Genomic DNA, 112,014 nt, shown 5'->3' with positions numbered 1-112,014 from the left:
GGGAAGCGGGCGGCACCCTCGTCGACACCGCCGATGTGTACGGCGACGGGGAGGCCGAGTACCTCATCGGACGCCTGATCGAGCAGCTCGTGCCCCGCCGCGACCTGGTCATCGCGACGAAGGCGGGCAGCGTGCCGGACCCGGAGCGCCGCTTCGACGGCTCACGGGGCCACCTCCTCGCCGCGCTCGACGCCTCCCTCACCCGCCTCGGCACCGACTATGTCGACCTGTGGCAGGTCCACGCCTTCGATCCGGGGACGCCCCTGGAAGAGACCCTGCAGGCCCTCGACATAGCGGTGAGCAGTGGGCGGGCCCGCTATGCGGGGGTCGCCGACTTCTGCGGCTGGCAGCTCGCGAAGGCCGCGACGTGGCAGCTCGCCGCGCCGGGCACCCGCACCCGCCTGGCCAGTACGCAGATGGAGTACTCCTTGCTGCAGCGCGGCGTCGAGCGCGAGGTGCTGCCCGCCGCCCTCGACCTGGGAGTCGGGCTCCTGCCGTCCTCGCCGCTCGGCAGGGGCGTGCTCACCGGGAAGTACCGGCACGCCACGCCCGCCGACTCGCGCGGCGGCTCCGACCAGATGGCGCCCTTCGTCGCGCCGTACCTCGACGAGACGGCGGGCCACATCGTCGACGCGGTCGCGACGGCCGCCGACGGGCTCGCGGCGACCCCGCTCCAGGTCGCCCTCGCCTGGGTGCGGGACCGCCCAGGAGTGACGGCCCCGATCATCGGCGCGCGCAACGCGCAGCAGCTCACGGCCGCATTGTCAGTGGAGACCCTTAGTCTTCCTGACGAGATCTGCCGGGCGCTCGACGATGTGTCGGCGCCGGTGCACCGCTATCCCGATCACGACTGGAGCACGCTGTGAGTACGGAACCCGCTGCCGCGGAGGACCCCGGGGCCGCTGCCGCGGAGCAGGCGGAGTCGTCCGGCCCGGCGGAAGCCGCGCCGGACGCCGAGGCCGCACCGGACACCGAGCCCGCATCGGACACGAGCGAGAGCGCCGACGACGGCGACGGCGGCGAGAGCGAGGCCGAAGGCAAGAGCGCCGACGGCGAGGGCAAGGCCGAAGGCGACAGCGCCGAGCTGTCCGAGACCGAGGCCGAGATCGCCGCGCAGCGTGAGCTGCGGGAGCGGATCGAGCAGCGCAAGGCGTCGAAGCAGGGGCCGATCGACGCCGGGACGAAGCTGAGCGGCACCGCCGCCGATCTGCTGGCCGCCGTGCGCGCCGTGGAGAGCGGCGACAAGCCCGTCGCCAGCGCGTTCCAGGAGCCGGAGCCCGCGCGCAGGCCCGCGCCGTCCCGTGCGCCCGAGCCCGTGCGCCCGCAGCGGCCCGCGGCCGCCCAGGCACCCGCGGAGGAGGCCGTCGAGGCCGTCCGTGCCGTGCTCGCCGAGGGAGGCGCCCCGCCCGCGCTCGCCGGACAGACGGCGGCCGTGCTCGGCGACGACGCCGACGGACAACTGCGCGCGGACCCGTGGCAGTTGCTGCGGGTCACCGGTGTGCGGCCCGAGCAGGCCGACGGATTCGCCAGGGCGCTGCTCGGCGCGGAGTGCGGACCCGACAACGAGCGCAGGGGCCGCGCGATCACCGTATGGCTCCTGGAGCAGGCCGCCGTCGCGGGGCACACGGCGCTCGACGCCGCGACGCTCGACGCCGCGCTCGGGCAGCGCGCGGTGCCGGATCCCGACGCGGCGGTGCAGAGCGCGCTCGCCGAGGGCGACGCGCTGGTCTTCCAGGACGCGCTCGAAGGGACCGAGGTGCCGGTCCAGCGCACGAACGAAGAGAGCGGTGCGGGCGGCGAAGACCGTGAGAACGGCGAGCCGGAGCGCCCCGTCCGCGTCCTGATCGGCCTGGAGCGGTACGCACTCGCGGAGGAGAGCCTCGCCGACGGCCTCGCCAGGGTGATCAACTCACTGCCCAAGGAAGACGGTTCCGGCCCCGGGGCCGCCGAGTGGGAGGCCGCGGCGGCGCAGGCGTCCGGGTCCGCCGCCGAGCTGATCCGCGCCGTCGCCGGGCACGGACTGGTGCTGCACTCCGGTGGCGAGGAGGCGCGTGCCGAGCCCGCGGCGCTGGTGGCCGCGGCGGCGGCGCTCGGCCTTCGGGTGTGCGCCGCCGCCCACAGCGCCGACGGACGCCGCCGTCTCGCGCGGGCGACGGGCGCGGACGGGGCCGCGGTGACCGTGGCCGGGCTGCTCTCGGGTGAGCAGGGCCCCGGGCGCGACGCGGAGGGCGCGCTCGCGCTCGACCTCCTGGTCGTCCTGGACGCGCCGCAGCTGGACGTGGAGACCGCGGCGATGCTCGTCGAGTCCCTGCCGGACGGCGCCCGCCTGGTCCTCGGCGGCGACCCGGGCGTGCTGTGGTCGGCGGGCCCCGGGCGGGTCTTCGCCGACCTCCTCTCCGCGCGCTGCTGCCCGCAGGTCGTCTCGCGCACCCCGGACCCGGGCCCCATCGGGGAGCTGACGTCCGGCATCGGCATCGGCGAGCTGAACCAGGTCGAGGCGCCCGGCAAGGAGGTCGTCCTCGTTCCGGTGCGCGACCCCGCCGAGGCGATCCACCGCACCGTCCAGCTCGTCGCGGACTCGGTGCCGCGGGCGATCGGGGTGCCCGCCGAGCAGACGCAGGTCATCACGCCGGGACACGGTGGCGCCGTGGGCACCCGCGCGCTCAACGCCGCCCTCAAGGAACGGCTGAATCCGGGTCCCGGCCGGTTCGGCGGCTTCGACCCCGACGACCGGATCGCGTACGTCCCCGCGGCGGGCCGCACGACGCTCGGCCGTGTGGTGCGGGCCGACGCGGAGGGACTGCACCTGGAGTGCGACGGCGCCCCCGTCGTCGTACCCCAGGAGCGGGTGGAGCGGGAGGTGCGGCACGCCTGGGCACTCACCGCGCACCAGGCGACGGGTCAGCGCTGGCCCGCGGCCGTCGTGGTGCTGCCGGGCGACGCGGCGGAGGCGCTGTCCCGGCCGTGGGTGTACACCGCGTTCAGCCGCGCGGAGCGGCATCTGTCGGTCGTGCAGGGCGTGGAGCAGGCGCTGCCGCGCGCGGTGGCGGAGCGCCTCTGGAAGGACCGTACGACGCGTCTGCAGACGCTGCTGCGCCCGCAGGTGCCCGCAGCGGCGGTCTGACCCGCCGCTCCTGCGACGCAATGCGCTCGCCGCCCCCGGGAGGGCGGCGAGCGCAGGAGCGATTCGCCAGGTCCGCGGCGCCGGAAGCAGCCGTCAGAGGCCGGTCCTGCGGGCGCCGGGGCCGTCCCTGTCCGCCTCACCTACGCCGTCCCCGGCAGCGCCGGGCTCTTCGATGTCGGGGTCGGGCTCGTCGATGTCGTCGAGGGGCACCGCCACGTCCGGATCGATGTCGACGTCAGTGTCCAGGCCGTCTAGGCCGTCGAGCCCATCGAGCCCGCCGTCGTCCAGTTCGTCGTCGAAGACCACACTGACGTCGAACCGGCACAGCACCCGGTGCGGGTCGGCCTGGTCGAAGGGGGCGTCGAGCCACTCCCCCGGCTCCGCGGGGGTGTCCACCGCGGTGACCCAGAGCGTGGAGTCGCCCTCCTCCAGGCCGAACTCCTTGTGCCGGGAGGAGATTTCGTCCGGTTCGAACTCCCCGAAGAGGACGCCGAGGGCGCTGTGCACGGTGTCCGCCGACCCGGCGCCCCCCGCGCCGCCCGCTTCGAGGTCGGCGACGCGCTGGGCTTGGGCCAGCAGCCGCTGCGGCTCCACCACGGTGTAGTCGCGGCGGAGCAGCACGCTCAGCGCGTTCGCTTCGTCCGGGCCCTGGTACGGCGGGAGGGCGTCGTCCGTGCCGGGGATCTCGAAGGGGGTGACCTCGTCGTAGCGGTCGTAGAGGAGCTCGTCGTACTCCTCGGCCGCCGCGGCGAGTTCGTTGAACGCTTCGTAGACGGCCGGATCGTCCTCGCCCGACCTGCGTTCGACCGCGGCCAGGTGGCGGTCGAGCGCGGTCTTGACCGCCTCGGCGGCGGCACGTACCTCGGCAGCGGTGGGCTGCGCAGCATCAGACATAGTGCAGACGCTATCCGTACCGGGCCCATGCCCGCACAATAGATGCGATGCCGGAATACGAATTTGTCGACGTGTATGTACCGCGCGGGGTCACCCGCAAGGAAGCCACCCGCCTGCTGACGGACCACGCGGAGTACGGGCACTGGGAGTTGGACCGACTGAGTCTGCGCTCCGACGGAAGTCGCAGAGTGCGCCTCAAACGGCGAATCATTCGCCAGCTGAGAGCGACCTGGTGAAACGGAGCGGGCCCCGCTGTCGCGGGGCCCGCTCCGTACGGCGTACACAAAAGCAGAGTGGCTCAGGCAGTCGCCCGGGCCCTGCGGTAGAGCACCGTGCCCGCGAGCAGCGCGCCCGCGCCGACCGGCAGCGCGAGACCGAGCGGCAGCTCACTGCCGGTCGACGCGAGCTGTGCGGTCCCCTCGGGCGGCGCGAGGATCTGCGCCTGCGGGCTGTTCGGGATGGCACGGTCGTCGATCGGGTTGACCGGCGCGTGCGGGGAGTGGGAGTTCCCGGGCCCTCCGGGGCCACCAGGCTTGCCCGGCTTGCCGGGTTCCTCCGGGTTTCCGGGGTGCTCCGGGTTGCCCGGGTGCTCCGGGTTTCCGGGATGCTCCGGATTGCCGGGGTGCTCCGGGTTGCCCGGGTGCTCGGGCCCGGTCGGGGGCTTCTCGCCGCCCGGCGGGGTCACCGCGGCACCGGAGTCGTTGGCGCATTCGTTGCCCATGGCCGCGTTGCCGAGGCCGCCGATGGTGACGCTGTTGCCGCAGACGTTCACCGGGGCATTGACCGGCAACTGCACGTTGTTGCCGGAGCCGACGCCGGGTGAGTCGCTCGCGTGCCCGTGGGCCTTGGCGCCGCCGCCGGACGGCTTGTGCGAACCGCCGCCCTTGTGTCCCGTGTTGGCGCAGCTGTTGCCCGCCGCCGGATTGAGGACACCGATCACGTTCACGGTGTTGCCGCACACATTGACCGGTACATCGACGGGAAGCTGGACGTTGTTCCCCGACAGCACGCCGGGTGAATTCGAACTGCTTCCGCCGGCACTTGAGTCCGCGTGTGCGTAACCGCCGGTCGCGGCGAGTACGCCGGTCGCGGCCGCCACGGTGATCAGGCCCTTGCGCGTGACCTGTCGCATAGCTGTTCCCTGCCTTTTACCTGCCGTAGTACGTACGGGCCCACTGCCCGGACGTGGAATGCCCGTCGGCCCCGGAGCGCATGGCACGCACTCCGGGGCCGACGGACTCAGACCCTCAAGGGGTGAGGCACAACAACGTCACTTGTTGATGCAGGTGTTGCCGAAGGCGGGGTTCAGCAGCCCGATCACGGAGACCGTGTTGCCGCAGGCGTTCACCGGCACGTGGACGGGCACCTGGATGACATTGCCCGAAACGACACCGGGAGAGCCCACGGCGGCACCCTGGGCACCGGCGTCAGCGGTGGCGATGCCCGCACCGGCGAGCACGAGACCACCAGTGGCGGCCACAGCGGCGACGACCTTCTTGATCATTATTCCTCCTTGTTGGCAATGCAGTCCCAGCCGCGGACTGCATCACCTGTAACGAGGAGGAACTGGTGGGGCTACGAGGGCCGGTAGCCTTTCACTCTTTTCAGTCAAGTACGCACGCGCTGACGATTGTTGGAGAGTCGTTTCAGCACGTAATGCGGCCGGTTTTCACCCGAATTCCGGCCGCATTCCGTCAGGACTCCTCGATGAACCGGTCGAGCACTCGAACCCCGAACTTCAGGCCGTCCACCGGCACTCGCTCGTCCACACCGTGGAACATGCCCGCGAAGTCCAGCTCCGGCGGCAGCTTCAGCGGCGCGAAGCCGAAGCCGCGGATGCCGAGGTCGTCGAAGGACTTGGCGTCCGTACCGGCCGAGAGCATGTACGGCACGGCGCGGGCGATCGGGTCCTCGGCGCGCAGGGCGGTCTGCATGGCGTCGACGAGCGCACCGTCGAAGGTGGTCTCCAGAGCCTTGTCGGCATGTACGTCCTCGCGCTTGACCCGCGGACCGAGAATCCGGTCGAGGTCGGCGAGGAACTCCTCCTCGTACCCCGGCAGATAGCGGCCGTCGACGTGCGCGGTGGCCTGCCCCGGGATCACGTTCACCTTGTACCCGGCGCCGAGCTGCGTGGGGTTGGCGGTGTTCTGCAGGGAGGCGCCGATGAGCTTGGCGATGCCGCCGAGCTTGGCGAGCGTCTCGTCCATGTTCTCCGGGTCGAGCTCGGTGCCGAGGGCGTCACCGAGTTCGTCGAGGAAGTGCCGCAGCGTCTTGGTGACGCGCACCGGGAACTTGTGCCGCCCGAGGCGGCCGACGGCCTCGGAGAGCTCGGTGATCGCGTTGTCCTTGTGGATCATCGAACCGTGGCCCGCCGTGCCGTCCACGGTGAGCTTCATCCAGTGCATGCCCTTCTGGGCCGTCTCGATGAGATAGAGCCGCAGGTTCTCGTTGACGGTGAAGGAGAAGCCGCCGACCTCGCTGATCGCCTCCGTACACCCCTCGAAGAGACCGGGGTGGTTGTCGACCAGGTGCCGCGCGCCATACGTGCCGCCCGCCTCCTCGTCCGCGAGGAAGGCCAGGACGATGTCGCGCGGGGGCTTGCGGCCGGTGCGCATGCGCTCGCGGACGACCGCGAGGGTCATCGCGTCCATGTCCTTCATGTCGACCGCACCCCGGCCCCACACGCACCCGTCCGCGATCTCCCCGGAGAAGGGGTGGTGCGTCCAGTCCGCGGCGTTGGCCGGTACGACGTCCGTGTGGCCGTGGATGAGGAGCGCGGGCCGCGACGGGTCCTCGCCCTCGATCCTGGCGACCGTGGAGGCCCGGCCCGGATGGGATTCGAAGATCTTCGGTTCGAGGCCCACCTCGGCGAGCTTCTCCGCGACGTACTCGGCGGCCTTGCGCTCCCCAGGGCCCGAGTGGTCGCCGTAGTTGCTCGTATCGATCTGGATCAGTTCGCGACAGAGGTCGACGACCTCGTCCTCACCGGTGACGGCCTTGCCCGTGCTGGACCCGCTCACGCTGGCTCCTCCCGCATTCGCTGCTGGTGGTCCCCCTCATCCTCTCTCTCCGGAGCTCCGCGCCCAAGGGCGGGCGGGTGTCGTCATCAGCAGTTCACGAGGGGTGGCGGGGGTGATCGGGGACCCCCGAGAGCCTGGTAATGTTCTCTCTGTCGCCGCGGGAAACGCCCCGCGAAGACAGACACCTTGTCCGGGTGGCGGAATGGCAGACGCGCTAGCTTGAGGTGCTAGTGCCCTTTATCGGGCGTGGGGGTTCAAGTCCCCCCTCGGACACCAGCAGGGCCCCAGTCGAGAGACTGGGGCCCTTTGCGTTGCGTACGACGATGGGCCGGTGGCCGGTCATGACGGTCCCGCGGCGTCCCGCCAGTACGCGTGGTTGCGCCGGGCGGCGCGGGTGTCGCCGTGCCGCTCGCCCAGCGAGGAGCCGTAATTGTCGGCGAGCTCGGCGAAGGCCGCCGCGGCGCGCTGGGGGTGGCCGCTCATCCCCAGCCAGTGGGCGTGCTGCCACCGGCAGCTGAGCGCGCGCACGTCCCCGGGGCCCAGGGCTCCCGAGGCGTCCACCGCCAGCTCGGCGAAGAGGTCGGCCGCGGCCTCGGCGTCGCCGCCGATCCCGGCCCACCGGGCGTGCTCGTGGCGCGCCTGGAGGGTGTCCGGGTGGAGCGGGCCCCGGTCGACTGCCAGCTCCCCGGCGAGCAGGGCGTACCGCGCGGCCGCGGCGGCCGCGCGCCCGCTCTCCCCCTCGGCGTGCGCGAGGGCCTGGTGCGCCAGGAGGGTGAACTCGTGGTGGGCGCCGAGCACCCGGCCGCACTCCTGCGCGAGCACGTTCAGGGCTTCCAGCGCTCCCGCCACGTCACCCGATTCCCCCAACTCGACGGCGCTGCCCAGACGTTCGGGCACGTCCTCGGCGGTCAGCCTGCGGAACGCGGCGTTCGCGGCCAGGGCCAGCTGGTCGCTCGTCCCCGTGCCGCACCGCTGGGGCCTCGGCTCGCCCTTGGCGGCCAGGATCCTGGCCGTGTGGCGGTAGGCCGCGCCCAGCGTGAGCAGTTCGGGCTCCGCGGCGGAACCGTCGCGCAGGAACTTGATCAGCTCTCCCGTGAACAGCGTGTGCCGGTCGCCCAGCGGCGCGCGGGCCGGGGTGTTCGCGGGGGCGGAGGCAAGGACGAAGGTGCCTGCGATCTCCAGCTGGCCGAAGTAGAGCGACGCGGTGTCGCCCATGGCCTCGATGGCCCGCCCCGAGAAGCAGCAGTCGAGGAGCAGGACGCGGTTCCTGGCCGGTGCGGACGCCATGGTCTGGCGGATCAGGTCGAACCGCAGGCTCGACCAGCCGAGCAGTTGGGTGTCGCTCCCGGTGAGCAGGAGGTGGAGCAGGCCGTGTTCGTCCAGCGCGCCGTGGCCCGCGAAGTAGACGAGGAACATGTCGTCCACGCCGCTCGCCGCGCGGCTCAGCGCCGCCCCCACCTTCTGGGGCTCCTGCACGTCGCGGAGCAGGGTGCACCGCTCCTTGGGGAGTGCGATGTTGTGGGGGCTGGTGAGCAGGGTGCTCAGATCGTCGAGGTTGTTCCGCACCGCGGGGAGCGGGGGCAGTTCGACGTCGTCGTAGCTGCTGCAGCCGATGAGCACCGCATGCGAATTCGAGCCGCTGGCCAACCGCACTTCGTCCCCCTCTTACCGCACGTGCCGCTGCCCAAATGATAGCGAGGCAACTCATTTGAGGGGCGGCGCTCTTACCGCTGTCCGAGGTTTCGGGCATGCTGACGAATCCGAAGTCGGCTGCGACTGGTGGGGGTTGCCATGGGGCGCTCGGGCGTGCGGGACAACGCGGACGGGTCGGACGGGTCGGACGACGAGTTAGACGGCGAGGGCGGTGCGCACCGGGCTTCCGCCGTCTGTACGGCGTTCCAGAACCTGGTGGCCGACGCCGCCCTCGCGGTGGAACCCAATGAGTTCGCCTCCGCCGTCCGGCTGCTCGACTCGGTCAGGACGAGCGGCAACTGTCTCTACGCGATCGGCAACGGCGGCAGCGCGGCCACGGCAGGCCACTTGGCGTGCGACCTCGCCATGACCTCGGGCCCGCAGGCCGCCGGACTGCGGACGAACGCGCTCACCGGCAACACCCCGCTGCTCACCGCCCTGGCCAACGACATCGGCTACGACCGCGTCTTCTCCGAGCAGTTGGCCCGCCTGCTCACGCCGGGCGACGTCGTGGTGGCCATCAGCGTCAGCGGCAACTCCCCGAACATCCTTGAGGGCCTCAAGACGGCGCGGGCACGCGACGTGCGCACGGTCGGGCTGCTCGGCGGCTCGGGTGGCAGCGCCGCCGCGCTGGTCGACGTGCCGCTGCTGGTCGACAGCGAGGTGTACGGCGTGGTGGAGACGGTCCACCTGGGCCTCGTGCACTCCCTGGCCCTCGCCCTTGGCACCGGAAGGGGCCACTCCAGGGACATCCTGGCCGCCTCGCTCGACGGAACGAAGGGCTGACGGTGACCCGGCGACCTGCGCGGGCGGCGCGTACGGCCGATGTGGTCCTGGTCTCCGACCGGGGCCCCGTGACGTTCCGGTCCGCCCCGTCCGGCCTCGCCCCGGAACGCCGGGCGGGCAGTGTGACGGCGCTGCTCGACCGGTCCGCGCGCGCGATGGACGAGGACGTCTGCTGGCTGGCCCCTTCGGCGAGCGACGAGGACCGCAGGGCGATGCGGGACGGCAGGTTCGCCGGTCTTGGGCTCGGTTACGGATTCAGTCCCGTGCCCTGCCGGGCGGCGGACTACCGGCGGTACTACGAGGACGCGGGCGTGCGGGGCCTCTGGTACGCGCTGCACGACCTCTGGACGGACCTGCCGCGCGGCCTCGACGGCACCGGCCCCGGGCCGCTCGGCGACGGCGCCGCGCTGCGCGCGTACCAGCAGGTGAACCGTGCCGTGGCCGCGGCGGCCGCGGCTCGCTGCGATCCCCGTACCGTCGTCTGTTTCCAGGACTACCAGTTCGCCACGGCGCCCGGGTTCCTGCGCTCCCTGCTGCCCGCGCAGACCATCGGCTTCTTCCTGCACGCCGCGTTCGCGGCCCCGTCGGCGCTGGCGGCGCTGCCGGGCGCGGCCCGGGGGCTGCTCCTGCGCGGGATGCTCGCGGCGGACGTGCTCGGCTTCCAGTGCGAGCGGTGGGCGGACTCCTTCCTGCGCTTCGCCCGGGAGGCCGGGCACGAGGTCGACGCGGTGGACGGAGCCGTCCGCCACGCGGGTGGCCGGACGCTGGTCCGCCGCTATCCGGCGCCGCCCGACCAGGAGTACCTGTCCGGCGTGTTCGGCACGCTTGAGGCGGACCGGTGGGCCGACGTCTTCCGGGGGATGCGGGAAGGGGCGCTCCTGCTGGTGCGCGTCGACCGGCTCGATCCGGCGAAGAACGTCCTGCGGGGCTTCGAGGCCTTCGCGCTGCTCCTCGCCGAGCGCCCGGAGCTGCGGCACCGCGTCAGGTTCGTGTGCTGTCTGACTCCGTCCCGGCCCACGGTTCCCGAGTACGCCTGGTACGCGGCCCGCGTGCGGGAGGCCGTCGCGGGCATCCAGCGGGACTTCCCCGGAGTGCTGACCGTCCACTGGGACGAGGACCGGGTGCGTGCCATGGCCGCGCTGCGGGAGTACGACGTCCTGCTGGTCAACTCGGTGCACGACGGGATGAACCTGGTGGCCCAGGAAGGGGTGCTTGCGAACCGGCGGGACGGGGCGGTCGTCCTGTCGGCCCGGACCGGGAGCGCCGAGCGGCTCGGTGCGGGGGCGGTCGTGATCGAGGATCCGCGCGATCTCCGTGAGACCGTGTCGGCGCTCGCGCAGGCGCTCGCCATGCCGCGCGGCGAGCGTGCCGCGCGGGCCCTTCGCATGCGGGCGCCGCTGCTGGCTTCCTCGCCGGAGAGCTGGCTGCGGGCCCAGCTCACCGATCTCGCCGAGGTCCGGGACGACCGGCACAAGGCCCTGGGAGCCTAGGGCTCCAGCGCGGTGCGGTCGGCCAGCTCGTGCAGGGCTTCCTTGACCGCGTCCATGCGGGCGTCACCGAGCCGTTCGAGGTCCTTGAGGGCGAGGGTGTAGTAGACCGCGGCCTCCTTCAGGCGGCCCATGGCGGCCAGCGTCGCGCCCAGGTTCACCGCGGTCGCCGCGGCGCCCGGTTCGTCCCCGAAGGAGCGCCTGATCTGCAGCGCCTCGTCGAAGGTCGCCACGGCCTCGTCGTCGCGCCCGGCCGTGCGGTAGGCCTCGCCGAGGTGGTTGAGCGAGGTGCCCTGGCCGAACAGGTCCTTGATCTCGCGCTGGATGCCGAGGGCGCGGAGCCAGCAGCTGATCGCCTCGTCGATCCGGCCGAGGTCGCGGTGGGCGGTGCCGAGGCTGTTGAGGTCGATGCCCTCGTTCCAGCGGTCCCGGATCTCCCGGTGGATGGCCAGGGCCTCGTTCGAGCAGCGGATCGAGTCCTCGATGCGGTTCATCCGCCGCAGGGCGCCCGCCAGGTTGTTGAGCGAGGTCCCTTCGCCATACTTGTCCCCGATCCTGCGGCGGATGGCCAGGGCCTGTTCCCAGACCTCGACGGCCTTCTCGAACTCCCTCGTGCCGCGGTAGGCGTTGCCGAGGCTGTTGAGCGTCCAGGCCTCGCCCTTGAGGCAGCCGGAGCGGCGCGCGCCGCGCAGCCCCAGTTCATGGGTGACGATCCAGTCGCTCAGGAGCTTGCGCACGTTGAAGAAGCTCCACAGGACCACGGGCAGCTGCCAGGCGATCGCGTCCTGCTCGTACTGCACGGCCTGCCGCACGAGGGCTATGAGATGGGTCCGTTCGGTGTCGCACCACGTCAGCGCCTCGGCTCCGTCGGCGAACCGGAGCGGTTCGCACCGCTCGGGCAGCGCGTCGAGGTCGATCCTGCGGCGGTGCGGCATCAGCTGCCGGTTCGCCTCGTCGGCCGTGTGCAGGTACCAGAGCAGGCAGCGCCTGACGGACTCCGTGCGGGACTCCTCGGACTCCTCCTCGTACGCCCGCTCGGCGGCGTAGTCATGGATGAGGTCGTGGAAGCGGAACCGGTCGGGCGCCACCTGTTCGAGCAGGTGGCAGTCGATCAGGCCCCGCAGATACACGTTGGTGCGCGCCCTGGAGTCGCCGGTCGCCGCGGCGGCGGCCAGCAGGCTGAACTCGCCCGTGGGATGCAGGCCCAGGATCCGGAAGCAGCGTGCGCTGCCGGTGCCGAGCGCGCGGTACGACCAGGAGAAGGCGACCCGCACCTCGCGCTGTTCGGCGCCGGTGTCCTCGGTGTCCGCGGCGAAGGTGTCGAGCCGGTGGCGCTCGTCGCCGAGGCCCTCCAGGAGGTCGGCGATGGGCCATTGCGGATACGCCGCGACCCGCTCGCCCACGATGCTGAGGGCCAGCGGCAGATGGCCGCAGCCGGCCGCGAGTTCCTCGACGGCGCCGCGCTCGTGCAGCACCCGGTCGCCGCCGACGATCCCGGTCAGCAGCTCGACGGACTCCCGCTCGCTCAGTGTGTCGAGGCGGATGCTGCGCGCGCCGTAGTTCCCGACCAGCCCCTGGAGACGGTTCCTGCTGGTCACGATCACCACGCAGGTGGCGCTGCCCGGCAGCAGGGGGAACACCTGCGCCGTATTGCGGGCGTTGTCCAGGAGGAGGAGCATCTTGCGCTCGTGCAGCAGGGTGCGGAACATCGCCGCGCGCGGTTCGAGTTCCTGCGGCACCTTGGGCGAGGCCACGTCCAGCGCGTGCAGGAAGTCGGCGAGGACTTCGGCGGGTTCGAGGGGGATGCCCGGTCCGTAGCCCCGGAGGTTGACGTAGAGCTGTCCGTCCGGGAAGGCGTCGCGCGAGCGGTGCGCCCAGTGCACCATCAGCGCCGTCTTGCCCACGCCGGGGGCCCCGCCGACGGAGGAGATCACGGCGGTGTCGGGGCCCGCCTTCTGGGGCTCGGCCAACAGCAGGTCCAGCTCGGCCAGCTCGCTCCCGCGTCCGACGAACCCCGGGCGGTCGAGCGGCAGCTGATGGGGCACCGGGAGGGGCGGCCGGTCGGCGGGACCCGCTTCGGCGGGCTGGAACCGCAGCAGGCGCTCGATCAGTCTGCGGCCGAACTCCGGATCGTCGGTGACGGCCCGCGACAGCTCGTCGAGCGAACCGACCGTGGGACCGCGACGCCCGTCGGTCCCCGGCGCGTCCCGGCCGGGCCGTCTGTCCGTCCGTTGGCCGACCAGCCTGCGCAGCCCCTCCCAGCTGGTCTGCGATCCGGTCGCGGGCGCGTCGCGCGAAGGCGCCCCCGCGGCCGTTCCATGGATTTCCCCTGCTGACACGGATCCACCCCCGTGGGTCAAGCCAAGTGGGGCGAATTATACGGCTTGCGAAAGGTTGCGAGAGGTGTCCGGGACGGGTGGCTTGGGTATTCTCGCGGGCGTCGGGTTCTCCCTGAGGAGGGTGCGTGACGACCGCATCGTCAGATGCCTTGGTTCTCTTCGGCGCGACCGGAGATCTGGCGCGACGAAAACTGTGGCCCGCCCTCTATCGCCTGTCGCTGTCGGAGCAGTGCGCGCCTTTGGTCGTCGCCGTCGGACTGCCCGGCCTCGGCCGGGAGGGCTTCGAGAAGTTCGTGGCCTCGGCCGTCCATGACATGTGCGGCCCTTCGGACGGCACGACGGTGCACCGGCTGCTGGCCAGGACGTGTTACATCGAGGGGGACACGGAGCAGCACGGCACGATGGCGGACGTGGCCCTCGCGGTGCGCGCCGCGGAGCGTCCCGTGTACTTCCTCGGCATCCCGCCCCCGCAGGCCACCGGCACGATCGCGACGATGGGCGCCGTGCGCCTCCCGCCGGGTTCCGTGCTCGTGGAGAAGCCCTTCGGCAACGATCTCGATTCGGCCCGTACGCTCAACGAATCACTCCTCAAAGTCTTTTCCGCCGACTCCGTGCTGAGAATGGATCACTACCTCGGCAAGGAAGCGGTCGAGAATCTCCTGGCTTTCCGTTTCTGCAATCCCTTCCTTGAATCCGCGTGGGACAGGAACAGCATTTCCAGGGTGCAGATCACGCATTGCGAGATCAGGGGTGTGGACAACCGGGGATCCCTGTACGAAGAGATCGGCGCGGTCCGTGACGTCGTCCAGAGCCATCTGCTGCAGCTCGTCGGGATAGTGGCGATGGAGCGCCCCGCGGACGGCACCGCAGAGGCCTTCCGCGAGCGGATCGCGCAGGCCCTCGCCCGGGTGCGGCCGGTGGATCCGGGGCAGCTCGTGCGCGGGCAGTACGCGGGCTACCGGGCGGAGGCGGGGGTGGCCCACGACTCGACGGTGGAGACGTTCGCCGCGCTGCGCCTGGACATCGATGCCGAGCGCTGGCGCGGTGTGCCGTTCCTGCTGCGCTCCGGCAAGGGGCTGGCCGCGACGGCGATCGAGGTGGTGGTGGACTTCGCGCCCGCCGAGCACCGCCTCTGGTTCACCCGCGAGGACCCGGGTCCTGGACGTCTGCGCTTCCGGCTGGGCAGTCACGGCGGCGCCGTGCTGACCGTCAACGCCCGCAGACCCGGGGCGGATCCCGGCCCGATGCCGGTCGATCTGGAATTCGATCTGCAGGCGGCCGGGTCCTCGTGGGAGGCGTACACGCACCTGCTCGCGGACGCGATCCAGGGCAGGACGGGGCGGTTCGTGTCGATGCGCACGGTCGAGGAGTCATGGCGCATCGTGGCTCCCGCGCTGGACGTGCGGGAGGCGCCGCTGGGGTATCCGCGGGGTTCGTGGGGGCCGGAGAAGTCGGCCGGGCTGCCGGGGGCGGGGGGTTGGTGCGCTCCGCTCTAAGCGACGGTCCGCTCCGGGCAGCTGTCCGCTCTAGGCGACTGACCGGCCCGCCAAGCGGTAGGCGCCCCGCACTCCCACCAGCGGGTCGAGGGCGAGCCGGACCGGGATCTCCGCCAGCAGGTCGTGGTGGCAGGCGCCGGGGCTGACGAAGCGGTCCAGGAAGTCCGTCTCGCCGCACAGGAACTCCGCGACCCCCGGCGCCTGCAGCACCCCGCTCGTCAGGGTGACGACGCCGCCCGCGGGCAGGCACACCAGGGCCACGCCGCGCAGGTACTGCCCGAAGAGGGCTGCGAACAGCCGGACGACCTCGCGGGCGCGGGGGTCGCCCGCCAGCGCTGCCGCGGTGATCAACGGCGCGACGGCCGAGCCGGTCCTGCGGGCCTCGGTCACCCGGTCGTGCAGTTCGGGGGCAGGCGGCGCGGCGTGGCACACGTAGTCGTACATCCGGTCGAAGCCGCGGAGCCCGCCGATGGACTCCTCGACGGTGATGACCCCTTCGATCCCGCCGGCCTCTCCGCTCCCGGCCCTGAGGAAGGCGAGGTACCCCGCCTCGAACGCGTCCACCGGCTGCCAGGCGACGTGCCCCGACTCGGACGTGCGCACCACCCCGTGCCCGTCAAGCAGCGCGCTGCCGACACCGCTGCCCACGGAGACCGCGAGGAGGTCGCCCGCGTGGGCGTCAGGGGCGTGCGGGGTGAGCGGGCGCACCTCGTCCGGTCCGAGGTCCGCCATGCCGTGCGCGGTGGCGGTCATGTCGTTGACGACGCTCAGCCGGATGCCGTGCTCGGCCGCGAAGGCGGCGCTCCGGAACAGCGGCCAGTGCGGAAGGTTCGTCATCTGTACGTCGCCGTGGGCGGGGACGCGCCCGGCGACCGCGAGGACCACGGTCTCGGGGCGCAGGCCCGCCTCGTCCAGGCAGGCGGTCAGCAGCTCACCCAGCGACGGGTAGTCGGCGGTCCGCACCTTCAGCTCGGCGTACTCCGGCTCTCCTGCCCGGCCGCCGCGCAGCCGGGAATTGGTACCACCCACATCGAACGCGGCCACCGCTGTACGCACTGCCTCACCACTTCGCTTCGGGTCGGTCCAATTCTCCCCCGTACGGACCGAGTTGTCGTGGGGCACAGTATGACGAGACGTCCGTGCGGACGCGGGAACGGATGCGGTGATGTCGATACAGATCAAGGTCAGTGGTCCGGCGGGCTCCGACACCGCGTTGGTGCGGGACCTGCACTCCTGGCTGCAGCGGGAGGACGACCTGCGGGGCCGGGTCCGGCTGCGCGCCGAGGCCCCGGAGCCGGGGCAGATGGGGGCCGTGCCGGAGCTGCTCCTCACCGCGGTCAGCAGCGGCACGGTCGCCGCGCTGGTCGCGTCCGCGCAGCTCTGGATCAAGCAGCGCCGCGCGAACCTCTCCATCGTCGTCCGGCACCCCGACGGCAAGGAGGTGGAGATCGACGCGGAGCAGATCTCGGGGGCCGAAGAATTCATCCGAACGGTACTGCGGGACTCCGGCCCGACCCCCTGACGCCCGCCCCGTGGGGCGTCAGCTCTCTGTCAGCTCTCTCAGAGCTCTGTCAGCTCTCGAAGCGGTAGCCCATCCCCGGCTCCGTGATGAGGTGCCGCGGGCGGGACGGGTCCGTCTCCAGTTTGCGTCGGAGCTGGGCCATGTAGACCCGGAGGTAGTTGGTCTTGGTGCCGTGGGACGGGCCCCATACGTCAAGCAGCAGTTGCCGCTGGGGAATGAGGCGTCCCGGGTGGCGGATGAGGATTTCCAGGAGCTGCCACTCCGTGGGGGTCAGGCGGATGTCGCGGCCGTCCCGGGTGACCTTCTTGGCGACCAGATCGACGGTGAAGCCGTCGGCGGTGACCACGGCGGTCTCCTGGGCGACCGCGACCGCGAAGGGTTCGGTGCGGCGGACGGCGGCGCGCAGCCGGGCGAGGAGTTCGTTCATGCCGAACGGCTTGGTGATGTAGTCGTCGGCGCCCGCGTCGAGCGCCACGACCTTCTCCTCGGAGGCGCGCCGGGCGGTGAGGACCAGGACGGGCGCGCGCGTCCGGCCCCGGAGGCGCTTGAGCACCTCGATGCCGTCCATGTCGGGCAGGCCCAGGTCGAGGATGACGACGTCCGGCTGCCGGGCCTCCGTCAGACGCAGCGCGGTGCTTCCGTCGGGGGCCGCGTCCACCCCGTACTTGCGCGCTCTGAGGTTGATCACGAGAGCCCGTACGAGCTGCACGTCGTCCTCCACCACCAGCACCCGGGTCATCGGTGTGCCGCCTTCTTCCTTGTGGATGCGGGCCCGTCAGCCCTTGCCGGTCAGTTCCTTGAGCGCGATGTTGAGCTGGAGGACGTTGACGCGCGGCTCGCCGATGAAGCCGAGGGTGCGTCCGTCGGTGTGGTCGTCGACCAGGTCCTGGACCCGTTTCACGGCCAGGTGGTTCTCGGCGGCCACGCGGCGGACCTGGAGGTCGGCGTAGTCCGGGGAGATGTGCGGGTCGAGGCCGGAGCCGGAGGAGGTGACCGCGTCGGCGGGCACGTCGGCGGGCCGGATCCGGTGACCGGCGGTCGAGTTGTCCTTGATGACGGCCGCCTTGGCGTCCTTCACCTGCTTGATCAGGTCCTTGTTGGCGCCGGAGAGGTTGGTGGCGCCGGACAGCAGCAGCTTGTACTGCGTGTTGACGCTGTTCTCGCCGAGGCCGTTGGAGGGGCGGGGCTGGAACCACTTGAGGTCAGGATCCGCCGTCTCCTGGCCCTTCTTCAGCGGCAGGTCGTAGCGCTGGCCGATGAGTTCGGAGCCGACGGTCCTGCCGTCCGCCGTGACCTCGGAGCCGTTGGCCTTGCCGGGCAGGAGGGCCTGGGCGACGCCGGTCACCGCGAGCGGGTAGAGGACGCCGCAGATCACGGTGAGGACGATCAGGGCGCGCAGCCCCGCGCCGAGCAACCGGGCGGTGTTTCCTACGGAGTTGTTCATCGTGGATCAGCCGATTCCGGGGATGAGGGAGATGAGTACGTCGATGACCTTGATGCCGATGAACGGGGCGACGAGTCCGCCCAGGCCGTAGATGCCGAGGTTGCGCCGCAGCATCTTGTCGGCGCTCATCGGCCGGTAGCGCACGCCCTTGAGGGCGAGCGGCACGAGCGCGACGATGATCAGCGCGTTGAAGATGACCGCGGAGAGGATCGCGGACTCCGGCGACGACAGGTTCATGATGTTGAGCTTGTCGAGGCTCGGGTAGGCCACCGCGAACATGGCGGGGATGATCGCGAAGTACTTCGCGACGTCGTTGGCGATCGAGAAGGTCGTCAACGCACCCCGGGTGATGAGGAGTTGCTTGCCGATCTCGACGATCTCGATGAGCTTGGTCGGGTTGGAGTCCAGGTCCACCATGTTCCCGGCCTCCTTGGCGGCCGAGGTGCCGGTGTTCATGGCGACGCCGACGTCGGCCTGGGCGAGCGCGGGGGCGTCGTTGGTGCCGTCGCCCGTCATCGCGACCAGCTTGCCGCCCGCCTGTTCGCGCTTGATCAGCGCCATCTTGTCCTCGGGCGTGGCCTCGGCGAGGAAGTCGTCCACGCCCGCCTCGTCCGCGATGGCCTTGGCGGTCAGCGGGTTGTCGCCCGTGATCATGACGGTCTTGATGCCCATGCGGCGCAGTTCGTCGAACCGCTCGCGCATGCCTTCCTTGACGACGTCCTTGAGGTGGATCACCCCGAGGACGCGCGCGCCGTCAGCGTCTTCCAGAGCCACCAGGAGCGGCGTGCCACCAGCCTGGGAAATCCGGTCGTTGAGTTCCTGGGCATCCTCGGCGACCTCGCCACCACGTTCCTTGACCCAGGCGATGACCGAACCGGTCGCGCCCTTGCGGACCTTGCGTCCGTCGGCGTCCACGCCGGACATACGGGTCTGCGCGGTGAAGGGCACCCAGTCGGCGCCCGTCAGTTCGCCCTGGTGGCGCTCGCGCAGGCCGTACTTCTCCTTGGCGAGTACGACGATGGAGCGGCCCTCCGGCGTCTCGTCGGCCAGCGAGGAGAGCTGGGCGGCGTCCGCGAGGGCGGCCTCGGTGGTGCCGCGGACCGGCACGAACTCGGCGGCCTGGCGGTTGCCGAGGGTGATGGTGCCGGTCTTGTCCAGGAGCAGCGTCGACACGTCGCCCGCGGCCTCGACGGCTCGTCCGGACATGGCGAGGACGTTGCGCTGGACCAGGCGGTCCATGCCCGCGATGCCGATCGCGGAGAGCAGCGCGCCGATGGTCGTCGGGATCAGGCAGACGAGCAGCGCCGTCAGGACGATCATCGAGGTCTGGTCGTCGGCCCCCGCGTAGATCGCGAAGGGCTTCAGGGTGACGACGGCGAGCAGGAAGACGATGGTGAGGGACGCCAGGAGGATGTTCAGGGCGATCTCGTTGGGCGTCTTCTGGCGGGCGGCACCCTCGACCAGGTTGATCATGCGGTCGATGAACGTCTCGCCCGGCTTCGTCGTGATCTTGATGACGATGCGGTCGGACAGGACCTTCGTACCGCCCGTGACGGCACAGCGGTCGCCGCCGGACTCCCGGATGACGGGGGCCGACTCGCCGGTGATCGCGGACTCGTCGACGGAGGCCACGCCCTCGACGACGTCACCGTCGCCGGGGATGATGTCGCCCGCCTCGCAGACGACCAGGTCGCCGATGCGCAGGTCGGTCCCGGCCACGGACTCCTCGGTGGCGCCGGACAGCCGGCGGGCGACCGTGTCGGTCTTGGCCTTGCGCAGGGTGTCGGCCTGCGCCTTGCCGCGGCCCTCGGCGACGGCCTCCGCGAGGTTGGCGAAGACCGTGGTCAGCCAGAGCCAGGCGGTGATCGCCCAGCCGAACCAGTCCCCCGGGTCCTTGACGGCGAGCACGGTGGTGACCACCGAGCCGACCAGGACGACGAACATGACCGGCGACTTGACCATCACGCGCGGGTTGAGTTTGCGGAAGGCGTCCGGCAGTGACTTCAGGAGCTGGGCCGGGTCGAAGAGGCCCGCGCCGACCTTGCCCGCGTCGGAGGAGTGGTGGCCGGTGGGGACGGACTGGTGCGGGGCGCGGTCCGCGGTGGCGAGCGACCCCTCGTTCCGGTCGTCCGTCTGGTGGTTCTCGGTGTGTGTGCTCATGACGCCAGCCCCTCGGCAAGCGGTCCCAGCGCGAGCGCGGGGAAATAGGTCAGACCGGTGATGATCATGATCGTGCCGACCAGCAATCCGGTGAAGAGCGGCTTTTCGGTACGCAGGGTGCCCGCGGTCGCCGGGACCGGCTGCTGCTCGGCCAGCGACCCCGCGAGCGCGAGGACGAAGACCATCGGCAGGAAGCGGCCGAGCAGCATCGCGAGACCGATCGTGCTGTTGAACCACTGCGTGTCGGCGCTCAGGCCCGCGAAGGCCGAGCCGTTGTTGTTGGCGCCCGAGGTATAGGCGTAGAGGACCTCGGAGAAGCCGTGCGCGCCGGGGTTCGCCATGGAGTTGCCCGGGGTGGGCAGGGCCATCGCGACGGCCGTGAAGCCGAGGACGAGCGCCGGAGTGACGAGGATGTAGCAGGCGGCCAGCTTGATCTGGCGGGTGCCGATCTTCTTGCCGAGGTACTCCGGGGTGCGGCCGACCATCAGACCGGCGATGAACACGGCGATGATCGCCATGATGAGCATGCCGTAGAGGCCCGAGCCGGTGCCGCCGGGCGCGATCTCGCCGAGCTGCATGCCCAGCATCTGGATGCCGCCGCCGAAGCCGGTGTAGGACGAGTGGAAGGAGTTCACCGCGCCGGTGGAGGTGAGCGTGGTGGCCACGGAGAAGATCGACGATCCGGCGATCCCGAACCGGGTCTCCTTGCCCTCCATCGCCCCGCCCGCCAGGTCGAGGGCCGGGGCGCCGTGGTGGAACTCGGTCCACATCATCAGCGCGGTGAAGCCGAGCCAGATCGTCGCCATCGTGGCGAGGATCGCGTAGCCCTGCCTGACCGAGCCGACCATCCTGCCGAAGGTCCGCGTCAGCGCGAACGGGATGAGCAGGATCAGGAAGACTTCGAAGAGGTTCGAGAACCCGTTGGGGTTCTCGAAGGGGTGCGCGGAGTTGGCGTTGAAGTAGCCGCCGCCGTTCGTGCCCAGCTCCTTGATGACCTCCTGCGAGGCCACGGCTCCGCCGTTCCACTGCTGCTTGCCGCCCATGAACTGGCCGACCTCGTGGATGCCGGAGAAGTTCTGGAGGGCGCCGCAGGCGACCAGGACGAGCGCGCCGATCACGGAGATCGGGATCAGGATGCGGACGGTGCCGCGGACCAGGTCGGCCCAGAAGTTGCCGAGCTCACCGGTGCGGGAGCGGGCGAAGCCGCGGACCAGGGCCACCGCGACGGCGATGCCCACGGCCGCCGAGACGAAGTTCTGCACGGCGAGGCCGCCGGTCTGCACGACGTGGCCCATGGCCTGTTCGCCGGAGTACGACTGCCAGTTGGTGTTCGCCACGAACGACGCCGCGGTGTTGAACGCCTGGTCCGGGTCGATGGACTTGAAGCCCAGCGAGCCGGGCAGCGAGCCCTGGAGCCGCTGCAGCAGGTAGAGGAAGAGGACGCCAGCGGCGGAGAAGGCGAGGACGCCGCGCAGGTAGGCGGGCCAGCGCATCTCCGTGTCGGGGTCGGCGCCGATGGCCTTGTAGATCCACTTCTCGGCACGGAGGTGCTTCTTCGAGCCGTAGACGCGGGCCATGTAGTCGCCGAGCGGACGGTATGCGAGTGCGAGTGCAGCCACCAGGGCGAGCAGCTGGAGCACACCGGCAAGGACGGGGCTCATATCCGTACTCAGAACCTCTCCGGGAAGACGAGGGCGAGGACGAGATAGCCCAGGAGTGCGACGGCCACGACGAGGCCGACGATGTTCTCGGCGGTCACAGCTTGGTCACCCCCTTGGCGACGAGGGCCACCAGCGCGAAAACCGCGATCGTGGTGACGACGAAGGCCACGTCGGCCATCGTGAGCTCCTGTAGGAAGTGGACGGTGCAGTACTTGCTCGGACGATTAGAGGTAACCGCCGTTTTCGCCGTCCGCGACCTTCGTTGACACCCTCCATACGGCACTTTCAGCCGTCTTGACGGCTCTCATACGGAGGGTGCCGAGCCGGGCTCGTCAGGGCCCCCTGCCGCTACTCCCGCAGCTCGGCCAGGCGCGCCAGGGCGTCCCGTGCGGACTCCCGCTCCGCGTCGGTGAGCCGGACGCCCGCGGCGCGGGCCAGGAGCCGCTCCGCCAGGCCGTCGTCGCCGAGGCGGCGGGCGATGTCGCCGCGCAGGACCAGGAGGCGCAGCTCCTGGTCGGGGGCGGGGCGCTCGTCGGTCAGGCCGAGGGCCCGGTCGATGATCTTCGCGGCGCCCGGCAGGTCCTCCTTGGAGTCGGCGAACAGGTCGGCCATGTGCAGGGCACGCGCGAAGGTCCCCTTGGGGACCGGGCGCAGCGACTGGTCCTCGCTGATCTGCTGTCCGACGCGGATGCTGTTGCCGCCGGGGTCGGTCATCAGGAACTGCCGCATGCCGTACGACATGTCCTTGAGCGGCCCTATGCGGGGCAGGCCGCGGGTGGGGATCCTGCCGTACGCCGCCTTGAGTCCGGCGCGGAAGGCGGCGTGCAGCGTTTCTACGTCGTCCGTGACGACGTAGCACCCGGAGTAGGACTCCTTGGGGTCGTACTCCTTCATTCCGAAGAACTGCAGCTCGATGCGGCCGCGTTCGACGACGGCGTACGGATACGGACTCTTCTGGAAGAACGTCGTCTCGAAGCCGAGGGCGGTGTAGAAGTCGACCACCGGCTGGACGGTGCGGCACGGGAGGAGCGGAATCATCTTTTCGGGCATGCACCCCAGTCTAGTCAAATTTGAATAGGCGCCAGTCTCCCTCCGGGAGCGGGTTCCGGCCGTGCTGACAGCGGCTGGCCGGATCCCGGCTGCCGCCGCGGCCCGGACCCCGTGAAGACTGGCCTCCCCCACGCGCCGGGCGCCGTCGCCCACCGCGCGCCGTCGCCACCGAGCAGAGGCGGACCGCCATGCCGACCGGAGCGCAGATCCTGATCAAGGGCCTCGTGGACGGAGGCGTCCGCGCATGCTTCGCCAACCCCGGCACCTCCGAGATGCACTTCGTGGCCGCCCTGGACGAGACGCCCGAACTGCGGCCCGTGCTCTGCCTCTTCGAAGGCGTGGCCACCGGCGCCGCCGACGGGTACGGACGCATGACGGGCCGCCCCGCGTGCACGCTCCTGCACCTCGGCCCCGGCCTCGCGGGCGGCCTGCCCAACCTGCACAACGCGCGACGGGCCGCGACCCCCGTCGTCAACGTCGTCGGCGACCACTCCCTGCACCACAAGCGGCTCGACGCGCCCCTGGAGTCCGACATCGGGGCGCTCGCCCGCACCGTGTCGGCCTGGACGCGGCGTACGTACTACGCGACCGAGCTCGCCGGTGACGTGGCCGCCGCCGTCACCGCGGCGACCGGGCCGCCCGGCGCCGTCGCGACGCTGGTCGTGCCCGCCGACGTGTCGTGGTCGCAGGCGGGCGATCCGCCGCCCGCCGCACCTCCCGCCCCGGCGCGGCACGGCCTGGTCTCCGTGGACGCCGTGACGGGCGCGGCCGGGGCGCTGCGGTCCGGCGAGGGCGCCGCACTGCTGGTCGGCGGGGAGGCCGCGCGCGGTGCCGGTCTAGAGGCCGCGGGGCGGATCGCCGCGGCCACCGGCGCGAAGCTGCTGTGCGAGACCTTTCCGGCCCGCATGGAGCGGGGCGCGGGCCGCCCCGCCGTCGAGCGGCTCGCCTATCTGGCGTCGGGCGCGCTGCGGCAGCTGGAGGGCGTGCGGCACCTGGTGCTCGCCGGGGCCGCGTCGCCGGTCACCTTCTTCGCGTATCCGGGGCAGGGCGGCGCGCTGGTGCCGCAGGGGTGCGCGGTGCACACGCTCGCGGCGGGCTCGGAGGACGTGACGGCGGCGCTGGAAGGGCTGGCCGAGGTGGTCGGACCCGCCGCCAACCGGACAAGGGAGGAGGCGGTCCGGCCCGCGCTGCCCAGCGGTGAGCTGACCGCCGAGTCGGCGGCCACGGTGGTCGGGGCGCTGCTGCCGGAGGGTGCCGTCGTCGTCGACGAGGCCAACACCTCGGGGCTGTGGCTGCCGGGCGCGACCGCGGGGGCGCCGCCGCACGACTGGCTGACGCTGACCGGCGGCGCGATGGGGCAGGGGCTGCCGCTCGCAGTGGGGGCGGGGGTGGCCTGTCCTGACCGGCCGGTGCTCGCCCTGGTCGGGGACGGGGCCTCGATGTACACGCTGCAGGCGCTGTGGACGCAGGCGCGGGAGGGGCTCGACGTCACAACGGTGGTCTTCGCCAACCGGTCGTACGCGATCCTCAATCTGGAGCTGGGAGCGGTCGGGGCGGGCGCGGGCGGGGCCCGGGCCCGTCGGCTCCTCGACCTCTCAGGACCGTCCCTCGACTTCGTCGCGCTGGCGCACGGGATGGGGGTGCCCGCGGAACGGGCCGCCACGGCCGAGGAGTTCGCGGCGCTCCTGAAGCGCGGGCTCGCGGAACCGGGCCCCTTCCTGATCGACTGTGTGGTTCCGCCGCTGGCGTGACCGTCAGGTGTCCCACACCTCCTCGTGGCGGCGGTGCGCGTCCGTCAGCCCGTCGTTGAAGAACTTGTCGTAGTAGCCGGTCTCCACGTGGTGGACCTGGAGCCAGACGCCGGGGACGTGGATCGCGTCCGTGTGGGCGGGGAAGCGGCGGTGCGTCCGCAGGATGTACGTGCAGATGTCCCGCGCGCAGGCGACCACCTTGTCCTCGTACTCGCTCGCCTCGGCCAGGTACTGCTGCCCGTACCCCTCCTTGTAGATGCGGGCGAAGACGTCCTTGTCGCCGTACGTGCCGCCAGGGCCGAACTTCGCGCGGATCACCGCGTCGACCGCCGCCGCCATCGTGCGGTGCGCCGGTGGGCACGCCGCCTCGATGAGGGGCTCCCCCTCGGGTGACGTCAGGCCGACGGGGTGGGAGCGCAGGTTCGCGTACTTGGGCAGCGGGACGTGCCAGCGCCACACGTCGGGCAGGCGCCAGCGCGGGGTGACGAAGGTGAAGCCGAGCATCCGGCCGTAGGTGCGGGAGAACTTCGGGTCGCCCAGGGCTATCTGGGGGTTGACGGAGGCGTGGATCCACGCGCCGAGGCCCATCGCATCGGCGGTCAGCATCAGGTTCTGCAGAAGCAGGTCCGCCTCGATCTGGGTGCGCAGCGGGCCGAGCGCGCCGAGCGGCAGCTTCAGATCGCCGTTGAGGAAGCCGTTGCGCACCCACTTCTTCACCCCCGCCGGGCGGTAGAAGTTGCGGTCGTCGACCAGGGTCGGGCGGACGTCGTCCGGCTGGGTGAGCAGGTACATCAGGGCGTTGATGTACTGGTGGGAGAGGTCGACGACCGGGAACAGGACGGTCGTTCCCGGCAGGTTGGACAGGAAGCGGTTGGAGTCCAGGTAGGCCGGGAAGTCGCGCATGCCCTCGGCGACGTCCAGGCGGTGGTCGAGGACGCGGACCTTCGCCTGACGCGCCCGCGCCACCAGGCTGGTCGCGTCGAGGGGCGTGGAGGGCGCCGGGGGCAGTCTGCGCAGGAAGTACGTGCCCGAGTCGTTGATCAGGAAGAAGTGCGTGCCCTGCGCGTTGTCGGGGCTGCCCGCGGTGCGGCCCGCCATGGTCATGTTGGGCTTGGCCATGATGGGTTTGCCGTCGCGCGGATCGTCGAAGGGGCGGTCCGGCATGGTGAGGCCGGTGCAGCCGGTGAGCGCGATCAGCACCGCCTCCTCCAGCTCGGACAGGGGCTTCGGCCCGTGCGGCGACCGGTAGCTCATCGAGCCCGCGGGGACGGCGGCGCCGCGGCTCACCCGGTGGGTGCGGCGCCGCCAGACCGTCTCCAGGAGGGGCCTGGCGAACAGGTCCCCGAGGCCCGGATGACCGGGCCCGCGCTCGCCCCGCGGGCCGGGTGCGTGCTCGCCCGGCCCGCCGGAACCGCCCTCAGCCCCCGGCACGTCCGCCCTCGTCCCCGCCGCCCGTCTGCTGCACCTGCCGCCACGGCGCGAACGCGCTGGCCCCGCGCGGCAGCATGCCCGCGAGCTCCGGGCAGTGCCGCAGCAGCACGGAGTTCATGCCGCCCTTCTGGACCCAGTCGATGCCGAGCGGGGTGTAGATCTCGGGGCGGAAGTCGACGGTCAGGAAGCGGTCGCTCTGCAGCCGCCGGGTGGCCATCAGGATGAAGATGCGGAAGGCCGTGTCGCTGAAGCCGAAGCCGTGCGGCGGGTTCTCCGCGAACAGGCCGACCACCGTGTCGATCTCGTCGACCGAGCGGTAGACGTCCTTGAGGCGGGCGACGGTCTCGGGGTCCTGCGACAGGTCCTCGAAACGCCGGATGCGCTGCTTGTGCAGGCCCTCGCGGAAGTCGTTGTAGCGGGGCACGCCGCGCCTGCGGGTGCGGACGAGGTCGACCACGGACAGGTCGATGATCTCGCCCTCGCGCTCGAACTGCTGCAGCGCGCGCGGGAAGTTGTGCAGGGTGATCGCGCCCGGGTGGGCGATGCCGAAGGAGTACAGCGTGTCGGCGAGGCCCGTCTTGCGGATGGCCGCCTCGGCGGCGCCGCCCTGGATGTCGCGGAAGCCGAGGGTCTCAAGACGCTGCCCGAAGTGGTGCTCGCGCATCTCGTAGTCGTCGGGGATCAGCGGATGCATGCGGTAGACGGTGACGAAGTCTTCCGTCAGGGAGTACGGCGCTCCGTGGTGGTCCGGCAGCGTCGCGGGGATGCCCTTCAGCGAGTGGGACTCGAACAGCCACAGGCCGAGTTTGTTGAGCCAACTGCTCGGCGGGCCCTCCCAGTTGGTGTGCAGGCCGATGTCGATGGCCTCGGTGGCGAGGATCGCCGGGGTCCACTCCACCGTGTGGATCTTGGCGATGAGTGCGGAGACGACGAGGCGCGCCGTGTGGTAGATGCTCTCCTCGCTCATCGACGGGTACGCGTGGCGCAGCGCGCCGCAGACCGCGTTGTGCTCGCGGGCGAAGAGGGTGTGCATGGCGCTGAGGCCCATCCACCAGCTCTCGGCGAAGCCGGTCAGCGGTATGCCGTTCTGGCCGAGGGGCAGATGGCCCTCCTCCAGGCGCAGTTCGGCGCGCCCGTCGGCCTCGCGCAGGAACCGGGCGGTGTGTTCGTTCTCGCCGTACACCTCGGACCCGTCCCACCAGTGCGACGCGGTGTTGGCGAAGAGGATGGGCGGCTGGTCGCCGGGCAGTTCGACGCCTTCGTTGTCGGCGAAGCGCATCACGCGCTCGGCGGGTCCGCCGGGGGTGTTGAACCAGGTGGCGCCGGGCGGCAGCGGCACCTCGACGGACTTCCCGCCGGGCTTGTGGCGCCGGTGGTTGACCCAGTCGTGGACCTGGAACTGGATCCAGGCCGCGGCGAGGACGTTGAGCGAGGTCGCGGGCAGGAAGGTGTCGCGGTGCAGGAGGGTGCGGCTGACGGCGACCGGGTTCGGGACGTCGAAGAGGTCGGGCCGGTAGACCGGCTTGAGGTTGCGTCCGAAGGCGGCGCCCACGGCCCCCATGGCGGGCTTGGACAGGTCGTTGTACGTCCCGTCGTAGGACCGTGCGGTGCGCAGTTGTTCGTCGGCCGGGGCGGGCACGGGCCCGGTCCTCGGCGGCGCCTCCGGCACGTCGGTGTCGATGAGGTTGAGGCGGCGCAGCGTCTTGCGCAGGAAGACGAGGTTGAGCAGGCCTATCTCCACCGGCAGCTTGTGCCAGGGCACATAGCGGTTCAGCAGCCGGAAGGCGGCGCCGACGGGTGCCCCGAGCACCCTGTTGCGCAGCGGCTCTTCGGTGACGAAGCGCAGGCCGCCCCGGTGTGCGGCGCTCGCTTCGTACGCGGCCTTGCGGGCGCGGTTGAGGTTGCCCAGCGGGCGGAACTCGTCCGTGGTGAACCACGGGTTGAAGCCGAGCACTTCGACGCGTCCGCCGGCGGCGCGCGCCTCCGCCGTGTCGAGGTCCTGGCGCGGCACGGTGAGGGTGGCCACGGGCACGGCGGGGGCGACGGACTCCAGCCACTCCACGGAGCCGTCCTCGACGGGGGTGCGCCGCTCGTCGACGTACCGCTGCAGGCACAGGTCGAAGGCGACGTCCTGGCGGGCGAGCCGGGTCTCCAGCTCGCGGCGCAGGTACTGCGGGTCGCGGCGCTCGGGGTCGGACCCGGCGGCGCCGCCTCCGCCGGACGGGCGCAGCAGGTAGCGGACCGGTCCCGCCTCGCCCCACAGGATGGCGCTGCGGCTCCAGTACGTCTCTCCGGCGAGGCTGTTCACGGTGTGCCGGGCGGCGGCCTGGACGTTGCGGCGCATCCGGGTGGCGGTGGCCATGCCGACGGCGAGCGGCAGCTTCACGAAGAGCCCGACGGCCTTCTCCAGCGTGGTCGTGGCGCCCGCCATGGCCTTGGCGAACGCGACGAACTCGCGGGCGTCACGGGCGTGCGAGACCGGGTGGTTGGTGGCGAGCAGGTCGTGGCTCTCCTCGGCGGACACGGTCACGCGCACGGCGGCGCCGCGCAGGTCGGGCGCGCCGTCGGCCTGCCGGATGCCGCCGGCGTTGGAGAGCCGCACGGCCGCCCGGTATTCGGCGCCGGGCTGTGCGAAGCCGCTGCGGAGTGTGTCGGGCAGGTCGTCGTGGAAGCGCAGGCGGGCGTTCTCCACGCCGAGGGCGGCCTTGGCGTGCAGGGCACGCTCGGGGGCGGCCGCGCGGGCCGCGGTCCGGTTCTTCTCCTGGACCTTCATCAGTTCCTTGGCCAGGCGCTCGAAGAGGCGTCGCTCCGCTTCCGGGCTGCCGCCCATGTAGCGCTCGTAACTCTGCTGGTGCTGTCCGGTGTCGGCCATCGGGCGCCTCTTCCTTCGCACGGCTGGGTTGCGCGGGTCTGCGTACGGACAGGGGGCAGGCAGACGCTACTGGCGGCGCCGGTCGGCCGCAGCGACGGTTCCCGCCTATGTGCGCGGCCGCCCCGATGCCTCGAACGGGCGGTCGGGCCAGGGCGTTTAGGCCCGTCGAAGCGCTGTCGACGGGTGCGCCGTGCCGTGCCGTGCGGCCGGTTCGCACCCCGTGTGAATCCCCGCTCCCCACCAGCCCCACGTGCGGGGCGCGCGCGGTGGCCGGGTCCCGTCGGGTGTCCGCCGCGCGGGGGCCTGCGAGTTGACGGTGCGCCGGGCCGGTGGTGTGCTCGCAAGTCCGGTGCGGCCACCGCCCGTCGTGGGCGCAGCCACCGTGCCGCCCGTCGTGGGGAGGGGACGCCATGCGGGACGACTTCGCCAGGGGCCCGAGCTTCGCCGGGCTGCGCCCGTTCAAGGAGCCCACCGAGGGCGGGCCGGGACGGCCCGGGTTCCCCGTCCACGAGCACCTGGTGGACCTGCTGGCCGCGGGGAAGGGTCCGCCGGAGACCGAGGGCCCCGTCCCGCACACCATGGCGACGTGCGCGGCGTACGCGTACGCCGGGTTCGAGCAGACCGGCGATCCGGGGACCGTCGCGATGATCATGTCCAGGCTCGGTCTGGAGGAGAACCGCTGCCGGGTCTTCGAGCAGCGCGTCGATGCCATGTACATCGCCTCGGCCGCCTATCTGATCCAGGACAAGGACCGCCGCGTGGTGATCCTCTGCTACCGCGGCACCCAGCCCGAGGACATCATCAGCATCCTCACCGACGCCGACGTGCGCCCCGAGACGCTCTCCGTGGACCTTGCGGGCACGCGCCACCAGGTCCACGCGGGCTTCTACCGCAACATGCGCGCCACCCGGCACCTCATCATGCAGGCCTTGGAGCGCGCGGCGCGCGGCGAGTCGGTCGATCCCACGGAGAAGGGCGTGCGCGGCGACGGCATGGAGGCGCTGTACATCACCGGGCACAGCCTGGGCGGGGCGATGGCCGCGCTGATGGCCGTGGTCCTGGCCCACGAGCCGCGCTACCGGGCCGTGGCGGAGCGGCTGCGGGCCGTCTACACCTTCGGCCAGCCGCTGCTCGGCGGCCCCGAGTTCGCCGAGGCCTGCGCGCGGGCGACCGACGAGCGGGGCGAGCACGTGCTGCGTGACCGGCTGCTGCGCTACATCTTCGACCGTGACGTGGTGCCCGCGCTGCCGCCCAGGCCCGTGGGGCCCTACGCCCCCTTCGGCCGCGAGTTCCACTACCGCAGGCCGCGCGGGGTGGCGGAGGGGGCGCTGACCTTCGCGGCGGAGACGGCGATCGACGCGGTGTCGCTGCCGGGCGATCTGCTCCGCGGGCAGTTGCGCCGCAACGCGGGACGCAGGGCGCAGGCGGCGGGCCGCTCGCTGGCCGAGCTCGCGCGGGGGCCGCGGGAGGGCGGCTGGGCCGAGGTGCACGATCCCGGCCTGCACTATCCGCAGATGGACAGCCTCGCGGGGCTCGCGGTGGTGGCGCCGCTCGCGTTCTTCGCGGCGCGGCTCGCGCTGACGCGGACGATCCCGTTCACGTACTCCTTCGAGGACCACGGCCCGGGGCACTACGTGAACGCGCTGGCTCCGCCCGGGGTCCTGAGCGAGTTCGGGGACGTGCGGTGAGGGGACGTGCGGTGAGAGGGCGTGCGGTGAGGGTGCGGCCTACTCGATGAAGGTGCCGTCGACGTACACCCACGCCCCGTCGACGCGCTCGAAGCGGCTCTTCTCGTGGAGGGCGTCGGGGCGGCCGCCGTCGGTGTACCGCGCCCGGAACGTCACGGTGCCGGTGGTGTGGAACGCGGAGCCCTCGGTGGTGTCGCTGATCTCCAGGCCCACCCAGCGCAGGGCCGGGTCGAACTCCACGCGGGGCGGCCGGGTCCCGGGGTGCCAGGTGCGCAGCAGGTAGCCCTCGTCCCGTACGGCGAAGGCGCAGTAGCGGGAGCGCATCAGCTCCTCGGGGGTGCTCGCGGCGGCCTCGCCCCGGTGCAGCCTTCCGCAGCACTTCTCGTACGGCAGGGGATGCCCGCAGGGGCAGTGCGTGGCAGCGGCGGGGCGTGGGGCGCGTCGGGACATGGCGACCATTGTCGCCGACCGCGCGCCACCGGTCGTGCGGCGGGCCCCGCCGTCAGGGGGCGAGGATGTCCAGCTCCTCCAGGGCGCCCAGGGCGATCTCCCGGGTCAGGGCCTCCGCGCGGACCGCGTCGCCCTCCCTGACCGCCTCCGCGACCTTGACGTGCAGGGTGACGGCGGGCGGGTCGGGGTCCTCGAACATGACCTGGTGTGCGGTACGTCCCGTCAGGACCTCGGCGACGACATCGCCGAGCCGGGCGAACATCTCGTTGCCGGAGGCGTTGAGGATGACCCGGTGGAAGGCGACGTCGTGCCTGAGGTAGCCCTCCAGCTGGTGTCCGCGGGAGTGGGCGACCATGCCGAGCGCGCACTCGGTGAGCTCGGCGCACTGGGCCGCCGTGGCGTACCGGGCGGCGAGTCCGGCGGCGACCGGCTCGACGGCGGACCGCAGGACGGTCAGGGAGCGCAGTTGCCGCGGCCGGTCGGCACCGGCCAGCCGCCACCGGATGACCTGCGGGTCGTAGACGTTCCACTCCTCGGTGGGCAGCACGGTGACGCCCACGCGGCGGCGGGACGCGACCAGGTGCATGGACTCCAGGACCCGGACGGCCTCCCGCATCACGGAGCGCGACACCTCCAGGCGCTGGGCCAGCTCGTCCGTGCGCAACACGCTGCCCGGCGGATACTCGCCCGCGGTGATGGCGGGCCCGAGGCTTTCCAGTACGCGGGAGTGCAGCCCTCGGGCCTGTGCGGTCATGACGGAAGCCTACGAGGAGTGACACGGGAACAATAAGTCAGACTTTTATGTCACAGACTCTTGAATTCGTCAGACCTAATGGGTTTCAGTGACGTGAACAACCGACCGATGTCGATGAAGACAGCGAGGCAGGACGCGATGCAGGAACGGCGCACCCCCCACGTCGTCGTGGTCATGGGCGTGGCAGGGACCGGCAAGACCACGATCGGGCCCCTGCTCGCGGACCGGCTCGGCGTTCCGTACGCCGAGGGCGACGACTTCCACCCGCCGGAGAACATCCAGAAGATGTCGTCCGGCACGCCGCTCACCGATGACGACCGGTGGCCCTGGCTCGACGCCATCGGGTCCTGGGCGCACGGGCGGGCCGGGCTCGGCGGGGTGGTCAGCAGCTCCGCGCTGAAGCGCAGCTATCGCGACCGGCTGCGTGCGGCCGCGCCCGGCGTCGTCTTCGTCCACCTCACCGGTGACCGGGCTCTCATCGAGGACCGGATGTCGCACCGACAGGGTCACTTCATGCCGACGGCGCTGCTCGACTCCCAGTTCGCCACGTTGCAGCCTCTCGGGGCGGACGAGGCGGGCGTCGACGTCGATGTGACCGGCACGCCGGAGGAGATTTCCGACCGAGCCGTCGAGGCGCTCGGTCTCCTCGGCTGAGCGCTCCCGTCGGGAGTTCTCGACCTGCGGACCGCTTGTGGCCGGTCGCGCCCACGCGGCGGAGCCGCACATGTCACAGCCCCGCGCCCCTGACGGGGCGCCCCCGTACCCACGTACAAGGAAGCCACCGTGACCCATCTCAGCGTCGAGATGCTGGCAGCGGACCCCGTCGAGCCGATCACCTCGGCGGGCCATGCCCAGCTGGGGATCGCAGTCCTCGCGGGCATCGCTGTCATCGTCCTGCTCATCACCAAGTTCAAGCTGCACGCCTTCCTCGCGCTGACCATCGGGTCGCTGGCGCTCGGCGCCTTCGCGGGCGCCCCTCTCGACAAGGCCATCGCCAGCTTCACCACGGGGCTCGGCTCGACGGTCGCGGGCGTCGGCGTGCTCATCGCGCTCGGCGCGATCCTCGGCAAGCTGCTCGCGGACTCCGGGGGCGCCGACCAGATCGTCGACACGATCCTCGCCAGGGCGGGCGGGCGCGCGATGCCGTGGGCGATGGTCCTCATCGCCTCCGTCATCGGCCTGCCGCTCTTCTTCGAGGTCGGCATCGTGCTGCTGATCCCGGTCGTCCTGATGGTCGCCAAGCGCGGCAACTACTCGCTGATGCGAATCGGCATCCCGGCGCTCGCCGGTCTCTCCGTGATGCACGGGCTCATCCCGCCGCACCCCGGGCCGCTCGTCGCGATCGACGCGGTCGATGCCAACCTCGGCGTGACGCTCGCGCTCGGCGTCCTGGTCGCCGTCCCGACGGTGATCATCGCGGGGCCGCTGTTCTCGAAGGTCGCGGCGCGCTGGGTGGACGTCCCCGCCCCCGAGAAGATGATCCCTCAGCGTCCCTCCGAGGACCTGGACAAGCGCCCCGGCTTCGGCGCGACGGTGGCCACCGTGCTGCTGCCCGTCGTCCTGATGCTGGCCAAGGCGCTGGTGGACATCGTGGTCGACGACCCCGAGGCCACCGTGCAGCGGGTCTTCGACGTCATCGGGTCGCCGCTGATCGCCCTGCTCGCCGCGGTGATCGTCGGCATGTTCACGCTGGGCCGCGCGGCCGGGTTCACCAAGGACCGTCTTTCGACGACCGTCGAGAAGTCGCTCGCCCCGATCGCGGGCGTGCTGATGATCGTGGGCGCGGGCGGCGGCTTCAAGCAGACGCTCATCGACGTCGGCGTGGGCCAGATGATTCTGGACTTCTCCAAGGACTGGTCGATCCCGGCGCTGCTCCTGGCCTGGCTGATCGCGGTGGCGATCCGGCTCGCGACGGGCTCCGCGACGGTCGCGACGATCTCGGCAGCGGGCCTGGTGGCGCCACTCGCCGCCGACATGTCGACCTCGCACACGGCCCTGCTCGTCCTCGCCATCGGCGCGGGCTCGCTGTTCTTCTCGCATGTCAACGACGCGGGATTCTGGCTGGTCAAGGAGTACTTCGGCCTGGACGTCGGTCAGACGATCAAGACGTGGTCCGTCATGGAGACGATCATCTCCGTGGTGGCGGGAGGCCTGGTGCTCGTGCTGTCGCTGATCATCTAGCTGCCCGGTACGGGAAAAAGCCTTACGGCCGCGCTGCGGAATGCAGCGCGGCCGTAAGGCTTTGAGCGGTCCTGGAGTGGATCGAGCCCGTCCGGCGTTTGAGGACGAACTCGGCGCAGCCGGTGACCGACCGGGCCCCGTGCCCCGTTACGCCTCAGGCGACGAAGACGCCTTCTCCAGCTGGAACGCCTCGTTGCCGAGCCCGATCCTGGCGTGGGCCGCCGGGTTCTTGGCCCGCAGGATCGCTCCGTAGGCCACGCCGATCACGGCCGCCAGGAAGATGATCCCGGGCAGCGCCCAGCTCAGGGTCGAGCCGGGGCCCGCGCCCACCAGGACGTCGAAGTCCTTGACGGTGTAACCGGCGATGACCAGCAGGCCGACCGCGGCGAGGGCGGAGGCCGCGATGCGCCAGGCCTGGGCGCGGGCGGCGCCCCTGCGGGCGAAGAAGACGATGACGGCGACGGACGCGGTGGCCATCAGCAGGATCACGCCGAGCGCGCCGATGTTGCCGCCCCAGGTGAACAGGTGCAGGACGGGCGCGGTCGGGTCGCCCGCCTTGCCGTCGTCGGCGACGGCGAAGCCGATGACGACCACCACGGAGACGACGGTCTGGAGCAGCGAGCCGGTGCCGGGGGCGCCCGTCGAGGTGTTGGTCCGGCCGAACGCGGCGGGCAGCAGCCCCTCGCGGCCCATCGCGAACGCGTACCGCGCGACGACGTTGTGGAAGCTGAGGATCGCCGCGAACATGCCGGTCACGAAGAGCACGTGGAGCACGTCGGTGAAGGTGGCGCCGAGCCGTGACTCGGTGAGGCCGAAGAGCAGCCCCGCGCTCTGTTCCTGCGCCGCGGGGACGATGCCGGACGGGCCCGCGGCGACCGAGAGCGCCCAGGAGCTGAACGCGAAGAAGACGGCGACGAAGCCCACCGCGAAGAACATCACGCGGGCGACGACGACCTGCGGGCGGCTGGTCTCCTCCGCGTACACGGGCGCCTGCTCGAAGCCGGTGAAGGCCGCGATGCAGAAGCAGAGCGAGGTGGCCACGCCCGCGCCGGTGAGCGTGTCCGGGTTGAACGCGTGCAGCGAAAGGCCTTCCTTGGCCGGGTCGACGACGGCCGCGATGTCGAAGATGACGACGAGCGCGACCTCGATGAGCAGCAGCACGCCGAGCACCCGCGCGTTGAGGTCGATCTTCATCCAGGCGAGGACCGCGACGACGGCGACGGCGACCAGCGCCGGGACCCACCAGGCGACCTCGACGTCGAAGTACGTCTGGAGGAGCCCGGACACCTCGAAGCCGAGCAGTCCGTACAGGCCCGCCTGCAGGGCGCTGTAGGCGACGAGCGCGACCAGTGCGGCGCCCGCGCCCGCGGTGCCGCCGAGGCCGCGGGATATGTACGCGTAGAAGGCGCCCGCGTTGTGCACGTGCCGGCTCATCTCGGCGTATCCGAGGCTGAAGAGCGCGAGGACGACGCCGAGGATGAGGAAGAGGAGCGGCTGTCCGACGATGCCCATCACGCCGTACGTGGTGGGCATGACGCCTGCGACGACCATCAGGGGTCCGGTCGCGGCGAGCACGGAGAGCAGCAGGCCCGCCGTGCCGAGGCGGCCCGCGCGGAGCGCCTGCTCCTGTCCCTTGTACGTGCTGATCCCGCTGCCACCCGTTGGGTCGCTGGGGGATCTGGTTCCGCTCGGGCTCGAACTTCCCGTCGCCATGGCGCGGTCGTCCTTTCAGGGGTTACTGATTCGGGGACGTGTTTTCAGAAGGGCGTCTTCAGGGCGGGCGTGCTTCAGGCCGAGCCGAACGCGGCGGCCCGCGCGGCGGTGAACGCCCCGTACGGATCACGGTCCGGGTAGGACCAGGGGGCCGGGGTCGCGTGCCGTCCGATGCGGTGGAAGAGCGCGGCGGCTTCGGCCGCCCTGCCCTCGCAGGACTTCGCGTGGGCAAGGAAGTTGAGGTCGACGTGGCAGCGGGGGTGGCCGGGGTCGTCGGGCGTCTCCCACTCCAGCCACCAGTCGAAGGCGACCTTCATGACGCCGCGGGCCCGCCGCCCGACCCAGTGACCGGACGCCGCCGGGTCGGCGGGCTCCAGGCCCGCGGCGGCGAGGACGCGGTAGCGCTCGGCGTGCGCGACGACGGGCAGGACCGCGAGCGGCGAGTCGGCGGGGGCCTGTTCGGCGGCCCAGGACGCGAAGTCGTACACCTCGTGCATCGGGTCCTGGCCCGCGCCGGGGCGCCGCTCGGCGAGCCGGGCCACCATCAGGTGGTGGGCGTGGTGGTGCTCGGGGTGGCGGTGCCGGATCTCGTCGAAGAGGCGTACGACGTCCTCCTCGTGGCCCAGTGAGCGTTCGAGGATGAGCAGCGCGAGCCAGGGCGTGGGGTCGGCGGGCAGCCGGGCCGCGGCCTCACGGCACCGCTCGCGCACCCGGTCCGAACGCTCCTTGCCGCGCAGCGCCTTGTGCACGGCGGCGAAGGCGAGCAGCACCTCGGCGTCGTGGCTCTCGGGCTCCGCGAGCCGCCAGTCGCGCGCCCAGGCGGTGGTGGTGGGTTCCTGTCCGAGGACGTCGAGTCGGTGTCCCCTGCGGTCCCAGTCGTCGCCGGTGGCGGCGAGGAGCGCGCGGACCTCGGTCCAGCGGCCCTGCGCCAATGCCGTGCGGGCGGCGACGAGTTCGGCGTCGTCGAGTGCGGCGTCGAAGGCGTGCCCCGCGGCTTTTTTGCGGGAACGACCCAGTGGGGGCGGGGGTGGTGGCACCGCGGGACGTCCTCCCGGCGCGGCTTGCGAGCGGATGATCACGCACAGCAAAGCGGTAGGTACCGCTCCACGTCAAGGCCCGGCGGTCCCACGCTCTTCACCAACTCATTTCAAAATCCTCAGACTTCGCCTGCCACCTGGGCGAACTCACTTACCTCACTTCGTTGAAGAGCCACTCGAATTTCACTGGACCTCCCCTCGCGTTCCGCTCAATTCACCGCCCGGGCGGCGGCGCGGCCCGCCGTGCGCCCCGAGAAGAGACAGCCGCCGAGGAACGTTCCTTCGAGCGAGCGGTAGCCGTGCACTCCCCCGCCGCCGAATCCGGCGGCCTCCCCGGCCGCGTACACACCCGGCAGCGGTCGGCCGCCGTCGGTGAGGACGCGCGAGGAGAGGTCGGTCTCCAGGCCGCCGAGGGTCTTGCGGGTGAGGATGTTCAGGCGGACGGCGACGAGCGGGCCCGCCTTCGGGTCCAGGATGCGGTGCGGGGCGGCGGCCCGGATGAGCCGGTCGCCGAGGAACTTGCGGGCGCCGCGGACGGCCATCACCTGGAGGTCCTTGGTGAAGGGGTTGGCGATCTCGCGGTCGCGCGCGGCGATGGTGCGGCGCAGGGTGTCCTCGTCGATGAGGGGCTTCTGGGTGAGCGCGTTCATGCCGCGGACGAGGGCGCCCAGGTCCTTCTCCACCACGAAGTCGACGCCGTGGTCCATGAACGCCTTGACGGGGCCCGGCACTTCGGCGCGGGCCCGGTCGATGACGCCGCGCACGGACTTGCCGGTCAGGTCGGGGTTCTGCTCGGACCCGCTGAGGGTGAACTCCTTGCCGATGATGCGCTGGTTGAGCACGAACCACGTGTAGTCGTGCCCGGTCTTCATGATGTGTTCGAGGGTGCCGAGCGTGTCGAAGCCGGGGAAGAGCGGCACGGGCAGCCGGTCGCCCCGCGCGTCGAGCCACAGGGAGGAGGGGCCCGGCAGGATGCGGATGCCGTGCCGGTCCCAGATGGGGTTCCAGTTCTGGATGCCCTCGGTGTAGTGCCACATACGGTCGCGGTTGATGAGGTGCGCCCCCGCGTCCTCGGCGATGCCGAGCATCTTCCCGTCCACGTGGGCGGGGACTCCAGAGATCATCTTCTGCGGTGGGGTGCCGAGCCGCTCGGGCCAGTTGGCGCGTACGAGGTCGTGGTTGCCGCCGATGCCGCCGGAGGTGACGATCACCGCCTGGGCCCGGAACTCGAAGTCGCCGGTCACCACGCGGCTGCTGGCCTCGCCCCGCTCGACGCCCGACGGTTCGAGGATCTCACCGGTGACCGTGTCGACGCTGCCCGCACTGCGCGAGAGCCCCGTGACGCGGTGCCGGAACTTCAGCTGGACCAGGCCCCGCGCGGCTCCGGCCCGCACTCGCCGCACGAACGGTTCGAGCAGCCCGGGGCCCGTGCCCCAGGTGATGTGGAAGCGCGGCACCGAGTTCCCGTGCCCCTGCGCGTCGTACCCGCCGCGCTCGGCCCAGCCCACGACGGGGAAGAACCTGACGCCCTGCCCGTGCAGCCAGGACCGCTTCTCCCCGGCCGCGAAGTCGACGTACGCCTCGGCCCACTTCCGCGGCCAGTGGTCCTCCGGACGGTCGAACGCCGCCGTGCCCATCCAGTCCTGGAGGGCGAGCGCGTGGGAGTCCTTGATCCGCAACCGGCGCTGCTCGGGCGAGTCCACGAAGAACAGGCCGCCGAAGGACCAGTGCGCCTGGCCGCCGATCGCATGCTCGGGCTCCTGGTCGACAAGGATGACCCGGCGCCCCGCGTCGACGAGTTCCGCGGTCGCCGCGAGTCCGGCGAGCCCTGCCCCGATCACGATCACATCTGCGTCGTACGCCATTGAGGTCGTCCTCCTCGACAAGGTCCCGCAACGTTACTGGTGGGTCATCTCGCGCTCAGGTCAGATCCTGGATAGCGGAGTGACGGACGTCAACCGACAGAGGGGGAGAGTTCGTCAAGCTCCGGTGCCCGACGCGGGCGGGCGGCCGCTATCGTCGGCCAGACCCCGTACTCCGCTTCGTCTGTCTGGTGCGTGACGTGTCGGTCCTGGTTCTCGTCCTCGCGGTCGGCGCCGCCTGCTGCCTCGGCTTCGGCTTCGTCCTCCAGCAGAACGCGGCCCGGCACGCCCCGCTGAGCGACTTCCTCTCGCCGCGCCTGCTGCTCGACCTGGTGCGGGTGCCCCGCTGGCTGGCCGGGATCGGCCTGATGGCGTGCGGCATGGCCCTCGGCGCGATCGCCCTCGGACAGGGCGAGGTGTCCCTCGTCGAGCCGCTCCTCGCCACGAACCTGCTCTTCGCCCTGGGCCTCTCCCGCCACCAGACGAAGCAGCCGCTGGGCCGCCAGGGGTGGGCGGGGCTCGCGCTGCTCGCGGGCGGCGTCACCGCGTTCATCGTGGCCGGTGAGCCCCGGGGCGGCGAGGCCGTGACCGATCCGGTGCGGCACTGGCTGATCATCGGCGTGATGGTCGGCGGGGCGCTGCTCATGACGGCGTACGCGAAGAGGTCCCGCCTCTACGCCGGGCCCGTGCTGCTCGCGGTGGCGGCCGGGCTGCTGTACGGCGTGCAGGACGCGTTGACGCGGGTGAGCGGGCAGCGGCTCGCCGCGGGCGGGTTCGAGGCGCTGCTCACCGGGTGGCAGCCGTACGGGGTGCTCGTGCTCGGCGTGGCGGGGCTCGTCCTCGTGCAGAGCGCCTTCGAGACGGCGCCGCTGCGGATGTCGCTGCCCGCGCTCACGGCCGCGCAGCCGCTGGCCGGGATCGCCTGCGGGGTCGGCTTCCTCGGCGACCGGCTGCGCGCCGACGCGGGGGCGCTGGCCTGGGAGGCGGCGGGCCTCGCGGCGATCGTGGCGGGGGTGGTGCTGCTCGGGCTGCATCCCGCCATGCCTGGTGCGGGGCGCGGGCCTGGGCGGGTTCCTGCGCTGAAGGCCGACGTCGACGTGAGCTGAGGCCGGTCACCGGCTTCGCCGAGTCCGTCCTCAAACGCCGGACGGGCCGAGACCCGCCGGACAGGCTGGGACTGCTTCCCGCTCGCGTTTTAATAATGGGCAGCATTACAGTGAAGTCATGGCCAGAACCTCAGGTCCCGAGACCCGGGAGAAGCTCATCCGTGCCGGGGAGGAGGTCTTCGCCGCTCAGGGCGTCGACGGTGCCCAGCTGCGGGACATCGTCCGCATCGCGGGGCAGAGCAATCCCTCGGCCGTGCAGTACCACTTCGGCTCCCGCGGCGGTCTCCTCGACGCCGTGATGGCCGCCCGGCAGCAACGCACCGAGCAGGTACTCACCGCCGAGCTCGCCCGCGGCGGCGGCGACGGCAGCGACGGCAGCGACGGCGGCGACGGCGGCAGCGAGCTCGGGCTGCACGCGCTGCTCACCGCCCTCGTCCGCACCGAGGCCACCGAGCTCCGCACCGAGCGGGGGCGGCGCTGCCTGCGCATCTCCGCCCAGCTCAGCCACGAGAGCGGCGTACGCACCCGCACCCCGCATCCCACGCTCGACGGCACCGTCTACTGGACGCTGATCGGGCGGCTCGAAGACCGCCTGGTGGCCCTCTCCCCCGCGCTGCCCGAGCCGCTCCGCCTGGAACGGCTCGATCTCGCGCTCACGATGGTCGGCGCCGCCCTGGGCGACCGCGCCCGCCAGTACCTGGCCGACATCACCCCCCTGACCGGCGAGGACGTCTTCCTGGCCGATCTCGTCGAGACCACCGCAGCGCTGCTGCGGGCCCCGCATCCCACCTCTGGAGACCCCTCATGAGCCAGCACGACCTCACCGGCAGGACCGTCATCATCACCGGCGCCGCGCGCGGCCTCGGCGCCGAGGCCGCGCGACAGGCCGTCGCCGCGGGCGCCAACGTCGTCCTCACCGACGTGCTGGACGAGGAGGGCAAGGCCACCGCGGCCGAGCTCGGCGAGCGCGCCCGGTTCGCGCACCACGACGTGACGTCCGAGGAGGACTGGCAGCGCGTCACCGACCTCGCGGTCGCCGAGTTCGGCGGCGTCCACGGCCTGGTGAACAACGCCGGGATATCCACCGGCCAGTTCCTGGAGTCCGAGTCCGTCGAGCACTTCCGCAAGGTCCTCGACATCAACCTCACCGGCGTCTTCATCGGCATGAAGACCGTCGTGCCCGCCATGAAGGAGGCCGGGGGCGGCTCCATCGTCAACATCTCCTCGGCCGCGGGCCTGATGGGCCTCGCCCTCACCGCGGGGTACGGTGCGTCGAAGTGGGGCGTGCGCGGCCTCACCAAGATCGGCGCGGTGGAGCTCGGCACGGCCCGCATCCGCGTCAACTCCGTCCACCCCGGCATGACGTACACCCCGATGACCGCCCAGGTCGGCATCGAGAAGGGCGAGGGCAACTACCCCAACACCCCGATGGGCCGGGTCGGCGAGCCGCACGAGATCGCGGGCGCCATGGTCTTCCTGCTCTCCGACGCCGCCTCCTACGTGACGGGCGCGGAGCTCGCCGTCGACGGCGGCTGGACGGCCGGGCCCACGGTGAAGTACGTCATGGGGCAGTGAGCCCCCGCTGCCCGGCGGACCCCACCGCCCGGCGTTGCTGTTGGATGGCCGTATGACGGCGAGCAGCGGGCCCGTGCCCGACCCCAGCGAAGAGATGATCACCATCGTCGACGAGAACGACGAGGTGGTCGGCGAGGCCGCGCGCGGTGAGGCGTATGCGCGCGGGCTGCGCCACCGCTGCACGTTCATCCTGGCGCGCGACGCCGAGGGCCGCGTCTTCGTGCACCGCCGCACCCCGGTCAAGCTGGTCTTCCCCTCGCTGTACGACATGTTCGTCGGGGGTGTGGTCGGGGCCGGGGAGTCCTACGACGACGCGGCGCTGCGCGAGGCGGAGGAGGAGCTCGGCGTCCACGGACTGCCGCGCCCCACGCCGCTGTTCAAGTTCCTGTACGACGACGGCGCGGGGAAGTCCTGGTGGTCGTACCTCTACGAGGTGCGCTGCGACCTGCCCGTGCGGCCGCAGGCCGAGGAGGTCGCCTGGCACGCCTTCATCACGGAGGACGAGCTGGCGCGGCGCCTCGACGAGTGGGAGTGGGTGCCGGACGGGCTCGACGCCTACCACCGGCTGAGGGCCTTCCGCGCGGCCTGACCCGCATACCTTGATCGACACCGCCTATGGTGCGGCCGTGAGCAATTTCGTACAGAGCCTGAAGCTGTGGTTCGCGCCCGAGCGCATCCGCGACGACGGCGACACCCCCGACTACCGCTTCTCCCTCGCCAACGAACGCACCTTCCTCGCCTGGCTGCGCACCGCGCTCGCGCTGATCGGCGGCGGCTTCGCCGTGGACCAGTTCCTGCCGGACCTGCGCTGGGGGTGGCGGATCGGGCTCGCACTCGCGCTGCTCGCCGCGGGTGTCCTGTGCTCGCTGCGTGCGGTCAACCACTGGGTGCGCTGCGAGCGGGCCATGCGGCGCGGCGAGGACCTGCCCACCAGCCGCTTCCCGACGGTGCTGAGCCTGGCGGTCGCGGTGGTCGCGGTCGCCATGGTGGTGGTCGTGCTCTTCGGGTGGGAAGGGTGACGCAGGCCCACCGGGGCCCCGGGCAGGTCCGGGATCCCGGGCTGCAGCCGGAGCGGACCCGGCTCGCGTGGCGGCGCACGACCCTCTCGTGCACGGTGGCCGCGGTGCTCGCCGCCCGCGCGGTGCTGCACGGCGGGGCCACCGCGCTCTCCGTGCTGGCCTGCGCGCTGTGCCTGCTGCTCTGGCTGGGCTTCCTGGCGGTGGCGCACCGCAGGATGATCACGCTGACGGCGCCCCGGCCCCGGGTGATGTCGCTCCGGGCGGCGCGGGCGGCCGCGCTGTGCACCTTCGCGCTGGCGGTGTGCGCGGTGGTGATGCTCCTCTGAGGAGTGCGGCCGGACCGGTCCGGCGGCCTCAGTCCGCCCACTCCACCGTCACGACGATCTTCCCTCTGGCCCGGCCCTCCGCGCTCAGCCGGTGCGCGTCGGCCGCCCGCTCCAGCGGGAACGTCTCGTCGACGTGGACGGTCACGACGTCCTGCTCGGCGAGCTCGGACAGGCGCTGGAGGTCGGCGGCGACGGGACGTACGAAGCAGTAGTGGCCGCCGAGCCCGATCACCCCGCCGTCCGCGATGGACGCGAGGCGGCCGCCGGGCGCGAGGAGCTCCGCGGACGCCTTGAGCGTGTCGCCGCCCACCGTGTCGAAGGCCGCGTCGACGCCCTCGGGAGCCAGCCCGCGGACCCGCTCCACAAGACCGTCCCCGTACGTGACCGGCTCGGCGCCCAGCTCGCGCAGGAAGTCGTGGTTGCGTTCGCTCGCGGTGCCGATGACGCGGGCGCCCGCGTGCCGGGCGAGCTGCACCGCGATCGAGCCGACGCCGCCCGCCGCCGCGTGCACGAGGACGACGTCGCCCTCGGTCACCTCCAGCGCCTGGGTGATGACCTGGTAGGCGGTGAGCCCGGCGAGCGGCAGCCCCGCGGCCTCCTCGAAGGTGAGGTTGCGCGGCTTGCGGGCGAGGGTGCGGACGGGCGCCGCGACGTACTCGGCGAAGGTGCCGCGGGAGAGGAAGTCCTCGCGCACATAGCCGATGACCTCGTCCCCGACGGCGAACTCCGGCGCGGCGGCGCCCGGTTGGACCACCACTCCGGAGACGTCCCAGCCGGGGATCACGGGGAAGACCGGGTCCAGGATGCCGTCGAGGTGGCCGTCCCGGCACTTCCAGTCGACGGGGTTCACCGCGGCGGCCCGCACCTTCACCAGGACGGAGTCGGGGCCGACCTTGGGGTCGCGCACCTCTCCGTACTCCAGGACTTCGGGTCCGCCGTAGCTGCGGTAGCTGATCGCCTTCATGGGGGTCGCCTTCGCGGAGGTCAGGGAAACACCGACGAGCCTGACAAGACTCCCATACGGGATATAGCGGGGCATCGGGGGCTAGCCTGAGAGGGTCAACAGGGGGTCGACCCCTCCCGGAAGCCACAGAAGGTGCGCGTCATGACCACGCTCCACCACGAACACCCGGTGCACGACCACGTCCACGGCCCGGCCTGCGGCCACCCCGAGGTGCCGCACGGCGACCACGTCGACTACGCGCACGACGGCCACATGCACCGTCTGCACTCCGACCACTACGACGAGTGCGAGCCGACCGGCCACACCGCCCACCAGGGCCACGACCACCAGCACGGGGACGGCTGCGGCCACGACTCCGTGACGCACGGCGACCACGTCGACTATCTGCACGACGGCCACCGGCACGCGCCGCACGACGGGCACTGGGACGACCACTGAGCTCTCCGGCCGCGCCCCACGACGGGGCGCGGTAGCCTCTGGACGGCATACCGACTGGTCGGCATCATGTAGTGGCACGCCCGCCACCCCGTAGTGGCACGCCACCACCACGCCGATCAGGAGCGAAGATGAGCTCAGACCACCCGCCGGGCCTCGACCTCGACCAGTTGCGCGGCCACCTCGACCGCGAGCGGCCCGGTCTGGTCGGCGGCCCGCTCACCGCCCGGCTCATCGAGGGCGGCCGCTCCAACCTCACGTACGCCGTCACGGACGGCACCTCGCGCTGGGTGGTCCGGCGCCCCCCGCTCGGCCACGTCCTTGCCACCGCGCACGACATGAAGCGCGAGCACCGGGTGATCGCGGCGCTGCACCCGACGGACGTGCCGGTGCCCACCCCCGTCCTGCTCTGCGAGGACGACTCCGTCATCGGGTCGCCCTTCTACGTGATGGAGTTCGTGGACGGAACCCCGTACCGCACCGCCGAGGAGCTCGCGCCGCTCGGACCCGAGCGCACCCGTGACGCGGTGCTCGGCCTCGTCGACACCCTCGTCGATCTGCACGCCGTCGACCCGGCGGCGGTCGGACTCGGCGACTTCGGGCGCCCCGAAGGGTTCCTGGACCGGCAGCTGCGCCGCTGGGGCAAGCAGCTCGACGCGTCCCGCAACCGCGAGCTCGCCGGAATCGACGAGCTGCACGCGGCGCTCGGGCGCGCGCTCCCCGACTCCCCCGCGCCCACCGTCGTCCACGGCGACTACCGCCTGGACAACGTGCTGATCGGCGACGACCACCGGATCAAGGCCATCCTCGACTGGGAGATGTCCACGCTCGGCGATCCGCTCACCGACCTGGGCCTGCTCGTGATGTACAGCGCGAAGCTGGAGGTGCCCGACTCCCCCGTCAGCACCACGGCGGGCGCGCCCGGCCACCCGGACCCCGCCGAGCTCGTCGAGCGGTACGCCGCGCGCTCGGGGCGCGACGTGTCGGCCGTCTCCTGGTACACCGCGTTCGCCTGGTTCAAGCTCGCCGTGATCCTGGAGGGCATCCACTACCGCTACACGCTGGGCCAGACGGTCGGCGCGGGCTTCGACCGGATCGGCGAGCTGGTGCCCGTGTTCATCGAGCACGGCCGCACCACGCTCCAGGGACAGGAAGGCTGAGACAGCGCCATGGACTTCGCATTCGACGCCCGCGCCGAAGAGCTGCGCGGCAAGCTGCTCGCCTTCATGGACGACCACGTGTACCCGGCCGAGGCCGTCGCCGACGAGCAGCGGGCCACGCTCGCCTCGCCGTGGGACACCCCCGCGGTGGTCGGCGAGCTGAAGGCCGAGGCCCGCAGGCAGGGCCTGTGGAACCTGTTCCTCCCCGATGCCGAGCACGGGGCGGGTCTCACCAACCTCCAGTACGCGCCGCTGGCCGAGATCACCGGCCGCTCCCCGCAGTTGGCGCCCACCGCGCTGAACTGCGCGGCGCCCGACACCGGCAACATGGAGGTGCTCGCGCAGTTCGGCAGCGAGGCGCAGCAGAAGCAGTGGCTGGAGCCGCTGCTCGCCGGTGAGATCCGCTCGGCGTTCGCGATGACCGAGCCGGAGGTGGCCTCCTCCGACGCCACGAACATCACCACGCGCATCGAGCGTTCCGCCGACGGCTCCGAGTACGTCATCAGCGGGCGCAAGTGGTACATATCCGGGGCGATGAACCCGGACTGCAAGATCTTCATCGTGATGGGCAAGACAGCGACTGCCGAGGGCCCTGACGGCGCCGACATCCGCCGCCAGCAGTCCATGGTCCTCGTCCCGCGCGACACCCCGGGCCTCGAAGTCCGGCGCGCCATGCAGGTGTACGGCTACGAGGACCACTCCCACGGCGGTCACGCCGAGGTCGTCTTCGACCGCGTCCGCGTCCCCGCGTCGAACGTGATCGGCGAGGAGGGCGGCGGCTTCGCCATCGCGCAGGCGCGGCTCGGCCCCGGCCGCATCCACCACTGCATGCGGCTGATCGGCATGGCGGAGCGGGCCATCGAGCTGATGTGCAGGCGGGCCGTGTCGCGCACGGCGTTCGGGAAGCCGCTCGCCCAGCAGGGCGTCGTGCAGGAGTGGATCGCGGACGCGCGGGTCGCCGTGGAGCAGCTGCGCCTGCTGGTCCTGAAGACGGCCTGGCTGATGGACACCGTCGGCAACAAGGGTGCGCACACGGAGATCCAGTCCATCAAGATCGCGACGCCGCGCGCGGTGGTGGACATCCTCGACCGGGCGGTGCAGCTGCACGGCGCGGGGGGTGTAAGTCAGGACTTCCCGCTCGCCGAGCTGTGGGCGGCGGCGCGGACGCTGCGCTTGGCGGACGGGCCGGACGAGGTTCATCAGCGATCGCTGGCGCGGCGGGAACTGAAGCGGTACCTGTAGCCCCGTCAGGGGCGCGGGGAACCGCGCGCTCAGCCCCCCGCCGGGGCGCGGTCGCGTCTGCCGCGGCAGGTCCTACGGCGAGTGCGGACCGGCGGGGGCCGCTCGCGCAGTTCCCCGCGCCCCTTAAGGGGCCCGCAGGGCCCGGAGCAGCAGGTCCGCCAGGTGGTCGGCGACCTGCTGCGGGGTCAGGGGGCCATCGGGCCGGTACCACGTGGACAGGTGGTGGACCGAGCCGAAGTGGTAGTCCACCACCAGGTCCGCCGGGGTCGCCGTGGAGAACACGCCCGACTCCTGGCCCTCCTCGATCAGGGCCCGGAACCGCTCGTGGTAGCGGCGCCGCTCGGCCCTGACCTGCTTGTTCTTCTCCGGGCTCAGGTGGTGCATGGAGCGGAAGAAGATCGACGCGTCGTCGAGGTTGTCGATGGTGCTGACCACGACGTCCGCCGCGGCGTCGCGGACCCGCTCGGCGACGGGCGCGTCCGCGTCCGCGATGGCGTCGAGCCGCTCCTGCTGGACGCGGAGCAGCCGGGCATAGACCTCGTGGAGCAGGTCGTCCTTGGAGCCGAAGTAGTGGTAGAGCGCGCCCTTGGTGACGCCGGCCGCCTCGACGATCTCCTGCACCGACGTGCGGTCGTAGCCCTGGTCGGCGAAGAGCCTGGTGGCGGCGGCGAGGAGCCGCTGCGGTACGGGCGTGCCGTCACCGTCCGTCGTTCGGGCCACTGCCGCCACCTGCCTTTCGCGTCACTTGCTGTTTCGTGGGCGGGAACGCAGTTCCCGCCGGAGGATCTTCCCACTTGTCGTCTTCGGCAACTCCTCCAGTACCTCGACCTCGCGCGGATATTTGTACGCGGCGAGCCGTTCCTTGCAGTACGCGGTCAGGTCGGCGGGGCCGGTGTCGCTGCCGGGGCGGAGGCTGACGTACGCCTTCACGGTCTCTCCGCGGTAGCTGTCGGGGATCCCGACGACGGCCGCCTCGCGGACCGCGGGGTGGGTGTAGAGGACGTCCTCGACCTCGCGCGGCCACACCTTGAAGCCGGACGCGTTGATCATGTCCTTCTTGCGGTCGACGACGTAGAGCCAGCCCGCCGGGTCCATGAACCCGATGTCGCCGGTGCGCAGTTCCCCGTCGGGGAAGGCCTCGGCGGTGGCGTCGGGCCGCTGCCAGTAGCCCGGGACCACCTGGGGACCGCGGACGACGATCTCGCCGTGCTCCCCGAACGGCACCTCTTCGCCGAGGTCGTCCAGGATGCGTACGACCGTCTCGGGACCCGGGACGCCGACGGCCAGGGTTCCGGAGGCCGGGTCGACGGGGGCCTCCTGGCCCGGCGGCACGGAGGCGCAGGGCGCGGTGCACTCGGTGAGGCCGTAGCCGTTGTGGAGGTAGGGGCCGAAGGCCGCGCGGAACTTCTCGACGAGGGCCGGGGGCAGCGGCGCGCCGCCGGAGGAGATCATCGCGAAGGAGTCGAAGTGGGCGCGGGTCACCGAGGGGTGGGCGGCGAGCGCCATGAAGGCGGTGGAGGGGCCGACGGTGTAGGCGGGCCGGTGCTCGGCGAAGGCGTCCAGGACCACCCCGGCCTCGAAGCGGTAGGCGAGCGCGAGCGTGCCCGCGTTGGCGATGCACGCGGCGACCTGCGCGACCATGCCGGTGATGTGGAAGAGCGGCGCCATCGCGAAGTAGCAGGCGCCTTCCGGTATCCCGGATCCGGTGCGCTGGCGCTCCGCGTTGTAGGTGATGTTGCCGTGGGTGTTCATGGCGCCCTTGGGGGTGCCGCTGGTGCCCGATGTGTAGCTGATCAGCGCCACGTCGGAGGGGGCGAGGGCGCGTCCGTCCGGGGCCGGGAGCCCCTGGCGCGCGACCGCGGTCAGGTCGTCGGCGTCGGCGGCGGCCGGGAGGCGCTCGAAGTCGAGGACCCGGCTGTCGTTGCGGGTCTGCAGGTCGAGCTGGCAGGCGGTGAGGACGACCCGGACCGGCGAGTCGGCCGCGGTGTCGCGCAGATACGTCTCCCAGGCGCGGTCCGAGCAGATCAGCGCGGTCACTCCGGCGTCCGCGAGGACGTGCCCGACCTCCGCCGACCGGTACATGGGGTTGACGGGGACGACGGTGGCGCCCGCTTTCCAGGCGCCGAGGAGCGCGAGGACGAAGTGCGGGGTGTTCTGCAGGAGGATCGCCACGCGGTCGCCGCGGGCGACGCCACGGGCGGCGAGGTGTCCGGCGACGGAGTCGCTGAGGGCGTCGGTCTCGCGGTAGCTCAGGCGCCCGTCGAAGTAGGCGAGGGCGGTGTGCTCGGGGGCCCGGGCGACGGCGTCGCGGAACGCGTCGGGCACGGAGGCGGCGGGGTGCACGGGGCCGCGCTGGACGTCGTTGAGCCGGGCCAACCAAGGCTTGGCCGCGTACGGGGACCCGGTGGGCGTGAGGTCGTTCACCGCTCGGTCTCCTCCCACTTCTGCTGGATGTGGTTCATGCCCTTCAGCCACTTGTCGGGGGTCTCGGCGCGGGCCTGGTAGTACGCGGCCACCTCGGGGTGCGGCAGGACCAGGAAGCGGTCCTGCGCCATGCCCGCGAAGAGCGCGGCCGCGACGTCGTCCGGCTCGATGGCGGTGGGCGTGAGCACGAGGTCGCCCGCGGTGCCGGTGGCGGCGAGCATGTCGGTGCGGACGCCCTGCGGGCAGATCGCGTGGACCTTGATGCCGCGGTGGCGGTACGTGAGGGAGAGCCACTCGGCGAAGGCGTACGCGCCGTGCTTGGTGACGCTGTAGGGCGCGGCGCCGATCATGGTGAGCAGACCGGCCGCGGAGACGGTGGAGACGAAGCGGCCGCTGCCGCGCTCCAGCCAGTCGGGGAGCAGTTCGTGGGCCGCCCGCACATGGGCCATCACGTTGACGTCCCAGGCGGCGGCCCAGACCTCCTCGGGCGCCGCCTCGCTGCCGCCGGAGCCGAGCCCGGCGTTGGCGCAGTACACGTCGACGGTGCCGCCGAGCGCCTCGCGGGCCTGCGGCACGATCGTGGACGCGTCGCCCGGCACGGCGATGCCGCCGATCTCGTCGGCGACGGTCTTCGCCTTGGCGCCGTCCAGGTCGTTGACGACGACGCGCGCCCCCTCGGCTGCGAAGCGGCGGGCCAGCGCGGCCCCGATGCCGCCCCCTCCGCCCGTGACGACGACTGCCTTGTTCTGGAGGGTTTCCACGATCGTTCTCCTTCGGCCCGCGGCTCGGCTTCGCTGGCAGACTAACCAGTCGGTATGTCGCGGCGAAAGGGGTGCGGACGGCCCGGGTTCGCTTCTTTTCGGCCTGGTCGGCACTAGCGTGCGGGGCCATGAACCTCTCCAGGCGAGGGCTGCTCGCCGCCACCGCGGGCACCGCCGTCGCCCCGCAGGGAGCCGGTGCGCGGCCGCTGCGCACCGGCTTCGAGCGCCTGGCCGCCGACGGCTACGCGCTCCTCGAAGGGCGGCGCGTCGGCGTCATCACCAATCCCACGGGGGTGACCCGCGACGCCCGCCACATCGTGGACGTCCTGCACGCCGACGAGCGGGTGGACGTGGTCGCCGTGTTCGGCCCCGAGCACGGCTTCCGCGGGACCGCGCAGGCGGGCGGCTCCGAGGGGCGGCACGACGACCCGGCGACCGGGCTGCCCGTCCACGACACGTACCGGAAGAGCGGCAAGGAGCTGGCGGACGTCTTCGCCCGCTCGGGCGCGGACACGCTCGTCTTCGACATCCAGGACGTGGGCGCCCGCTTCTACACGTACATCTGGACGCTGTACGACTGCATGGTGGCCGCGCGGCGGGCCGGGCGGCGCTTCGTGGTCCTCGACCGGCCGAATCCGGTGACCGGCAGGGAGGCGCACGGTCCTGTCCTGGGCCGGGGGTTCGCGAGCTTCGTGGGGCGCGAGCCGATCGCGCAGGCGCACGGGATGACGGTCGCGGAGCTCGCGCTGCTGTTCAACGGAGCGTTCCTGGCGCGCCCCGTCGAGCTGGAGACGGTGCTGATGCAGGGGTGGCGGCGCGGCGACTTCTTCGACGCCTCGGGGCTGCCGTGGGTGCCGCCCAGCCCGAACATGCCGACGCCCGACACCGCCCTCGTCTACGCGGGCACCTGTCTGTTCGAGGGCACGAACCTCTCGGAGGGGCGGGGCACCGCACGGCCCTTCGAGCTGCTCGGGGCCGCGGGCATCGACAGGCGGTGGGCGGCGGCCCTTGGCACACTCGGCCTGCCCGGCGTGCACTTCAGGGAGGCCTACTTCGCCCCCGCCTTCTCCAAGTTCCAGGGGAAGACCATCGGCGGCGTCCAGCTCCATGTGCACGACCGGGAGTCGTACGACCCGGTGCGCACCGGCATCGCGCTCCTGGTGACGGCCAGGAAGACCTGGAGCGGTTTCGCCTGGCGCCCCGACCACTGGATCGACAGGCTCACGGGGTCGGCGCTGGTGCGCACGATGGTCGACGCGGGCGCGGACACCGACGAGATCACGGGCGCCTGGCAGGACGACCTCACCCGCTTCCGTGCGGTGCGGCGCCGGTATCTGCGCTACTCCTAGGGCCTGGCGCTCACGCCCGGGTGCAGGAGTGCAGGATCCGCGCCAGCTCGCGCGGCTGGGAGAACATCGGCCAGTGCCCGGTGTCCATCTCGACGAGCCGCCAGTGCTCGCTCTTCAGCAGGTCGGCCACGTCGTCGTTCGGCTCCTCGCCGTCGAGCAGGCACTTGACGTACGTCGCGGGCAGTTCGCCGAGCGAGCGCTCCAGCACGGCGGGCTCCGTCAGGGTGGCGCCCGGGTGCGGTGTCGAGCCGCTCGCGATTCTGGCGACCTGCTCGCTGTCGAGGCCCTGCCCGTCGAAGTCGGCCGCGTTCAGGGGCGCCCAGTCGCCGCCGCCCTCCTCCAGTGCGGCCTCGAACACCGGCTGGCCCTGCCACCAGAGGGAAGCGAACGACTCCCCGTCGACCGGCACGTTGGCGTCGACGAACACGAGGTGGGCCAGCCGGTCGCCGATGCGCTCTGCGGCCTGGCCGACGGGGATGCCTGCGTAGCTGTGCCCGACGAGGACGACGTCACGCAGATCGAGGCGTTCGACCTCGTCGACGATGTCCCGCACGTGGGTCTGCTGACCGGCAGGGAGGTGCTGTTTGTCGGCGAGGCCGGAGAGCGTGAGGGGGTGGGCGCCGTGTCCGGCGGCCCGCAGATCTCGCGCCACGTCCTCCCATGCCCAAGAGCCGAGCCACGCGCCTGAAACGAGTATGAAATCCGCCATGGCGGAGAACGTACACGCTCCGGGCGTAATGGGGCAGACCCCACCGGTCATGAGGGTGCCTGCCGGATGGTGCGGGACCCGGCCCGCGCGGGACCGTGATCCCGGCAGACATCGGGCGGAACCGGGAGGCACGACATGGCACGGGTGACGCACCACGAGACCCCGCCCCCGCAGGCCACGGACCCGGTCGCGACGATCGAGCGGGCGGCCCACCCCCTGCGGTCCACCGATCCGCACGGCGGCACCGAGGACCTGCGGCCGCTGAGCGCGATGGTGGGCGACGCGACGGTGGCGGGCCTGGGCGAGGCGACCCACGGCTCTCACGAGTTCTTCACGATGAAGGAGCGGGTGTTCCGCCACCTCGTCGCGGAGCACGGGTTCAGCACCTTCTCCCAGGAGGTCAGCTGGACGACCGGACTGCGCTTCGACGCCCATGTCCGCGGGGGCAGCGGCGACACGCGGGAGCTGGTCCACCGCGAGCTGGCCAGGACGCCGTGGGACACGGACGAGTACGTCCATCTGCTGCGCTGGATGCGGGCGCACAACGAGCGGCACCCCGACCACGAGCTGCGCTTCATGGGCAACGACGTCAACTACCCCGAACAGGGAGTGGAGTTGTTCGACGGCGTGCGGGAGTACGTGCACGGCCACGAACCGGACCTGCTGCCGCGCATCACCGCACTCCACGCGCCACTGCGCCTCCTCACCGACGGCGACACGCACATGGGCCGCCCGCTCGCCGAGCGGAAGGACCTGGCGAAGAAGGCGGAAGAGGCGTACCGGCTGCTGAGGGAGCGTCAGCAGAACGTGCTGGACGGTGACTTCGAACTGGCTCTGCACCACACTCGGTCCATCGCGCAGACCGCCGTCATGTACGCCTTCCCCCTCGACACCATCGAGGGCAAGACGGCCGCCATGCTGCACCGCGACCGGATCATGGCCAGGAACACGGCGTGGTGGCACCGGTTCACGGGCGGCAAGGTGTTCCTCTCCGCCCACAACGCCCATGTCGCGTACGTGACCTACGACCCGCGCTATCCGAAGATGCAGGGCGCCTTCCTGCGCGACCGGCTGGGCGAGCGGTACGTGAGCATCGGATTCACCTTCTACCAGGGCTCGTTCATGGCGCAGGGCCCGGACGGCGAGGAGTGGAAGCCGGTCTCCCTGGGCCCGGCGACGCGCGGCATGAACGAGCACACCCTGGACAAGGTGGGCCTCGATGACTACTTCGTGGACATGCGCAAGCTGCCCGCGGCCACCAGGAAGTGGCTGAGCAGGGCGCGGGAGACCCGCAGCATCGGATCGGGGTGGCCCGACGGGCCGTACAAGCTCCGCCTCGCGCCGTCCCACGACATCCTCATCCACCTGCACGAGGTCACCGCGGCCCACCGCCAGTCTCAGTGACCGAGACCGGCCGTATCAACTATTGACTGCCCCCTACATCCACCACGAGAGTGCCGCTCGTGCACAGCGAAACGACAGCGACATCGAAACAGCAGGTCCGCGCCGCGGGCGGGGACCCGGCCGGGGACGGGGACGCGCACGGGGACGGCAGCACCGAGAGCATGCGCCGGGTGGCGGTGGCCTCCTTCATCGGGACGGCCATCGAGTTCTACGACTTCTACATCTACGGCACGGCCGCCGCCCTGGTCCTGAACGAGACGTTCTTCCCGACCCTCGACCCGGTCAACGCCACCCTCGCCTCGTTCTCCACCTACGCGGTGGCGTTCGCGGCCCGGCCCATCGGATCGGTGATCTTCGGGCACTTCGGCGACCGCGTGGGGCGCAAGTCCGTGCTGGTGGCCTCGCTGCTCCTGATGGGCCTCTCGACCGCCCTCGTCGGCCTCCTGCCCGGCTACGGCACATGGGGCATCTGGGCGCCCCTGCTGCTGATCCTGCTCCGCTTCCTCCAGGGCATCGGGCTCGGCGGCGAGTGGGGCGGCGCGGCGCTGCTCGCGGTGGAGCACGCGCCGAAGAAGAAGCGCGGGATGTACGCGGCGTTCCCCCAACTCGGCCCGTCCGTCGGGTTCTTCGCGGCGACGGGCGTCTTCTGGCTGCTGTCGGCCGGGCTCTCCGACGACGCGTTCCGCTCCTGGGGCTGGCGCGTGCCGTTCCTGCTCTCCTTCCTGCTGGTCGGCGTCGGCCTGTTCGTGCGGCTGCGGATCAGCGAGACACCGGTGTTCGCGAAGGTCATGGCGGCGCAGGAGGCGAGCAAGGTGCCCACGCTCGACGTGCTCCGCCGCCACCCGCGCGAACTGCTGCTCGGCGCGGGCGGCATGGTCGTCGCGTACGGCCTCTTCTACACCGCCACGACGTACTGCCTCTCCTACGCCACCGGCACCCTGCACATCTCGCGCAACACCATGCTCGGCCCCTCCCTGGTGGCCTGCCTCTTCCTCGCGGCCGGGACCTGGCTCGCCGCGACGCGCTCCGACGGCGCGGGACGCCGCAGGCTGGTCCTGGTGGGCTCGGCGCTCGCGGTGGTGTGGGGGCTCGTGCTCTTCCCGCTCCTGGACACCGAGCAGCCGGTGCTCGTCGCCCTTGCGATCGGCGGCGCGCTGTTCTGCATGGGGGTGGTGTACGGCCCGATGGGCGCCTATCTGCCCGAGCTGTTCGGGGCGAACGTGCGCTACTCGGGCGCCTCGCTCGCGTACAACCTGGGCGGTGTGCTCGGCGGCGCGGTCTCGCCGTTGGTGGCGACCCGGCTGCAGTCGGCTTTCGGTTCGTCGTCGGTGGGCTGGTACGTGAGCGCGATGGCGGTCGTGTCACTGAGTTGCGTCCTCGCGCTGCCGGAGACACGGGATCGGGAACTCACATGAACCGCGTCCGAATTCCGCGAAATACGCGAAATACCCGCGACGCAAGGCGCACCGACCGAATTTCTCCACACGTCTAGACCACTTTCGACACCTACTCGCGGACGCCGTCGTGTAATTGCGGGGAGCGGAATTCAGCGGCTGAGCCACCAGCGTTCGTTGTCCTTGGACAACGCCTCCCACAAGAGGTTCAACGGGTGCCCGGGACCGCACGAGGCGCGGTCCCCGCGCCGTGTGAACACCCCCACGAGCACCTCGGTCCGCGGCCCGACGTCCCCGATGATGTCGAGCCGCCGCAGACCCCCCGCCTCGGGGAGGCCGCCGTTCTCGGCCGCCTCCCCGATGCCCCGCGTGACCAGCATCGCCCCGCTGACCACGCCCGAGCGCAGCAGCTCGAAGCCGTAGTGCGCGGCCTCTATCTCGGCGGCCACGGACAGGTGCTGGCGGTAGTCGGGGCCGTACCAGGCGGTGAGGAAGCGGGCGATGAGGCCGCCCGCCGAGACCACCAGGGGCAGGCCCGGCAGGGTGCCCGCGGTGACGGACGGGCCCGGCAGGCGCTCCTCGGGCAGGTTCGTGAGCAGCGAGAGGCCGCTGCGGCGCCACTCGATGATCTCGTAGGGGTCGAGCTCGGCCTCCTGCCCCTCGGTCACCACGATGCTGCCGCAGACCAGGTCCAACTCCTTGGCCTGCAGCTTGGCGAAGAGGTCGCCGGTGCGGACGTGGGTGACCTTGAGGTCGACGCCTCTTCGTTCGTACGCCTCGCTGACGCGCTCCACGGCGTCGAGGAGGAACCCCAGCGTGTAGCGGGTCGAGCCCACGGAGAGGGTTCTGCCGAGCCGCCGTCTGGCGTCGTGGATGCCCTCCGTCCACTGGTCGAGGGTGCGGCGCGCGAGTTCGACCAGGGCCTCTCCGGTGGGGGTGAACAGGACGTCCTTGCCGCGTCCGCGCTTGAGGACGAGCGCCTCCCCGCACAGCGTCCCGAACGTGCGGTTCATCGTGTCCAGTTGCTTCTGCACGCTGGACTGTTCGCGCCCGAGCCGGCGGGCCGCGGCGAGTGCGGTGCCGCTCTCGTGCACCGCGAGCAGCGTGCGCAACTGGTCCATCGTGGTGTCAAGGAGATCCGTGGGGTACTGCTGCGGACCTGATAATTCCATGTGCGAGTTCTCGCTCTCCGGCTCCCTCTTCTTTTACGGCCATGCAGCATAACCACAGCGGGAAACTGATCCGGAGTTCAGCGCAAATTATCTGGGGATTTCTTCCAGAAAATGCTGGATGCGTTCCCGGTACCCGTGGAATGGTCGGATCAATCCCGCTCGTTCAATCATCTCTGCAAGGAGAGTTACGCTCGTGAGCCATTACCAGGCCGCCCCCGCGCCCGTCGCACCGCACGGTGCGGGCGCACCCCCCTCGAGGCGCGCGGCCAAGCGACCCGGCACCCTCGCCGCCCTGTTCTGGACGTCGGTCGTCTCGGCGGTCACCGCCGCGATCGGCGCGGTGCTCGTCTTCGCCGGTGGCGAGGACATGGCCGAGGAGAACATCAACGACGTCATCGCGGAGCACCCGGACGTCGTGGGCCTGCCTTCGGGGACGACCGCGGCCGACATCAAGGCCCTGAGCGGCCCGATGTGGGACGAACTGATCAGTGACCGGGCGGGCACCCTCTCGGCCCGTGCCGGGTTCGCCGTCTTCACCGCGGTCTGTGTGCTCGTCTTCGCCCTCGTCGCCCGCAAGGGCGCGGCGGTCTGGTCGCGCGTCCTGCTCACCATTTCGGCCGTCGTCGCCCTGTTCCCGCACTTCCTCATCCTCGGTGACTACGAGCCGGATTCCGTGGTCGCGCTGAGCTTCGCCGCGCTGCTCACCGCGGTCGCGGTCGTCGTGCTGTGCTGGCTGCCGCCCGTGAACCGCTGGGCCAGGGAGCGCAGGGCCTAGGACCCCGCACGGAGGCGGCAGCATGCCGAACTGCCGGACCGGTCCCCCACGGGGGTGGGAACCGGCTCCGGCAGATCGTGCGCGAGATCTGGCCAGGTGGCCCGGGCGGCAGGACCATACCGGCGTGGAGCCCTACTGGGAATTGACCTTCGACGCCGACGGCGACGTCGACACCGCGCAGCGCGCGCAGCTGCTGTCCGGCGCGGAACGTGCACGCGTCACCGATCTGCTGGTCTTCGCGCACGGCTGGAACAACGAGAAGAAGGACGCCCGGAAGCTGTACGGGCGTTTCTTCGCACCCTGCCAGGACCTCGCCGGGGCGGGGGTGCGCCTCGGCTACGTCGGGGTGCTGTGGCCCGCCATCCGCTTCCCCGACGAGTCGATCCCCGACTTCGACCCGTCGGCGGCACCCGTCGCCGCGACGCCGCCGGGCGAGCCCGTGCTCGACGCGGCCACCCGGCAGGTGCTCGGCCGCGCCTTCCCCGACCACACGGCGACCCTCGACCGGATCGCCGAACTGCTCGCCGAGCGCTCCGAAGTGCCGTCCCAGATATACGAGTTCGGGCGGCAGGTACGCGAGCTGGTCTCCCTGCGCGAGTCCCATCCCGCCCGGCACTTCGGCCAGGACACCGGGGCGGGCGAGCCCGCCATGCTCACCGACGACGCGGTCAAGGTCTGCGAGGTGTTCGCCGCCGCACGCGCGGACACCGGGCAGCCCCTCCTCCTGGGCGACCTGCGCCGCAGGCTGTGGGACGGCGCGTACGAACTGCTGCGCCAAGGCACGTACTACGCGATGAAGCGGCGGGCGGGCGCGGTCGGCCAGTTGGGGCTCGGCCCGGCGATCGGTCTGCTCGCCGCCGACGTGCCGCGGATCAGGGTGCACCTCATCGGGCACAGCTTCGGCGGCAGGCTCGTCTCGTACGCGCTGCGCGGGATGCCCGCCGACGTGCGCGCGGTGAAGTCGGTGACGCTCCTGCAAGGCGCCTTCTCGCACTACACGTTCGCCGAGCGGCTGCCCCACGACACATCACGGGGCGGGGCCCTGCACGGGATGCAGAACCGGATCGACGGACCCCTCGTCGCCTGCTACTCGCACTTCGACGACGCCCTCGGCAAGCTGTACCCCCTCGCGTCGAAGCTGGCCGGGGACTCCTCCAGCTTCCTGAACCTGTGGGAGCGGTGGGGCGCCATCGGCTACAACGGCGTCCGGGCCGTGGACGGCACCAAGCGCATCAAGCTCGGCGAGAAGGTGCCCGCCAAGGGGTGCGTGAGCATCGACGCTGCGTCGGTGGTGCGCCGCGGCGGTCCGCCCTCCGGCGCGCACAGCGACGTGTGCCACGAGGAGCTGGCACGCGTCGTGTTCGCCGCAGGGCGGATCGCTTCCGGCTGAGCGACTGCCGGACCATGTGGGGGCCGGACTAGTCGCGGTGCCGGGGGAACTCGACGACCTGCTGGTACGTCGGGCGGTTCTGCCACTGGATCGGCTTGTGCGTGATGCCGCCCAGCGCCCGGTGGATGACGGAGTCCGCGCACCACTGGTCGCCCGCCTTGCAGGAGTCGTCACCGGGATAGACCTCGGTGGCGGGCTTGGCGGCGGCCTGCCCGAGGGTGGCGAGCAGGGCGTCGCGGCAGGCGTCGAGCTTGCCGCCGCCGCAGTAGGTGTCGGCGAGCTCGCCCTTCACCGGTTCTCCGAGGACCTTGCGCAGGTCCTTGTCGGCGTAGCCCCACCAGCCGTACTGGAAGGCCGATCCGGCGTGCGCCCCGGTGGGGCCGTGCCCGGCCGACGGCGCCTCGTCGGTGGCGAGCTGCGAGGTGAGGGCCTCGTACAGCTCCTTGCCGAGGCCCGGCTTGAACTCGGCCTCGACGAGCAGCGGCCACCAGGCGTCCATGATGCGCACGGCGTCGGGGTGGGCGTACGTCTTGGAGTCCGCCGCCGTCTGGTTACGCTGCGCGCCCGCCTTGCGCCAGGCCTCCAGCTGCTGGACGGCCTTGGCCTGTTGCGGGTCGGTGACCGGCTTGCTGCGCAGCACCTTCAGGAGCTCGGGCAGCACCTGTTCGCCGCGCAGGTCGGTGACGGCCGCCTCGGACATGGCCTGCGTGAGCGAGGCGCGGGTGACGCCGCCCTCCTCGGTGAGCTTCTTGACCCGGCCGTCGAGCAGGTCGCCGCGGTGCACGGCGCTCACACCGAACCCGGCCGTGCTGAAGTCGTCGGCCTGCTTGTTGTTCCAGGAGATGTAGTAGTCCTGGTTGACGGACTGCGGGTGTTCGGCGGGCGGTGTCTGCGCCGAGGTGTTGTCCGCCGGGTCGAAGTCCCGCCATTCGTAAGCCTGTTGGGCCTTGACCGGCAGGGCGGGGTCGATGCTTTCGGCGCGCTCCGGGTTGGCTCCGCTGTTGTAGTACGCGATGTCGCGCGAGTCGGCGTAGAACCAGTTGAAGGCGTAGCTGATGTGCTGCGCCGCCTTCTTGAACGTCGCGGAGTCCTTGACGTACGAGGGGTCGTTGAGCATCTGGAAGCCGATGATGGAGTCGGCCTCGTGGCGGTAGGTGGAGCGCAGCGAGACGTACGCGACGGGCTTGCCCTCGACGCTCGCGCGGTGCGTGACGATGCCGTACTTCGTGCGGAAGACCTGCATGCGGTAGGAGCCCGCGGCCGTGGAGTCGGCGAGCGTCGGCTTCCAGGCGTTCTTGCGCTCCATCTTCTCCATGGGCGTGCAGGTGCCGCGGTAGAGGTAGCCGGTCGACTGCTTGGTGGGGGCGCCTCCGCCCGGCTCGCAGAGCTCGACGGCGTACGTGTCGGTGATGTCCTGTCCCGCGGACGTGGCCGACCAGGCGTAGTCCTGGCCGCGCCCCAGCTGGACGTACATGCCGACGCCCGCGAAGGAGACGCCGCGCGAGCTGATGCCGGGCCCCTGGAGCTCCTGCTGCATGAGGAGCTGGGGTGCGAAGTAGCCGGTCTGCGGGCCGAAGACGGCGACGGGGTTGCCGCTGGCCGTGTGCTTGCCGGAGACGAGCAGGGCGTTGGACATGCCCTTCTTGTGGCCGTCGGCCTTGAACAGGTCCGACGGCAGCACGCCCTTGTCGTACATGCCCTGCAGCGGCTTGAGCTTCTTCGGCGCCTGCACCGGGTCCTTGGCACCCGTCCTGGCGCCGCCCTCGCGGTCGTAGACGAGCTGCTCGCGCTCGACCGAGCCCGGGTCGGGCAGCGCGGTGCCGCGCGCCTTCTCGGGCTTGCCCGCGTACGGGAAGCTCGTGCCGTCGTGGATGGTCTGGACGGCCTCGGGGTCGTTGCGGGCGCGGAAGGACTCCCAGACCTCCGTGCCCTTCTCGACGCCGTACTTCTTCTGGGACTCCAGGAGGGAGAGGGCGGACTCGACCTCTCCGCCGCCGCCGTTGCCGAAGAGACCGCCGACCACGGAGGCCAGGGCGATCATGTCGGTGATCTTGAAGGGTTCGATCTCGCCGACGTTGGTGATCGCGTCGATCTTGCCGGTCAGGACGTACTCACCGGGGAAGTAGCGGCCGTCCTTCGACTTCGTGCGGTAGGCGTTGAGGCCGTCGATGTAGGCCTGCGCGTCCTCCATGGCCTGCTTGCCGCGCTCGCCCTGGGTCGACCTGATGTAGTCGACCTGCTTCTCCAGGTCCTGCTCGGTGTACGGGGCCTGCGGCCAGAACTGCTGCTCCAGGCCCTGGTTGGCGAGCGCGCCGCCCGCGAACGAGGTGAGCTGGCCGCGCCCGATGTGCCGGAAGAGGTCGATGAGCCAGAGCCGGTCCTGCCCGGCGGCGAAGCCCGCGCCGAACTCGGTGCCGTAGCGCGTGGTGCCCTTGATGTGCGGGACGCCGTACTTCTTGTCCCGGGTGATCGACACGTCGTCGCGCGGCTTGGTGACGGAGGCCACCTGGTCGCCGGGCACCCCGAAGGAGGCGTCGTTGAAGAAGTCGGTGAGCTTGTCGTCGGTGAGCGACGGATAGCCGGAGGACAGTGCGCTGTACGGGCCCAACTGGTCGTCGGCATGGGCGGGTTGGGTGCCGAGGACCCGGTGGGCGAGGATCTCGGCGAGCGTGGCGTTGCCGCTGGCGCCGGGCGGCAGGACGTCGGCGCACTGCTTCCCGCAGTAGTCGGTGACCTCGGCGGACCGCTCGGTGGCGGCGGGCTCCCGCGGGGCGGCCGCCGCGCCCGGCAGGGGTGCGAGCAGCGAGGCGCCGAGCGCGAGCGCCGCTCCCGCTGTGAGAGTTCTGAGTCTGACGGTGCGTCGTCGCATGGGTGCTCCTCCGGGTGCTGCGGAAGACCGATGCGGCGGAGGCTACTGGCGGGTTGGCGAACTCGAAAGATGAACAAGCGTCGCCTTTTCCGAATCACCACAACGCGCCCCCCATGCGCCCGCATCAGCGCAGCTCAAGCGGGCAGGCGAAAAACGGTCGCGCGATGAGGGAGCCGAATCGCGTGTCGATACGTCTACTCGGCGACGTCGTATCGAACTCGATGGAATCGACTCGACATCGACGCCGGCGAATGCGGAACACGGGTACCAGTACGGAAGTACGTGTGACGGAGGTGCAGGGCGATGGCCGGATTCCGGAGTCTCGCGAGACAGGTGCGTGATCCGAAGAGCGATCTGGCACTGCGGCGGTACTCGCTGCGCAAGTGCCTGGAGAGGTTCGCCCCCTACGGTCACCGGGCGACCTGGGACCATCTGTGCGCCCGGGCGGGGTTCGCGCCCGAGGACAGGTCTCCGGACCCGATGCGGCTGGTGGCGGCGCTGAACGAACTGGAAGCCGCACGGGCGGTCTGGCTCTCCTACGAAGCGGACTTCGCGGAGCGCCGCCGCAAGGAGAAGCACGACGGGCTCAGGCGCCCCGGCAGCGTCGACGACTGGCACCGCTGCACCTGGGGCGGGTTCGGGGTCGCCTGGTGCGACGACCCCGACATCCACCCGCACGAGCCCCTCGCCGAGGTCCTGAGCCGCCTCATCGCGGCGCTGGAGCGGGCGCCGGGCGCGACCTGCCCCGTCTGTGCGGACACCGCCCTCACCTGGAAGCACGGCCTGGCGCACGAGCCGTCGGCGGGGGCGGTCTGCACGGGCTGCGGCATCGTCGTGCCCGGTCCCGTCCTCACCACCGACGCGGTGGCGCGGGCCCGCACGAGGCGGCTGCGCCCCCTGGTGTCGGCGTGAGGAGCGCCCCGGTCAGGGCGTGACCACGTCCGTGTGGATGGCCAGCTTGAACTGGGCGTGCATCAGCGGCGTGGCGAGCTTCACGTCTCCCGCGCCGCGTGCCGAGACCTTCAGGCCCAGGGGCGTCCCCGGGTGCACGAACATCTGCCAGAGGTAGGTCCTGTACTGCCCTCCCCTGGTCGGTGCGGAGTCGGTCGTCGCGGTCGAGTCGTACCCCGTGCCCGCGTTCAGCGGGTCGCGGACGTAGCGCGAGCGGTACTCGACCGCCTTCGTGTCCGGCTCCCAGAAGACCATCGCGGAGAGCAGGCCCCAGCCTTCGTGGCTGGGCCATATCAGCCCCGAGCGGGCGTCCGGGTACTCCGACGGGCTGGTGAGGCCCTTCGCCGGGTCGTGCATGTGCCACGGGTCATGGGACTCAGCACCCGCGCCGTACGGAAAGCGCACCAGGTGGTAGCCGTCACTGTCGTACTTGACGGTCTGCTTCCCGTGGCGTGCGGCGTCCCACAGCAATGAGCAAATGGCGACGGACATCGACTCTCCCCCGTTCTGTGTCGACGTGCTGGATGCGTACTTCCTTACGTAGAACACACGTTGGTACTCCGCGCCCGGTTGCGGCCAGACGTAGCACAGGGAAATTCCGGTGGTCATGCCGTTTTGCCGCGCGGCAGAGTGACCGTCGACGTACACCGGAAGCCCCTGAGGAGAACCGAGCCATGTCGACGCTGCGCGTCACCGCCGAAGTGCTGACCATCCACGAGCACCCGGGCGCCGACGCCCTCGAACTGGCCCAGGTGGGCCTGTACCGCGCGGTCGTCGCCAAGGGCGTCTACCGCACCGGCGAGAGCGCGGTGTACATACCCGAGCAGTCGGTGCTGCCCGCCGGGCTCATCGAGGAGCTGGGGCTCACGGGACGCCTCGCGGGCGGCAACAGCGACCGGGTCAAGGCAGTGCGGCTGCGCGGCGAGCTGTCGCAGGGCATCGTGTGCCGCCCGGCGGCGCTCGCGGACGTCGACCTGGCGGGGGCCGCGGCCGACGGCACGGACTTCGCGGAGCTGCTCGGCGTCACCAAGTGGGTGCCGCCGATCCCGCCGACGATGAGCGGTGACGTGGAGGCGGCGCCCGACCTGCTGCCCTGGGTCGACATCGAGAACATCCAGCGCTATCCGAACGTCTTCGCGCCCGGCGAGCCGGTCGTCCTGACCGAGAAGCTGCATGGCTCCGCCTGCCTCATGACGTACGTGGCGGAGAGCGGCCGCGTCCATGTCTCGTCGAAGGGGTTCGGGGCCAAGTCCCTGGCCCTCCAGGAGGACCCGCGCAACCTGTACTGGAGGGCGGTGCACGGGCACGGCGTCGTGGCTGCCGCGGCCGAGCTCGCGGAGCGGCTCGGGGCACGCCGGGTCGGCATCTTCGGCGAGGTGTACGGCGACGGGGTGCAGGACCTGACGTACGGCGCGGACGGCCGCAGGGACACGCTCGGGTACGCGGTCTTCGACATCAGCGCGGACATCGACGGGCAGGTGCGGTGGTTCGACCCGGCGGAGCTGCTCGACGGTGAACTGCCGCTGGTACCGCGGCTGTACGAGGGGCCTTACGACGCCGACCGCGTCCTGGGCCTCGCGACGGGCCGCGAGTCGGTGTCGGGACGGGACCTGCACCTTCGCGAGGGTGTGGTGATCCGGCCCGCCGTGGAGCGGTACAGCCGGGTGACGGGCGGACGGGCCATCGCGAAGGCGGTCAGCCCGGCGTACCTGACGCGCAAGGGCGGCACGGAGTACGAGTGAGCCGCGGGCGGGCGGTGACGACGGGGGGCGTCACCGCCGGGGCTTGCGGTCCACCAGGAGCCGGGAACCGCTGTGCCGCTCACCGAAGACGTCGTCGGGGTTGGAGAGCACACAGGTGTCCAGGGACAGACAGCCGCAGCCGATGCAGTCCGTGAGGTGGTCGCGGAGCCTGCCCAGCTGCTTGATGCGCTTGTCCAGCTCCGAGCGCCAGCCCTCGGAGAGCCGCGCCCAGTCCTCGCGGGTGGGCGTGCGCTCCTCGGGGAGCGAGTCGAGGGCCTCGCGGATCGTGGTGAGCGGGATGCCCACGCGCTGGGAGGCGCGGATGAAGGCGACCCGGCGGAGCGTGTCCCGGTGGTAGCGGCGCTGGTTGCCGGAGGTGCGGCGGCTGGTGATGAGGCCCTTGGACTCGTAGAAGTGCAGGGCGGAAACGGCGACGCCGCTGCGGTCGGCCAGCTGGCCGACCGTGAGTTCGTGGACCTTCTCCGGTATCTGGGGCACGCCTCAAACCTACTGGCTGGTCCGTTGACACGCGTCGGCACACACCCCATGCTGAGCAAGCGCTTAGTCTGCGTACGTTTCTCCGTACGCTTCTGCATACGTCTAGGAGGCCAGGGACATGGCGGAGCCGAGGATCTTCACGTCGCCCGAGGAACTGCGCGCCGGTGTCGGCGAGCAGCTCGGACCCAGCGACTGGCTGGAGATCGACCAGAAGCGGATCGACCTCTTCGCCGAGGCCACCGGCGATCACCAGTGGATCCACGTGGACGCGGAGAAGGCGGCGCAGGGCCCCTTCGGGACGACCATCGCGCACGGCTATCTGACGCTGTCGCTGCTCCCCGTCCTGGTGCCGCAGACGATGCGCGTCGAGGGCATGAAGATGGGCCTCAACTACGGCACCGAGAAGGTCCGCTTCCCCTCCCCCGTGCCGGTCGGCTCGCGGCTGCGCGCGACCGCCGTGCTCACGGACGTGACGCCGACCAAGGACGGCGGCGTCCAGGTGACGGCCAAGGTCACCGTGGAGCGCGAGGGCGGCGACAAGCCCGCGTGCGTGGCGGAGTCGGTGTCGCGCTACTACTTCTGAGGCTCCGGGCTGCTTCCGAGATTCCGGGGCCGCGCGCCCACCATCCGCAGGACGAGGTCGGCGTAGAGCGTGCCGACCTCGTCGGGCGTCCGGTGTCCCGCCGCGTTGAACCAGCGGGCCACGTCGATGCAGAGCGACAGCACGGCGAGCGTGGTGCCCGGCACGTCCGGGACGTCGAACTCCCCCGTCCGCACCCCGTCGTTGATGATGTCCCGCACGGCCGCGTCCGACTTGCGGCGCAGCGCGACGATCTCCGTGCGGTGCTCGTCGCCGAGCGCGTCCAGCTCGTACTGCACGACGCGGGCGGTCATGTGGTGGGCGGCGTGCCAGCCGACGAAGGAGCGCACGGCCGCCTCAAGCCGCTCGGCGGGGCCGCCCTCGCCGTCCGCGGCGGTCCGCAGGATGGTCAGGGCCTTGTCGTGGCCGATCCGGCTGATGCGGTGGAGCAGCTCTTCCTTCGTCTTGTAGTGGATGTAGAGCGCGGCGGGGCTCATGCCTGCGCGGCCCGCGATGTCCCGGGTCGTCGTCGCGTGATAGCCGCGCTCGGCGAAGGCCTCGACGGCGGCGACCAGCAGCCGCCTGGCCGCGTCGGGGCTGACCTCGCCCCACGGCTGCTCCTCGCCGGGCATCTCCTCCGCCGTTCCCATGTCCACTCCTTCAGCGTTCCGGAGGGACACCATACCCCTGACGGTGAGCAAGCGCTTAGCGCTCCGGTCAGGGCTTGGCGAACGGGTCGTGCTCGGCGAGCAGCTTGTCGACGCGGGCCTGGTCGACCCTGCTGACGATCTGCACCACCTCCTGCCGGTCCCTGATCACCTTGGCGAGGGTGAACGCGGAGGTCGTCAGATAGAGCACCGCGATGGCGAGGAAGCCCCGCACCCAGGCCGAGGCGTCCAGATAGCCGATGCCGACGGCGACGGCACCGATGGAGACGGCGAAGGAAGCCACGGCCTGGCCGTAGAAGGCGTTGGTGGTCTGCTGCTTGACGGGCGGCTCAGTCATGGACACAGCTTCGGCGAGGGAGGGCCCGCGCCATATCCGCTCAGGTACTCAGGTGCGTACTCAGTGCCGCCGCTCCAGGCGCTCAGAAGGCCGAAATCCCCGTCAGCGCACGGCCGATGACGAGCTTCTGTATCTGGCTCGTGCCTTCGTAGAGGGTCATCACGCGGGCGTCGCGCAGCAGTTTGCCCGCCGGGTACTCGTCGATGTAGCCGTAACCGCCGAAGACCTGAAGGGCGTTGTTGGCGGCGCGCACGGCGGCCTCGGAGGCGAACAGCTTGGCCTTGGAGGACTCCGTGGCGAAGGGCTGCCCCCGGTCGATGAGGTCGGCGACCCGCCAGGTCAGCAGGCGCGCCGCGTCCACGTCGACCGCGATGTCGCTGAGCAGTTCCTGCACCAGCTGGTGGTGGGCGATGGTCTTCCCGAACTGCTCGCGCTCGGTGGCGTACCGCACCGCGGCGTCCAGGGCGGCCTGCGCGATGCCGACACAGCCCGCCGCCACCGACATGCGCCCCTTCGCGAGGGCCGACATGGCCACGGAGAAGCCCTTGCCCTCGGGCGCCATCATGGCCGACGCCGGGACGCGCACGTCCTCCAGGACGAGTTCGGCGGTGGCCTGGCCGCGCAGGCCGAGCTTGCCGTGCAGGGTGCGGCGGGTGAGGCCGGGGGTGTCGGTGGGGACCAGGAAGGCGGAGACGCCCTTGTGGCCCGGGGCGTCACCGGTGCGGGCGAAGAGGAGCACGACGTCGGCCCAGGTGCCGTTCGTGATGAACATCTTGGTGCCGTTGACGACGTACGAGTCGCCGTCGCGCACGGCCCTCGTGGTGAGGTTGCCCGCGTCGGAGCCGGTGCCCGGTTCGGTGAGCCCGAAGCACCCGACGTACTCGCCGGAGGTGAGCCCCGGCAGCCACTGCTGCTTCTGCTCCTCGCTGCCCCAGGACGCGATGGTCTTGGCGACCAGCCCGAGCGAGACGGAGACGATGCCGCGCACGGAGGAGTCCCCGCGCCCGAGCTCCTCGGTCACCAGGCAGTACGCGAGGTGGTCACCGCCCGAACCGCCGTACTCCTCGTCGATGGTGAGCCCCAGGAAGCCGACCTCGCCGAGCTTCTTCACCAGGGCGCGGTCGACGCTCTCCGCCCGGTCCCACTCGATGACGTGCGGAGCGATCTCGCGCGCGACGAAGTCCTCGGCCAGCGCCCGGACGGCGGTCTGCTCGTCGCTGAGCTCCAGGTTCATCGTGGGCACCTCTCCGGTCGGGAACGTGACGTCTAGTTTTAAATTAGCACTGCTAGTTTGTTGCGGCAGCCCTACTATGTGCCGCATGGCCCGACCGCGCAAGCCCCTCCTCAGCCGAGAACGCATCGTCGGGACGGCGCGCGCACTCGTGGACTCCGAGGGGCTCGCGGCCGTCTCGACCCGGCGCCTCGCCGCCGAGCTCGGGGTCAGCGGGCCCTCCCTCTACAACCACTTCCGCACCAAGGACCAGATCCTCGAAGCCGTCGCGGACTCGGTGAGCGCACAGGTCGACCTGTCGATGTTCGAGGCCGCCGACGCACGGGACTGGCGTACGGCGCTGCACGACTGGGCGGTCTCCTACCGGGCGGCCCTCACCCTGCACCCGAACATCGTGCCGGTCCTCGCGCGCGGCCCCGGGCGCAGGCCCGCCGGACTGCGGCTCGCGGACGCGGTGTTCGGGGCGATGGTCGACGCGGGCTGGCCCGCCGCGCAGGCCACGTCGATCGGCGCGCTGATGCGGTACTTCATCATGGGCTCGGCGCTCGGCTCGTTCGCCGGGGGCTTCGTGGACGACGAGGCGGCCTACGACCCCGCCGACTATCCGCACCTCGGCCAGGCCCATCTGCTCGCCGACCGGCAGCAGGTCATCGACGAGCGCGCCTTCGAGGTGGGCCTGCAGGCGCTGCTCGACGGGCTTGCGCTGCAGTACGAACAGGTGACGGCGCGCGCCTGACGGTTCGGCGCACGCCGAACCGTTCCTGTCGCATGCTGGAAGCATGAAGCCGGGCCCCACGAAGAACGCCACCGCGACCAACCCAGCTCCCGCCGCAGCCCCCGCCCCCGCCGCCCTCGCCTCCCTCGCCGCACTCTTCGCCGACGAGACGCGGGCGACCTGCCTGCTCGCGCTGCTCGACGGGCGGGCCTGGACGGCCGGTGAGCTGGCCCGGCACGCGGGCGTCGCGCCCTCGACCGTCAGCGAGCACCTGGGCCGTCTCGTCGCGGGCGGCCTGCTCGCCGAGGCCCGCCAGGGCAGGCACCGCTATGTGCGGCTGGCCGACGCACGGGTCGCCCAGCTCGTCGAGGACCTCGCCGCCCACGCGGCGCCCGGGGCCGGGGTGCGGCCCCGCACCCTGCGCGAGGCGGGCGCCGCCGGTGCGATGGCGCGGGGCCGCACCTGTTACGACCACTTGGCGGGGCGGCTCGGGATCACGATCACCGGGGCGATGACGGAGCGGGGGCTGCTGCGGCAGGACACCGGGTTCGCCCTGACCGACCAAGGGGTGGCCTGGTTCGGGGAGTTGGGGATCGAGCTCGCACGCGGCGGGCGCCGTCCGCTGGCCCGGTCCTGCGTGGACTGGACGGAGCGCAGGCCGCACCTCGCCGGGGTCGCGGGGGCGGCGCTGTGCGGGCACGCGCTGACCGCGGGCTGGTGCGAGCGGATCGGCTCGGAGCGCGCCGTGCGGGTCACGCGGACGGGGGCGCGGGCCTTCGTCACGCACCTCGGCATCGACACCCTCTGAGCCTTCAGCACCTTCAGCACCTTCCGACCGGGCGCCAGGCCCGCTCACTCCGTGACGATGCGCTCCACCGCCGCCGCGACGAGGGCATCGCGCTCGGCGTCCGAGAGGAAGTCGGGCAGCGTGAGCTGTTCGACGATGAGCCAGTTGAAGGCCAGGTACAGGAGCTTGACGGCCGTGGCGTCGCCCGGCAGCCCCGAGGCCTCGTGGTACGAGAGGTTGGCGGCCAGGTCGGCCCGGACGCGCTCGGTGAGGACGGCGCGCAGCTCCGGGCGCCGGGTGGCCTCAAGGCGCAGTTCGAGCAGTGCCAGATAGCCCGTACGGAACCCGCTGACGCGGCCGACGACCTCGCGCATCAGCTCGACGTAGGTCTCCTTGTCCGGCTTGGCGGCGCGCTGCCGCTCGACCTCCGCCGCGTCGGGCGTCAGCCGTTCGTAGACCCGGGCGCCCGCCTGGGTGAGCAGGTCGTCGCGGCTGCTGAAGTAGTTGGACGCCGTCCCCGTGGGCACCCCCGCCTCGGTGTCGACCGCCCGGAAGGTCAGCCCACGGGCGCCCTCCTTGGCCAGCACCTCGATGGCGCCGTCGACCAGGGCCGCCCGCCGACCGTCATTCCTGCGCACCATTGACACCACTCCATCCGCAGTACTATGTTCCGACCACTACAGCAAGAGTACTACAGGGGGAGTAACCAGATGCGCAAGCTCGTGTACTACATCGGCGCCTCCGTCGACGGATACATCGCGGGCCCGAAGGGCGAGTACGACTTCTACCCGGTGGGCGACCCGGACCAGGCCGCCGAGTATGCCGCCCGGGTCAACGCCCGCTACCCCGAGACCGTCCCCACCGCCCTGCGCCCGCACGTCGGCCTGGCGGACGCCGCCAATCTCCGCTTCGACACGGTCCTGATGGGTCACAACACCTACCGGCAGGCACTGGCCCACGGCACCCCGAGTCCGTACGCGCACCTGCGCCAGTTCGTACTGTCGGACTCGCTCGCCGACTCCCCCGACCCGGCGGTGACCGTGGCGGGCGGCGACCCGCTCGCGCTGGTCCGCGACCTCAAGCGGCAGCAGGGGCAGGACATCTGGCTGTGCGGCGGCGGCCGGGTCGCGGCCGCGCTGCTGCCCGAGCTCGACGAGCTCGTCATCAAGAGCTACCCCGTGGTCGCGGGGGCCGGAATCCCGGTCTTCGACGGGCGGTTCGACCCCACGCGGTTCCGCGTGAAGGACCGCGAGTCGTTCGACAACGACGTCCTGATGACGTGGTTCGAGGCGGTTCGGTAGATGTAGTCTGCATCCGTCCTGCCGCCCGCCCGGACGGACGAAACAGGGACGTAGCACGGGAGTGGCCGTGGGGCACGCAGTGGACGCGTTGGACGCCGGGGGCTCGACCGGAGGCCGCGGAGGCTCGACGGGAGGACCGGAGGGCTCAACCGGGCGCGGAGGGCGGGCAGTCGGGCTGCGCCGCGCCCGGCTCTTCGTGGCGCAGGTGCTGCGCGGCCAGGCCCAGGTCACCTTCCTGCCGAGCGCCGCCGCGGGCGCCGTCTTCAGCGTGGCGCTCTTCGCGGCGGGCTGGGAGTACGGGGTCTACGGACTGGTCGGCACCGCCGTGGGCACGGCCACGGCACGGCTCCTCGGCGTGGAGCGCGCACGCGTCTCGCCCGGCCTCGAAGGCTTCAACGCCTGTCTGACGGCGCTCTGTTTCGCGGTCTTCCTGGGCGCGGACCATGTGTCGACGGCGCTGGTCACGGTCGCGGGCTGCGTGGTCGTCACGGTCGTGACGGCGGCCGTGGTCCGGCTGCTCGGCGTCTGGGGCCTGCCCTCGCTCACCCTCCCGTACTGTCTGCTCGCCACCGCGGTGACCATCGCCGCGCCCGGCTTCGGACGGCTCTGGCACACCGGTCAGGGGCGGGCCGCGCTCCCCCTGCCCGCGTCGGGCACGACAACGGTCGAACCGGCCGAGCTCGCACGGGGGTTCTTCGCGGGCTTCGCCCAGATCTTCTTCATGCCGCAGTGGTACGTGGGCGCCCTGCTGCTGCTCGGCCTCGTCGTCGCCGGGCCCCGCACGGCGGCCGTCGCGTGCCTCGGCAACGCCGTGGGCGTCGCGACCGCGTGGGGGCTCGGCGCGCCCGCGGCGCGGATCGCCGACGGCACGATGGGCTACAACGCCGTGCTCGTGTCCCTGGCCCTGTGCGGCGTCTTCCTGCCCGCCCGGGCGGCGACCCTCACGTACGCGCTCGTGGGGGCCGCCGCGTCGACGGCGCTCGGTCCCGCGGTGTCGGCGCTCTTCGCGCCCTCCGGCGGGCACACCTTCACCTGGCCGTTCGTCCTCACCACGTTCGTGTTCCTGGCCGGGGCCAAGTCCTTTCCGCGGCTGACCGGTTCGGACGACGGGGACTGAGCAGGACCGGGGACCGGTCAGAAGACGACCAGCGCCCGGCCGCCCTTGCCCGCGACCATGTTCTCGAAGGCCGCCGGAATGCCGTCGAGCCCGATCCGGTCGGTCACCAGAACCCCCAGGTCCAGGCGGTCCGCCCGGATGTGTCCGGCCAGGACGGGCAGGTCCACCGCCGGATCGCAGTTGCCGTACACACAGCCCGACAGGGTCCTGCCCCAGTGGAAGAGCTCCAGGGCGTTGAAGGTGACCTGCTGGTCCTTGCCGCCGATGCCGACGACCGTGGTCCGGCCCCCGCGCCGCGTCGACTCCCAGGCCGTACGGATCGTCACCGCGCGGCCCACGCACTCCACCGCCACGTCCACGCCCTGGCCGCCGGTGAGCTTGCGGATGTCGCGGGCGGTCGTCTCCGACGCCACCACGTAGTCCGTGGCACCGGCCGAGCGGGCCAGCTCCTCCTTCTCCGGGGAGACGTCGACGGCGACGATCCGCCCGGCGCCCGCGATCCTGGCCGCCTGCAGCGTGGCGAGGCCCACCCCGCCGACGCCGAACACCGCGACGCTCTCGCCCTCGCGGACCCGCGCCGAGTGGTGCACGGCGCCGTACCCGGTCAGGACGGCGCAGCCGAGCAGCGCCGCGTCGGTGAGCGGGACGCCGTCCGGCACCGGCAGGACGCAGTTGGCGGCGACCACCGTCTCCTCGGCGAACGCGGCGACGTTCAGACCGGGGTGGAGGTCGCTGCCGTCCCGGCGCCGGGCGTAGACGTCCGCGGCGCCCGCGAGGGCGTTTCCGCAGAGCCACACCTCGCCGATCGAGCAGGCGTGACAACTGCCGCAGGAAGGCGCCCAGTTCAGGACGACCCCGTCGCCGGGCGCGACGTGCGTGACGCCCTCGCCGACGGAGACCACGGTGCCCGCTCCCTCGTGGCCGAGGACAGCGGGCACCGGAACCCGCATCGTGCCGTTGGTCAGGGACAGGTCGGAGTGGCAGACCCCAGCGGCGGCGAGGCGCACCCGGACCTGGCCGGGCCCCGGCTCCGGCAGGTCGATCTCGGCGATCTCCAGCGGGGAGCCGACGGCGGGCAGGATGGCGGCGCGGACCACGTTCACGTACTCCTTGGGTCGGAAAACTGCACGGACGGTGCCGGGCGGGTCAGAACTGCAGGGACTTCGTCTGCAGGTACTCGGTCAGGCCGTGCGCGCCCAGTTCGCGGCCGACGCCCGACTGCTTGTAGCCGCCGAAGGGGGCGAGGGGGTTGAAGCTGCCGCCGTTGATGTCGACCTGACCGGTGTCCATCCGGCGGGCGAACGCCACCGCCTCCGCGTCGTCGGCCGCCCACACCGCGCCCGCGAGCCCGTACACGGTGCCGTTGGCGATGCGCAGGGCGTCGTCCTCGTCCTCGTACCGGATGACCGAGACCACCGGGCCGAAGATCTCCTCCTGGGCGATGGTCATCTCGGGGGTCACGTCCGCGAAGACGGTGGGCTGGACGAAGTAGCCCTTGTCCTTGGGCGATTCGGGGCCGCCCGCCACGATCCGGGCACCCTCCTGGACGCCCTTCTCGATGTAGCCGCGCACGCGCGCCTGCTGCTTGGCGTTGACGACGGGGCCGATGCGGTCGCCGTACTTGGCGGCCGCGGCCGCGGCGAGCTCCACCGCCTCGTCGTACCGGTCGGTGTGGACCAGCATGCGGGTCCAGGCGCTGCACGTCTGGCCGGAGTTGGACATGACGTTGGCGACGCCCACGTTGACGGCCTTGGCCAGGTCGGCGCTCGGCAGGATGACGTTGGCGGACTTGCCGCCGAGCTCCAGGGCGACGCGCTTGACGGCCGCGCCCGCGGTGGCGCCGATCTGCTTGCCCACCGCCGTCGAGCCCGTGAACGAGACGAGGTCGACGCCCTCGTGCTCGGCGAGGGCCTGCCCCGCGACCGGGCCGAGGCCGGTGACGAGGTTGAACACGCCTGCGGGCACGCCCGCCTCGTGCACGGCCTCGGCGAAGAGCTGGGCGGTGATCGGGGTGTCCTCGGCGGGCTTGAGGACGACCGTGCAGCCCGCGGCGAGGGCGGGGGCCACCTTGTTGACGATCTGGTGGAGGGGGTAGTTCCAGGGGGTGATCGCGCCGACCACGCCGACCGGCTCCAGATAGACGGTGGAGTTGCCCACCTTCTCCTGGAAGGGGTGGTTCGCGGCGAGCTCGGCGTACGAACCGGAGACCAGGATCGGTACGCCCGCGTGCACGGCCTGCGAGAAGGGCAGCGGCGCGCCCAGTTCGGCGGTGACGGTCTCGGCGACCTCGTCCTTGCGGGCGACGAGCCGGTCGCGGACCGCGCCGATCAGGGCGGCACGCTCGGCGGGCGGGGTGGCGGCCCAGCCGGGCAGGGCGGCGCGGGCGGCACGGACCGCGGTGTCGACGTCCTCCGCGGTACCGGCCGGCACCTGCCCGACCGGCTGTTCGTCGGCCGGGTTCAGGACCGTGATGGTGTCGGTGCCCGCGGCCGGTCGCCAGGCACCGTCGATGTACATCCCGTCGTGGGCCTTCATGGCATTCCTCCAGGTAGACGTCCGCGATACAAACTAGCGCTGATAGTTTTCTGACACCAGGGGCATCAGGGGACCGGGCCCGCGCCACGCCGCCGCGCACCGCTCCGTGCCGCGCACCGCTCCGCGCCGGGCGCCGCTGCCACCTGGTGTGCGCGGCCTCCCCTGTGCTGAGGTGCACGGGACCCCGGAACACTCGCGACGCGCCCCCTGGAGAGTGACCTTGCACAGCCTGACCTTCGTCATCGGCACGGGCCGCAGCGGCTCCACCGCGCTGTCCCGCATCCTCAACAGCCACCCTGACGTACTCAGCCTCAACGAGTACATGGCCTCGGTCGGTGAGGCGTCCTTCCCCGAAGGCCCGCTGCCGGGCGCGGAGTTCTGGGAGACCCTCTTCCGGCCCACCCCGTACTTCACGGGCATGCTCCGCAGCGGAGTGCCGATGCAGGAGTTCCTCTACACCCGCGCCCCCGGCCGGTACGCCCCGGAGACCACCGGCATCCCCGCCCTCTCCCTCATGGTGCTGCCGCACCTCACCGACGACCCCGACGGCCTGCTCGACGAGATCCGCGCGGCGGTCGTCGAGTGGCCCGAGCGCGCCGCCGCCGCACACCACGAGGCGCTCTTCGAGTGGCTCGGCGCCCGGTTCGGCCGCACCGCCGTCGTGGAGCGCTCCGGCTACTCGACCGGCTGGGTGCCGCAGTTGCGTACCGCCTTCCCGTACGCGAAGTTCGTGCACCTCTTCCGGGACGGGCCCGACTGCGCCCTGTCCATGAGCCGCCACTCCGGGTACCGCGTGATCAGCCTGCTGCGGGAGATCAGGGAGCTGACGGGCGTCGAGAGCCTCGGCGACCTGACGGCGGAGCAGGTGCGCGCCCTGCCGCCGGAGCTCGCGCCGCTGCTCGGCGAGCGCTTCGATCCCGCCCTCGTGCGGGACCGCAGCTACCCCCTGCGGCAGTTCGGCGACCTGTGGTCCGAACTGGTCGCCCAGGGCGTGCGTTTCCTCGACGACCTGCCCGAAGGCCAGCACATGACGCTCGGCTACGAGGACCTCCTCGACACCCCGCACGAAGAGCTCGCCCGGCTCGCCGCGTTCGTCGGGGTCGAGCCGGATCCCGGATGGCTGGCGGGCGCCTGCGCCCAGCTCGACCACGGCCGCCGCGGCTCCGCCCGGAAGCAGCTGGCGGACGCCGAGTTCGACGAGCTGCGGGAGCGATGTACCGCGGGCACCCTGGCGCTCCGGGCGGCGGCGCGCCATTCCGCTTGATCCGCGCGACCGGCTCGACGAGGACTCTCCCGGAGCGGAATTCGACTCCACGTCGAGCCATGCTCCACCCCTCCTTCAGATGCGCGCAAGGCCTCCGACCAGCACCTCGTCCGCTCAGCGGACGGTGCGGAGGTGCGCGCGGCCCACGCATCCCACCCCCGCCCCGAGCTGTTTTGCGGACACACCCCATGCATTCCGCACGAATTCGATTTCAGAAACGTGAAAGTGGCATGACAAGGCGTCAACTCTCTTGCTCCGGAAGGGTGGAGCGGCCACGCTACTGAACGCGACGGGAGCGGCACGCACCGCTCCCATCTGTGTGTGCGATCCCGCGCACACCCCCCACAGTCGCGTCGCCCGACTCCGGGCACGCCGCCTATGAGGAGGACTCCCTCGTAATGGCCATGCTTCGCAGCAAGAAGACTGTGATCGCCGCGGCGATCTCGACCGCCACCGCCGCCGCGGTTCTCGGTGCGGTCACCGCCCTGCCCGCCCAGGCCGCCCCCGCCGAGGGCCATGTGATCGCGGCGGGCTCCGCCGACGCGATCAAGGGCAGCTACCTCGTCACGCTGAAGGACGGCTCGGGCCTCAAGGCCGCCACGAGCCAGGGCAAGGGCCTGATATCCGAGTACGGCGGCTCGGTGCAGAAGACCTTCAAGTCCGCGCTCAACGGCTACTCCGCGAAGCTGAGCGAGACGCAGGCGAAGAGACTGGCCGCCGATCCCGCGGTCGCCTCCGTCGAGCAGAACCAGAGACTCCACGTCGATGCGACCCAGTCCAACGCCCCCTGGGGCCTGGACCGCATCGACCAGCCGAAGCTGCCGCTGTCCGGCACCTACACCTACCCGGACAGCGCGGGAACCGGCGTCACCGCGTACGTGATCGACACCGGTGTGCGGATCACGCACTCCGAGATCAGCGGCCGCGCGGTGAACGGCTACGACGCCGTCGACGGCGACAACACCGCCCAGGACGGCAACGGCCACGGCACGCACGTCGCCACGACCATCGCGGGCAAGACGTACGGCGTCGCGAAGAAGGCCAAGATCGTGGCCGTCCGCGTGCTCGACAACAACGGCTCCGGCACCACCGCCGGTGTCGTCGCGGGCATCGACTGGGTGACGAGCAACCACGCCGCGGGCGCCCCTGCGGTGGCCAACATGTCGCTCGGCGGCGGCGCCTCCACCACGCTCGACAACGCGGTGAAGAAGTCCATCACCGACGGCGTCAGCTACGCGGTCGCGGCGGGCAACGACAACGCCAACGCCGCCAACACCTCGCCCGCCCGCGTCACCACGGCCATCACGGTCGGCGCCACCAGCAACACGGACGCCAGGGCCAGCTTCTCCAACTACGGCTCGGTCCTGGACATCTTCGCGCCCGGCGTGAACATCAAGGCGGGCTGGAACACCAGCGACACGGCGACCAACACCATCTCCGGTACGTCGATGGCCACCCCGCACGTCGCGGGCGCGGCGGCGGTCTACCTGGCGGGCCACACCTCGGCCACCCCGGCGCAGGTCTCCACGGCCCTGACGAACGGTGCCACGCCGAACGTGGTGACCAGCCCCGGTTCGGGTTCGCCGAACAAGCTGCTCAAGATCGTCTCGTAACACTCCGCTCGACACGGTGAGCAGTGCCCCGGAGGCGGCCGGCGCCGTCTCCGGGGCGCTTCCGTGCGCCGAGGCCCGCCGCGACGAACAGCAGCCCGCCCAGCATCACGAACGGCGCCGCCACGCCCGCGACACCCGCGATCAGGCCCGCCGAAGCGGGCGCCGCGACCTGCCCGAGCCGGTTGCCGGTGAGCCGCAGCGCGAGCGCCGTGGAGCGCGCGCCGTCCGGTGCCGCCTGGACGACCGTCGTCATGGAGAGCGGCTGGCCGACGCCGAGGCAGAAGCCGAGCACCGCGAGCACCAGCGCGAGGCCCCACACCGGGACGGGCAGCGCGATGCCCGCGCAGAGCAGCCCGGCGAGGAAGCAGGTGGAGGTCAGCAGGACCGTCCTGCCCAGGATCCGGAGCAGTGGAGTCATCACCAGACGGCAGGCGATGGTGGCGGCGGCCCGCAGGGAGAGCAGGAGCCCGACCGTGGCGGGCGCGATGCCCCGGTGCTCGCCGACCACCGGCAGATAGGCCGTGAGGATGTCGGTCGCGGAGAGCACGGCGAGGCTGATGAAGATGCCCGCGGGCACGCCACGGGTGCGCAGGATCCCGAGGACCGGTACGCGCTCGCCACGCTCCGGGGCGGCGTGCTGCCCCTTGTGCTCGATGCGCCACAGCGAGGTGAGGGAGACCGCCGCGACGGCCGCCGAGACGAGCAGGGCGAGGGCGCTGGTGCGGTCCATGTCGGCGCCGATCAGGGCACCGGCGGCGATCGGCCCGACCAGCTGGCCGAGGGAGGCGCCGATGGTGAAGTGGCCGAAGTTCCTGTCCTGTTCGGCGGGTGCGGACTGCCGGGCGACGAGCGACTGCGCGCCGATCACGAAGCAGAGGTGCCCGAGCCCCATCACTCCGCTCCAGGCCGCCATCGCGGCGAGCGAGTCCGCGGTGCCGCTGAGGGCGCAGCCACCGGCGATCAGGACGACGCCGACGGGCAGCAGGGGCGCGCACCGCCCGTGGTCGGTCCTGCGCCCGAGCGGTACGGCGGCGAAGAGCGGAAGCAGGGCGTACACGCCCGCGATGACGCCGATGGCCCGCTCGTCGGCGCCCAGCGCGAGGGCCCGGTAGGAGACGGCGGGCCGCGCCATCGACACGGCCCCCTGCGCGAAGCTGAAGGCGATGACGAGACGGAGCAGCCAGCCCCTGCCACCGGGCCCGGATGACGCGGTCGGCATCAGATGATGCCGAAGAGGATTCCGGCGCCGAGCACGACCAGCGAGGTGAGCACGGCCCATTTGACGGTGAACTTGGTGTGGTCGCCGAACTCGACCTTGGCCATGCCGACCAGCACGTACACGGCGGGCACCAGCGGGCTCGACATGTGCAGGGCCTGACCGGCGATGGAGGCGCGGGCGATCTCCAGGGTGCTGACGCCGTGCGCCTGGCCCGCCTCGGCGAGGACCGGCAGGACGCCGAAGTAGAACCCGTCGTTGGACATGAAGTACGTGAGCGGGATGGAGAGCAGCCCGGTCACCAGGCCCATCTGCGGTCCCATGCCCTCGGGGATGGCGTCGACGAGCCAGTCGGCCATGTGGTCGACCATGCCGGTGCCCTGGAGGACGCCGGTGAAGACGGCGGCCGCGAAGACCATGCCGGTGACGTTGAGGACGTTCTCGGCGTGGGCGCCGATGCGGGCCTTCTGGTCGGGCATGTGCGGGAAGTTGACGGTGAGGGCGAGCGCGGCGCCGAGCAGGAAGAGCACCGGGATCGGCAGCCACTCCATGATCATGGCGGTGAGCAGCAGGACGGTGAGGCCCGCGTTGAACCAGTAGAGCTTGGGGCGCAGGGTGGGGCGGTGGGGGTCGAGCCCCTGGAAGCCGTCGTCGTCGGCGTCGGCCGTACCCTCGCCATCCTTGACCGGCTCGGCGTCGGCGTCGGTGCCGCCGCCCGCTCCCCCGGTGGTCTTGGCCTTCTTCGTGAGCGACGTACGCCCGTCGCCACCGGCCGAGCCCACCAGGACCGTCTCGTCGGCCGTGTCCGTCTCCTTCTCCAGGACCTCGTCCAGCGAGAGGATGCCGAGCCGCTTGCGCTCCCGCAGGCCCAGTGCGTACGAGAGGACGAAGACGGCGACCAGACCCATGGCGAGCGCCGGGATCATCGGGACGAAGATGTCGGACGCGTCCACCTTGAGGGCGGTCGCGGCGCGGGCCGTCGGGCCGCCCCAGGGCAGGGTGTTCATGACGCCGTTGGCGGTCGCGGCGACACCCGTCATCACGACCAGGCTCATCTTGAGGCGCTTGTACAGCGGATACATCGCCGAGACCGTGATCATGAAGGTCGTCGAACCGTCGCCGTCGAGGGAGACGATCGCGGCGAGCACGGCGGTGCCCACGACGATGCGCACCGGGTCCGCCTTGCAGAAGCGCAGGATGCCCCGGACGATCGGGTCGAAGAGGCCGACGTCGATCATGACGCCGAAGTACACGATGGCGAACATGAGCATGGCCGCCGTGGGCGCCAGATTGCCGACGCCTTCGAGGACGTAGTCCCCGAGATGGGCGCCCTTTCCGACGAACACGCAGAAGAGCGCGGGGATCAGCACCAGTGCCGCGATCGGCGACATCTTCTTCATCATGATCAGCACCAGGAAGGTGGCGATCATGACGAATCCGAGGATTGTCAGCATGGGGGCTACCTAACGTTCACCATCGAACTCCCACCAGGTCTGGCGGTCCGGATGACGTTAGGACCGGCCATCAAGCGTTAACAAGATGTTGACGCGCGAGCAATAAGCGCAAAACTCCAGGTCACGGCCGTGTGTCGGGAGAGCTCTCCGTCGGTACGTCCAGGAGGATCACGCCGCTGCGGGTGGCGACGGCGAGCTCGCCGTGGGGGCCGGTGGTGAGGCCGGTGCAGACGGAGGGGAGCTCGACCCGGCTGTGTACGACGCCGTCGTGGACTCCGGCGACGACGAGCTGGCGGCGGCCCGCAGTGGCGTACGCCTGACCACCGGGCGGGTCGAGGGCGCCGAGGGTGCGGCCCGGGGGCCGGAACAGGTCGCCGTAGAAGACGCAGGTCACGTCCGCCGCGTCCAGGGGCGGGGCGGCCGCGCGGGCGAGTCCGTCGGCGAGCGCCGGGCGCCAGGAGGCGTACAACTGGCTCTCGCCCACGTGCTGTTGACCGATCCCGTGGACGCACACCACCCGCGCCATGCTCCCCCTAGGTCCCTTTCGCCGGATCACCTCAGTGTCGGGCCCCGCCCCCTCCTCAGTCCAGCGACCGTGCGAAGTAGGCGTGCAGCAGGATCCGCGCCTCGTCGACGAGCGCCGGGTCGCCCGAAGGGACGGCGCGGAAGGCCAGTTGGAGGACCGCGTCGACCGCCTCGACGCCGACGAGGATGGTGCGGCGCAGGGCGGCGTCGAGCGGGCGGTTCAGATGGTCGGCGAGCACGGCGGCCACCCGCTCGGCCACCTGCGAGTTCGCGTCCGGCATCGCGTCCGGCGCGGAGGGGATGCCGAAGTCGACGAGGCCGAAGCCGGGGACGGTGCGCATCATCGCCAGGTACTCGTCGAAGGCCGCGTCGACGGCGCCGCGCCAGTCGCCGTGCTCGACGCCGGTCACTCGGGCGGCCACCCGTTCGGCGTACGCGTCGAGGTTGCGGTGGGCCAGCGCGTCCGTGAGCGCCCTCTTGTTGCCGAAGAACCGGTAGACCGAGCCGATCGGGACGCCCGCGCGCTGGGCCACGGCGCGGGTGGTGAGGCCTTCGTAGCCGGTCTCGTCCAGGACGGCGGCGCAGGCGTCGAGGATCCGGGTCAGCCGCTCGGCACTGCGCTCCTGCACGGGGACGCGCCTCATTGAAGCCGGGGCGGCCGGGGCGGCCGGGGGCCTCGGGTCCTTGGGCGGGTTCGGGTGGGGCATCCCGGGAGAGTAGAGCATCGCTCACATTCCCGCTTCCCCTTGCGGAAGGAAAATACGAATCCTACGGTGTTCCATAGGAATCACTGATGAGGGAGCGGTGTGATGAGCGGGGACCACGCAGGTAACGCGGGCCGAGCGGATGCGAACCGGACGGACGCGGACGCCCACGACGCACGCAAGACCGCCGAAGGGCTGACCTACCTCTCCGGCTTCGGCAACGAACACAGCTCCGAAGCCGTGCCCGGCGCACTGCCGCACGGCCGCAACTCGCCCCAGCGCGCGCCCCTCGGTCTCTACGCCGAGCAGCTGAGCGGCAGCGCCTTCACCGAGCCCCGCGCGCACAACCGCCGCTCGTGGCTGTACCGCATCCGTCCCTCGGCCGCGCACCCGCAGTTCACGCGCGTCGACAACGGCGCGGTGCGCACGGCCCCCTTCGCCGAGTCGGTCCCCGACCCGAACCGGCTGCGCTGGAACCCGCTCCCCGAGCCCGCGCCCGGCACGGACTTCCTCGCGGGCCTGTGGACGCTGGGCGGCAACGGCGACGCGGCCCAGCGCACCGGCATGGGCATTCACCTGTACCACGCCAACTCCTCGATGACCGACCGCGTGTTCAGCGACGCCGACGGCGAGCTGCTCGTCGTGCCCGAGCAGGGCGGGCTGCTGCTGCGCACCGAGTTCGGGCTGCTGCACGCCGAGCCCGGCGAGGTCGCGCTCATCCCGCGCGGCGTCCGCTTCCGCGTGGAGCTCCTCGACGCGAGCGCCCGGGGGTACGTGTGCGAGAACTACGGCGCCCCCTTCCAGCTCCCCGACCTCGGCCCGATCGGCGCCAACGGCCTGGCGAACGCAAGGGACTTCCGCGCTCCCGTCGCCGCGTACGAGGACGTCGAGGGCCCGGTGGAGGTGGTGAACAAGTTCTGCGGCAACCTGTGGCGCGCGACGTACGACCACTCGCCGCTCGACGTCGTCGCCTGGCACGGCAACCACGTCCCGTACGTGTACGACCTGCACCGCTTCAACGTGATCGGCTCGATCAGCTACGACCACCCGGACCCGTCGATCTTCACCGTGCTCACCTCGCCGTCCGACACCCCGGGCCTCGCGGGCGTCGACTTCGTGGTGTTCGCGCCGCGCTGGCTGGTGGGCGAGGACACCTTCCGTCCGCCGTACTTCCACCGGAACGTGATGAGCGAGTACATGGGCCTGATCGAGGGTGCGTACGACGCGAAGGCGGAAGGCTTCGTCCCGGGCGGCGGCTCGCTGCACAACATGATGTCGGCGCACGGCCCGGACCGCGAGACGTTCGAGAAGGCGTCCGCCGCCGAGCTGAAGCCGCAGAAGATCGACGACGGCCTTGCCTTCATGTTCGAGACCCGGTGGCCGGTGACGGCGACGGAACAGGCGGCCGGGGCGTCCCACCTGCAGCGCGGCTACGACGACGTGTGGCAGGGTCTGGAGCGCCACTTCCGCAACTGACGCGATGCCACCTGATTCGGAGAGACCGTGACCGCTTTCGCCCCGGACTCGATCGTCCTGAATCGGAAGTTGCCGCTCTGGTATCAGGTGTCGCAGTCCCTGCGCGCTTCGATACTCGGCCGCACCCCTGATGCCCCGCTCCGGCTGCCCACCGAGGAGCAGCTCGCGGGGCACTACGGGGTGAGCGTGCTGACCATGCGGCAGGCGCTCAAGGAGCTGGAGGACGAGGGCCTCATCACCCGCCACCGGCGGCGCGGCACCTTCATCGAGCCGAGCGCGCGGCGCGGCTCCCCCGTCCGCCTGCTGGGCTCGGTCGACGCGATCGTGGCCCAGCAGTCGGGCATGACCACCCGCCTCCTGGACCACGGCACCACCCCGCTCCCCGGCGAACTCGCCGGGCACTTCCCCGGCTCGGCCGAGGTGGCGACGTACCACCGGCTGCGCAGCGACGAGAAGACGGGCGAGCCCACCAACCACGCCCGCAACTACATCCGGCCCGAACTGGCGGCCCGCATCGACCTGGACGACCTGGTGCGCTGGCCGATGACGAAGGTCCTGCGCGACGTGGTGGGCGTCCGCATCAGCCGCATCACCGACACCGTCGAGGCCACGCTCGCCGACCCGGAGACCGCGCGGCTCCTCGAAGTCCCGCTGCTCAGCCCGATCCTGCACTACACCGGCGTGACGTACGACGAGGAGGGCCGCACGCTGGACGTGGCCCGCATCCACTACCGCGGCGACCGCTTCTCCTTCTCGGTCACGCTAGACGCGACGTGACGGGACCGGGCGGGCACGTCGTACGATGCCGGGCGTGACGCACGACGAAGCGCCGCTGCTCGCGGACCTCATGCCGTGGTCCGTCGCACCGCTCCGGCCGGGCCGCGGGTGGCCGATGGGCCCTGACGCCGCATCCCTGAAGGCCCGTTGGGACACCTTCGTCCGCTCCCGGGGCCCGGACCGCGAAACCCTCTTCCGCCCCACGCGCGCCCGCACCCTGCACACCGCCGTGACCCAGCTGCCCGGCCACGGCGGCGGAACGGGCCGCCTGGCCAGGGAGACAGGACCCTGCCCCGAGCCCGTGCGCGTCCTGCACGGCCCCTTCGACGAGCAGTGGCTGATCCCCGACCACCGCCTCCTCGACGTCGCACGACCCGAGCTGTGGCGGGTGGCGGGCGAGGGGCAGCTCTTCGCCGTCGAGCAGGGGTACGTTCCCGAGGCCGCGGGCCCCGCCGTCCTCGCGTCGGGGGTGCTGCCGGACGGCCGCTCCCCGGCGGGGCGGCCGGGGCGGATCCGGCCGCTGTTCCGGCGCCCCGGGGGCCAGGAGCCGAACGTGGCGCCGGGGCTGCTCGCGCATCTGTCGGACGTGCTCGGCCGCGAGGTCGCCGCGCGCGATCTACTGGCGTGGGTGCTCGCGACCGGCACCGGCTCCGCGGCGGGCTGCCGGGTGCCGCTCACCCGCGACGCCGGTGTCTGGGCGCGGGGCGTGGAGCTCGGGCGGCGGCTGCTCTGGCTGCAGCTGCGCGGCAACGGCGAGCGGCCGAAGCTGCCCGGCGGCCGCAGGCCCTACGTCCGGGCGCCGCTGCCCGCACGGCCCGCCGCCCTGTCGTACGACACCGAGGACGAGGTCCTTCTGGTCGGCGACGAGGGCGTCATCTCGCCGGTGCCGCGGGAGGCGTGGGAGTACGAGGTGAGCGGTGTGCGCGTCGTCGAGCGCTGGTTCGCGCTGCGCACGGAGGCGGCCGAGGCGGGGACGCTGGCGGCTGTCCGGCCCGGCATGTGGCCCCGGGCGTGGACGTCCGAACTCCTCGAACTGATCACCGTGCTCGCCCTGCTGGCGGAACTTGCGCCCGCCCAGCAGGAGTTGACCGGTTCACTCGGCCCAGGGATCACCGGGGACGAGCTGCGCGGCGCGGGCGTCCTGCCCGTGCCCGACACCGCGCGGCGGCCCGCGTCCGTCCTCGACCACCACGAAGAGGGCCCCGACGGACAGTTCGCCCTGCTCTAGGGCCCTGGGACCCTAGGGCTCCGGACGGAACGAGTCGAGGAGCCTGCGCAGCGCCCGCTCGAAGCTCTCCTCGGCGTCACCGGGCGGCGGCGCCTGCGCCAGCATCCCCGCGAGCCGCGGATACGCCCCGTCCGCCAACTGCCCGGCCAGATAGGCGGACCGGACCTCCTGCTCCTGCTCCGGTGACCAGGGCAGACCCCTGGTGCGCTCGGCGACGGCGATCTCGTTGGCCACGGACGTCATCGCCGTGCCGTTGACCACGGCGATGAGCTCCATCTTGGTGCCGTAGGGCACGTCGAGGCCCTCCAGGACGCCGAGGCAGTGCTCCAGGTACCGCAGGGCGTTCGGGCTGAGGCCGTAGACCGTCGACATCACGCGCACCATCCACGGGTGCCGGTGCAGGATCGCCCGGCTCTGCCGTCCGATGCGGAGCATCCCGGCGTACCAGTCGCCGCCCACCGCCGCCTCGGCCAGCTCGTACTCACCGCTGACCGCGTCGACCATCAGCTCGTACAGGTCCTCCTTGCGCGGCACGTAGTTGTACAGCGACATCGTGCCGCAGCCCAGCTCGCCCGCCACCCGCCGCATGGAGACCGCGTCGATGCCGTCCGCGTCGGCGATGCGGACGGCCGCCGCCGCGATGTCGGCCCTGCTGTACGCGGGCTTGGGGCCGCGGCCCGCACGCTCGGGGCGCGCCCAGATCACTTCGGGAGTGGCCGCTCGGCCCGCCATTGATCATCACCTCGCCCCCCATGTTAGTTACGTACAGCGTACGTAGTGAGGTACCGTGCGGCACATGACTTCTACGTACGCTGTACTTAGTGAAGGTCTGGAGAAGCGCTTCGGCTCCGGCGACACCGCCGTCAGCGCCCTGCGCGGCCTGGACCTGGCCATCCCCGAGGGCACCGTCTGCGGACTCCTCGGCCCCAACGGCGCGGGCAAGACCACCGCGGTGCGGGTGCTCACGACCCTGCAGACCCCGGACGCCGGGACCGCCCGGGTCGCGGGGCACGACGTGGTGCGGGATCCGGCGGGGGTCCGGCGGCGGATCGGCGTCGTCGGCCAGTACGCGTCGGTCGACGGCGATCTGACGGGCCGCGAGAACCTGCGGCTCTTCGCCCGGCTGCTGCGGGCGCCGCGCGGGCGCGCCGATGAGCTCCTGGAGCGGTTCGGGCTGGTCGAGGCGGCGGAGCGGCCCGCCCGCACCTACTCGGGCGGCATGCGGCGCCGCCTCGACCTCGCGGCGGGCCTGATCGTCCGGCCCGCCGTGCTCTTCCTCGACGAGCCCACGACCGGCCTCGACCCGCACAGCAGGAACGACATCTGGGAGGCCGTGCGGAAGCTGGCCGGGGAGGGCACGACGGTGCTCCTCACGACCCAGTACCTGGAGGAGGCCGATCAGCTGGCCGACGACATCGTGCTGATCGACGGCGGCCGCGCGGCGCACCGCGGCACGCCCGCGGAGCTGAAGGCGCAGCTGGGGAGTTACGCGGAGGTCGTCGTCGCGGAGGGCGCGGCGCTGCCCGGCGCGGCGGCGGTCCTCGACCGGCTGACGGGGGCAGAACCCGTGCTCGACGCGGAGTCCCGCACCGCGGGGGTCGTCGCCCTCGACCCCGCGCTCACACTGCCCCGGATCGTGCGCGAACTGGACGCGGCGGGGGTTCCCGTCGTCGACGCGAGCCTGCGCCGCCCCTCACTGGACGACGTCTTCCTGCGCCTCGTCCCGTGACCCCGGCACCCCCTCACGCCCTCCCCCGACCCCCGGAGATCTCCCCCATGAGCGCCATCCTTCACGACGGCACTGCCATGCTCGGCCGACACCTGCAGCGCACCCGGCACGCGCCCGCGATCCTGATCATGACCCAGACGATGCCCATCGTCTTCCTGCTCTTCTTCGGATACGTCTTCGGCAGCGCCCTCGCGATGTCCGGCTCCGACTACCGCGCCTACCTCGTGCCGGGGATGCTCGTCGCGACCGCCGCCAACGGCATCATGACCGGCATGTTCACCGCCGCCCAGGACACCCACCGGGGCGTGATGGACCGGCTGCGGACGCTGCCGATGAGCAGGGCGGCCGTGCCGCTCGGGCAGGCGCTCGCCGATCTGGTGACCACCGCGGTGGGGCTCGTGCCGCTGGTGCTCGTGGGGCTCGCCATGGGGTGGCGGATCGAGGGCGGGCCGTTCGCCGCGGCGGGCGCGTTCGGGCTGCTGATGCTCTTCCGGTCCGCGACCACCTGGATCGGGATCCTGCTCGGGCTCGCCTCGCAGAGCGAGGAGGCGGCGGGCCAGCTGGGCGGCGCGACGTTCATGCTGCCGCTGCTCTCGAACGCCTACATCCCGACCGACGGGCTGCCGTCCTGGGTGCGCTTCGTCGCCGAGTGGAATCCGATCAGCGCGGTGGCGACGGCGGTGCGCGACCTGTGCGGCAACGCTCCCGTCCCGGCGGACGCCGCCTGGCCGGTCGCACATCCCGTGGCGGGGGCCGTCCTCTGGTCGCTGGCGCTGCTCGCGGTCTGCGTCCCGCTGGCCGTACGCCGGTACGCGCGCGGCACGCAGTAGAGGCCGCCGGACCTTCCCGCTCCAACTACAGCAAAACCGCACCGACCGGGGGAGTTTGGGCATATCGGCCCAGCGGTCGCTGCGGTTTGGCTGAATCTTTGCGGTGTCAACAGGTGCACACGGCACGGGTGTTGTGTGCGGGGTGATGGATGACTACGGAGCGGAGCGGAGTGGGGGGAAAGATCCGCCGCGGAGCGGCGGTTCAGTCCCGGGGACCACCCGCGGTCAGCGTCCGCCGAACAGCGAACGCCGCAACCGGCGCAGCGGCGCGAAGAGCGAGACACGGCTCACTCGTGCACCTCTGCTGCTGCGGGCGTGCGCGGCGTCACGTGAGGTCAGCTCACGCATCAGCAGCGTCGCCTCGTGCGCCTCGCGCTGCGGGACGGCGGGGCCGCCCAGCACCGAGAGGTGACGGTCGAGACGCGAGCTGCTCGCGCTGCTGCCACAAGTGATCGCAGGGACACGCGCCCTGCTGCGCACTGTTATCTGTTCCATGTCACTCCCCACCCGTACGAGGGCACCCGGCCCAGGGCAGGTTAACCCTATCGCCCCATCGGTACACGCGTGTATCCCGGTCACAGGATTCACCTACCCCGCAAGGAGGTTGACGATTACTCTCCGAATCCAACTGATTCCAGGGCGAGTTGGACAAACGCCCTGACAGTGGGTCGGACGGAGGCCGATCGCCCCGTGGGCGGGCGGCTGCAGCCCGCCCCCCGCGCGACCGGTGCGGGCCGGACGTGGGCTATCTCACGTGCGGTTTCCCTCTCCTGTGCCACGGTGGAGGCGGCGGAGACGAGGGGCAGTGACCGGCTCGGGCCCGCACCCCTGCCGGTGCGCTTCGGGGCGTTCGGCGTACGGCAGCCCGCACCTGTTCCCGCACGGCGGGCGGCGCCGGGGCGGAGGCCGCGCACGCCAGGCGTACGGCATCGGCCGTGAGCTGCCGGGCCCGCATTCCGTCATGTCCGGCTCCTCGGCGCGGGGTCCTCGAAGGCGGCCTCCAGGCACTCCCTCAGCCGAAGCATCCCGTCGCGCATGCGCGTCTTGACCGTGCCGAGGGGCACGGACAGCTGACGGGCCACCTCCCGATAGGTGTAGCCGTCGTAGTAGGCGAGCACGACCGCCTGGCGCTGCAGGTCGGTGAGGCTCGCCAGGCAGCCGCGTACCCACTCGCGCTCCAGACGCGCCTCGACCTCCTCCGCGACGTGGTCGAAGGCGGGGCCCTCGCCGCGCCGTGCCGCACGCGCCTCGCGGTCGGCCGCCGCACGCACGCTGCGGACCCGGTCCACCGCCCTGCGGTGCGCGAGCGTGAGGATCCACGGCAGGGCACGGCCGCGGGCCGGATCGAACCGGGGAGCGCCGCGCCACAGCTCGATGAGCACCTCCTGGGTCACTTCCTCGGACTGCGCGCGGTCGCGCAGCACTCTGCGCACGAGCCCGAAGACCTGCCCCGACACCAGGCCGTACAGCTCCTCGAACGCCTGCCGGTCCCCCTTCGCAATCAGCGGCAGCAACTCGTCCGCTTCCATCGGCTCCCCCGTCCCCCGACGTCTCCCGGCCGCTCGTGCGGCCGTCGGGGATTCGGCCTGGGAGTACCGGCGGATGGGAGACGCGGCGGAGCCCGGGGGCGGACAGGGGCGGGCGTCGGTTGAAACCCGGGCCAATCTGCCCGGGTGCCCGCCCCGAATGGCCTGTGTCAGTCGGCCTGTGCCAGCCAGTCAGCGACCAGCCGGTCGGCGGTCCTGGCCGGGCCGGGTTCATCAGACGCTCAAGGACGGATGCGATGACAGCACATGCCAGGAGGCGGACGGGGCGGCGCGGCCTCGCCGCGCTGGTCTGCGGCGCACTCGCCGCCGGGGGGCTCGCAGCCGCCGGGGTGAGTGCGCTGGCACCGGGATCCGCGCAGGCCTCCAGTCACCGGGAGGCCCCGCTGATCTCGGGCCAGCCGCAGTACGACAACACGGACGTGTACGCGTTCGTCAGCCCCGACAAGCCGGACACCACGACACTCGTGGCGAACTGGACCCCGTTCGAGGAGCCCGCGGGCGGGCCCAACTTCTACCCGTTCCCCGAAGACGCCCAGTACGACATCCACATCGACAGCGACGGCGACTCGCAGGGCGATCTGCTCTACCGGTGGACGTTCAACAGCAAGGTCAGGAACGGCAACACCTTCCTGTACAACACCGGTCAGGTCACCGCCCTCGACGACCCCGACCTCAACTTCAACCAGACGTACGACATCGACCTGCTGAAGCTGAAGGACCAGAAGGTCGTCTCCACCAAGAAGATCGCCAACAATCTGCCGGTCGCGCCGTCACGCGTGGGCGACGCCTCGATGCCCGACTACAAGAAGCTGCGCGCCCAAGCCGTGCGGAAGGTCGCGGGCGGCACGTCGTACGTCGGGCAGGCCGACGATCCCTTCTTCCTGGATCTGCAGGTCTTCGACTCGCTGTACGGCGGCGACCTCTCTCAGGTCGGCAACGACACCCTCAAGGGCTACAACGTGAACACCGTCGCGTTGCAGGTCCCGAGCGCCGACATACGCCAGTCGGAGAAGCAGCCGACGGTCGGTGTCTGGTCGACGACCCAGCGCAAGAACGCCAAGGGCGACTGGACCCAGGTCTCCCGGCTCGGCAACCCGCTGGTCAACGAGCTCGTGGTGCCGCTGCGCGACAAGGACAAGTTCAACGCGTCCGCGCCGTGGAACGACGCGGACTTCGCGCCGTACGTGCAGAAGCCCGAGCTGCCGAAGCTCCTGGAGAAGGTCTACGGCATCAAGGCGCCCGCCGAGCCCAGGAAGGACCTGGTCTCCGTCTTCCTGACCGGGGTGAAGGACCTCAACCAGCCGCCCAATGTGCGTCCGGCGGAGACCCTGCGCCTCAACACCTCCATCAAGCCGACGGCCGACCCCAAGCGGCTCGGTGTCCTCGACGGCGACAACGCGGGCTTCCCGAACGGGCGGCGGCTCGCCGATGACGTCGTCGACATCGAACTGCAGGCCGTGGCGGGTGAACTCGTGGGCAACAAGAACGACTTGGGCGACGCGGTCGACAAGAACGACCAGGCGTTCGGCGGGACCTTCCCCTACGTGGCACTGCCCACGTCGCCGACGCACGCGCCGGCGGCCAAGGGCGGCGGCGACAACACCTCGGCGCGCGTCGGGGGCGGGGCCCCGGTCCCGGCCTCCTCGTCGTCCGACGGGGCCGACGACTCGGTGCTGATCGCCTCCGCGGCGGCCGCGGCCGGGGGTGTGCTGCTGGTCGGGCTCGGGCTCGCGTGGTGGCGGGCGCGGAGGCGGGGGGTCGGCAGGGTCTCCTGAGCCACCCTCCGGAACGGACGCGGGTCTCCCACGTCCCTCCCGAACGGGCGCGGTCCGCACGTATCCCCCTGCGGGCCGCGCCTCCCCCTCTTCTCCGTTCTCCTTCTCGGATTCTCGGATTCTCGAACGATTGGTCTTGTTCATGGCACGCACCTCCGTACGAAGCGCCGTGGCCGTCGTCGCGCTCGCCCTCGTGCTCACCTCGGGTGCCGTCGTCATCAGCGGCGGCGACGGCGACCGGGCGGCGGGGCGGTCGGCGCCCGTCGCCGTCGGGCCCGCCGCGCCGCTCGACGGTCTGCGCGGCGGCGACCTGGACCGGGGCGTGGAAGCGCTCCGGACCAGGCTGCGCGACCGGCCGAAGGACTTCACGTCCTGGGCCACGCTCGGCACGGCCTACGTCGAGCAGGCCCGCACCCGCGGCGACCCCGCCCTCTACCGCGCCGCCGACCGCGCCCTCGACCGCTCGCTGGAGCTGCGCCCCGGCTACGACGCGGCGCTCGCGGGGCGCGCCGCCGTCGCCGCCGCCCGGCACGACTTCCGCGCCGCCCTGCGGTACGCCACGGACGCCCTCGCCGAGAACCCGTACAGCGAACGGGCGCTGGCCAGCCGCATCGACGCCCTCGTCGAACTCGGGCGCTACGACGCGGCGGCGCGCGCGGCCGACGAGGCGGACGCGCGGCGGCCCGGCGTCCCCGTCTTCACGCGGTACGCGTACGTACGGGAGCTGCGCGGCGACACCGCGACCGCGCGGCGCGTCCTGGAGCGGGCGCTCGACGATTCGACCGTGCCCGGCGACATCGCGTACGTGGCGACCGCGCTCGGCCAACTGGCCTGGCGGCAGGGCGACTACAAGTCCGCGCTGCGCCACTGCGGGGCCGCGCTGCGGGCGGACGCCACCTACCTCCCCGCCCTGGAGTGCCGGGCCCGCGCGCAGGCCGCGCGGGGCAGGACCGCCGCGGCGATCGCCGGGCTGCGCGACGTCGTCGGACGGCAGCCGCTGCCGGGTCCTGTGCTCGCGCTCGGCGAACTGTACGAGGCGCGGGGCGACCAGGCGCGGGCCCGTGAGCAGTACCGCCTCGTGGACGTGTGGGCCGAGCTGGCCCGTGCGAACGGGGTCGACCCCGATCTGGACACGGCGCTCGCCTCCGCCGACCACGGGGACAAGAAGGTCGCGCTGCGGGCGGCTCGTGCCGAGTGGGAGCGGCGCAGGACCGTCCACACGGCGGACGCGCTCGGGTGGGCCCTGCATGTGAACGGGCAGGACGAGGAGGCGCTGCCTTACGCGCGGCGTGCCACGGCCACGGGTTTCCGGGAGGCGGCGTTCCTCTTCCACCGCGGCATGATCGAACGGGCCGTGGGCGACAAGAAGGCGGCGCGGAAGTCGCTGACGTCCGCCCTGCGGCTGAACCCCGGCTTCTCGCCGGTGGGTTCGCGCGAGGCGCGGGAAGCGCTGCGGTCGCTCGGGGGTGATGCCTCGTGAGGCGCTGGGGGCCACGGGGGATCTGGGGCGGCGTGGTGCTGGCCGTGGTCATCGCACTGGGCGCCCTCGGCGGCACCGCGCACGCCCATCCCCTCGGCAACTTCACCATCAGCCGGTACGACGGACTCGTCGCCGGGCCGGGGCGGCTGACGGTCGACCACGTGGAGGACCTCGCCGAGATCCCCGCCGCCCAGGCCGCCCCCCGCATCCGCGAGGAGGGCCGCACCCGCTGGGCCCGGCAGCGCTGCCGGGACGCCGCCGACGACGCCCGCGTCACCGTGGCGGGACGGTCCGCCGAACTGACCGTGGGCACCGCGCGGGCCCGGGTCGGGCCGGGCCAGGCGGGGCTCGACACCCTCCGCGTGGAGTGCTCCTTCACCGCTCCCCTGCCCCGGAAGGACGGCGTGACCGTCGAGTTCCGCGGCAGCGTGCAGGACCGCACCGGCTGGCGGGAGATCACCGCCCGCGGCGACCGGATGACCCTCGCCCGCTCCGACGTGCCGGAGAAGTCCGTGTCGCAGCGGCTCACCCAATACCCGAAGCGGCTCCTCTCCGACCCGCCGGACACCGCGTCCGCGACGCTGCGGATCACGCCGGGCGGCCCCGCCCTCACGGACGACCGCCCCGCGGACGAGGACGGGGTGGCTTCCGTGCTGCCTCGTGGCGCCGACCGGTGGGCGCAGTCCCTCACCGGCCTCGTCGGCCGCCATCCCCTCACCCCAGCCTTCGCGGCGCTGGCCCTCGGCACCGCCCTGCTCCTGGGCGCCCTGCACGCGCTCGCCCCCGGACACGGCAAGACGCTGATGGCCGCCACCGCGGCCGCCCGCGGCCGTGCTTCCGTACGCGACGTGCTGCCGCTCGCCGCGTCGGTGACGGTCACCCACACCTTGGGCGTGCTCGCCCTCGGCCTGCTGGTGAGCGGGGGCTCCGCCGCGGGCCCTGCGGTGGTCGCCTGGCTCGGCGTGGTGAGCGGGCTGCTCGTCACGGGCGCGGGCGTGCTGCTCATCCGCAGGGCGTGGCTGCGACGGCGCATGGCAGGTCACGGGCACACGCACGATCACGGGCACTCGCACAATCACGGGCACGCGCACACTCACGATCACGGTCACACGCACGGACCTGCACACGGGCACCACCACTCCCACGGGAGCAACCTGCGCGGCGCGCTCTTCCTCGGTTTCGCCGGTGGTCTGGTGCCCAGTCCCTCCGCCGTCGTGGTGCTGGTCGGCGCCGCCGCGCTCGGCGAGGCGTGGTTCGGGCTGCTGCTCGTGGTGGCGTACGGGGCGGGGCTCGCCGCCACGCTGACGGCCGCCGGGTTCCTCGTCGTGCGCGTGGGGTCGTTCGCGGGGCGGCGGCTGGGGCCGGAGTGGGTGCGCCGGGGCACCGGACGGTTCCTGCCGCTCGGTTCGGCCTGCGTGGTTCTCGCTCTCGGGTGTGGATTGGTGTTCAAAGGGGCCGCAACAGCGCTCGGTTGAGCTACTTTTGTGGAGAATCGCACCGCTGCGGATGGGGGCGCCCCGTGAGCCAGCCAGAGCGCGTGATCGCCGGGCGGTACCGCCTGCTGGCCCCGTTGGGCGAAGGCGGCATGGGCACCGTGTGGCGGGCCCGTGACGAGGTGCTCGGCCGCGAGGTGGCCGTCAAGGAAGTGCGCGCCCCCGCCGGGCTCCCCGCGATCGAGGTCGAGCGGCTCTACGCCAGGCTCGAACGGGAGGCGTGGGCCGCCGCCCGCATCCCGCACCGCAACGTCGTCACGGTCTACGACGTCGCGAGCGAGAGCGGCCGCCCCTGGATCGTCATGGAACTGGTCCGCGGCCTCTCCCTGTCCGACGTGCTGGCGGCGGAGGGGGCCCTGACCCCGCAGCGGACCGCCCGCATCGGCGCCGAGATCCTCGGCGCCCTGCGCGCCGCCCACGACGCCGGGGTCCTGCACCGAGACGTCAAGCCGGGCAACGTACTGATCGCGAACGACGGCCGCGTCGTCCTGACGGACTTCGGAATCGCGCTGGTCGAGGGGAGTTCGGCGCTGACGATGACCGGCGAGGTGGTCGGGTCGCCCGAATTCCTCGCCCCGGAGCGGGCGTTGGGGCATCGGCCGGGTCCCGCGTCCGACCTGTGGTCGCTCGGCGTGCTGCTGTACGCCGCGGTGGAGGGCAGCTCGCCGTTCCGCCAGGACACTCCGCTGAGCACCCTGCGCGCGGTGGTGGACGAGGAGCTGCCGCCCGCCAGGGCCGCCGGGCCGCTCACGCCGGTCATCGAGGGACTGCTGCGCAAGGATCCGGACGAGCGGATGTCCGCCGCCGACGCAGAGCGCGATCTGCGGACCGTGGCGGCGGGCGGCACCCCGAGCGCCACCACGGCGCTGCCCTACATGCCGACGACCACGGCCGGGCGGCCGCCTTCCGAGCCGACACCGCCCGGCGCCCTCCCCCTTCCCCCGCCGTCCGGACCCGCGACCGTCGTCGGCACCTCGACGGTCGAGCCGCGCCGGGACCGCCGTGCGGTGATCGCCCTGGTGGCGGGGATCGTCGCGCTGCTGCTCGCCGTGGGCGGGGTCACGTACGCCCTGGTCGGCCGGGGCGACGACGGCAAGGGCGGCGACAGCAACAGCAGCGGTTCGGGGTCCAGCGGATCGAACGGCTCGTCCGGCGGCAAGGACGGGGGCGGCAGTTCGTCGGGGGGTTCGGGCAACGGGTCCGGCGGCTCCGACGGCTCGTCCGGTTCCACGGACGGGAAGGACAACGGAGGCTCCACCGGCGGCGGCAGTGGAGGCAACGGCGGCAGCGGGGGGAACAGCGGCGGAGGCACCACCAAGCCGCCCGCCCAGAGCGTGAAGGTGCACGTCGTGGGCGCCTACACGCAGTACGAGGGAGTGTGTCCGCCGACGGCCGGTCAGGCACCGTCGTTCACGGCGACGTTCACGGTGGGGCGGGTGCCCGCCACCGTCGAATACCGCTGGGTCACGGCGTCGGGCGAGCCGGGCGACCCCGGCTGGAAGACGCTGTCCTTCTCCTCCGGCGGCGGCAAGACCCGCCAGGTCAATCACGTGGAGACGGCCTACGACCAGGGCGGCGGGACGTATCAGAACTCGATCCACGTCGAGGTGCGCAAGCCCGTGGCGGCGACGTCGAACTCGGTCGCGTACACGGTGGCGTGCAAGCAGGAGACCCCGACGGGCGGGGCCTCCTCCTATGCACCGAACGGGTAGCCGAGGCGGGCGGGGGTCAGGCCGCCGCGGTGAACACCGGGAGGTAGCCACCGGACTGACCGGCGGCGGTGGGGTGGTAGGACTCGCCGATGTTGGTCCAGTTCACGCTGTGCAGCCAGGGGCTGCCCGAGCAGATCTCGTGCCCGGCGAAGGCGGACGCGACGTTGCCGTACGCGAAGCCGTGGTCGGCGGCCCGCTTGGCGGTGGCCGTGTTGAGGTAGTCGGATGCGTCGTTGATGGCGGTCCGCTCACGCTCGGAGAGTCCGGCGAGGCAGCTGCCGCCCAGCTTGTAGAAGCGGGGGTAGCCGAGCACCACCACACGGGCGGAAGGTGCCTTTGCGCTGATCGCGTCGTAGACCTTGTCGAGGTTGCCGGGGAGCGTGGAGTCGACGTACTGGCGGGCCTGGTTGATGCGGGCGATGCAGTTGCTCTCGGACTGCAGCACGCAGGTGGTCATGACGTCGGCGAAGCCCGCGTCGTTGCCGCCGATGGAGATCGAGACGAGCCCGGTGCCGCTGCCGAGCGGGCCCAGCTGCTTCGCCAGAACATCACCCGTACGAGCGCCCGAGCAAGCCGTGAAGTTGAAGCTGGAGGGTGAATGCGCGGCCGCCCACAGAGCGGGGTAGGCGCGGGTGCTGCGCTTGCAGTCGCCGCTGCCGCTGTCGTAGCTGCCGGAGCCGACGCCCGAGGAGTAGGAGTCGCCGAGGGCCACGTAGCCGGTGGCTGCGGCCGATTGCGCGGCCGACTGGTCTGCGTGAGCCGCCGCGGCGCCGGTGAGCGCGAAGGCGGACGCAAGGAGGAGCGAGGACATGTATGCCGTGATTCGGGACAATTTCATGGAACCTCCCTTAGCAGGATTTCTGCCTCGACCGTGGTAGCACGCACCCCCGCCCGCCGATAGTGTTCATGTCAATGAATTCGTCAACAATCCCCTTTCCCACGTGGGGAGTTCACCTCCCGGAGGGGTGTGGCGGGGAACATCTGCACACGCTCTCCGCATCTTGACGGGCCGCCGGGGACTGCGCGACATTGAAGCCCGGCATCCGGCGCGTCGGGGGGCAAAGTCGCCAATGCAGACCATCTGGAGCAAGGCACCGTCATCAGACACGGGGCAACAGACCGGACAGGCCCCTGAGAAGGACCTGTTGCCGCTGCTCGCCGGGGCGGCCGTCGCCGTGGGCGCCGTCGGCGCGATGCTCGCGCTGATCGATCTGAGCTCACCGCTGCGCGGCCCGTTCACCCTGTTCTTCCTGCTCGCCGCGCCGGGCGCCGCGATCGGCGCCGCGCTGCGCACCCTCACGCCGTGGGGCCGGGCCGTGGCTTCCGCATCCGGGGCCCTCGCGGTCAATCTGCTCGTCGCGCAGAGCATGCTGGCGCTGCACGTGTGGTCGGTGCGCGGCGGTGTCGTGGCGGTCGCCGTACTCAGCGCGCTCATCCTCCTGCTCACAGCGGGACGGCAGCTTCGCCGCCGAGCGGCGAGAAGGTGGACCTCCTGACGTGAACATCACCGTGCACCGTCCCGGCGAACTCACCGCGGCCGACCGGGCGGCGTGGACCGCGCTGCAGTCCAAGGCGCACCTCGACGGCTCGCCCTCGCTCGCCAACCCCTTCCTCTCCCCCGAGTTCGCACTGGCGATCGGTCACGAGCGGCGCGGGGTGCGGATCGCCGTCGTGCGCGAAGAGCGCGAGCAGGCCGCGTTCCTGCCCTTCCAGAGGTCCGTCGCCGGAGTCGGCAGGGCCGTCGGACTCGGCGTCTCGGACTGCCAGGGCCTCGTCCACCGGCCGGGCTTCGACTGGGACGCGCGGGAGCTACTGCGGGCCTGTGGTCTCTCGGTGTGGGAGTTCGACCACCTGGTGGACGGACAGACACCGTTCGAGGCCAGCGCCTCCGGCACCTTCCCGTCCCCCGTCATGGACATCGACCAGGGCTATGAGGCCTATCTCGGCCAACTCCGGGCGCAGGCACCGAAGTTCACCCGGACCACACTGGCCAAGGAGCGCAGACTCGGCCGCGACCACGGGCCGGTCCGCTACGTCCACGACGAGCGCGACCCCAAGGTTCTCGCCACCCTGATGGGCTGGAAGTCCGCGCAGTACCGCAGGACGGGCCGCAGCGACCGCTTCGCACATGCGTGGATCGCGCACCTGGTGCGGCGGCTCTTCCACACCCGCACCGACTCGTTCGCCGGGATCCTCTCGGTCCTCTACGCCGGGGACGCGCCGATCGCCGCGCACTTCGGACTGCGCTCCGAGCGGATCCTCGCCTGCTGGTTCCCCGCGTACGACCCGGCGTTCGCGAAGTACTCGCCCGGTCTGGTCCTGCATCTGCGCATGGCCGAGGCCGCCGCGGCCGACGGCATCGTCCAGCTCGATCTCGGACGTGGCCAGAAGGCATACAAGGACTCCCTCAAGACACGCGAACTCACCGTGTCGGAGGGGTGGGTGGCGCTCCGCCACCCGGTGGCGTTCGGACACCTGGCGAGGCGCATCCCGGTCAGGGCGTTACGGAACACCGTGCAATCACGACCGGAATTCTTCGAACCTGCCGACAAAATGCTCAAGAGCATGGGTCGAATTCGATCTAGAAGCCGGGAATAAGGCAGTCCGAATGTGACCGCATAGATTACTCAAATCATGTGAAACGTGGGACCACGTTCCAGGTCTTGCCATACAGTCTCAATCATCAATACCGTCTTACATCCACCCGCAACGGTCCATCACGCAATGCGATCTAGGGGAGGGCTCAAGATCGCGATGGTGCCGGTGCGGGGCGCGGTAGGGGGGTGCCGTGCTCGGTGACCGCTCTTCGACCGAGTCACGTCCCGCGTTATGCCAGCTCACTCGGCATGCACGGAGATCTATTTCGTCATGCTCAAGTGTGAACCCCCCTTTCGAACCGGATCAATTGCCGGACCGCCCGGGGGCGGGCGGTCCACCGGACGAGAGGGACCACCGGACTCATGAGTTCGTCTGTGCGCCCGGCAGATGCCGGACAAGACCCGCTGAAAGAGATCGCAAAGAACTACCGGCCGATCTCCACTCACTTGGCGATCACGCCGCCGGTGAGTGTGGTCATACCCGCGATGAACGAAGCGGAGAACCTTCCGTACGTCTTCAAGACACTTCCCGACTGGATCCATGAGGTCGTCCTCGTGGACGGCAACTCCACCGACGACACGGTGGCGGTCGCCAGGGACCTGTGGCCGGACGTGAAGGTCGTCCGCCAGCTCGGCAAGGGCAAGGGTGACGCCCTGATCACCGGCTTCGCCGCGTGCACGGGCGACATCATCGTGATGGTCGACGCCGACGGCTCGGCCGACGGCCACGAGATCGTCTCCTACGTCTCCGCCCTCGTCTCGGGCGCGGACTTCGCCAAGGGCTCCCGTTTCGCCAACGGCGGCGGCACGGACGACATGACGCCGATCCGCAAGCTCGGCAACCACGTCCTGTGCTCCGTCGTGAACACCAAGTTCGGGGCCCGCTACACCGACCTGTGCTACGGCTACAACGCCTTCTGGCGGCACTGCCTCGACAAGATCGAGCTCGACTGCACCGGCTTCGAGGTCGAGACCCTGATGAACATCCGGGTCGTCAAGGCGGGGCTGAAGGTCCAGGAGATCCCGAGCCACGAGTACCTGCGGATCCACGGCGCCAGCAACCTGAGAGCCGTCCGGGACGGCTTCCGCGTCCTGAAGGTGATCCTCTCCGAGCGCTCCAACCGCGCCAGGCGCGGGGCACGGCGCAAGAGCGCGCGAGGGCTGCCCCTGCGCACCGGGCAGGGAGAGGCGTCTTGAGCCCGGACATCTCCGTCGTCATCTGCGCGTACACCGAGGACCGCTGGGAGGACATCCTCGCGGCGGTCTCCTCGGTGCGCGCGCAGTCACTGGCGGCCCTGGAAACCCTCCTCGTGGTCGACCACAACGCCACGCTCCTGGACCGGCTCGCCAGGGAGTACAAGGAGCCCACCGGGACCACCGCCGTGCGGGTGCTCGCGAACGCGGGCCCCCGCGGCCTCTCCGCCGGACGCAACACCGGCATCGCCGCGGCCCGCGGCGGCATCATCGCGTTCCTCGACGACGACGCCGTCGCCGAGCGGGACTGGCTGCGGCACTTCGCCGAGGGGTTCGAGGACCCACGGGTCCTTGCCGTCGGCGGCCGCACCCTGCCCGCCTGGGAGTCGGGGCGGCGGCCTGTCTGGTTCCCCGAGGAGTTCGACTGGGTCGTCGGCTGTACGTACAAGGGGCTCCCCCGGGGCCGGGTCCGGGTGCGCAACGTCCTCGGGGGGAACGCCTCGTTCCGGCGCACCGCCTTCGACGCGGCGGGCGGCTTCGCCACGGGCATCGGACGGGACGGCGACAAACGCCCGCTGGGCTGCGAGGAGACGGAGTTCTGCATCCGCCTCTCCCGCGCGCGGCCGGACGCAGTGCTGCTCATCGACGACCGCTCGGTGATCCACCACCGGGTGCCCGCCGCACGGGAACGGTTCCGCTACTTCCGTACCAGGACGTACGCGGAAGGCCTCTCCAAGGCGCTCGTCGCCCAGAGCGTCGGCGCTTCGAAGGGCCTGGAGTCCGAGCGGCGGTACACCACGCGCGTGCTGCCCGCCGGGGTCGGCCGCGGCCTGCGCGACGCGGCGCTCGGCCGCCCGGGCGGCGCGGGCCGCGCGGGGGCCATCGTGGCGGGAGTGCTCACCGCGGCCGGGGGGTACGTACTCGGCACCGTCCGTGCGCGCAGGGGAGGCGCCGCGTTCTCGGTGCTTCCGGTGGACGCGAGGAGCGCGGGTGGCGAGGGGGCTGCCGCATGACCACGGAATCCGTGCCGATCCTGATGTACCACTCGGTGGCGCGCGTGCCGAGCGCCGCGACGCAGGGGCTCTCGGTGTCGCCCGACGACTTCGAGCGCCAGATGGAGGTGCTCGGCGAGCAGGGGTTCACGCCGCTCACGACCGCCCAACTGGCCGCCGTCTGGCGGACTCGGGAGAAGGCGCTGCCCGAGCGGCCCGTCCTGATCACCTTCGACGACGGCTATGAGGGCGTCCACCGGTACGCGCTGCCCGTGCTCGCCAAGCACGGCTTCGCGTCGACCCTGTTCGTCTCCACCGGCTGGCTGCGCGGGGAGTACGACACCGGGGGCGCCCTCGACCGCATGCTCGACTGGGACCAGGTGCGCGAACTCGCCGCCGCGGGCGCGGAGATCGGCGGGCACAGCCACACGCACCCCGAGCTCGACCAGCTGTCCGACGACGCGCTCCGGTTCGAGCTGCGGCGCTGCCGCGACATCGTCGCCGACCAGCTGGGCACGCGGCCCGCGTCCTTCGCGTACCCCTACGGCTACTCCAGCCGACGGGTGCGCGAGCGGGTCCGCGAGACGGGCTTCCGCCAGGCGCTCGCCGTCGGCAACGGCCTGGCCCGCCGCGCCCAGGGGCCTTACGCACTGCGGCGGGTGACCGTGCGCCGCACCACCGGCGCCGAGGAGTTCGAGCGGCTGGTGGCGGGCCGCGCGATCGGCCGCAACTTCGCCAAGGACCGCACCCTGACCAAGGGGTACGCCCTGTTCCGCAGAGCCCGACAGGTCCGCCGGAAGGCAATCCGTTCCCGTGTCTGACACGACCACGGCCCAGGCCGGCGTCTCCGGTCCCGCCGACGGCACGGGCAAGCCGCCGTCCGGCAAGCCCGGCAAGCCCGGCAAGTCCGGCAGGCCGCGCGGAATGCGCCTGCCGGGCCGGGGCGGCGGCAACAGCCCTCTGTTCCGCAACGCGTACGCACTGATGCTCAACACCGGCATCTCCGGCGTGCTCGGCGTGGGCTTCTGGCTGGCGGCCGCCCGGTACTACTCGGAGTCGGCGGTCGGCCAGGGGTCGGCGGCGATCGCGGCGATGAAGCTCCTCGCGGGGCTCACCGCCGTGACGCTGACCGGCGCCCTCGCGCGGTTCATCCCCATCGCGGGCCGCGCCACGGGCACGTTCATCTTCCGCACGTACGCGGGCAGTTCGGTGGCCGTGGCGTTCGCCGCCCTCCTCTTCCTGCTCACGCTCGACCTCTGGGGACCCTCGTACCGCTTCCTGCACGGGCCCGTCCACGGCATCGGCTTCGTCCTCGCCGTCGTGGCCTGGTCGGTCCTGACCCTGCAGGACGGCGTCCTGACCGGGCTGCGCAACGCGCTCTGGGTGCCCGTCGGCAACACCGTCTTCTCGGTCGCCAAGCTGGGCCTGCTCATCGCGATGGCCGCGGCGATCCCCACCGCGGGCGTCTTCGTGTCCTGGGTCGCCTCGATCCTCGTGTCGGTGATCCCGCTCGGCTGGCTGGTCTTCCGGCGCCTGGTGCCACGGCATGTGAAGGCCACCGCAGGAAAGGCGCATCCGCCCACCCTGCGCGAGATCGGCCGCTTCCTTGCCGGGGACTACACCGGCTCGCTCTTCTCGCTCGCCGTGGTCTATCTCGTCCCGGTCATCGTCGCCTCGCAGGTCAGCTCGGTCGACAACGCGTACTTCTACATCACCACCACCATCGGCGGCACGGTCAATCTGCTCGCCATCAACATGGGCGCCTCGCTGACCGTGGAGGGCGCGCACGATCCGGCGCTGCTCGCCGCCAACACCCGCTCGGCGCTGCGCCGGATGGCGACGATCATGCTGCCGGTGTGCGGGATCCTCTTCCTGGCCGCGCCGATGATCCTGCGCATGTTCGGTCAGGGGTACGCGGACGCGGCCACTCCCCTGCTGCGCTGGTTCGCGGTGGGGGCGCTGCTGCGGGTCGTCATGGAGACGTACTTCGCGGTGCAGCGCGCGCAGAGCAAGACCTCGGGGATCGCCTGGCTGCAGGGCCTGTTGTGCGTCCTGGTGCTCGGTCTCACGCTGCTCCTGCTGCCGCGGATGGGGCTGACCGGCGCGGGCATCGCGGAGATCTCCAGCCTCGCCGTGATCGTGGCCATCGCGGCGCCGAAGCTGTACCGCGTGGTGCGGGCGGCGCCCTCGGAGAGGCCCGAGGAAACGGCGCCGGACGGGGACCTGGCCGACCTGGGGACGGCGGACACCCGCGCGGAGCAGGTGCGGGCGGGGGCGGCGGCCGCCGGGGCGACGGACGGGGGCGGAGCCGGGGGCAAGGCGCACAAGGAGCGCCACGGGCCTGCCTGGGCGCTGCGCGAGTCGCTCGACTCGGACACCCTCCATCTCGCCGTGCAGCTCGACTTCGAGCACCAGGAGCGCAGGCCCGACGTGCGGCCGGGTCCTGGCACGCCCGCCTCGGGGACGCCCGCGGCGCGGAGCGAGGGGGACGACATGGACGACCGGCCGACCTGGGCGCTTAGAGCCCCGGCCGGACCGGTGGAGGAGTCCGCTCCCCCCAAGCCGACGTACGCGCCGACACCCGCTCCGACACCCACGGAACTGCTGGAACCCGTGGAGCAGGAGGAACCGGAGAAGCAGGAAGAGCCGGAGGAGCAGGAGGAGCAGGAGGAGCCGGAGGAGCCGGAGGAGCCGGAGGAGCAACGGGACCCGGCAGGGCCCGCCCCCCGCCGCCACGTCCTCGTCATGGCCCTGCTCCTCGCCGCCGCACTCGCCCTGTACTGGCTGCCCGTCCTCGGCCTCGGCGAGAAGGACCTGGACGAGATGGGCGGGCTCGGGCTCATCTCCGTACTGCCCACACCGACGCTCGTCGGCGCCGCCCTCCTGGTCGTCGTGTTCGCCACGCTGCTCTGGATGGACCGGCCGATCAAGAGCCTCCTCCTGCTCACCCTGCTCGCGACCGTGGTGTCCCTGCACGCGCTGCCCGCCGTCATCGAGACCGAGCCGCGGTTCGCCACGGCCTGGCAGCACCTGGGCTTCATGGAGTACATCGACCGGACCGGCACCGCGGTGCCCGATCTGGACGCGCGCTGGAGCTGGCCCGGCTTCTTCGCCGCGGCCACCTTCGTCGCGAAGGCGTGCGGCGTCTCGGACATGACCGAGGTGATCCGCTGGTGGCCGACGGCCATCCAACTGCTCTATCTGGCGCCGATGTTCCTGCTCGTGCGCTCCATGCGGGCGGCCTGGCGCGCCAAGTGGGCGGGCCTGTGGATCTTCGTCCTGAGCGGCTGGGTGGGGCAGGACTACTTCTCCCCGCAGGGCTTCACGTTCCTGCTCTACATCGCCTTCGTCGCCGTGCTGATGGTGTGGTTCCGGGCGCCGCGCATGCTGTGGGCCAAGCGGCGTCCCGGGGAGGTGGAGGTCGAGCCGGCCGGCCGCAAGGAGCGGGCCGTGCTGCTCCTGGTCCTGATCGGCCTCTTCGCCGCGACGGTCCCCGCCCACCAGCTCACGCCGTTCGTGATGCTCGGCGTACTCACCGTGCTCGTCCTGGTCGGCCGCTCCGAACTGCGCGGCCTGCCGATCCTGTTCGGCGTGCTCGTCGTCGTATGGCTCGGCTTCCTCGCCGAACCGTACTGGTCGGGGCACTTCGACGAGCTGTTCGGCGGGGTCGGCGGCGTCGGCGGGAACGTGTCCTCTTCGGTCTCCGGGCGCATCGAGGGCGGCAGCTCGACCCACCGGCTCGTGCTGTACGCGCGCGTGGCGATGGCGGGCAGCGTGCTGGCGTTCGCCTGCTGGGGCTGGTGGCGACGGCGCTTCTACAAGTACAGCGAACGCTCGCTGCTCGTCCTCACCTTCGTGCCGTTCCTGGGCTTCGGCATGCAGTCGTACGGCGGCGAGATGGCCCTGCGCGTCTTCATGTTCGCGCTGCCGGGCGCGGCCCTGCTCGCCGGTCTGGCGCTGTTCCCACGGGCGGGCATCACGCGGGACGAGCGCGACCGCGACCGGGTGAGCCTCGCGCCGCTGGCCGCGCTGATGGCCGGTCTGGTCCTGATGGGCGGCTTCCTGGTGGCCCGCTGGGGCAACGAGCCCTTCGAGCGGATCCGCCCCGGCGAGGTCGCGGCGATGGACTACCTGTACGAGCACGACGACCCGACGGCGCGGCTGCTCTGGATGAGCAACGACACGGTCGACAACGTCACCCCGTCGATTCCGTGGGGCGCCCGTGACATGGAGAAGCTGGAGTACGTTCCCACGCTCGCGCCCGCCGACCCGGTCCTGGTGTCGGGCCTGGTGAAGTCCCTCAAGGACGCGGGCCCCAACTCGTATCTGATGATCAACCGCAGCCAGACGACCTATCTGCAGATGGATGCCGGATACGCCGCGTCGTGGGAGCCGCGCATCATCCGCAACCTGGACGACCGCAGGGACCTCAAGAAGGTCTTCACCAACGCCGACGCGACCATCTACGCCCTGACCAGGCAGCCGGACGGCAGGGCCGCGAAGCCCGATCCGGGGCCCGTCGGACCGAAGGTGACGTGGACGCCGTGGTCGGTCGTGGGCGGGCTCGCGGCGGTGGCGCTCATCCTGCTGCTCGGGGCGCGCGAGATGGTGCGGGTCGCCGCGGCGCCGAGCGTGCGGCAGCAGCGGTGGCTGCAGGGCAGCTTCTGGTTCTCGCTGCCGCTGCTCGCGGTGCTGCTCGCCTCGCTGATCCAGCGGTTCCTGACGATGGCGTGAGCGGGCGAGTGGTTCCTGACGATGGCGTGAGCGGGCGAGGTGAGGTGAGGTGGGACGAGGCGGGGCGGCTCAGCGCTTGAGCCACTTCACCTCGTACCCCGCCATGTCGAACCGTCGGCCGTCGATCTTCGCGCTGATCCGCCGGTCGAGGGTGTTCACCACGAGGACGGCCCGGTCGTCGGCGAGGACCCGGACGTTCGGCCGGTCGTCGGCGGCGACGGACACCTTCGCGTACTTCGTGCCGGGGCCGAACTCCTTGCCGAACCGTCCGATGAGCTTCATCATCGGCAGCTCGGCCCCGCCGTCGCGGAGTTGGGTGGCGGACCAGAGGCAGCCCGCACACTTCGTCCCGCGCTTCTGCGGGTTCCAGTAGAAGCCGCTCGTGGCACCGCCGCGGACCATCGCCATCAGGCCGGACGCCTGGACGGCGACGCGGTGCGCCTCGGACCAGTCGTCCCTGTTGTCCTGGTCGTCGCCCGGTTCCACGTAGTACTCGGCCCACCACAGCGGCAGGTCGCCGGTCCGCTCCCGCACCCACTTGCCGACGTCCGTGAACTTCTCGGTGGCCCGGAACTCGTCGGGGAGCAGCTCGTCGTCCACGGTGTAGCTGGAGCCGTCGACGACGACGAAGTCGGCGCCCGCCTTGTACTTGTTCCAGTGATCGAAGGCGTCGATGATCCGCTGGTCCATGCGCCCCCAGGGGCCCTTCGGCGCTGCTGAGACACCCTCGGTCTGGCGCGGGTCGACGCTGTTCATGACCAGGTAGGGGCCGCCGACCATGATGTCCTTGTCGACCTTCTTGAGCGCCTTGTAGACGAGGTTGTAGAGCTCGGTGTACCCCTCGTAGTCCCAGCGGCCCTTCTCGTTGTTCCAGAAGCCCTTGAACTCGTTCCAGACGACGAAGTGACGGACGTCGGGATAGCGCTTGGCGACGGTCGCGGCGAGCTCCGCGAAGTCCTTGTAGTGCGCGCGGTCCGGGGCGGTCTCCAGGGACCGCTTGCTCCAGTCCGTCTTGTCCGCGCCGGGTTCGCCGCCCTTCATCCAGTCGGGCGCGCAGCACAGCGTGACGACGGGAATGCCGTCGCTCTCCCGGACGAAGTCCATCCGGCGGTCCATCGCGGAGAAGTCGTAACGCCCCTTCACCGGCTCGGGGTTGCCCGCGCCCCAGCCCATGATGTGCTGGATCTGCGGGACGGGCCTGCCCTGGTCCGCGAGCTCGGTGCGGACACGCTCGACGGCCTTGTCCTCGCCCTCGTCCGCGCTGTACTGGGTGTGGGTGAAGCCCCAGCCCACCTGCGGTCTGGCGTCGCCGGGCGGGACGGCCGGGGTGCCGTGCACCTTGTCCCCGTCAGGAGTGGTGCCCGCGGTGCTGCCCGTGTCGCCGGGCAGCGTGTTGACCAGTGTGATCACCAGGGTCAGTGCGACCAGACCGACACCGAGCAGGGCGGTCAGACGCCACCGCCGTGCGTCCGTGTTCCACTCATGACGTCCCATCAGCGGCAACAATATCGGGACAAGTCGGCGGTAGGACAGGTTCCGGACGACAGCTCGGTGACAACGGTCTCCGAATCGGGCGCATGGAACACACCGCGGAAAGCGGATGCACAACGGCGTGCGCGTGCCGGATCATGTCGGCATGTCTGCGAACCCACAGGACGCCCTGCCGATCCGGCTCAACGTCGACGACAGCGACTCCCCTTCGGATGTCGTGGACGCCCTCTTCCTCGGCCGTTTCGCGACGGGCGAGCAGCCCTTCTCGCACAGCGCGAACATCGACCGCGTCAAATCGGGTTCCACCCTGCTGCCGCCGGGCGCCGCGGTGCTGCGCGCGGCCCGCGACGACGACCGCAGCGCCACGCTCGCCGAGGGCGACGGCTGGACGCTGCTCGTCTCCCGCTGGAACCGCGGCGCGGACGTCACGGTGACGGCGACCACCGCCGAACTCGCCGAGAAGGTCCTGAAACAGGCCACGGACGGCGCGCAGGACGAGCCCGAGCCGCAGCCGGAGAACGTGACCATGGGCTTCTGGTACGTCTCCCCGCGCCGCGGCCCGCACCGCACCACCCGGCAGATCTCGGCCGGTACGTGGGAGGAGGTGCGGCCCAACTACACGGCGCCGGTCGCCGACGCCATGGACACGCTGATGAAGACGGTTCCCGAGGACATCTCGGGCCGCCTGCTGCTGCTCCACGGCCCGCCGGGCACGGGCAAGACGTCGGCGCTGCGGACCCTGGCGCGCTCGTGGCGGGACTGGTGCCAGGTGGACTGCGTGCTGGATCCCGAGCGGCTGTTCAGCGACGTCGGCTATCTGATGGACATCGCGATCGGCGAGGACGACGGGACGGCGAAGGGCCGCTGGCGGCTGCTGCTCCTGGAGGACTGCGACGAGCTGATCCGCGGCGAGGCCAAGCACACGGCGGGCCAGGCCCTGTCGCGGCTGCTCAACCTCACGGACGGCCTGCTCGGCCAGGGCAGAAACGTCCTGGTGGGGGTCACGACCAACGAGGACCTGGAGCGCCTGCACCCGGCGGTGGTCCGCCCCGGCCGCTGTCTGGCCCGCATCGAGGTGGGCCCGCTGACCCGCCCCGAGGCGGTGGAGTGGCTCGGCACGGAGGAGGGGGTTTCCCGCGAGGGCGCCACCCTCGCGGAGCTCTTCGCCCTGCGCCGGGGCACGTCCCCGACGTCGGTGCCCGACCAGCGGGAGGGAGCGGACTCGGGGCTGTATCTGTAAGAGCCTGCGTCGTGACCCCGGCCGGGTGGGCTAGCCGGAGGTTCCGTAGGCCGCGCGCAGGGCGTCCCGTACCGCGGCGAGCGCGGCCTCCTCCGAGAGGCCCAGTCTGCGGGCCCGCTCGGCGTAGGACTGCGCCTCGGCCGACGCGGCCTTCGCCGCCGCGTCCCCCGCCGCCGCGACGAACGTCCCGTTCCGTCCCCGGGTCTCGATGACCCCGTCGGACTCCAGCGCCCGGTAGGCCTTGGCCACCGTGTTGGCGGCGAGCCCGAGGGATTCGGCGAGCCCCCGCACGGTGGGCAGCTTGTAACCGGCGGGCAGCGCCCCGGACCTCGCCTGCTCGGCGATCCGGGCCCGCACCTGCTCGTACGGCGCGTCGCCCGCGCCCGCGTCGATGTCGATCTTCAAAGTCACGGGGTGATTGTCCCGCACACCCCGCCGCTTGCGGCACCGCTGCGCGCCGTGGCCGCGGAAAATGAGGAGCGCCCCAGCGCGCCCCACGCGTACCGTGCGGCTCCATGACAGTGATCGTCCGAGCCCTCGACCGCGAGGGGCCGACAGCCGCCGCGGACGACGCGGGTTTCGCCGCCGTACGCCGGGCCTGCGTGCCCGCCATGCTCGCCACCTCCGCCTCGGTCGCCTTCGACCGCGCGCACGCCCATCCGGACTCCGGCTACCGGCAGTTGATCGCGGAGACCGACGGCGAGGTCATCGGCACTGCGCAGGTGGGCATCGCCTACGACAGCCCCGAGCCGGGCCAGGGCTTCGCCAACATCTACGTCCATCCCGAGCGGCTCGGCAGGGGCGCGGGGACGCTGCTCCTGCGCACGGCGGAGGAGTACCTCGCGGACGCGGGCGTGCGGACCGTCTACTCATGGGTCCTCGACGAGCCCGCGAACCTCGCCTTCGCCGCCCGCCACGGCTACCGGTCGCGGCGCAGCGCGCACTTCCTCCGCCTGGACCTGGCGCACGGCACGCTGCCGCCCCGCAGCGAGCCGCCCGCCGGGGTCGAGCTGGTCGAGCTGGTCAATGGGTCGGTGTTCGCGGACGACGCGCGCGCGTTGTTCGCCCTCGACGCGGAGACGGTGGCGGACGAACCGAGCGACGTGGCCGCCGAGTTCTCGGACTACGAGCACTGGCTCGCCGAGACCTGGCGCCATCCGCTGGTCAGCCAGGAGCTCACCACGGTGGTGCTGGTGGCGGGCCGCCCCGCGGCGTTCAGCCTGGCCCGCGCGGACGGCGCGGGACGCTACTCGTCCAACATGACCGGCACGGCGCGCGCCCACCGCGGCCGCGGCCTGGCCAAGCTCGCCAAGAACGACTCCCTGCACCGGGCCCGCGCGGCGGGCTGCACGGAGGCGTTCACGGGCAACGACGCCGGGAACGAGCCGATGCTGGCGATCAACAAGTGGTTCGGTTACGAGATCTGTGGCACGGAGGTCCGCCATGTCCGCACCCTCGGCTGACGCGCCCTCGGCCGACGCGCCGGAGTCGCTGGAGGTCGCTCTGGTGAAGGCGGGCCGGACCAAGATCCGTTATCCCGCACGGCTGCTGCACGACGACGGGAACCACCTCGCCGTCCGGGCGCCCTGGGCGGCTCCCGGGGTCCGTGACTTCGGCTTCGTGCGCTTCGAGCCGGGCGACGTCTTCGTCGAGCACTACTGGCGCGACCGCTGGTACGCGATCAAGGAGGTGTACGCGGGGGACGGGGCCCGCAAGGGCTGGTACTGCGACGTGACCCGCCCGGCCGTCCGCGACGGCGCCGTCCTCACGGTGGAGGACCTGGACCTGGATCTGTGGGTCTCGGCAGACCGCGGGACCGTACTGCGCCTGGACGAGGACGAGTTCGCGGAGAGCGGGCTCGCCGCCGAGGACCCGGCCGCGGCCGCCGCGGCGGTCCGCGCCCTGGACGACCTCGAAGCGCTGGCCCGGGGCGCCGGGTTCGACCTGGACTACTCGGCGACCAGCTCCACTTCATAACCCCAGGCGTCTTCCAGATAGGCCGCGTACCGCCCCTCGCCGCCTGCGTGGGGGTGCCGGTCCGCGAAGAGCAGGGCCCATCCGTGGTCGGGCGCGGCGGCCACGAGCCGGTCGAGCACGGCCCGGCCCGCCACGTGGAACGCCAGGTGGTTCAGGCCGGGGCGGTGCCGGTCGTGGCCGCCGGGCCGCAGGTCCGGCGACTGTTCGAGCACCACGTACGCCTCGTCGCGGCGCCAGCTCCGGCCGTGGCCCCAGCGCTGGAACGGCACATGGCCGAGCTCGCCGAGGAGCCACCCCCACGAGACCGCGGCCGCCGCCAGATCGGGCACCCACAGCTCCACGTGGTGCACCCCGCCCGCCCGCACCGGGGCGAGGGATTCCGGCGCCGTGGTGCGGTCGCCCTCATAGGCCACCGCCTCCTCGTCCGACTGCCAGTGCACGATGAACCGCTCGCCCGCGCGCCAGGCGGCCAGGCCCGCTCTGCAGTACGCCACCATGTCGTGCGGCAGAGCGGACAGGGGGTGCCAGACGAGCTCGGCGCACTTGTCCGGCTCCGCGTTGACCGGCTCGCCGCCCGCGCCGTGCTCCGCCGAGAAGAACCAGCCGGTGCGCGGCGCCTCGCCGGGGCCGCGGTGCTGAACGACCGCCTCCACGCGCAGGTCGGCGGGGGCGAGGTCGAGCCCGATCTCCTCGCGCGCTTCCCGGATCATGGCCGCGCGGACGTCCTCGCCGTCCTCCACATGGCCGGACGGGAGGTGCAGGAGACCATCCCCGTACCCCGTACCGGAACGGCGGGCCAGCAGGACCTCGTCGCCGCGGCGCAGGATCAGATGGACGTCGACGACCTCGGTGTGCCGGGCCGGGGCGTCCGGCACCACGCCCACCAGCAGATACCGCGCGTCCCCCGGCAGCCGCTCGGAGTGCAGGCGGGCGACCAGGGGCGTCAGGGCCGACACCGTTCGGGACACGGGGAGGCCCGCGGGGCTCACGGTCCCCCGCTCGCCTTCGACGAGAACCAGCCTTCCGCCGGGCCGCAGCAGGCCGCACCAGCGCCGCAGGGCGGCCTCGGGGTCCGGCAGCGTCCACAGGACGTCGTGGGCAAGGACCACGTCGAACCGCCGCCCCTGGACCGGTGGCCGGTCCGCGTCGCCGACCGGCACCTCGGTGACGCGGTGGCCGCGGTCGGCGGCGAGCGGGGCGAGGCTGCCGGTGCCGAGGCCGAGGACGTCACCGGGGGCGTCCGGCAGCCAGTCCCGCAGCCGGTCGGCCCAGTCGATCGCCTCGTTGCTCGTCATGTCCCGATGGTCGCAGCTGCCACTGACATTCGGCCCTCGATCAGAAAGCGGGCGCCGAGAGGTCTACGACAGGCCTTGAATGGACATCGGTAAGGCAGGAAGCAGAAGGCAGGGAGGCCGCCATGCGCCGAGTGACCACACACAAACCCGCCGCCAAGACCGTCAGCCGTCGGGTGCGGGAGCGTCAGGAGGCGGAGGTCAGGCCGCAGGAGAGGCCCGAGGTCCGCAAGGACATCCAGCGGACGTGGTGGCCGGACGGCTGAGGAGCCGCGGATGAGACGCGATCAGCTCTCCTGGAGCCGCTTGCGGTAGTGGATCCGGTCGTACGGCCCGTCCACGCGCCGCTCGACGACCTCGTACCCGTACCGCGGGTAGATCTTCTGGTTCTCCCACATCAGGGCGTTGGTGTAGAGCCGGATCTCGGGGAGGCCGAGCTCACGCGCATGGGCGTCCACGAAGGAGAGCAGTCGGCGGCCCACCCCCTGCCCCGCGGCATCGGGGTGGACCGCGATCGACTCCAGGAGGAGCCTGCCTTCGTAGGGACGCGGGACGAGCACCAGGAGACCCACCACGGGGTCCCCGGTGACGTACACGAAACCCGCCGCCACATCGGCCGCGTGATCGGCCTCCATCGGGCTGGGGACGCGCCCGATGCGTTCGATGTAGCGGTGGTAGGCCGCGTCCGTGACCGCCCGCACGGCGGGCACGTCGGCGGCTGTGGCGAGGCGGATGTCCGTGGAACCCTCGATGGTGGTCATGCCTCTACGTCTACGTCACGGCGTCGCGCCCGCACCACCGCCTTCTTCAACAAGGGCCAGGCCACGATCAGGACGATGAGGCCATAGACCGTCGTGGAGAACGGCGTGAGGAGGCCGCTGGCGTCGCCGTCGCTGATCTGCAGGGCGCGGCGCAGCTGTTGCTCGGCGTTCGGGCCGAGGATGACGCCGATGACCGCGGGCAGGACCGGCAGTCCGTAGCGCCGCATGCCGAAGCCGATCAGGCCGATGACCAGGAGGATGACGAGGTCGATCGGTTCGCCGCCGACCGCGTAGGCGCCGACGGCCGCGAAGAAGAGGATGCCCGCGTAGAGGTAGGGCCGCGGGATGCGCAGGAGCTTCGCCCAGACCGGGGCGAGGGGCAGGTTGAGTGCCAGCAGGAGCACCATGCCGACGAACAGCGAGGCGATGAGGCCCCAGACGAGGTCCGGTTCGCGTTCGAAGAGGAGCGGCCCCGGCTGGATGCCGTACTGCTGGAAGGCGGCGAGCATCACGGCGGCGACGGCGGTCGTGGGCAGGCCGAGCGTGAGCATGGAGACCAGCGTGCCTGCCGCCGACGCGGAGGCGGCCGACTCCGGTCCCGCGACGCCCTCGATGGCGCCCTTGCCCCATTCGTCCTTGTGCTTGGAGAGGCGCTTCTCGGTCACGTAGGAGAGGAAGGTGGGGATCTCCGCGCCGCCAGCGGGGATGGCGCCGAACGGGAAGCCGATGAGGGGGCCGCGCAGCCAGGACTTCCAGGTGCGCCGCACGTCCTTCCTCTGCAGCCAGGGGCGGCCCACGGGGATCGCCTGCCCGCTGCTGCGGCGCAGGTGGGCGGCGACCCACAGGGCCTCGCCGATGGCGAAGAGCCCCACCGCGACGATGACCACGTCGATGCCGTCGGCGAGTTGGAGCGAGCCGAAGGTGAGCCGCTGCTGGCCCGTCATCTGGTCCAGGCCGACCAGGCCGATGGTCAGGCCGATCAGGAGCGAGGCGAGGCCGCGGATGCGGGACGAGCCGAGCACGGAGGTGACCGCGATGAACGCGAGCACCATGATGGCGAAGTAGTCGGGCGCGCCGATGTCGACGGCGAGGTCGGCGACGGTCGGCGCGAGCGCCACCAGGAGCAGCGTGCCGATCATGCCGCCCGCGAAGTGGCCGATGGCGGCGGCCGCGAGGGCCTGGGCGCCCCGCCCGGCCTTGGCCATCGGGTGGCCTTCCATGGCCGCGACGACGGCGGCGCTCTCGCCGGGTGTGTTGAGCAGGATCGAGGTCGTCGAACCGCCGAACATCGCGCCGTAGTAGATGCCGGCGAACATGATGAACGCGCCGGTCGGTTCGAGTCCGTACGTCACCGGGAGCAGCAGGGCCACCGCCATCGCGGGGCCGATGCCGGGCAGCACGCCGATCGCGGTGCCGAGCAGGACGCCGACGGCCGCCCAGAGGAGGTTGATCGGGGTGAGGGCGGTGCCGAAGCCGTCCATGAGGGAGGTGAAGGCGTTCATGTCACAGCACTCCCATCAGGGGGCCGCCCGGCAGGGGCACGCCGAGCAGGTTGTTGAAGACTTCGTACGTGACGACGGAGAGCCCGGCGGCGATGAGCGGGTCGCGGTCGAGGTGACGGCTGCCGAGTGCGTAGGCGGCGCCCCAGAAGAGCAGGGCTCCGGCGATCGGGAAGCCGACCGGTTCGATGAGGACGGCGGTGGCGAGGAAGACGCCCGCCAGGAGCAGGACGGTGCGCCAGTCGGCGGGTTCGGCCAGGTCGATGTCCTCGCCGCCCTCGGCCTCGCCGCGGCCGCCGCGCAGCACGTCGACGGCGAGCAGCAGGGCGACGACGAGCAGCCCGATACCGACGGCGATCGGCACGGTCTTCGGTCCGATGGGGCCGCGCTGGGCGATCTCGACGTCCATGGTGAGGGCGTCGGTGAGGACGAGGGCGCCGAGGGCGAGGAGCAGTACGCAGACG

The 112,014-nt window shown here is 71.8% G+C and carries 101 protein-coding genes, 1 tRNA gene and 1 pseudogene (2 of these 103 only partly in view); 54 read left to right on the top strand and 49 right to left on the bottom strand.

Features of this window, described 5'->3' with window-relative positions; all coding sequences use genetic code 11:
• A protein-coding gene (locus ABZV77_RS19685; RefSeq protein WP_356258172.1) for an aldo/keto reductase crosses the window boundary here: on the top strand, positions 1-866 show its 3' portion. It extends 115 nt beyond the left edge of the window; 866 of the gene's 981 nt are visible here — the last part of the coding sequence; its start codon lies beyond the left edge, outside the window; its stop codon occupies positions 864-866.
• On the top strand, positions 863-3,124 hold the full coding sequence (locus ABZV77_RS19680; RefSeq protein ID WP_356258170.1) for a helix-hairpin-helix domain-containing protein: 2,262 nt from the start codon (positions 863-865) through the stop codon (positions 3,122-3,124). Before ABZV77_RS19685 ends, ABZV77_RS19680 begins: the two co-directional genes overlap by 4 nt.
• Positions 3,125-3,217: 93 nt before the next feature.
• On the opposite strand, the gene ABZV77_RS19675 is transcribed toward ABZV77_RS19680, so the two are convergent.
• On the bottom strand, positions 3,218-4,018 hold the full coding sequence (locus ABZV77_RS19675; protein ID WP_356258168.1) for a hypothetical protein: 801 nt from the start codon (positions 4,016-4,018) through the stop codon (positions 3,218-3,220).
• A 47-nt stretch (positions 4,019-4,065) separates the two neighbouring features.
• Between ABZV77_RS19675 and ABZV77_RS19670 the strand changes: the two genes are divergently transcribed.
• Complete coding sequence (locus ABZV77_RS19670; RefSeq protein ID WP_356258165.1) at positions 4,066-4,254, top strand: DUF5703 family protein; 189 nt, start codon at positions 4,066-4,068, stop codon at positions 4,252-4,254.
• A gap of 62 nt (positions 4,255-4,316) precedes the next feature.
• On the opposite strand, the gene ABZV77_RS19665 is transcribed toward ABZV77_RS19670, so the two are convergent.
• From ABZV77_RS19665 to ABZV77_RS19655, 3 genes are all read right to left on the bottom strand, one after another.
• Complete coding sequence (locus ABZV77_RS19665; protein WP_356258162.1) at positions 4,317-5,150, bottom strand: chaplin family protein; 834 nt, start codon at positions 5,148-5,150, stop codon at positions 4,317-4,319.
• A gap of 138 nt (positions 5,151-5,288) precedes the next feature.
• Positions 5,289-5,522, bottom strand: a complete 234-nt coding sequence (gene chpH, locus ABZV77_RS19660; RefSeq protein WP_055565097.1) for a chaplin ChpH — start codon at positions 5,520-5,522, stop codon at positions 5,289-5,291.
• Between the two features lie 190 nt (positions 5,523-5,712).
• A complete protein-coding gene (locus tag ABZV77_RS19655; RefSeq protein ID WP_356258159.1) occupies positions 5,713-7,038 on the bottom strand; it encodes a M20/M25/M40 family metallo-hydrolase in 1,326 nt (441 codons plus the stop codon).
• Between the two features lie 188 nt (positions 7,039-7,226).
• Between ABZV77_RS19655 and ABZV77_RS19650 the strand changes: the two genes are divergently transcribed.
• Positions 7,227-7,314: transfer RNA gene (locus ABZV77_RS19650), tRNA-Leu, on the top strand.
• 63 nt (positions 7,315-7,377) lie between these two features.
• Here ABZV77_RS19650 and ABZV77_RS19645 read toward each other — a convergent pair.
• Positions 7,378-8,691 (bottom strand): caspase family protein, encoded by a 1,314-nt coding sequence (locus ABZV77_RS19645; RefSeq protein ID WP_356258157.1) that lies wholly within the window; start codon positions 8,689-8,691, stop codon positions 7,378-7,380.
• Between the two features lie 138 nt (positions 8,692-8,829).
• Between ABZV77_RS19645 and ABZV77_RS19640 the strand changes: the two genes are divergently transcribed.
• Positions 8,830-9,516, top strand: coding sequence for an SIS domain-containing protein (locus ABZV77_RS19640; protein ID WP_356258155.1), 687 nt, complete (start codon positions 8,830-8,832; stop codon positions 9,514-9,516).
• 2 nt (positions 9,517-9,518) lie between these two features.
• Positions 9,519-11,006 carry a trehalose-6-phosphate synthase gene (locus tag ABZV77_RS19635; RefSeq protein WP_356258152.1) on the top strand — a complete coding sequence of 496 codons (1,488 nt, stop codon included), beginning with the start codon at positions 9,519-9,521 and terminating at the stop codon, positions 11,004-11,006.
• Here the strand turns inward: ABZV77_RS19635 and ABZV77_RS19630 are convergent.
• Positions 11,003-13,342 carry a tetratricopeptide repeat protein gene (locus tag ABZV77_RS19630; protein ID WP_356258149.1) on the bottom strand — a complete coding sequence of 780 codons (2,340 nt, stop codon included), beginning with the start codon at positions 13,340-13,342 and terminating at the stop codon, positions 11,003-11,005. The genes ABZV77_RS19635 and ABZV77_RS19630 overlap by 4 nt on opposite strands.
• Before the next feature lie 125 nt (positions 13,343-13,467).
• Between ABZV77_RS19630 and ABZV77_RS19625 the strand changes: the two genes are divergently transcribed.
• On the top strand, positions 13,468-14,838 hold the full coding sequence (locus ABZV77_RS19625; protein WP_356258146.1) for a glucose-6-phosphate dehydrogenase: 1,371 nt from the start codon (positions 13,468-13,470) through the stop codon (positions 14,836-14,838).
• Positions 14,839-14,868: 30 nt separating this feature from the next.
• On the opposite strand, the gene ABZV77_RS19620 is transcribed toward ABZV77_RS19625, so the two are convergent.
• A complete protein-coding gene (locus ABZV77_RS19620; RefSeq protein WP_356258144.1) occupies positions 14,869-15,894 on the bottom strand; it encodes a glucokinase in 1,026 nt (341 codons plus the stop codon).
• Positions 15,895-16,003: 109 nt separating this feature from the next.
• Between ABZV77_RS19620 and ABZV77_RS19615 the strand changes: the two genes are divergently transcribed.
• Positions 16,004-16,360: a hypothetical protein gene (locus tag ABZV77_RS19615; RefSeq protein ID WP_356258141.1), complete on the top strand. Its 357-nt coding sequence runs from the start codon at positions 16,004-16,006 to the stop codon at positions 16,358-16,360.
• Between the two features lie 49 nt (positions 16,361-16,409).
• Here ABZV77_RS19615 and ABZV77_RS19610 read toward each other — a convergent pair whose 3' ends face one another.
• From ABZV77_RS19610 to ABZV77_RS19585, 6 genes are all read right to left on the bottom strand, one after another.
• Complete coding sequence (locus ABZV77_RS19610; protein ID WP_356258139.1) at positions 16,410-17,099, bottom strand: response regulator transcription factor; 690 nt, start codon at positions 17,097-17,099, stop codon at positions 16,410-16,412.
• Between the two features lie 36 nt (positions 17,100-17,135).
• Complete coding sequence (locus ABZV77_RS19605) at positions 17,136-17,804, bottom strand: potassium-transporting ATPase subunit C (protein ID WP_356258136.1); 669 nt, start codon at positions 17,802-17,804, stop codon at positions 17,136-17,138.
• 6 nt (positions 17,805-17,810) lie between these two features.
• On the bottom strand, positions 17,811-19,964 hold the full coding sequence (gene kdpB / locus ABZV77_RS19600) for a potassium-transporting ATPase subunit KdpB (protein ID WP_356258133.1): 2,154 nt from the start codon (positions 19,962-19,964) through the stop codon (positions 17,811-17,813).
• Positions 19,961-21,625, bottom strand: coding sequence for a potassium-transporting ATPase subunit KdpA (gene kdpA / locus ABZV77_RS19595; RefSeq protein WP_356258131.1), 1,665 nt, complete (start codon positions 21,623-21,625; stop codon positions 19,961-19,963). Before kdpA ends, kdpB begins: the two co-directional genes overlap by 4 nt.
• An 8-nt stretch (positions 21,626-21,633) precedes the next feature.
• Positions 21,634-21,723, bottom strand: coding sequence for a K(+)-transporting ATPase subunit F (gene kdpF / locus ABZV77_RS19590; protein ID WP_033264828.1), 90 nt, complete (start codon positions 21,721-21,723; stop codon positions 21,634-21,636).
• A 250-nt stretch (positions 21,724-21,973) separates the two neighbouring features.
• Positions 21,974-22,675, bottom strand: a complete 702-nt coding sequence (locus tag ABZV77_RS19585) for a VOC family protein (protein WP_356258128.1) — start codon at positions 22,673-22,675, stop codon at positions 21,974-21,976.
• Positions 22,676-22,863: 188 nt separating this feature from the next.
• On the opposite strand from ABZV77_RS19585, the gene ABZV77_RS19580 reads away from it, so the two are divergent.
• Entirely contained in the window at positions 22,864-24,426 is a 1,563-nt protein-coding gene (locus ABZV77_RS19580; RefSeq protein ID WP_356258125.1) for an acetolactate synthase large subunit, read from the top strand.
• Positions 24,427-24,429: 3 nt separating this feature from the next.
• On the opposite strand, the gene ABZV77_RS19575 is transcribed toward ABZV77_RS19580, so the two are convergent.
• Complete coding sequence (locus ABZV77_RS19575) at positions 24,430-25,857, bottom strand: hypothetical protein (RefSeq protein ID WP_356258122.1); 1,428 nt, start codon at positions 25,855-25,857, stop codon at positions 24,430-24,432.
• Complete coding sequence (locus ABZV77_RS19570; RefSeq protein ID WP_356258119.1) at positions 25,844-28,729, bottom strand: peroxidase family protein; 2,886 nt, start codon at positions 28,727-28,729, stop codon at positions 25,844-25,846. Before ABZV77_RS19570 ends, ABZV77_RS19575 begins: the two co-directional genes overlap by 14 nt.
• A gap of 410 nt (positions 28,730-29,139) precedes the next feature.
• On the opposite strand from ABZV77_RS19570, the gene ABZV77_RS19565 reads away from it, so the two are divergent.
• On the top strand, positions 29,140-30,417 hold the full coding sequence (locus tag ABZV77_RS19565) for a lipase family protein (protein ID WP_356258116.1): 1,278 nt from the start codon (positions 29,140-29,142) through the stop codon (positions 30,415-30,417).
• A 39-nt stretch (positions 30,418-30,456) separates the two neighbouring features.
• Here ABZV77_RS19565 and ABZV77_RS19560 read toward each other — a convergent pair whose 3' ends face one another.
• A complete protein-coding gene (locus ABZV77_RS19560; protein ID WP_356258113.1) occupies positions 30,457-30,867 on the bottom strand; it encodes a YchJ family protein in 411 nt (136 codons plus the stop codon).
• A 52-nt stretch (positions 30,868-30,919) separates the two neighbouring features.
• On the bottom strand, positions 30,920-31,621 hold the full coding sequence (locus ABZV77_RS19555) for an FCD domain-containing protein (protein WP_356258110.1): 702 nt from the start codon (positions 31,619-31,621) through the stop codon (positions 30,920-30,922).
• A gap of 138 nt (positions 31,622-31,759) precedes the next feature.
• On the opposite strand from ABZV77_RS19555, the gene ABZV77_RS19550 reads away from it, so the two are divergent.
• Complete coding sequence (locus ABZV77_RS19550) at positions 31,760-32,275, top strand: gluconokinase (protein WP_356258992.1); 516 nt, start codon at positions 31,760-31,762, stop codon at positions 32,273-32,275.
• 129 nt (positions 32,276-32,404) lie between these two features.
• Positions 32,405-33,802: a gluconate:H+ symporter gene (locus ABZV77_RS19545; RefSeq protein ID WP_356258107.1), complete on the top strand. Its 1,398-nt coding sequence runs from the start codon at positions 32,405-32,407 to the stop codon at positions 33,800-33,802.
• 147 nt (positions 33,803-33,949) lie between these two features.
• Here ABZV77_RS19545 and ABZV77_RS19540 read toward each other — a convergent pair whose 3' ends face one another.
• The 3 genes from ABZV77_RS19540 to ABZV77_RS19530 form a co-directional block, all read right to left on the bottom strand.
• Entirely contained in the window at positions 33,950-35,515 is a 1,566-nt protein-coding gene (locus ABZV77_RS19540; protein ID WP_356258104.1) for an APC family permease, read from the bottom strand.
• Between the two features lie 74 nt (positions 35,516-35,589).
• Complete coding sequence (locus ABZV77_RS19535; RefSeq protein WP_356258102.1) at positions 35,590-36,552, bottom strand: hypothetical protein; 963 nt, start codon at positions 36,550-36,552, stop codon at positions 35,590-35,592.
• A gap of 209 nt (positions 36,553-36,761) precedes the next feature.
• Positions 36,762-38,417 (bottom strand): FAD-binding dehydrogenase, encoded by a 1,656-nt coding sequence (locus ABZV77_RS19530; protein ID WP_356258100.1) that lies wholly within the window; start codon positions 38,415-38,417, stop codon positions 36,762-36,764.
• A gap of 197 nt (positions 38,418-38,614) precedes the next feature.
• On the opposite strand from ABZV77_RS19530, the gene ABZV77_RS19525 reads away from it, so the two are divergent.
• From ABZV77_RS19525 to ABZV77_RS19500, 6 genes are all read left to right on the top strand, one after another.
• Positions 38,615-39,520 carry a DMT family transporter gene (locus ABZV77_RS19525; protein ID WP_356258097.1) on the top strand — a complete coding sequence of 302 codons (906 nt, stop codon included), beginning with the start codon at positions 38,615-38,617 and terminating at the stop codon, positions 39,518-39,520.
• 118 nt (positions 39,521-39,638) lie between these two features.
• Positions 39,639-40,328 (top strand): TetR family transcriptional regulator, encoded by a 690-nt coding sequence (locus ABZV77_RS19520; RefSeq protein WP_356258095.1) that lies wholly within the window; start codon positions 39,639-39,641, stop codon positions 40,326-40,328.
• Entirely contained in the window at positions 40,325-41,095 is a 771-nt protein-coding gene (locus ABZV77_RS19515) for a glucose 1-dehydrogenase (RefSeq protein WP_356258092.1), read from the top strand. Before ABZV77_RS19520 ends, ABZV77_RS19515 begins: the two co-directional genes overlap by 4 nt.
• 52 nt (positions 41,096-41,147) lie before the next feature.
• On the top strand, positions 41,148-41,684 hold the full coding sequence (locus ABZV77_RS19510; RefSeq protein WP_356258091.1) for an NUDIX domain-containing protein: 537 nt from the start codon (positions 41,148-41,150) through the stop codon (positions 41,682-41,684).
• 37 nt (positions 41,685-41,721) lie between these two features.
• Positions 41,722-42,114 (top strand): DUF202 domain-containing protein, encoded by a 393-nt coding sequence (locus tag ABZV77_RS19505; protein WP_356258088.1) that lies wholly within the window; start codon positions 41,722-41,724, stop codon positions 42,112-42,114.
• The gene (locus tag ABZV77_RS19500; RefSeq protein ID WP_356258085.1) at positions 42,102-42,440 is read left to right on the top strand and encodes a DUF202 domain-containing protein; all 339 of its coding nucleotides are present in this window, start codon (positions 42,102-42,104) and stop codon (positions 42,438-42,440) included. Before ABZV77_RS19505 ends, ABZV77_RS19500 begins: the two co-directional genes overlap by 13 nt.
• Before the next feature lie 28 nt (positions 42,441-42,468).
• On the opposite strand, the gene ABZV77_RS19495 is transcribed toward ABZV77_RS19500, so the two are convergent.
• Positions 42,469-43,404: an NADP-dependent oxidoreductase gene (locus tag ABZV77_RS19495; protein ID WP_356258082.1), complete on the bottom strand. Its 936-nt coding sequence runs from the start codon at positions 43,402-43,404 to the stop codon at positions 42,469-42,471.
• A gap of 141 nt (positions 43,405-43,545) precedes the next feature.
• Here ABZV77_RS19495 and ABZV77_RS19490 point away from each other — a divergent pair, with 141 nt between their 5' ends.
• From ABZV77_RS19490 to ABZV77_RS19480, 3 genes are all read left to right on the top strand, one after another.
• Positions 43,546-43,842: a hypothetical protein gene (locus ABZV77_RS19490; protein ID WP_356258079.1), complete on the top strand. Its 297-nt coding sequence runs from the start codon at positions 43,546-43,548 to the stop codon at positions 43,840-43,842.
• A gap of 128 nt (positions 43,843-43,970) precedes the next feature.
• Positions 43,971-44,999: a phosphotransferase family protein gene (locus tag ABZV77_RS19485; RefSeq protein ID WP_356258076.1), complete on the top strand. Its 1,029-nt coding sequence runs from the start codon at positions 43,971-43,973 to the stop codon at positions 44,997-44,999.
• A gap of 9 nt (positions 45,000-45,008) precedes the next feature.
• Complete coding sequence (locus ABZV77_RS19480) at positions 45,009-46,241, top strand: acyl-CoA dehydrogenase family protein (protein WP_356258073.1); 1,233 nt, start codon at positions 45,009-45,011, stop codon at positions 46,239-46,241.
• A 123-nt stretch (positions 46,242-46,364) separates the two neighbouring features.
• Here ABZV77_RS19480 and ABZV77_RS19475 read toward each other — a convergent pair whose 3' ends face one another.
• From ABZV77_RS19475 to ABZV77_RS19465, 3 genes are read right to left on the bottom strand one after another with little or no spacing between them, the layout of a single operon-like run.
• Complete coding sequence (locus tag ABZV77_RS19475) at positions 46,365-46,961, bottom strand: TetR/AcrR family transcriptional regulator (protein WP_356258070.1); 597 nt, start codon at positions 46,959-46,961, stop codon at positions 46,365-46,367.
• A gap of 21 nt (positions 46,962-46,982) precedes the next feature.
• Positions 46,983-48,665, bottom strand: coding sequence for an AMP-binding protein (locus ABZV77_RS19470; RefSeq protein WP_356258068.1), 1,683 nt, complete (start codon positions 48,663-48,665; stop codon positions 46,983-46,985).
• Positions 48,662-49,429, bottom strand: a complete 768-nt coding sequence (locus tag ABZV77_RS19465) for an SDR family oxidoreductase (RefSeq protein WP_356258989.1) — start codon at positions 49,427-49,429, stop codon at positions 48,662-48,664. The genes ABZV77_RS19470 and ABZV77_RS19465 overlap by 4 nt, the downstream gene beginning before the upstream one ends.
• A gap of 125 nt (positions 49,430-49,554) precedes the next feature.
• Between ABZV77_RS19465 and ABZV77_RS19460 the strand changes: the two genes are divergently transcribed.
• Entirely contained in the window at positions 49,555-50,775 is a 1,221-nt protein-coding gene (locus tag ABZV77_RS19460; RefSeq protein WP_356258065.1) for a DUF1343 domain-containing protein, read from the top strand.
• 10 nt (positions 50,776-50,785) lie between these two features.
• Here ABZV77_RS19460 and ABZV77_RS19455 read toward each other — a convergent pair whose 3' ends face one another.
• Entirely contained in the window at positions 50,786-51,484 is a 699-nt protein-coding gene (locus ABZV77_RS19455) for an alpha/beta hydrolase (protein WP_356258062.1), read from the bottom strand.
• A gap of 135 nt (positions 51,485-51,619) precedes the next feature.
• Here ABZV77_RS19455 and ABZV77_RS19450 point away from each other — a divergent pair, with 135 nt between their 5' ends.
• Both ABZV77_RS19450 and ABZV77_RS19445 read left to right on the top strand, forming a co-directional pair.
• Positions 51,620-52,888 (top strand): erythromycin esterase family protein, encoded by a 1,269-nt coding sequence (locus ABZV77_RS19450; RefSeq protein WP_356258059.1) that lies wholly within the window; start codon positions 51,620-51,622, stop codon positions 52,886-52,888.
• A 161-nt stretch (positions 52,889-53,049) separates the two neighbouring features.
• The gene (locus ABZV77_RS19445; RefSeq protein ID WP_356258987.1) at positions 53,050-54,303 is read left to right on the top strand and encodes an MFS transporter; all 1,254 of its coding nucleotides are present in this window, start codon (positions 53,050-53,052) and stop codon (positions 54,301-54,303) included.
• A gap of 131 nt (positions 54,304-54,434) precedes the next feature.
• Here ABZV77_RS19445 and ABZV77_RS19440 read toward each other — a convergent pair whose 3' ends face one another.
• Entirely contained in the window at positions 54,435-55,454 is a 1,020-nt protein-coding gene (locus tag ABZV77_RS19440) for a LysR family transcriptional regulator (protein WP_356258058.1), read from the bottom strand.
• Between the two features lie 193 nt (positions 55,455-55,647).
• On the opposite strand from ABZV77_RS19440, the gene ABZV77_RS19435 reads away from it, so the two are divergent.
• Entirely contained in the window at positions 55,648-56,229 is a 582-nt protein-coding gene (locus ABZV77_RS19435; RefSeq protein ID WP_356258056.1) for a hypothetical protein, read from the top strand.
• A gap of 124 nt (positions 56,230-56,353) precedes the next feature.
• Entirely contained in the window at positions 56,354-57,619 is a 1,266-nt protein-coding gene (locus tag ABZV77_RS19430) for a serine-threonine protein kinase (protein WP_356258054.1), read from the top strand.
• A 28-nt stretch (positions 57,620-57,647) separates the two neighbouring features.
• Here ABZV77_RS19430 and ABZV77_RS19425 read toward each other — a convergent pair whose 3' ends face one another.
• Positions 57,648-60,488 carry a penicillin acylase family protein gene (locus ABZV77_RS19425; protein WP_356258052.1) on the bottom strand — a complete coding sequence of 947 codons (2,841 nt, stop codon included), beginning with the start codon at positions 60,486-60,488 and terminating at the stop codon, positions 57,648-57,650.
• Positions 60,489-60,791: 303 nt separating this feature from the next.
• Between ABZV77_RS19425 and ABZV77_RS19420 the strand changes: the two genes are divergently transcribed.
• Positions 60,792-61,400: a hypothetical protein gene (locus tag ABZV77_RS19420; RefSeq protein WP_356258050.1), complete on the top strand. Its 609-nt coding sequence runs from the start codon at positions 60,792-60,794 to the stop codon at positions 61,398-61,400.
• A 12-nt stretch (positions 61,401-61,412) separates the two neighbouring features.
• On the opposite strand, the gene ABZV77_RS19415 is transcribed toward ABZV77_RS19420, so the two are convergent.
• Positions 61,413-61,931 carry a hypothetical protein gene (locus tag ABZV77_RS19415; protein WP_356258048.1) on the bottom strand — a complete coding sequence of 173 codons (519 nt, stop codon included), beginning with the start codon at positions 61,929-61,931 and terminating at the stop codon, positions 61,413-61,415.
• Positions 61,932-62,113: 182 nt separating this feature from the next.
• Between ABZV77_RS19415 and ABZV77_RS19410 the strand changes: the two genes are divergently transcribed.
• Positions 62,114-63,181 carry an RNA ligase (ATP) gene (locus ABZV77_RS19410; RefSeq protein WP_356258046.1) on the top strand — a complete coding sequence of 356 codons (1,068 nt, stop codon included), beginning with the start codon at positions 62,114-62,116 and terminating at the stop codon, positions 63,179-63,181.
• A gap of 30 nt (positions 63,182-63,211) precedes the next feature.
• On the opposite strand, the gene soxR is transcribed toward ABZV77_RS19410, so the two are convergent.
• Positions 63,212-63,679, bottom strand: coding sequence for a redox-sensitive transcriptional activator SoxR (gene soxR / locus ABZV77_RS19405; protein WP_356258043.1), 468 nt, complete (start codon positions 63,677-63,679; stop codon positions 63,212-63,214).
• 118 nt (positions 63,680-63,797) lie between these two features.
• Here soxR and ABZV77_RS19400 point away from each other — a divergent pair, with 118 nt between their 5' ends.
• A complete protein-coding gene (locus ABZV77_RS19400) occupies positions 63,798-64,262 on the top strand; it encodes a MaoC family dehydratase (protein WP_356258040.1) in 465 nt (154 codons plus the stop codon).
• Here the strand turns inward: ABZV77_RS19400 and ABZV77_RS19395 are convergent.
• From ABZV77_RS19395 to ABZV77_RS19385, 3 genes are all read right to left on the bottom strand, one after another.
• Positions 64,253-64,909: a TetR/AcrR family transcriptional regulator gene (locus ABZV77_RS19395; RefSeq protein WP_356258037.1), complete on the bottom strand. Its 657-nt coding sequence runs from the start codon at positions 64,907-64,909 to the stop codon at positions 64,253-64,255. The genes ABZV77_RS19400 and ABZV77_RS19395 overlap by 10 nt on opposite strands.
• A 67-nt stretch (positions 64,910-64,976) precedes the next feature.
• Positions 64,977-65,264, bottom strand: coding sequence for a YiaA/YiaB family inner membrane protein (locus ABZV77_RS19390; protein WP_356258034.1), 288 nt, complete (start codon positions 65,262-65,264; stop codon positions 64,977-64,979).
• Positions 65,265-65,346: 82 nt separating this feature from the next.
• Complete coding sequence (locus tag ABZV77_RS19385) at positions 65,347-66,498, bottom strand: acyl-CoA dehydrogenase family protein (RefSeq protein WP_356258985.1); 1,152 nt, start codon at positions 66,496-66,498, stop codon at positions 65,347-65,349.
• 85 nt (positions 66,499-66,583) lie between these two features.
• On the opposite strand from ABZV77_RS19385, the gene ABZV77_RS19380 reads away from it, so the two are divergent.
• Positions 66,584-67,231 carry a TetR/AcrR family transcriptional regulator gene (locus tag ABZV77_RS19380; RefSeq protein WP_356258031.1) on the top strand — a complete coding sequence of 216 codons (648 nt, stop codon included), beginning with the start codon at positions 66,584-66,586 and terminating at the stop codon, positions 67,229-67,231.
• A gap of 43 nt (positions 67,232-67,274) precedes the next feature.
• On the top strand, positions 67,275-68,018 hold the full coding sequence (locus tag ABZV77_RS19375) for a winged helix-turn-helix domain-containing protein (RefSeq protein ID WP_356258028.1): 744 nt from the start codon (positions 67,275-67,277) through the stop codon (positions 68,016-68,018).
• Between the two features lie 44 nt (positions 68,019-68,062).
• On the opposite strand, the gene ABZV77_RS19370 is transcribed toward ABZV77_RS19375, so the two are convergent.
• Complete coding sequence (locus ABZV77_RS19370) at positions 68,063-68,638, bottom strand: TetR family transcriptional regulator (RefSeq protein WP_356258025.1); 576 nt, start codon at positions 68,636-68,638, stop codon at positions 68,063-68,065.
• Between the two features lie 69 nt (positions 68,639-68,707).
• On the opposite strand from ABZV77_RS19370, the gene ABZV77_RS19365 reads away from it, so the two are divergent.
• Together ABZV77_RS19365 and ABZV77_RS19360 are read left to right on the top strand one after the other, a co-directional pair.
• Positions 68,708-69,298 (top strand): dihydrofolate reductase family protein, encoded by a 591-nt coding sequence (locus ABZV77_RS19365; protein WP_356258023.1) that lies wholly within the window; start codon positions 68,708-68,710, stop codon positions 69,296-69,298.
• A 67-nt stretch (positions 69,299-69,365) separates the two neighbouring features.
• Entirely contained in the window at positions 69,366-70,415 is a 1,050-nt protein-coding gene (locus tag ABZV77_RS19360; protein ID WP_356258021.1) for an urea transporter, read from the top strand.
• A 17-nt stretch (positions 70,416-70,432) separates the two neighbouring features.
• Here the strand turns inward: ABZV77_RS19360 and ABZV77_RS19355 are convergent, their stop codons facing one another.
• Together ABZV77_RS19355 and ABZV77_RS19350 are read right to left on the bottom strand one after the other, a co-directional pair.
• A complete protein-coding gene (locus ABZV77_RS19355) occupies positions 70,433-71,512 on the bottom strand; it encodes a Zn-dependent alcohol dehydrogenase (protein ID WP_356258983.1) in 1,080 nt (359 codons plus the stop codon).
• A 49-nt stretch (positions 71,513-71,561) separates the two neighbouring features.
• On the bottom strand, positions 71,562-72,950 hold the full coding sequence (locus tag ABZV77_RS19350; protein WP_356258019.1) for an aldehyde dehydrogenase family protein: 1,389 nt from the start codon (positions 72,948-72,950) through the stop codon (positions 71,562-71,564).
• A gap of 220 nt (positions 72,951-73,170) precedes the next feature.
• On the opposite strand from ABZV77_RS19350, the gene ABZV77_RS19345 reads away from it, so the two are divergent.
• Entirely contained in the window at positions 73,171-74,214 is a 1,044-nt protein-coding gene (locus tag ABZV77_RS19345) for a sulfotransferase (protein WP_356258017.1), read from the top strand.
• A gap of 398 nt (positions 74,215-74,612) precedes the next feature.
• On the top strand, positions 74,613-75,827 hold the full coding sequence (locus ABZV77_RS19340) for a S8 family peptidase (protein ID WP_356258014.1): 1,215 nt from the start codon (positions 74,613-74,615) through the stop codon (positions 75,825-75,827).
• Here ABZV77_RS19340 and ABZV77_RS19335 read toward each other — a convergent pair.
• From ABZV77_RS19335 to ABZV77_RS19320, 4 genes are all read right to left on the bottom strand, one after another.
• Positions 75,811-77,046 carry an MFS transporter gene (locus ABZV77_RS19335; RefSeq protein ID WP_356258011.1) on the bottom strand — a complete coding sequence of 412 codons (1,236 nt, stop codon included), beginning with the start codon at positions 77,044-77,046 and terminating at the stop codon, positions 75,811-75,813. The two genes, ABZV77_RS19340 and ABZV77_RS19335, sit on opposite strands and share 17 nt — an antisense overlap.
• Positions 77,046-78,497, bottom strand: coding sequence for a citrate:proton symporter (locus tag ABZV77_RS19330; protein ID WP_356258008.1), 1,452 nt, complete (start codon positions 78,495-78,497; stop codon positions 77,046-77,048). Before ABZV77_RS19330 ends, ABZV77_RS19335 begins: the two co-directional genes overlap by 1 nt.
• A gap of 121 nt (positions 78,498-78,618) precedes the next feature.
• Positions 78,619-79,023, bottom strand: a complete 405-nt coding sequence (locus ABZV77_RS19325; RefSeq protein WP_356258006.1) for a hypothetical protein — start codon at positions 79,021-79,023, stop codon at positions 78,619-78,621.
• Positions 79,024-79,078: 55 nt separating this feature from the next.
• Positions 79,079-79,729 carry a TetR/AcrR family transcriptional regulator gene (locus tag ABZV77_RS19320; RefSeq protein ID WP_356258003.1) on the bottom strand — a complete coding sequence of 217 codons (651 nt, stop codon included), beginning with the start codon at positions 79,727-79,729 and terminating at the stop codon, positions 79,079-79,081.
• Positions 79,730-79,831: 102 nt separating this feature from the next.
• Between ABZV77_RS19320 and hmgA the strand changes: the two genes are divergently transcribed.
• From hmgA to ABZV77_RS19305, 3 genes are read left to right on the top strand one after another with little or no spacing between them, the layout of a single operon-like run.
• Complete coding sequence (gene hmgA / locus ABZV77_RS19315) at positions 79,832-81,202, top strand: homogentisate 1,2-dioxygenase (protein ID WP_356258001.1); 1,371 nt, start codon at positions 79,832-79,834, stop codon at positions 81,200-81,202.
• Between the two features lie 27 nt (positions 81,203-81,229).
• On the top strand, positions 81,230-81,979 hold the full coding sequence (locus tag ABZV77_RS19310; protein ID WP_356257998.1) for a GntR family transcriptional regulator: 750 nt from the start codon (positions 81,230-81,232) through the stop codon (positions 81,977-81,979).
• 25 nt (positions 81,980-82,004) lie between these two features.
• Positions 82,005-83,207: a type ISP restriction/modification enzyme gene (locus ABZV77_RS19305; protein ID WP_356257995.1), complete on the top strand. Its 1,203-nt coding sequence runs from the start codon at positions 82,005-82,007 to the stop codon at positions 83,205-83,207.
• 12 nt (positions 83,208-83,219) lie between these two features.
• Here the strand turns inward: ABZV77_RS19305 and ABZV77_RS19300 are convergent, their stop codons facing one another.
• A complete protein-coding gene (locus ABZV77_RS19300) occupies positions 83,220-83,939 on the bottom strand; it encodes a TetR/AcrR family transcriptional regulator C-terminal domain-containing protein (protein WP_356257992.1) in 720 nt (239 codons plus the stop codon).
• 64 nt (positions 83,940-84,003) lie between these two features.
• On the opposite strand from ABZV77_RS19300, the gene ABZV77_RS19295 reads away from it, so the two are divergent.
• Together ABZV77_RS19295 and ABZV77_RS19290 are read left to right on the top strand one after the other, a co-directional pair.
• A complete protein-coding gene (locus ABZV77_RS19295; RefSeq protein ID WP_356257989.1) occupies positions 84,004-84,936 on the top strand; it encodes an ATP-binding cassette domain-containing protein in 933 nt (310 codons plus the stop codon).
• Between the two features lie 47 nt (positions 84,937-84,983).
• Positions 84,984-85,766, top strand: coding sequence for an ABC transporter permease (locus ABZV77_RS19290; RefSeq protein WP_356257986.1), 783 nt, complete (start codon positions 84,984-84,986; stop codon positions 85,764-85,766).
• A 225-nt stretch (positions 85,767-85,991) separates the two neighbouring features.
• Here ABZV77_RS19290 and ABZV77_RS19285 read toward each other — a convergent pair whose 3' ends face one another.
• Both ABZV77_RS19285 and sigK read right to left on the bottom strand, forming a co-directional pair.
• Positions 85,992-86,261 (bottom strand): hypothetical protein, encoded by a 270-nt coding sequence (locus ABZV77_RS19285; protein WP_150166078.1) that lies wholly within the window; start codon positions 86,259-86,261, stop codon positions 85,992-85,994.
• Positions 86,262-86,725: 464 nt separating this feature from the next.
• Positions 86,726-87,304 (bottom strand): annotated as a pseudogene (gene sigK, locus ABZV77_RS19280) (ECF RNA polymerase sigma factor SigK); the annotation flags it as partial.
• 245 nt (positions 87,305-87,549) lie between these two features.
• Here sigK and ABZV77_RS19275 point away from each other — a divergent pair.
• From ABZV77_RS19275 to ABZV77_RS19260, 4 genes are all read left to right on the top strand, one after another.
• Positions 87,550-89,088: a DUF4331 domain-containing protein gene (locus tag ABZV77_RS19275; RefSeq protein ID WP_356257983.1), complete on the top strand. Its 1,539-nt coding sequence runs from the start codon at positions 87,550-87,552 to the stop codon at positions 89,086-89,088.
• A gap of 142 nt (positions 89,089-89,230) precedes the next feature.
• On the top strand, positions 89,231-90,568 hold the full coding sequence (locus tag ABZV77_RS19270; RefSeq protein WP_356257980.1) for a tetratricopeptide repeat protein: 1,338 nt from the start codon (positions 89,231-89,233) through the stop codon (positions 90,566-90,568).
• A 44-nt stretch (positions 90,569-90,612) separates the two neighbouring features.
• Positions 90,613-92,043, top strand: a complete 1,431-nt coding sequence (locus ABZV77_RS19265) for a nickel transporter (RefSeq protein ID WP_356257977.1) — start codon at positions 90,613-90,615, stop codon at positions 92,041-92,043.
• Positions 92,044-92,153: 110 nt separating this feature from the next.
• Positions 92,154-93,773: a serine/threonine-protein kinase gene (locus tag ABZV77_RS19260; protein ID WP_356258981.1), complete on the top strand. Its 1,620-nt coding sequence runs from the start codon at positions 92,154-92,156 to the stop codon at positions 93,771-93,773.
• Positions 93,774-93,789: 16 nt separating this feature from the next.
• On the opposite strand, the gene ABZV77_RS19255 is transcribed toward ABZV77_RS19260, so the two are convergent.
• Positions 93,790-94,611 carry an SGNH/GDSL hydrolase family protein gene (locus ABZV77_RS19255; RefSeq protein ID WP_356257975.1) on the bottom strand — a complete coding sequence of 274 codons (822 nt, stop codon included), beginning with the start codon at positions 94,609-94,611 and terminating at the stop codon, positions 93,790-93,792.
• 232 nt (positions 94,612-94,843) lie between these two features.
• Here ABZV77_RS19255 and ABZV77_RS19250 point away from each other — a divergent pair, with 232 nt between their 5' ends.
• The 6 genes from ABZV77_RS19250 (at position 94,844) to ABZV77_RS19225 (ending at position 103,290) form a co-directional block, all read left to right on the top strand.
• Positions 94,844-95,269, top strand: coding sequence for a hypothetical protein (locus ABZV77_RS19250; protein WP_356257972.1), 426 nt, complete (start codon positions 94,844-94,846; stop codon positions 95,267-95,269).
• A 1-nt stretch (position 95,270) separates the two neighbouring features.
• Complete coding sequence (locus ABZV77_RS19245) at positions 95,271-96,371, top strand: GNAT family N-acetyltransferase (protein WP_356257971.1); 1,101 nt, start codon at positions 95,271-95,273, stop codon at positions 96,369-96,371.
• A gap of 362 nt (positions 96,372-96,733) precedes the next feature.
• Positions 96,734-97,567 carry a glycosyltransferase family 2 protein gene (locus ABZV77_RS19240; protein ID WP_356257968.1) on the top strand — a complete coding sequence of 278 codons (834 nt, stop codon included), beginning with the start codon at positions 96,734-96,736 and terminating at the stop codon, positions 97,565-97,567.
• A complete protein-coding gene (locus ABZV77_RS19235) occupies positions 97,564-98,577 on the top strand; it encodes a glycosyltransferase family 2 protein (RefSeq protein ID WP_356257965.1) in 1,014 nt (337 codons plus the stop codon). Before ABZV77_RS19240 ends, ABZV77_RS19235 begins: the two co-directional genes overlap by 4 nt.
• Positions 98,574-99,377, top strand: coding sequence for a polysaccharide deacetylase family protein (locus ABZV77_RS19230; protein ID WP_356257962.1), 804 nt, complete (start codon positions 98,574-98,576; stop codon positions 99,375-99,377). Before ABZV77_RS19235 ends, ABZV77_RS19230 begins: the two co-directional genes overlap by 4 nt.
• Before the next feature lie 103 nt (positions 99,378-99,480).
• Positions 99,481-103,290, top strand: a complete 3,810-nt coding sequence (locus tag ABZV77_RS19225) for a lipopolysaccharide biosynthesis protein (protein ID WP_356258978.1) — start codon at positions 99,481-99,483, stop codon at positions 103,288-103,290.
• Positions 103,291-103,359: 69 nt separating this feature from the next.
• On the opposite strand, the gene ABZV77_RS19220 is transcribed toward ABZV77_RS19225, so the two are convergent.
• Positions 103,360-104,784: a xylan 1,4-beta-xylosidase gene (locus tag ABZV77_RS19220; RefSeq protein WP_356257959.1), complete on the bottom strand. Its 1,425-nt coding sequence runs from the start codon at positions 104,782-104,784 to the stop codon at positions 103,360-103,362.
• Between the two features lie 142 nt (positions 104,785-104,926).
• On the opposite strand from ABZV77_RS19220, the gene ABZV77_RS19215 reads away from it, so the two are divergent.
• Positions 104,927-106,021, top strand: a complete 1,095-nt coding sequence (locus ABZV77_RS19215; RefSeq protein ID WP_356257956.1) for a DUF5925 domain-containing protein — start codon at positions 104,927-104,929, stop codon at positions 106,019-106,021.
• Between the two features lie 30 nt (positions 106,022-106,051).
• Here the strand turns inward: ABZV77_RS19215 and ABZV77_RS19210 are convergent, their stop codons facing one another.
• Positions 106,052-106,432: a GntR family transcriptional regulator gene (locus ABZV77_RS19210; protein WP_356257953.1), complete on the bottom strand. Its 381-nt coding sequence runs from the start codon at positions 106,430-106,432 to the stop codon at positions 106,052-106,054.
• 104 nt (positions 106,433-106,536) lie between these two features.
• On the opposite strand from ABZV77_RS19210, the gene ABZV77_RS19205 reads away from it, so the two are divergent.
• Together ABZV77_RS19205 and ABZV77_RS19200 are read left to right on the top strand one after the other, a co-directional pair.
• Positions 106,537-107,484 carry a GNAT family N-acetyltransferase gene (locus ABZV77_RS19205; protein ID WP_356257950.1) on the top strand — a complete coding sequence of 316 codons (948 nt, stop codon included), beginning with the start codon at positions 106,537-106,539 and terminating at the stop codon, positions 107,482-107,484.
• The gene (locus tag ABZV77_RS19200; protein WP_356257947.1) at positions 107,465-107,998 is read left to right on the top strand and encodes a DUF402 domain-containing protein; all 534 of its coding nucleotides are present in this window, start codon (positions 107,465-107,467) and stop codon (positions 107,996-107,998) included. Before ABZV77_RS19205 ends, ABZV77_RS19200 begins: the two co-directional genes overlap by 20 nt.
• Here ABZV77_RS19200 and ABZV77_RS19195 read toward each other — a convergent pair.
• Complete coding sequence (locus ABZV77_RS19195) at positions 107,971-109,293, bottom strand: NUDIX domain-containing protein (protein WP_356257944.1); 1,323 nt, start codon at positions 109,291-109,293, stop codon at positions 107,971-107,973. The genes ABZV77_RS19200 and ABZV77_RS19195 overlap by 28 nt on opposite strands.
• 122 nt (positions 109,294-109,415) lie before the next feature.
• Between ABZV77_RS19195 and ABZV77_RS19190 the strand changes: the two genes are divergently transcribed.
• Positions 109,416-109,556, top strand: a complete 141-nt coding sequence (locus tag ABZV77_RS19190) for a hypothetical protein (protein WP_356257942.1) — start codon at positions 109,416-109,418, stop codon at positions 109,554-109,556.
• 21 nt (positions 109,557-109,577) lie between these two features.
• Here the strand turns inward: ABZV77_RS19190 and ABZV77_RS19185 are convergent, their stop codons facing one another.
• The 3 genes in view from ABZV77_RS19185 to ABZV77_RS19175 are tightly spaced (at most 1 nt apart) and all read right to left on the bottom strand, a layout consistent with a single transcriptional unit that may run on beyond the window.
• On the bottom strand, positions 109,578-110,051 hold the full coding sequence (locus ABZV77_RS19185) for a GNAT family N-acetyltransferase (protein ID WP_356257940.1): 474 nt from the start codon (positions 110,049-110,051) through the stop codon (positions 109,578-109,580).
• Positions 110,048-111,553, bottom strand: a complete 1,506-nt coding sequence (locus ABZV77_RS19180) for a tripartite tricarboxylate transporter permease (protein WP_356257937.1) — start codon at positions 111,551-111,553, stop codon at positions 110,048-110,050. The genes ABZV77_RS19185 and ABZV77_RS19180 overlap by 4 nt, the downstream gene beginning before the upstream one ends.
• Position 111,554: 1 nt before the next feature.
• Positions 111,555-112,014: the 3' portion of a tripartite tricarboxylate transporter TctB family protein gene (locus ABZV77_RS19175; RefSeq protein WP_356257933.1), read on the bottom strand. It continues 71 nt past the right edge of the window; the window shows 460 of its 531 coding nt (coding positions 72-531); the start codon falls outside the window, past its right edge — the gene reads right to left on this strand; it ends in the stop codon at positions 111,555-111,557.

It is taken from the genome of Streptomyces sp. NPDC004732, assembly GCF_040609235.1.
Lineage (GTDB): Bacteria > Actinomycetota > Actinomycetes > Streptomycetales > Streptomycetaceae > Streptomyces.
The sequence above is the reverse complement of the archived record's forward strand: the minus strand, read 5'-3'. Positions and strand labels throughout refer to the sequence as shown.

Excerpts from the sequence above, each read along its gene's own strand:
- ABZV77_RS19675 (WP_356258168.1), bottom strand. The coding sequence starts at position 4,018 with ATGTCTGATGCTGCGCAGCCCACCGCTGCCGAGGTACGTGCCGCCGCC.
- ABZV77_RS19670 (WP_356258165.1), top strand. The coding sequence starts at position 4,066 with ATGCCGGAATACGAATTTGTCGACGTGTATGTACCGCGCGGGGTCACC.
- ABZV77_RS19665 (WP_356258162.1), bottom strand. The coding sequence starts at position 5,150 with ATGCGACAGGTCACGCGCAAGGGCCTGATCACCGTGGCGGCCGCGACC.
- chpH (WP_055565097.1), bottom strand. The coding sequence starts at position 5,522 with ATGATCAAGAAGGTCGTCGCCGCTGTGGCCGCCACTGGTGGTCTCGTG.
- ABZV77_RS19640 (WP_356258155.1), top strand. The coding sequence starts at position 8,830 with ATGGGGCGCTCGGGCGTGCGGGACAACGCGGACGGGTCGGACGGGTCG.
- ABZV77_RS19615 (WP_356258141.1), top strand. The coding sequence starts at position 16,004 with ATGTCGATACAGATCAAGGTCAGTGGTCCGGCGGGCTCCGACACCGCG.
- ABZV77_RS19610 (WP_356258139.1), bottom strand. The coding sequence starts at position 17,099 with ATGACCCGGGTGCTGGTGGTGGAGGACGACGTGCAGCTCGTACGGGCT.
- ABZV77_RS19605 (WP_356258136.1), bottom strand. The coding sequence starts at position 17,804 with ATGAACAACTCCGTAGGAAACACCGCCCGGTTGCTCGGCGCGGGGCTG.
- kdpB (WP_356258133.1), bottom strand. The coding sequence starts at position 19,964 with ATGAGCACACACACCGAGAACCACCAGACGGACGACCGGAACGAGGGG.
- kdpA (WP_356258131.1), bottom strand. The coding sequence starts at position 21,625 with ATGAGCCCCGTCCTTGCCGGTGTGCTCCAGCTGCTCGCCCTGGTGGCT.
- ABZV77_RS19585 (WP_356258128.1), bottom strand. The coding sequence starts at position 22,675 with ATGCCCGAAAAGATGATTCCGCTCCTCCCGTGCCGCACCGTCCAGCCG.
- ABZV77_RS19580 (WP_356258125.1), top strand. The coding sequence starts at position 22,864 with ATGCCGACCGGAGCGCAGATCCTGATCAAGGGCCTCGTGGACGGAGGC.
- ABZV77_RS19570 (WP_356258119.1), bottom strand. The coding sequence starts at position 28,729 with ATGGCCGACACCGGACAGCACCAGCAGAGTTACGAGCGCTACATGGGC.
- ABZV77_RS19565 (WP_356258116.1), top strand. The coding sequence starts at position 29,140 with ATGCGGGACGACTTCGCCAGGGGCCCGAGCTTCGCCGGGCTGCGCCCG.
- ABZV77_RS19560 (WP_356258113.1), bottom strand. The coding sequence starts at position 30,867 with ATGTCCCGACGCGCCCCACGCCCCGCCGCTGCCACGCACTGCCCCTGC.
- ABZV77_RS19555 (WP_356258110.1), bottom strand. The coding sequence starts at position 31,621 with ATGACCGCACAGGCCCGAGGGCTGCACTCCCGCGTACTGGAAAGCCTC.
- ABZV77_RS19550 (WP_356258992.1), top strand. The coding sequence starts at position 31,760 with ATGCAGGAACGGCGCACCCCCCACGTCGTCGTGGTCATGGGCGTGGCA.
- ABZV77_RS19540 (WP_356258104.1), bottom strand. The coding sequence starts at position 35,515 with ATGGCGACGGGAAGTTCGAGCCCGAGCGGAACCAGATCCCCCAGCGAC.
- ABZV77_RS19530 (WP_356258100.1), bottom strand. The coding sequence starts at position 38,417 with ATGGCGTACGACGCAGATGTGATCGTGATCGGGGCAGGGCTCGCCGGA.
- ABZV77_RS19520 (WP_356258095.1), top strand. The coding sequence starts at position 39,639 with ATGGCCAGAACCTCAGGTCCCGAGACCCGGGAGAAGCTCATCCGTGCC.
- ABZV77_RS19515 (WP_356258092.1), top strand. The coding sequence starts at position 40,325 with ATGAGCCAGCACGACCTCACCGGCAGGACCGTCATCATCACCGGCGCC.
- ABZV77_RS19510 (WP_356258091.1), top strand. The coding sequence starts at position 41,148 with ATGACGGCGAGCAGCGGGCCCGTGCCCGACCCCAGCGAAGAGATGATC.
- ABZV77_RS19495 (WP_356258082.1), bottom strand. The coding sequence starts at position 43,404 with ATGAAGGCGATCAGCTACCGCAGCTACGGCGGACCCGAAGTCCTGGAG.
- ABZV77_RS19490 (WP_356258079.1), top strand. The coding sequence starts at position 43,546 with ATGACCACGCTCCACCACGAACACCCGGTGCACGACCACGTCCACGGC.
- ABZV77_RS19485 (WP_356258076.1), top strand. The coding sequence starts at position 43,971 with ATGAGCTCAGACCACCCGCCGGGCCTCGACCTCGACCAGTTGCGCGGC.
- ABZV77_RS19480 (WP_356258073.1), top strand. The coding sequence starts at position 45,009 with ATGGACTTCGCATTCGACGCCCGCGCCGAAGAGCTGCGCGGCAAGCTG.
- ABZV77_RS19460 (WP_356258065.1), top strand. The coding sequence starts at position 49,555 with ATGAACCTCTCCAGGCGAGGGCTGCTCGCCGCCACCGCGGGCACCGCC.
- ABZV77_RS19455 (WP_356258062.1), bottom strand. The coding sequence starts at position 51,484 with ATGGCGGATTTCATACTCGTTTCAGGCGCGTGGCTCGGCTCTTGGGCA.
- ABZV77_RS19450 (WP_356258059.1), top strand. The coding sequence starts at position 51,620 with ATGGCACGGGTGACGCACCACGAGACCCCGCCCCCGCAGGCCACGGAC.
- ABZV77_RS19445 (WP_356258987.1), top strand. The coding sequence starts at position 53,050 with ATGCGCCGGGTGGCGGTGGCCTCCTTCATCGGGACGGCCATCGAGTTC.
- ABZV77_RS19440 (WP_356258058.1), bottom strand. The coding sequence starts at position 55,454 with ATGGAATTATCAGGTCCGCAGCAGTACCCCACGGATCTCCTTGACACC.
- ABZV77_RS19425 (WP_356258052.1), bottom strand. The coding sequence starts at position 60,488 with ATGCGACGACGCACCGTCAGACTCAGAACTCTCACAGCGGGAGCGGCG.
- ABZV77_RS19420 (WP_356258050.1), top strand. The coding sequence starts at position 60,792 with ATGGCCGGATTCCGGAGTCTCGCGAGACAGGTGCGTGATCCGAAGAGC.
- ABZV77_RS19415 (WP_356258048.1), bottom strand. The coding sequence starts at position 61,931 with ATGTCCGTCGCCATTTGCTCATTGCTGTGGGACGCCGCACGCCACGGG.
- ABZV77_RS19410 (WP_356258046.1), top strand. The coding sequence starts at position 62,114 with ATGTCGACGCTGCGCGTCACCGCCGAAGTGCTGACCATCCACGAGCAC.
- ABZV77_RS19400 (WP_356258040.1), top strand. The coding sequence starts at position 63,798 with ATGGCGGAGCCGAGGATCTTCACGTCGCCCGAGGAACTGCGCGCCGGT.
- ABZV77_RS19395 (WP_356258037.1), bottom strand. The coding sequence starts at position 64,909 with ATGGGAACGGCGGAGGAGATGCCCGGCGAGGAGCAGCCGTGGGGCGAG.
- ABZV77_RS19390 (WP_356258034.1), bottom strand. The coding sequence starts at position 65,264 with ATGACTGAGCCGCCCGTCAAGCAGCAGACCACCAACGCCTTCTACGGC.
- ABZV77_RS19385 (WP_356258985.1), bottom strand. The coding sequence starts at position 66,498 with ATGAACCTGGAGCTCAGCGACGAGCAGACCGCCGTCCGGGCGCTGGCC.
- ABZV77_RS19380 (WP_356258031.1), top strand. The coding sequence starts at position 66,584 with ATGGCCCGACCGCGCAAGCCCCTCCTCAGCCGAGAACGCATCGTCGGG.
- ABZV77_RS19375 (WP_356258028.1), top strand. The coding sequence starts at position 67,275 with ATGAAGCCGGGCCCCACGAAGAACGCCACCGCGACCAACCCAGCTCCC.
- ABZV77_RS19370 (WP_356258025.1), bottom strand. The coding sequence starts at position 68,638 with ATGGTGCGCAGGAATGACGGTCGGCGGGCGGCCCTGGTCGACGGCGCC.
- ABZV77_RS19365 (WP_356258023.1), top strand. The coding sequence starts at position 68,708 with ATGCGCAAGCTCGTGTACTACATCGGCGCCTCCGTCGACGGATACATC.
- ABZV77_RS19350 (WP_356258019.1), bottom strand. The coding sequence starts at position 72,950 with ATGAAGGCCCACGACGGGATGTACATCGACGGTGCCTGGCGACCGGCC.
- ABZV77_RS19340 (WP_356258014.1), top strand. The coding sequence starts at position 74,613 with ATGGCCATGCTTCGCAGCAAGAAGACTGTGATCGCCGCGGCGATCTCG.
- ABZV77_RS19335 (WP_356258011.1), bottom strand. The coding sequence starts at position 77,046 with ATGCCGACCGCGTCATCCGGGCCCGGTGGCAGGGGCTGGCTGCTCCGT.
- ABZV77_RS19330 (WP_356258008.1), bottom strand. The coding sequence starts at position 78,497 with ATGCTGACAATCCTCGGATTCGTCATGATCGCCACCTTCCTGGTGCTG.
- ABZV77_RS19325 (WP_356258006.1), bottom strand. The coding sequence starts at position 79,023 with ATGGCGCGGGTGGTGTGCGTCCACGGGATCGGTCAACAGCACGTGGGC.
- ABZV77_RS19320 (WP_356258003.1), bottom strand. The coding sequence starts at position 79,729 with ATGCCCCACCCGAACCCGCCCAAGGACCCGAGGCCCCCGGCCGCCCCG.
- hmgA (WP_356258001.1), top strand. The coding sequence starts at position 79,832 with ATGAGCGGGGACCACGCAGGTAACGCGGGCCGAGCGGATGCGAACCGG.
- ABZV77_RS19305 (WP_356257995.1), top strand. The coding sequence starts at position 82,005 with ATGCCGGGCGTGACGCACGACGAAGCGCCGCTGCTCGCGGACCTCATG.
- ABZV77_RS19300 (WP_356257992.1), bottom strand. The coding sequence starts at position 83,939 with ATGGCGGGCCGAGCGGCCACTCCCGAAGTGATCTGGGCGCGCCCCGAG.
- ABZV77_RS19295 (WP_356257989.1), top strand. The coding sequence starts at position 84,004 with ATGACTTCTACGTACGCTGTACTTAGTGAAGGTCTGGAGAAGCGCTTC.
- ABZV77_RS19290 (WP_356257986.1), top strand. The coding sequence starts at position 84,984 with ATGAGCGCCATCCTTCACGACGGCACTGCCATGCTCGGCCGACACCTG.
- ABZV77_RS19285 (WP_150166078.1), bottom strand. The coding sequence starts at position 86,261 with ATGGAACAGATAACAGTGCGCAGCAGGGCGCGTGTCCCTGCGATCACT.
- ABZV77_RS19275 (WP_356257983.1), top strand. The coding sequence starts at position 87,550 with ATGACAGCACATGCCAGGAGGCGGACGGGGCGGCGCGGCCTCGCCGCG.
- ABZV77_RS19270 (WP_356257980.1), top strand. The coding sequence starts at position 89,231 with ATGGCACGCACCTCCGTACGAAGCGCCGTGGCCGTCGTCGCGCTCGCC.
- ABZV77_RS19260 (WP_356258981.1), top strand. The coding sequence starts at position 92,154 with ATGGGCACCGTGTGGCGGGCCCGTGACGAGGTGCTCGGCCGCGAGGTG.
- ABZV77_RS19255 (WP_356257975.1), bottom strand. The coding sequence starts at position 94,611 with ATGAAATTGTCCCGAATCACGGCATACATGTCCTCGCTCCTCCTTGCG.
- ABZV77_RS19250 (WP_356257972.1), top strand. The coding sequence starts at position 94,844 with ATGCAGACCATCTGGAGCAAGGCACCGTCATCAGACACGGGGCAACAG.
- ABZV77_RS19240 (WP_356257968.1), top strand. The coding sequence starts at position 96,734 with ATGAGTTCGTCTGTGCGCCCGGCAGATGCCGGACAAGACCCGCTGAAA.
- ABZV77_RS19230 (WP_356257962.1), top strand. The coding sequence starts at position 98,574 with ATGACCACGGAATCCGTGCCGATCCTGATGTACCACTCGGTGGCGCGC.
- ABZV77_RS19225 (WP_356258978.1), top strand. The coding sequence starts at position 99,481 with ATGCGCCTGCCGGGCCGGGGCGGCGGCAACAGCCCTCTGTTCCGCAAC.
- ABZV77_RS19220 (WP_356257959.1), bottom strand. The coding sequence starts at position 104,784 with ATGGGACGTCATGAGTGGAACACGGACGCACGGCGGTGGCGTCTGACC.
- ABZV77_RS19215 (WP_356257956.1), top strand. The coding sequence starts at position 104,927 with ATGTCTGCGAACCCACAGGACGCCCTGCCGATCCGGCTCAACGTCGAC.
- ABZV77_RS19205 (WP_356257950.1), top strand. The coding sequence starts at position 106,537 with ATGACAGTGATCGTCCGAGCCCTCGACCGCGAGGGGCCGACAGCCGCC.
- ABZV77_RS19200 (WP_356257947.1), top strand. The coding sequence starts at position 107,465 with ATGTCCGCACCCTCGGCTGACGCGCCCTCGGCCGACGCGCCGGAGTCG.
- ABZV77_RS19195 (WP_356257944.1), bottom strand. The coding sequence starts at position 109,293 with ATGACGAGCAACGAGGCGATCGACTGGGCCGACCGGCTGCGGGACTGG.
- ABZV77_RS19190 (WP_356257942.1), top strand. The coding sequence starts at position 109,416 with ATGCGCCGAGTGACCACACACAAACCCGCCGCCAAGACCGTCAGCCGT.
- ABZV77_RS19185 (WP_356257940.1), bottom strand. The coding sequence starts at position 110,051 with ATGACCACCATCGAGGGTTCCACGGACATCCGCCTCGCCACAGCCGCC.
- ABZV77_RS19180 (WP_356257937.1), bottom strand. The coding sequence starts at position 111,553 with ATGAACGCCTTCACCTCCCTCATGGACGGCTTCGGCACCGCCCTCACC.